At 67.4% G+C, this 111,595-nt stretch carries 109 protein-coding genes, 3 tRNA genes and 1 pseudogene (2 of these 113 running past the window's edge); 49 read left to right on the top strand and 64 right to left on the bottom strand.

Going from position 1 to position 111,595, the window contains the following annotated elements; genetic code table 11:
- Together N8I71_RS02330 and N8I71_RS02325 are read right to left on the bottom strand one after the other, a co-directional pair.
- On the bottom strand, positions 1–289 hold the 5' end (the start) of the coding sequence (locus tag N8I71_RS02330; RefSeq protein WP_262876300.1) for an MmgE/PrpD family protein. 1,040 nt of this gene lie to the left of the window's left edge; 289 of the gene's 1,329 nt are visible here — the first part of the coding sequence; the start codon lies at positions 287–289; its stop codon lies off the left edge, out of view.
- A 70-nt stretch (positions 290–359) separates the two neighbouring features.
- Entirely contained in the window at positions 360–1,346 is a 987-nt protein-coding gene (locus N8I71_RS02325) for a LacI family DNA-binding transcriptional regulator (protein ID WP_262876299.1), read from the bottom strand.
- A gap of 152 nt (positions 1,347–1,498) precedes the next feature.
- On the opposite strand from N8I71_RS02325, the gene N8I71_RS02320 reads away from it, so the two are divergent.
- Positions 1,499–1,575: transfer RNA gene (locus N8I71_RS02320), tRNA-Arg, on the top strand.
- A 38-nt stretch (positions 1,576–1,613) separates the two neighbouring features.
- Here the strand turns inward: N8I71_RS02320 and N8I71_RS02315 are convergent.
- Positions 1,614–2,564 carry a LysR substrate-binding domain-containing protein gene (locus N8I71_RS02315; RefSeq protein WP_262876298.1) on the bottom strand — a complete coding sequence of 317 codons (951 nt, stop codon included), beginning with the start codon at positions 2,562–2,564 and terminating at the stop codon, positions 1,614–1,616.
- Positions 2,565–2,671: 107 nt separating this feature from the next.
- Here N8I71_RS02315 and N8I71_RS02310 point away from each other — a divergent pair, with 107 nt between their 5' ends.
- From N8I71_RS02310 to N8I71_RS02295, 4 genes are all read left to right on the top strand, one after another.
- On the top strand, positions 2,672–3,802 hold the full coding sequence (locus N8I71_RS02310) for a TauD/TfdA family dioxygenase (RefSeq protein WP_262876297.1): 1,131 nt from the start codon (positions 2,672–2,674) through the stop codon (positions 3,800–3,802).
- Positions 3,799–4,545 (top strand): class II aldolase/adducin family protein, encoded by a 747-nt coding sequence (locus tag N8I71_RS02305; protein ID WP_262876296.1) that lies wholly within the window; start codon positions 3,799–3,801, stop codon positions 4,543–4,545. The genes N8I71_RS02310 and N8I71_RS02305 overlap by 4 nt, the downstream gene beginning before the upstream one ends.
- 63 nt (positions 4,546–4,608) lie before the next feature.
- The gene (locus N8I71_RS02300) at positions 4,609–5,574 is read left to right on the top strand and encodes an NAD(P)-dependent oxidoreductase (RefSeq protein WP_262876295.1); all 966 of its coding nucleotides are present in this window, start codon (positions 4,609–4,611) and stop codon (positions 5,572–5,574) included.
- Positions 5,575–5,576: 2 nt separating this feature from the next.
- Positions 5,577–7,004, top strand: coding sequence for an aldehyde dehydrogenase family protein (locus tag N8I71_RS02295; RefSeq protein ID WP_262876358.1), 1,428 nt, complete (start codon positions 5,577–5,579; stop codon positions 7,002–7,004).
- 56 nt (positions 7,005–7,060) lie between these two features.
- On the opposite strand, the gene N8I71_RS02290 is transcribed toward N8I71_RS02295, so the two are convergent.
- The 4 genes from N8I71_RS02290 to N8I71_RS02275 form a co-directional block, all read right to left on the bottom strand.
- A tRNA-Pro gene (locus N8I71_RS02290) sits at positions 7,061–7,137 on the bottom strand.
- Between the two features lie 46 nt (positions 7,138–7,183).
- The gene (locus N8I71_RS02285; protein ID WP_262876294.1) at positions 7,184–8,188 is read right to left on the bottom strand and encodes a DMT family transporter; all 1,005 of its coding nucleotides are present in this window, start codon (positions 8,186–8,188) and stop codon (positions 7,184–7,186) included.
- 88 nt (positions 8,189–8,276) lie between these two features.
- Complete coding sequence (leuB, locus tag N8I71_RS02280; RefSeq protein WP_262876293.1) at positions 8,277–9,377, bottom strand: 3-isopropylmalate dehydrogenase; 1,101 nt, start codon at positions 9,375–9,377, stop codon at positions 8,277–8,279.
- 57 nt (positions 9,378–9,434) lie between these two features.
- The gene (locus N8I71_RS02275; protein WP_262876292.1) at positions 9,435–10,328 is read right to left on the bottom strand and encodes a LysR family transcriptional regulator; all 894 of its coding nucleotides are present in this window, start codon (positions 10,326–10,328) and stop codon (positions 9,435–9,437) included.
- 93 nt (positions 10,329–10,421) lie between these two features.
- Here N8I71_RS02275 and N8I71_RS02270 point away from each other — a divergent pair, with 93 nt between their 5' ends.
- Positions 10,422–11,315, top strand: coding sequence for a Rossmann-fold NAD(P)-binding domain-containing protein (locus N8I71_RS02270; RefSeq protein WP_262876291.1), 894 nt, complete (start codon positions 10,422–10,424; stop codon positions 11,313–11,315).
- Here the strand turns inward: N8I71_RS02270 and N8I71_RS02265 are convergent.
- The 4 genes from N8I71_RS02265 to N8I71_RS02250 form a co-directional block, all read right to left on the bottom strand.
- Positions 11,282–12,172, bottom strand: a complete 891-nt coding sequence (locus N8I71_RS02265) for an endonuclease/exonuclease/phosphatase family protein (RefSeq protein ID WP_262876290.1) — start codon at positions 12,170–12,172, stop codon at positions 11,282–11,284. The genes N8I71_RS02270 and N8I71_RS02265 overlap by 34 nt on opposite strands.
- A 125-nt stretch (positions 12,173–12,297) precedes the next feature.
- On the bottom strand, positions 12,298–13,152 hold the full coding sequence (locus N8I71_RS02260; protein WP_262876289.1) for a hypothetical protein: 855 nt from the start codon (positions 13,150–13,152) through the stop codon (positions 12,298–12,300).
- A gap of 252 nt (positions 13,153–13,404) precedes the next feature.
- Positions 13,405–14,010, bottom strand: a complete 606-nt coding sequence (leuD, locus tag N8I71_RS02255; protein ID WP_262876288.1) for a 3-isopropylmalate dehydratase small subunit — start codon at positions 14,008–14,010, stop codon at positions 13,405–13,407.
- 59 nt (positions 14,011–14,069) lie between these two features.
- On the bottom strand, positions 14,070–14,924 hold the full coding sequence (locus tag N8I71_RS02250; RefSeq protein WP_262876287.1) for a DUF4198 domain-containing protein: 855 nt from the start codon (positions 14,922–14,924) through the stop codon (positions 14,070–14,072).
- 146 nt (positions 14,925–15,070) lie between these two features.
- Here N8I71_RS02250 and N8I71_RS02245 point away from each other — a divergent pair, with 146 nt between their 5' ends.
- Both N8I71_RS02245 and N8I71_RS02240 read left to right on the top strand, forming a co-directional pair.
- Positions 15,071–16,069 carry a HupE/UreJ family protein gene (locus tag N8I71_RS02245; protein WP_262876286.1) on the top strand — a complete coding sequence of 333 codons (999 nt, stop codon included), beginning with the start codon at positions 15,071–15,073 and terminating at the stop codon, positions 16,067–16,069.
- A gap of 12 nt (positions 16,070–16,081) precedes the next feature.
- The gene (locus tag N8I71_RS02240; RefSeq protein WP_262876285.1) at positions 16,082–17,284 is read left to right on the top strand and encodes an MFS transporter; all 1,203 of its coding nucleotides are present in this window, start codon (positions 16,082–16,084) and stop codon (positions 17,282–17,284) included.
- Positions 17,285–17,386: 102 nt separating this feature from the next.
- On the opposite strand, the gene leuC is transcribed toward N8I71_RS02240, so the two are convergent.
- Positions 17,387–18,793: a 3-isopropylmalate dehydratase large subunit gene (leuC, locus tag N8I71_RS02235; protein ID WP_262876284.1), complete on the bottom strand. Its 1,407-nt coding sequence runs from the start codon at positions 18,791–18,793 to the stop codon at positions 17,387–17,389.
- 291 nt (positions 18,794–19,084) lie between these two features.
- Between leuC and N8I71_RS02230 the strand changes: the two genes are divergently transcribed.
- On the top strand, positions 19,085–20,215 hold the full coding sequence (locus tag N8I71_RS02230; RefSeq protein ID WP_262876283.1) for a hypothetical protein: 1,131 nt from the start codon (positions 19,085–19,087) through the stop codon (positions 20,213–20,215).
- 10 nt (positions 20,216–20,225) lie between these two features.
- On the opposite strand, the gene N8I71_RS02225 is transcribed toward N8I71_RS02230, so the two are convergent.
- The gene (locus tag N8I71_RS02225; protein ID WP_262876357.1) at positions 20,226–21,842 is read right to left on the bottom strand and encodes a thiamine pyrophosphate-binding protein; all 1,617 of its coding nucleotides are present in this window, start codon (positions 21,840–21,842) and stop codon (positions 20,226–20,228) included.
- Positions 21,843–21,901: 59 nt separating this feature from the next.
- On the opposite strand from N8I71_RS02225, the gene N8I71_RS02220 reads away from it, so the two are divergent.
- Positions 21,902–22,444, top strand: a complete 543-nt coding sequence (locus N8I71_RS02220; protein WP_262876282.1) for an NADPH-dependent FMN reductase — start codon at positions 21,902–21,904, stop codon at positions 22,442–22,444.
- Here N8I71_RS02220 and N8I71_RS02215 read toward each other — a convergent pair.
- Complete coding sequence (locus N8I71_RS02215) at positions 22,441–23,475, bottom strand: NAD(P)/FAD-dependent oxidoreductase (protein WP_262876281.1); 1,035 nt, start codon at positions 23,473–23,475, stop codon at positions 22,441–22,443. The genes N8I71_RS02220 and N8I71_RS02215 overlap by 4 nt on opposite strands.
- A gap of 66 nt (positions 23,476–23,541) precedes the next feature.
- Between N8I71_RS02215 and mnmD the strand changes: the two genes are divergently transcribed.
- Both mnmD and N8I71_RS02205 read left to right on the top strand, forming a co-directional pair.
- Positions 23,542–24,219 carry a tRNA (5-methylaminomethyl-2-thiouridine)(34)-methyltransferase MnmD gene (gene mnmD, locus N8I71_RS02210; RefSeq protein ID WP_262876280.1) on the top strand — a complete coding sequence of 226 codons (678 nt, stop codon included), beginning with the start codon at positions 23,542–23,544 and terminating at the stop codon, positions 24,217–24,219.
- Positions 24,216–25,091 (top strand): DMT family transporter, encoded by an 876-nt coding sequence (locus N8I71_RS02205; protein ID WP_262876279.1) that lies wholly within the window; start codon positions 24,216–24,218, stop codon positions 25,089–25,091. Before mnmD ends, N8I71_RS02205 begins: the two co-directional genes overlap by 4 nt.
- Here the strand turns inward: N8I71_RS02205 and N8I71_RS02200 are convergent.
- The gene (locus N8I71_RS02200; RefSeq protein ID WP_262876278.1) at positions 25,088–27,028 is read right to left on the bottom strand and encodes a lytic transglycosylase domain-containing protein; all 1,941 of its coding nucleotides are present in this window, start codon (positions 27,026–27,028) and stop codon (positions 25,088–25,090) included. The genes N8I71_RS02205 and N8I71_RS02200 overlap by 4 nt on opposite strands.
- 136 nt (positions 27,029–27,164) lie before the next feature.
- On the opposite strand from N8I71_RS02200, the gene dapA reads away from it, so the two are divergent.
- From dapA to arfB, 8 genes are all read left to right on the top strand, one after another.
- Positions 27,165–28,037, top strand: a complete 873-nt coding sequence (dapA, locus tag N8I71_RS02195; protein ID WP_262876277.1) for a 4-hydroxy-tetrahydrodipicolinate synthase — start codon at positions 27,165–27,167, stop codon at positions 28,035–28,037.
- On the top strand, positions 28,018–28,524 hold the full coding sequence (gene tsaA, locus N8I71_RS02190; protein WP_262876276.1) for a tRNA (N6-threonylcarbamoyladenosine(37)-N6)-methyltransferase TrmO: 507 nt from the start codon (positions 28,018–28,020) through the stop codon (positions 28,522–28,524). The genes dapA and tsaA overlap by 20 nt, the downstream gene beginning before the upstream one ends.
- A 19-nt stretch (positions 28,525–28,543) precedes the next feature.
- Positions 28,544–29,020 carry an SsrA-binding protein SmpB gene (smpB, locus tag N8I71_RS02185; protein ID WP_262876275.1) on the top strand — a complete coding sequence of 159 codons (477 nt, stop codon included), beginning with the start codon at positions 28,544–28,546 and terminating at the stop codon, positions 29,018–29,020.
- Between the two features lie 83 nt (positions 29,021–29,103).
- Positions 29,104–29,979 carry a 3-mercaptopyruvate sulfurtransferase gene (gene sseA / locus N8I71_RS02180; RefSeq protein WP_262876274.1) on the top strand — a complete coding sequence of 292 codons (876 nt, stop codon included), beginning with the start codon at positions 29,104–29,106 and terminating at the stop codon, positions 29,977–29,979.
- Positions 29,976–30,545 (top strand): GNAT family N-acetyltransferase, encoded by a 570-nt coding sequence (locus N8I71_RS02175; protein ID WP_262876273.1) that lies wholly within the window; start codon positions 29,976–29,978, stop codon positions 30,543–30,545. Before sseA ends, N8I71_RS02175 begins: the two co-directional genes overlap by 4 nt.
- Before the next feature lie 4 nt (positions 30,546–30,549).
- Positions 30,550–31,734 (top strand): amino acid aminotransferase, encoded by a 1,185-nt coding sequence (locus N8I71_RS02170; protein WP_262876272.1) that lies wholly within the window; start codon positions 30,550–30,552, stop codon positions 31,732–31,734.
- A gap of 81 nt (positions 31,735–31,815) precedes the next feature.
- Positions 31,816–32,436, top strand: coding sequence for a queuosine precursor transporter (locus N8I71_RS02165; protein WP_262876271.1), 621 nt, complete (start codon positions 31,816–31,818; stop codon positions 32,434–32,436).
- Positions 32,437–32,677: 241 nt separating this feature from the next.
- Positions 32,678–33,094: an alternative ribosome rescue aminoacyl-tRNA hydrolase ArfB gene (arfB, locus tag N8I71_RS02160; protein ID WP_262876270.1), complete on the top strand. Its 417-nt coding sequence runs from the start codon at positions 32,678–32,680 to the stop codon at positions 33,092–33,094.
- A gap of 234 nt (positions 33,095–33,328) precedes the next feature.
- On the opposite strand, the gene N8I71_RS02155 is transcribed toward arfB, so the two are convergent.
- From N8I71_RS02155 to epmA, 3 genes are all read right to left on the bottom strand, one after another.
- Positions 33,329–34,306, bottom strand: coding sequence for a GAF domain-containing protein (locus N8I71_RS02155; RefSeq protein WP_262876269.1), 978 nt, complete (start codon positions 34,304–34,306; stop codon positions 33,329–33,331).
- Entirely contained in the window at positions 34,303–35,595 is a 1,293-nt protein-coding gene (pncB, locus tag N8I71_RS02150) for a nicotinate phosphoribosyltransferase (RefSeq protein WP_262876268.1), read from the bottom strand. The genes N8I71_RS02155 and pncB overlap by 4 nt, the downstream gene beginning before the upstream one ends.
- Positions 35,596–35,670: 75 nt before the next feature.
- Positions 35,671–36,690, bottom strand: coding sequence for an EF-P lysine aminoacylase EpmA (gene epmA / locus N8I71_RS02145; protein ID WP_262876267.1), 1,020 nt, complete (start codon positions 36,688–36,690; stop codon positions 35,671–35,673).
- 89 nt (positions 36,691–36,779) lie between these two features.
- On the opposite strand from epmA, the gene efp reads away from it, so the two are divergent.
- From efp to N8I71_RS02130, 3 genes are all read left to right on the top strand, one after another.
- Entirely contained in the window at positions 36,780–37,346 is a 567-nt protein-coding gene (gene efp / locus N8I71_RS02140) for an elongation factor P (RefSeq protein ID WP_262876266.1), read from the top strand.
- A gap of 11 nt (positions 37,347–37,357) precedes the next feature.
- Complete coding sequence (locus tag N8I71_RS02135) at positions 37,358–38,473, top strand: THUMP domain-containing class I SAM-dependent RNA methyltransferase (RefSeq protein WP_262876265.1); 1,116 nt, start codon at positions 37,358–37,360, stop codon at positions 38,471–38,473.
- A 63-nt stretch (positions 38,474–38,536) separates the two neighbouring features.
- Entirely contained in the window at positions 38,537–39,514 is a 978-nt protein-coding gene (locus N8I71_RS02130) for an NAD(P)H-binding protein (RefSeq protein ID WP_262876264.1), read from the top strand.
- Between the two features lie 6 nt (positions 39,515–39,520).
- On the opposite strand, the gene N8I71_RS02125 is transcribed toward N8I71_RS02130, so the two are convergent.
- Positions 39,521–40,306, bottom strand: a complete 786-nt coding sequence (locus N8I71_RS02125; RefSeq protein ID WP_262876263.1) for a DUF6782 family putative metallopeptidase — start codon at positions 40,304–40,306, stop codon at positions 39,521–39,523.
- Complete coding sequence (gene pncA, locus N8I71_RS02120; protein WP_262876262.1) at positions 40,290–40,895, bottom strand: bifunctional nicotinamidase/pyrazinamidase; 606 nt, start codon at positions 40,893–40,895, stop codon at positions 40,290–40,292. The genes N8I71_RS02125 and pncA overlap by 17 nt, the downstream gene beginning before the upstream one ends.
- A 76-nt stretch (positions 40,896–40,971) precedes the next feature.
- Here pncA and trhO point away from each other — a divergent pair, with 76 nt between their 5' ends.
- Positions 40,972–41,874, top strand: coding sequence for an oxygen-dependent tRNA uridine(34) hydroxylase TrhO (gene trhO, locus N8I71_RS02115; RefSeq protein ID WP_262876261.1), 903 nt, complete (start codon positions 40,972–40,974; stop codon positions 41,872–41,874).
- A gap of 39 nt (positions 41,875–41,913) precedes the next feature.
- Positions 41,914–42,480: a hemerythrin domain-containing protein gene (locus N8I71_RS02110; RefSeq protein WP_262876260.1), complete on the top strand. Its 567-nt coding sequence runs from the start codon at positions 41,914–41,916 to the stop codon at positions 42,478–42,480.
- A 6-nt stretch (positions 42,481–42,486) separates the two neighbouring features.
- On the opposite strand, the gene N8I71_RS02105 is transcribed toward N8I71_RS02110, so the two are convergent.
- On the bottom strand, positions 42,487–43,143 hold the full coding sequence (locus tag N8I71_RS02105; RefSeq protein ID WP_262876259.1) for a DUF2461 domain-containing protein: 657 nt from the start codon (positions 43,141–43,143) through the stop codon (positions 42,487–42,489).
- A gap of 111 nt (positions 43,144–43,254) precedes the next feature.
- Entirely contained in the window at positions 43,255–44,130 is an 876-nt protein-coding gene (locus tag N8I71_RS02100; RefSeq protein WP_262876258.1) for an alpha/beta hydrolase family protein, read from the bottom strand.
- A 98-nt stretch (positions 44,131–44,228) separates the two neighbouring features.
- On the opposite strand from N8I71_RS02100, the gene N8I71_RS02095 reads away from it, so the two are divergent.
- On the top strand, positions 44,229–44,954 hold the full coding sequence (locus N8I71_RS02095; RefSeq protein WP_262876257.1) for a hypothetical protein: 726 nt from the start codon (positions 44,229–44,231) through the stop codon (positions 44,952–44,954).
- Here N8I71_RS02095 and gyrB read toward each other — a convergent pair.
- The 9 genes from gyrB to mutM form a co-directional block, all read right to left on the bottom strand.
- The gene (gyrB, locus tag N8I71_RS02090; protein WP_262876256.1) at positions 44,951–47,368 is read right to left on the bottom strand and encodes a DNA topoisomerase (ATP-hydrolyzing) subunit B; all 2,418 of its coding nucleotides are present in this window, start codon (positions 47,366–47,368) and stop codon (positions 44,951–44,953) included. The two genes, N8I71_RS02095 and gyrB, sit on opposite strands and share 4 nt — an antisense overlap.
- A 75-nt stretch (positions 47,369–47,443) precedes the next feature.
- The gene (locus tag N8I71_RS02085) at positions 47,444–48,070 is read right to left on the bottom strand and encodes a LysE family translocator (protein ID WP_262876255.1); all 627 of its coding nucleotides are present in this window, start codon (positions 48,068–48,070) and stop codon (positions 47,444–47,446) included.
- A complete protein-coding gene (locus N8I71_RS02080) occupies positions 48,067–48,504 on the bottom strand; it encodes a VOC family protein (protein ID WP_262876356.1) in 438 nt (145 codons plus the stop codon). The genes N8I71_RS02085 and N8I71_RS02080 overlap by 4 nt, the downstream gene beginning before the upstream one ends.
- A 5-nt stretch (positions 48,505–48,509) precedes the next feature.
- The gene (gene recF / locus N8I71_RS02075) at positions 48,510–49,616 is read right to left on the bottom strand and encodes a DNA replication/repair protein RecF (protein ID WP_262876254.1); all 1,107 of its coding nucleotides are present in this window, start codon (positions 49,614–49,616) and stop codon (positions 48,510–48,512) included.
- Positions 49,617–49,708: 92 nt separating this feature from the next.
- Positions 49,709–50,827: a DNA polymerase III subunit beta gene (gene dnaN, locus N8I71_RS02070; RefSeq protein WP_262876253.1), complete on the bottom strand. Its 1,119-nt coding sequence runs from the start codon at positions 50,825–50,827 to the stop codon at positions 49,709–49,711.
- Between the two features lie 129 nt (positions 50,828–50,956).
- On the bottom strand, positions 50,957–52,420 hold the full coding sequence (dnaA, locus tag N8I71_RS02065; RefSeq protein WP_262876252.1) for a chromosomal replication initiator protein DnaA: 1,464 nt from the start codon (positions 52,418–52,420) through the stop codon (positions 50,957–50,959).
- 629 nt (positions 52,421–53,049) lie between these two features.
- Positions 53,050–53,316, bottom strand: a complete 267-nt coding sequence (rpsT, locus tag N8I71_RS02060) for a 30S ribosomal protein S20 (protein WP_262876251.1) — start codon at positions 53,314–53,316, stop codon at positions 53,050–53,052.
- Positions 53,317–53,484: 168 nt separating this feature from the next.
- Positions 53,485–54,261: an enoyl-CoA hydratase gene (locus N8I71_RS02055; RefSeq protein ID WP_262876250.1), complete on the bottom strand. Its 777-nt coding sequence runs from the start codon at positions 54,259–54,261 to the stop codon at positions 53,485–53,487.
- A gap of 64 nt (positions 54,262–54,325) precedes the next feature.
- The gene (gene mutM, locus N8I71_RS02050; protein ID WP_262876249.1) at positions 54,326–55,192 is read right to left on the bottom strand and encodes a bifunctional DNA-formamidopyrimidine glycosylase/DNA-(apurinic or apyrimidinic site) lyase; all 867 of its coding nucleotides are present in this window, start codon (positions 55,190–55,192) and stop codon (positions 54,326–54,328) included.
- A gap of 100 nt (positions 55,193–55,292) precedes the next feature.
- Here mutM and ubiE point away from each other — a divergent pair, with 100 nt between their 5' ends.
- Both ubiE and ubiB read left to right on the top strand, forming a co-directional pair.
- Positions 55,293–56,057: a bifunctional demethylmenaquinone methyltransferase/2-methoxy-6-polyprenyl-1,4-benzoquinol methylase UbiE gene (ubiE, locus tag N8I71_RS02045; RefSeq protein ID WP_262876248.1), complete on the top strand. Its 765-nt coding sequence runs from the start codon at positions 55,293–55,295 to the stop codon at positions 56,055–56,057.
- A gap of 1 nt (position 56,058) precedes the next feature.
- Positions 56,059–57,585, top strand: coding sequence for a 2-polyprenylphenol 6-hydroxylase (ubiB, locus tag N8I71_RS02040; RefSeq protein ID WP_262876247.1), 1,527 nt, complete (start codon positions 56,059–56,061; stop codon positions 57,583–57,585).
- Positions 57,586–57,684: 99 nt separating this feature from the next.
- Here ubiB and N8I71_RS02035 read toward each other — a convergent pair whose 3' ends face one another.
- Both N8I71_RS02035 and N8I71_RS02030 read right to left on the bottom strand, forming a co-directional pair.
- Positions 57,685–58,353 carry a flagellar hook capping FlgD N-terminal domain-containing protein gene (locus N8I71_RS02035; RefSeq protein ID WP_262876246.1) on the bottom strand — a complete coding sequence of 223 codons (669 nt, stop codon included), beginning with the start codon at positions 58,351–58,353 and terminating at the stop codon, positions 57,685–57,687.
- 15 nt (positions 58,354–58,368) lie between these two features.
- Positions 58,369–58,941: a flagellar hook-length control protein FliK gene (locus N8I71_RS02030; RefSeq protein WP_262876245.1), complete on the bottom strand. Its 573-nt coding sequence runs from the start codon at positions 58,939–58,941 to the stop codon at positions 58,369–58,371.
- Positions 58,942–60,294: 1,353 nt separating this feature from the next.
- Between N8I71_RS02030 and N8I71_RS02025 the strand changes: the two genes are divergently transcribed.
- Both N8I71_RS02025 and N8I71_RS02020 read left to right on the top strand, forming a co-directional pair.
- The gene (locus N8I71_RS02025) at positions 60,295–60,621 is read left to right on the top strand and encodes a rod-binding protein (protein WP_262876244.1); all 327 of its coding nucleotides are present in this window, start codon (positions 60,295–60,297) and stop codon (positions 60,619–60,621) included.
- Positions 60,618–60,965, top strand: coding sequence for a hypothetical protein (locus tag N8I71_RS02020; protein ID WP_262876362.1), 348 nt, complete (start codon positions 60,618–60,620; stop codon positions 60,963–60,965). The genes N8I71_RS02025 and N8I71_RS02020 overlap by 4 nt, the downstream gene beginning before the upstream one ends.
- A gap of 201 nt (positions 60,966–61,166) precedes the next feature.
- On the opposite strand, the pseudogene N8I71_RS02015 reads toward N8I71_RS02020, so the two are convergent.
- The 8 genes and pseudogenes from N8I71_RS02015 to N8I71_RS01980 all read right to left on the bottom strand — a co-directional run.
- A pseudogene (locus tag N8I71_RS02015) lies at positions 61,167–61,289 on the bottom strand (chemotaxis protein MotB); the annotation flags it as partial.
- A gap of 223 nt (positions 61,290–61,512) precedes the next feature.
- Entirely contained in the window at positions 61,513–61,857 is a 345-nt protein-coding gene (locus tag N8I71_RS02010; protein ID WP_262876243.1) for a hypothetical protein, read from the bottom strand.
- Positions 61,854–62,243, bottom strand: a complete 390-nt coding sequence (locus N8I71_RS02005) for a response regulator (RefSeq protein WP_262876242.1) — start codon at positions 62,241–62,243, stop codon at positions 61,854–61,856. The genes N8I71_RS02010 and N8I71_RS02005 overlap by 4 nt, the downstream gene beginning before the upstream one ends.
- A 49-nt stretch (positions 62,244–62,292) precedes the next feature.
- On the bottom strand, positions 62,293–63,177 hold the full coding sequence (locus N8I71_RS02000) for a CheR family methyltransferase (protein WP_262876241.1): 885 nt from the start codon (positions 63,175–63,177) through the stop codon (positions 62,293–62,295).
- 20 nt (positions 63,178–63,197) lie between these two features.
- On the bottom strand, positions 63,198–63,668 hold the full coding sequence (locus N8I71_RS01995) for a chemotaxis protein CheW (protein ID WP_262876240.1): 471 nt from the start codon (positions 63,666–63,668) through the stop codon (positions 63,198–63,200).
- A 3-nt stretch (positions 63,669–63,671) separates the two neighbouring features.
- On the bottom strand, positions 63,672–65,963 hold the full coding sequence (locus N8I71_RS01990; protein ID WP_262876239.1) for a chemotaxis protein CheA: 2,292 nt from the start codon (positions 65,961–65,963) through the stop codon (positions 63,672–63,674).
- Between the two features lie 2 nt (positions 65,964–65,965).
- Entirely contained in the window at positions 65,966–66,334 is a 369-nt protein-coding gene (locus N8I71_RS01985; RefSeq protein WP_262876238.1) for a response regulator, read from the bottom strand.
- Positions 66,331–66,615 (bottom strand): STAS domain-containing protein, encoded by a 285-nt coding sequence (locus N8I71_RS01980; protein ID WP_262876237.1) that lies wholly within the window; start codon positions 66,613–66,615, stop codon positions 66,331–66,333. Before N8I71_RS01980 ends, N8I71_RS01985 begins: the two co-directional genes overlap by 4 nt.
- A gap of 260 nt (positions 66,616–66,875) precedes the next feature.
- Here N8I71_RS01980 and N8I71_RS01975 point away from each other — a divergent pair, with 260 nt between their 5' ends.
- The 11 genes from N8I71_RS01975 to N8I71_RS01925 all read left to right on the top strand — a co-directional run bounded on the left by N8I71_RS01975 (position 66,876) and on the right by N8I71_RS01925 (position 78,591).
- Entirely contained in the window at positions 66,876–67,910 is a 1,035-nt protein-coding gene (locus tag N8I71_RS01975) for a CheB methylesterase domain-containing protein (RefSeq protein WP_262876236.1), read from the top strand.
- On the top strand, positions 67,907–68,434 hold the full coding sequence (locus N8I71_RS01970; protein WP_262876235.1) for a chemotaxis protein CheD: 528 nt from the start codon (positions 67,907–67,909) through the stop codon (positions 68,432–68,434). The genes N8I71_RS01975 and N8I71_RS01970 overlap by 4 nt, the downstream gene beginning before the upstream one ends.
- Positions 68,435–68,471: 37 nt before the next feature.
- Positions 68,472–70,442, top strand: coding sequence for a methyl-accepting chemotaxis protein (locus N8I71_RS01965; RefSeq protein WP_262876234.1), 1,971 nt, complete (start codon positions 68,472–68,474; stop codon positions 70,440–70,442).
- 562 nt (positions 70,443–71,004) lie between these two features.
- The gene (locus N8I71_RS01960) at positions 71,005–71,898 is read left to right on the top strand and encodes a metal ABC transporter solute-binding protein, Zn/Mn family (protein ID WP_262876233.1); all 894 of its coding nucleotides are present in this window, start codon (positions 71,005–71,007) and stop codon (positions 71,896–71,898) included.
- A 35-nt stretch (positions 71,899–71,933) separates the two neighbouring features.
- The gene (locus N8I71_RS01955; RefSeq protein WP_262876355.1) at positions 71,934–72,740 is read left to right on the top strand and encodes a metal ABC transporter ATP-binding protein; all 807 of its coding nucleotides are present in this window, start codon (positions 71,934–71,936) and stop codon (positions 72,738–72,740) included.
- Positions 72,737–73,948 (top strand): metal ABC transporter permease, encoded by a 1,212-nt coding sequence (locus tag N8I71_RS01950; protein WP_262876232.1) that lies wholly within the window; start codon positions 72,737–72,739, stop codon positions 73,946–73,948. The genes N8I71_RS01955 and N8I71_RS01950 overlap by 4 nt, the downstream gene beginning before the upstream one ends.
- A 4-nt stretch (positions 73,949–73,952) precedes the next feature.
- Positions 73,953–74,876 (top strand): metal ABC transporter permease, encoded by a 924-nt coding sequence (locus tag N8I71_RS01945; RefSeq protein WP_262876231.1) that lies wholly within the window; start codon positions 73,953–73,955, stop codon positions 74,874–74,876.
- Between the two features lie 159 nt (positions 74,877–75,035).
- Positions 75,036–76,706, top strand: a complete 1,671-nt coding sequence (locus N8I71_RS01940; protein WP_262876230.1) for a PAS domain-containing sensor histidine kinase — start codon at positions 75,036–75,038, stop codon at positions 76,704–76,706.
- A gap of 28 nt (positions 76,707–76,734) precedes the next feature.
- Positions 76,735–77,115 carry a response regulator gene (locus N8I71_RS01935; RefSeq protein WP_262876229.1) on the top strand — a complete coding sequence of 127 codons (381 nt, stop codon included), beginning with the start codon at positions 76,735–76,737 and terminating at the stop codon, positions 77,113–77,115.
- A 152-nt stretch (positions 77,116–77,267) separates the two neighbouring features.
- The gene (locus N8I71_RS01930) at positions 77,268–78,209 is read left to right on the top strand and encodes a response regulator (protein ID WP_262876228.1); all 942 of its coding nucleotides are present in this window, start codon (positions 77,268–77,270) and stop codon (positions 78,207–78,209) included.
- Between the two features lie 67 nt (positions 78,210–78,276).
- A complete protein-coding gene (locus N8I71_RS01925; protein WP_262876227.1) occupies positions 78,277–78,591 on the top strand; it encodes an Hpt domain-containing protein in 315 nt (104 codons plus the stop codon).
- Positions 78,592–78,667: 76 nt separating this feature from the next.
- Here the strand turns inward: N8I71_RS01925 and N8I71_RS01920 are convergent, their stop codons facing one another.
- The gene (locus N8I71_RS01920) at positions 78,668–79,438 is read right to left on the bottom strand and encodes a GNAT family N-acetyltransferase (protein ID WP_262876226.1); all 771 of its coding nucleotides are present in this window, start codon (positions 79,436–79,438) and stop codon (positions 78,668–78,670) included.
- 194 nt (positions 79,439–79,632) lie between these two features.
- On the opposite strand from N8I71_RS01920, the gene N8I71_RS01915 reads away from it, so the two are divergent.
- Positions 79,633–82,524: an FAD-binding and (Fe-S)-binding domain-containing protein gene (locus N8I71_RS01915; protein WP_262876225.1), complete on the top strand. Its 2,892-nt coding sequence runs from the start codon at positions 79,633–79,635 to the stop codon at positions 82,522–82,524.
- 2 nt (positions 82,525–82,526) lie between these two features.
- Here N8I71_RS01915 and N8I71_RS01910 read toward each other — a convergent pair whose 3' ends face one another.
- The 5 genes from N8I71_RS01910 to N8I71_RS01890 all read right to left on the bottom strand — a co-directional run bounded on the left by N8I71_RS01910 (position 82,527) and on the right by N8I71_RS01890 (position 87,273).
- Positions 82,527–83,594, bottom strand: coding sequence for an Ldh family oxidoreductase (locus tag N8I71_RS01910; protein ID WP_262876224.1), 1,068 nt, complete (start codon positions 83,592–83,594; stop codon positions 82,527–82,529).
- Complete coding sequence (locus tag N8I71_RS01905) at positions 83,587–84,453, bottom strand: ABC transporter permease (RefSeq protein WP_262876223.1); 867 nt, start codon at positions 84,451–84,453, stop codon at positions 83,587–83,589. The genes N8I71_RS01910 and N8I71_RS01905 overlap by 8 nt, the downstream gene beginning before the upstream one ends.
- Positions 84,450–85,259: an ABC transporter ATP-binding protein gene (locus N8I71_RS01900; protein WP_262876222.1), complete on the bottom strand. Its 810-nt coding sequence runs from the start codon at positions 85,257–85,259 to the stop codon at positions 84,450–84,452. Before N8I71_RS01900 ends, N8I71_RS01905 begins: the two co-directional genes overlap by 4 nt.
- Complete coding sequence (locus N8I71_RS01895) at positions 85,256–86,284, bottom strand: ABC transporter substrate-binding protein (protein WP_262876221.1); 1,029 nt, start codon at positions 86,282–86,284, stop codon at positions 85,256–85,258. The genes N8I71_RS01900 and N8I71_RS01895 overlap by 4 nt, the downstream gene beginning before the upstream one ends.
- A 62-nt stretch (positions 86,285–86,346) precedes the next feature.
- A complete protein-coding gene (locus N8I71_RS01890; RefSeq protein WP_262876220.1) occupies positions 86,347–87,273 on the bottom strand; it encodes a fumarylacetoacetate hydrolase family protein in 927 nt (308 codons plus the stop codon).
- 140 nt (positions 87,274–87,413) lie between these two features.
- Here N8I71_RS01890 and N8I71_RS01885 point away from each other — a divergent pair, with 140 nt between their 5' ends.
- Together N8I71_RS01885 and N8I71_RS01880 are read left to right on the top strand one after the other, a co-directional pair.
- Positions 87,414–88,094, top strand: a complete 681-nt coding sequence (locus tag N8I71_RS01885; protein ID WP_262876219.1) for a FadR/GntR family transcriptional regulator — start codon at positions 87,414–87,416, stop codon at positions 88,092–88,094.
- Positions 88,095–88,284: 190 nt separating this feature from the next.
- Positions 88,285–88,968, top strand: a complete 684-nt coding sequence (locus N8I71_RS01880; RefSeq protein WP_262876218.1) for a fumarylacetoacetate hydrolase family protein — start codon at positions 88,285–88,287, stop codon at positions 88,966–88,968.
- A gap of 249 nt (positions 88,969–89,217) precedes the next feature.
- On the opposite strand, the gene N8I71_RS01875 is transcribed toward N8I71_RS01880, so the two are convergent.
- Positions 89,218–90,423 carry a cupin domain-containing protein gene (locus N8I71_RS01875; protein ID WP_262876217.1) on the bottom strand — a complete coding sequence of 402 codons (1,206 nt, stop codon included), beginning with the start codon at positions 90,421–90,423 and terminating at the stop codon, positions 89,218–89,220.
- A gap of 298 nt (positions 90,424–90,721) precedes the next feature.
- On the opposite strand from N8I71_RS01875, the gene N8I71_RS01870 reads away from it, so the two are divergent.
- Complete coding sequence (locus N8I71_RS01870) at positions 90,722–91,051, top strand: hypothetical protein (RefSeq protein WP_262876216.1); 330 nt, start codon at positions 90,722–90,724, stop codon at positions 91,049–91,051.
- 626 nt (positions 91,052–91,677) lie between these two features.
- Here the strand turns inward: N8I71_RS01870 and N8I71_RS01865 are convergent.
- From N8I71_RS01865 to N8I71_RS01850, 4 genes are all read right to left on the bottom strand, one after another.
- Positions 91,678–91,753, bottom strand: a tRNA-Thr gene (locus N8I71_RS01865).
- 42 nt (positions 91,754–91,795) lie between these two features.
- The gene (locus N8I71_RS01860) at positions 91,796–93,316 is read right to left on the bottom strand and encodes a heme biosynthesis protein HemY (RefSeq protein ID WP_262876215.1); all 1,521 of its coding nucleotides are present in this window, start codon (positions 93,314–93,316) and stop codon (positions 91,796–91,798) included.
- Positions 93,317–93,330: 14 nt separating this feature from the next.
- Positions 93,331–94,842 carry a COG4223 family protein gene (locus N8I71_RS01855; protein WP_262876214.1) on the bottom strand — a complete coding sequence of 504 codons (1,512 nt, stop codon included), beginning with the start codon at positions 94,840–94,842 and terminating at the stop codon, positions 93,331–93,333.
- Positions 94,843–94,943: 101 nt separating this feature from the next.
- Positions 94,944–95,666 (bottom strand): uroporphyrinogen-III synthase, encoded by a 723-nt coding sequence (locus tag N8I71_RS01850; RefSeq protein ID WP_262876213.1) that lies wholly within the window; start codon positions 95,664–95,666, stop codon positions 94,944–94,946.
- A 60-nt stretch (positions 95,667–95,726) separates the two neighbouring features.
- Here N8I71_RS01850 and tsaD point away from each other — a divergent pair, with 60 nt between their 5' ends.
- Genes tsaD through N8I71_RS01835 form a run of 3 tightly spaced genes read left to right on the top strand, consistent with a single transcriptional unit; the run spans position 95,727 to position 98,163 of the window.
- Positions 95,727–96,809: a tRNA (adenosine(37)-N6)-threonylcarbamoyltransferase complex transferase subunit TsaD gene (tsaD, locus tag N8I71_RS01845; protein WP_262876212.1), complete on the top strand. Its 1,083-nt coding sequence runs from the start codon at positions 95,727–95,729 to the stop codon at positions 96,807–96,809.
- Positions 96,806–97,744: an NAD(P)H-dependent glycerol-3-phosphate dehydrogenase gene (locus N8I71_RS01840; RefSeq protein ID WP_262876211.1), complete on the top strand. Its 939-nt coding sequence runs from the start codon at positions 96,806–96,808 to the stop codon at positions 97,742–97,744. The genes tsaD and N8I71_RS01840 overlap by 4 nt, the downstream gene beginning before the upstream one ends.
- Before the next feature lie 5 nt (positions 97,745–97,749).
- On the top strand, positions 97,750–98,163 hold the full coding sequence (locus N8I71_RS01835) for an EVE domain-containing protein (protein WP_262876210.1): 414 nt from the start codon (positions 97,750–97,752) through the stop codon (positions 98,161–98,163).
- 261 nt (positions 98,164–98,424) lie between these two features.
- Here N8I71_RS01835 and N8I71_RS01830 read toward each other — a convergent pair whose 3' ends face one another.
- The 10 genes from N8I71_RS01830 to N8I71_RS01785 all read right to left on the bottom strand — a co-directional run bounded on the left by N8I71_RS01830 (position 98,425) and on the right by N8I71_RS01785 (position 110,644).
- Entirely contained in the window at positions 98,425–98,766 is a 342-nt protein-coding gene (locus N8I71_RS01830; protein ID WP_262876209.1) for a DUF2853 family protein, read from the bottom strand.
- A gap of 217 nt (positions 98,767–98,983) precedes the next feature.
- Positions 98,984–100,156, bottom strand: a complete 1,173-nt coding sequence (locus N8I71_RS01825) for a DNA recombination protein RmuC (protein WP_262876208.1) — start codon at positions 100,154–100,156, stop codon at positions 98,984–98,986.
- Positions 100,153–102,006, bottom strand: a complete 1,854-nt coding sequence (mutL, locus tag N8I71_RS01820) for a DNA mismatch repair endonuclease MutL (RefSeq protein ID WP_262876207.1) — start codon at positions 102,004–102,006, stop codon at positions 100,153–100,155. Before mutL ends, N8I71_RS01825 begins: the two co-directional genes overlap by 4 nt.
- Positions 102,007–102,060: 54 nt before the next feature.
- Positions 102,061–103,377 carry a M16 family metallopeptidase gene (locus N8I71_RS01815; protein WP_262876206.1) on the bottom strand — a complete coding sequence of 439 codons (1,317 nt, stop codon included), beginning with the start codon at positions 103,375–103,377 and terminating at the stop codon, positions 102,061–102,063.
- Entirely contained in the window at positions 103,374–104,756 is a 1,383-nt protein-coding gene (locus tag N8I71_RS01810) for a M16 family metallopeptidase (RefSeq protein ID WP_262876205.1), read from the bottom strand. The genes N8I71_RS01815 and N8I71_RS01810 overlap by 4 nt, the downstream gene beginning before the upstream one ends.
- Positions 104,757–104,850: 94 nt before the next feature.
- Positions 104,851–105,360, bottom strand: coding sequence for a DUF3035 domain-containing protein (locus tag N8I71_RS01805; RefSeq protein ID WP_262876204.1), 510 nt, complete (start codon positions 105,358–105,360; stop codon positions 104,851–104,853).
- Between the two features lie 47 nt (positions 105,361–105,407).
- The gene (lspA, locus tag N8I71_RS01800) at positions 105,408–105,881 is read right to left on the bottom strand and encodes a signal peptidase II (protein ID WP_262876203.1); all 474 of its coding nucleotides are present in this window, start codon (positions 105,879–105,881) and stop codon (positions 105,408–105,410) included.
- Positions 105,882–105,898: 17 nt separating this feature from the next.
- Positions 105,899–107,485, bottom strand: a complete 1,587-nt coding sequence (purH, locus tag N8I71_RS01795; RefSeq protein ID WP_262876202.1) for a bifunctional phosphoribosylaminoimidazolecarboxamide formyltransferase/IMP cyclohydrolase — start codon at positions 107,483–107,485, stop codon at positions 105,899–105,901.
- A gap of 56 nt (positions 107,486–107,541) precedes the next feature.
- Positions 107,542–109,272 (bottom strand): heparinase II/III family protein, encoded by a 1,731-nt coding sequence (locus tag N8I71_RS01790; RefSeq protein ID WP_262876201.1) that lies wholly within the window; start codon positions 109,270–109,272, stop codon positions 107,542–107,544.
- A 115-nt stretch (positions 109,273–109,387) separates the two neighbouring features.
- Positions 109,388–110,644, bottom strand: coding sequence for an RsmB/NOP family class I SAM-dependent RNA methyltransferase (locus N8I71_RS01785; RefSeq protein WP_406676064.1), 1,257 nt, complete (start codon positions 110,642–110,644; stop codon positions 109,388–109,390).
- Between the two features lie 161 nt (positions 110,645–110,805).
- On the opposite strand from N8I71_RS01785, the gene N8I71_RS01780 reads away from it, so the two are divergent.
- Positions 110,806–110,991 (top strand): DUF1674 domain-containing protein, encoded by a 186-nt coding sequence (locus N8I71_RS01780; protein ID WP_262876199.1) that lies wholly within the window; start codon positions 110,806–110,808, stop codon positions 110,989–110,991.
- 8 nt (positions 110,992–110,999) lie between these two features.
- Here N8I71_RS01780 and N8I71_RS01775 read toward each other — a convergent pair whose 3' ends face one another.
- Both N8I71_RS01775 and dapB read right to left on the bottom strand, forming a co-directional pair.
- Positions 111,000–111,377 carry a dihydrodipicolinate reductase gene (locus tag N8I71_RS01775; RefSeq protein WP_262876198.1) on the bottom strand — a complete coding sequence of 126 codons (378 nt, stop codon included), beginning with the start codon at positions 111,375–111,377 and terminating at the stop codon, positions 111,000–111,002.
- Positions 111,378–111,461: 84 nt separating this feature from the next.
- Positions 111,462–111,595, bottom strand: partial view of a 4-hydroxy-tetrahydrodipicolinate reductase gene (gene dapB, locus N8I71_RS01770; protein ID WP_262876197.1) — the final stretch only. The gene runs 679 nt beyond the window's last position; 134 of the gene's 813 nt are visible here — the last part of the coding sequence; its start codon lies beyond the right edge, outside the window — the gene reads right to left on this strand; it ends in the stop codon at positions 111,462–111,464.

Here is a 111,595-nt window from a genome sequence, read left to right as displayed (position 1 = left end):
TCAGGCGGTGGCCGTCGTGGGCGTCCATCGCGTCGATGGTCATTCCACCGGCAAGGGCCGCGCCTGCGGGACTGACACGGCGCCCATCGACGATCATCCGCGCGGCCCTGTTTCCCGCTCCGAACTGGGCGGCGGCATGGTCGCGGATGATCCCCGATAGCGCCGTCTCCGACCCCGCCGCCGCGACACCGCAGAGGTCCAGAAGCCAGAGCCGCGCCCGGTCCAGAACCTCGTCCGGAAGATCGTCTGCTGTCGTGTCGAGCACGAATTCGGTGAACTGGATGTTCATGCCGCGCCTCCCCGTTGCAGGCAGGCTGGCAGGCCGGGACGGCGGTGACTTGTCCGTTTGCGACGCGCCCTCAGCCCGGGCGCATCGTGTCGCCGGGCAGGAACTTCGGGATCAGCCGGACGACCTCGTCCGTCAGGGCGTTCGCGGCGACCAGTTCTGCGGCGCGGCGGCCGATCTCGTGACGGCGGCTGTCCATTGTGGCGATGCGCATCGGCAGGCCGTCCAGCACCTCGAACGAGTTGAAGCCCGCGAGGCCGATCTGCCCGGGGATATCCAGACCCTTTTCGAGGCACCACAGAAGCCCGCCGGCCGCATTCAGGTCGCTGTTATAGTAGAGAAAATCGATATCCGGGCTGCGGGTCATGACCTCGTCGGTCATCGACCGGCCGATGCCGAACCCCGATCCGCCGGCATAGAAGCGTTCGTCGGCAAAGGTGAGCCCCGCCTCGGTAAGGCCCTGCCGGAACCCGCGCAGTCGCTTTTGCGCCCGGTGGTCGGCGATGGAGGAGGAGCCGAGATAGGCGATCCGCCGATAGCCGCGGCGCACGACCTCGCGCGCCATGTCGTAGCCCGCGCCCACGTGGCTTATGCCGACGGCGGCGGCGACCGGGTCGCCATCCACGTCCATGACCTCGACCACGGGAATGCCGGCATTGGCCATCATCGCGCGGGCGGGCGCGTTGTGCTCCAGGCCCGCGACGATCAGGCCCGAGGGACGCCAGGACAGCATCTCGTAGATCACGTGTTCCTCGCGCTCGGCGTCATATCTCGACGTGCCGACCACGGGCTGAAGCGGCGTTCCGTCGAGGACCGAGCCGATCCCGCCGAGGACGTCCGGAAACACCATGTTCGACAGCGACGGGATCACCACGCCCACGAGGTTCACCCGGTTCGAAGCCAGCGCGCCGGCGATCTTGTTGGGAACATAGCCGAGTTTCCGCGCCGCCTCGAAGACGCGCGCGCGGGTCTTTTCCGACACGTCGCCGCGCTGCCGAAGGACACGGCTTACGGTCATTTCCGACACGCCCGCGGCCTCGGCCACGTCGCGGAGCGTCATCTGGGGCTTGCCGTCGAAGGGGTTGCGTCCGCGCAAATTCTCGGTCCGGGGCTTGGGCTTGCAAACCTTGATACGCCGCAGGGGTCACGACGCGCAACCCGCGGCCCCGCACATGTTGCGTCGCGGGCCCAAATGCCCCAGAAGAAGGCGAAGGCCCCGTGGCTCAACTGGATAGAGCAATCCCCTCCTAAGGGATAGGTTGCAGGTTCGAGTCCTGCCGGGGTCACCAAAACCCATCTCCCGATTTCGTATGATCGCGTCGCGCCGTCAGTGGGCTGCGCGTGTCTCGTATGCCCCGCCGCCTGTCGAGGATTTCGCGGCTGGCCCGTACTCCGTGCCTGCATGCGACAGCAGCCACCGGGCGAAGGTCTCCGAGGCCTCGCCGCCGCGCTTGCTCCGAACCACGAGGTGGAACGCGTCCCGCGGAGCGAGAACCGGCAGACCCGCGGAGACGAGCGTGCCGGAGGCGACCAGCGCCCCGGTGATCGACCGCCAGCCCAGCATCATGCCGTGGCCTTCGAGCGCGGCCTGCGTTGTCTGGACGTAGTTCGTGAAGGTCTGGCCCCCTGTCCGCACCGCCGGCTGACCGGTCGCGCGCAGGTATTCCGGCCAGGTCACCCAGGACGGCTCCGCCGACCTGACGTGGAGCAGAGAAACCGACGCGGGCGGCACGGGACCCTCGAACCGGGCGCGGAGCGACGGGGTGCAGACAGGCTCCACTTCCTCGTCGAAGAGATGATGAACGACCCCGTCGCTCCAGCGGCCATGCCCGTACCTGATCGACAGGTCGACACCGTCGATGAGGGCCGGCACACCCGACTGCGTCGTCATCACGTTGACGAGAAGCTCAGGATAGACCCGGTAGAAGGCCGAAAGGCGCGGCATCAGCCAGTAGGTCGCCACGCCCACGGAACACGCGACGGTGACGGTGCGGCCGCGCTGCGAGTCCGCCAGCCTGAGCGCGTCGAGCGTGTCGGTGATCCGTCCGAGCCCGTCCGCGATGGCCATGGCCAGCGTCTGGCCCGCCTCGGTCGGCCGCGCGGGCCGACTGCCGCGATCGAGCAAGGGCACGCCCACGTGATCCTCGAGCTGGCGTACCGCCTGGCTGATCGCGGGCTGGGTCACGTTCAGTTCCGCCGCCGCCGCCTGGACGGAGCCGGTGCGGACCACCGCCGAGAAGGCGGCAAGAAGGCGAAGAGGGGGAAGGGCGCGTATCATAGCATAACTCTGGGCTTATATTTTCTTCAGTGCAATCGCCGTATCGCGCATCCCGGCCCGGGCCTAGCGTCGGTTTCGAACGGGGCCTTGCTGTGAAAGGGCGAGACATGGACGGCGCACAGATCGACGCGGTGGTGCTGGAGGCGAACGGGTTGACGGTGACGCTTCCCGATGGCGGCCCCGCTTATTTCAACACCTGGTGGCTGCGCGACAATTGCCCGACATCCTTCGATGCGGAGACGCGGGAACGTGTCTTCGACATCTTCCATTGTTCCGAGGTGCCGCAGCCGGCCGATGCCCGGATCGAGGACGGCGCACTGGTCGTTCACTGGGCGGGTGAGAACCACGTTTCGCGCTACCCGCTCTCCATGCTGGCCGCCTATGCGAACGGCGATCCGCGGCCGGACCCCGCGGACCTGCCGCGCCGGCCATGGTTCGCCGACCATTACGCCGATCTCACGCGTGTCTCCCACCCGCTCCTGCTGGAAAGCGCCGAGGAACGGCGTCGCTGGATGGAGGCGCTTCTGGTGGAAGGTGTGGCGATCGTCACGGACATGCCCGACACCGACGAGGCGCTGACGCGGACCGCCGAACTGATCGGCACGATCCGGCCCAGTTTCTTCGGCGCGTATTTCGACGTGCGCACGCATGTGAAGCCGACCAATCTCGCCTACACGTCGAAGGCGCTGGAGTTGCACACCGACGTGCCGGCCGAAGAACTCGCCCCCGGCATCCAGTTCCTGCATTGCCGCCGAAACAGCGTGCAGGGCGGTCTCAACCTGTTTCTCGACGGGACGGCCGTGGCCAACGACCTCAGGGTACAGGACCCCGAGGCGTTCCGCCTGCTGACCGAGATCGAGGTGCCGTTCTACAAGGAACATGACGGCATCGACATGCGCGCCCGCCAGCGTGTGATCGAGCTCGACCGGCACGGCGAGGTGTCGGGCGTCACCATCAGCCAGCACATGGCCGACGTCTTCGACCTGCCTCAGCGGCTCATGGACAGCTACTATCCCGCCTTCGTCCGGTTCGGCCGGATGCTGCAGGACGCGAAATACGTGATGCGCTTCAGCCTCAAGGCGGGCGAGTGCATCACCTTCGACAACCACCGGATCGTGCATGGCCGCGAGGCCTATTCCGCGACCAGCGGGGAACGCTACCTGCGCGGAACCTACACCGATCGGGGCGAGTTGCGCGGGATCTACCGCGCGATGGTTTCGGAGGGGCGGTTCAAATGAAGGACATGCCCGCAGATCCGGCCATGACGGCGCTGCGTGCGGATCTCGCCGCCGCGTTCCGGCTGGCGGCACGGTTCAACTGGCACGAATCCGTCGGCAACCATTTCAGCGTCGCCGTCTCGGAAGACGGGCGGCGGTTCCTGATGAACCCCAAATGGCGGCACTTCGCCTCGATCCGCGCCAACGACCTGTTGCTTCTGGATGCCGACGACCCGGACGTGATGAACGGACCCGACGCGCCCGACGCATCGGCCTGGACGATTCACGGGGCCCTCCACCGCGCGCGGCCCGATATTCGCGTGGTCCTGCACTGCCATCCGCCACATGCCACGGCGCTTGCGGCGCTGAAGAACCCTTCGATGCCGCCGATCGACATGAATACTGCGCGCTTCTTCCGCGACCTGGCGATCGACCCCGATTGCGGCGGGATCGCCGACGACGCGGCTGAGGGCGAGCGGATCGCCGCGGCGCTGGGCGACTGCTCGACGCTGCTGATGGCGAACCACGGGCTGACCTGCACCGGCACGACCGTGGCGCAGGCCTTCGAGCAGCTCTATTTCTTCGAGAAGGCGGCTCAGACGCTTCTGCTTGCGCGTGCCTCGGGGCAGGATCTCGCTGTCATGTCCGACGCGGTCGCCGCGCATACTGCCGAAGGGTGGAAGGCCTATGCCGGGATGGCCGACGCGCATTTCGCCTATCTGAAATCCGTGCTCGACCGGGAAGAGCCGGACTATCGCGACTGATCCAATTCCTGCAATCATGGGCTGACGCCACGTGCGGGCGTTCGCCGGTCATGGGGAGACAACATGAAGACGGGTTTCATCGGACTGGGCAATGTCGGTGGCAAGCTGGCGGGCAGCCTTCTGCGGAACGGCATAGATCTGAAGGTCCATGACCTCGATCCCGCGCTGGTGGCGAACTTCGTGGCGCGGGGCGCCGCCGAAGGGGGATCGCCCGCGGCGATGATGCGGGACTGCGACGTGGTGATCACCTGCCTGCCCTCGCCCGCGGCCTCCGCGGCCGTCGTCGCCGAGATGCTGCCCGAGATGGGGCCGGGCAAGATCTGGATGGAAATGTCCACCACGGATGCCGACGAGATCCTGCGTCTCGGGGCCGAGGTCACGGCCACGGGCGGCGTCGCCGTGGAATGCCCGGTCTCGGGCGGATGCCACCGGGCGGATACGGGCAACATCTCGATCTTCGCGGGCGGTCCGCGCAGCGCGGTCGAGACGGTGATGCCGCTGCTGAAACGGCTCGGGCGGCGCATCCTGCACACAGGGGAGCTCGGCTCCGCCTCCAAGCTGAAGGTGATGACCAACTACCTCGCAACGGTGCACCTCGTGGCGCTTTGCGAGGCGCTGACCACGATGAAGGCCGCCGGGCTCGATATGGCGACGACCTACGAGGCCATCCGCATCAGTTCCGGCACGTCCTTCGTCCACGAAACCGAAAGCCAGCTGATCCTGTCTGGGTCGCGCGACGTGAATTTCACCATGGACCTCGTCATGAAGGATATCGGCCTGTTTCAGAAACTCGCCGATCTGGGCAACGTGCCGCTCGAGATCTCGCCGCTTCTCATCGAGATCATGTCGGACGGTCAGCGCCGCTATGGCGAGCGCGCGCAGTCTGACCGCATCATCGAACGGCTGGAGGAAGCGACCGGCCTCAGCATCCTCGCCGACGGTTTTCCGACCGAACTCATCGACGACGAGCCCGAGGAAGAGGGTTACGAGATCGTCCGCCCGGCAACGCCCGTCGCCGCCGCCGAATGACGATGGACGCCGATCGCTTCTATATCGGCGGCGAGTGGGTCGCGCCGATCGGCACCGCGACCATGCCGATCATGGACCCCGCCACCGAGGCGCGGATCGGTACCGTGGCGCTGGGCGGCGCGGCGGATGTCGAGCGTGCGGTGCAGGCGGCCGTCGCGGCCTTCGAAAGCTTCGGGCGCTGGCCGAAGGCCGAACGCCTCGCGCTTCTGCGCCGCATCCGCGACCTGACGGCGGAACGGCGCGAGGACCTCGCGCAGGCGATGCGCCGCGAGATGGGCGCGCCGATCACCATGGCGCGTGACGTGCAGGCCGAAGCCGGCATCGGCCACGCCGACGGCTTCATCGAGGCGCTGGAGGCGCAGGAGGAGCGCTGGACGCTGTCCAATGGCGACACCCTCCTGCGGGAGCCGATCGGGCCTGTCGGCCTCATCACGCCCTGGAACTGGCCGATCAACCAGATCGCGCTCAAGGTCCTGCCGGCGCTGGCCACGGGTTGTCCGGCGATCCTGAAACCGTCCGAGCACACGCCGCTTTCGGCCATGGTCTATGCCGGGATCCTGCACGACGCCGGCGTGCCGCCCGGCGCCTTCGCGTTGATCCACGGCACCGGCCCCGAGGTCGGCGACGCGCTTGCCCGGCATCCCGCGCTTGCGATGGTCTCGTTCACGGGGTCGACCCGGGCGGGCATCTCGGTCAGCAAGTCCGCGGCCGACAGCGTGAAACGCGTGACGCTGGAACTGGGCGGGAAGTCCCCCAACCTCGTCTTCGCCGATTGCGGCGCCGACCTCGAGACGCGCGCGCGTGCGTCCGTCGTCGAGTGCTTCCTCAACACCGGCCAGTCCTGCGACGCGCCGACCCGGATGATCGTCGAGCGCGCCTGCTACGACGATGTCGTGGAGATCGCCCGGATCGCGGCCGAAGAGACGAAGGTCGGCGACCCCGCGCGGGAGGGCGACCATATCGGCCCGCTCTTCGACCGGCTGCAATGGGACAGGGTGCAGGCCCGGATCGCGGAGGGCATCGCCGAGGGCGCGCGCCTCGTCGCGGGCGGTCCCGGTCGGCCCGACGGCCTGGGGACGGGATGGTACGCGCGCCCGACGGTCTTTGCCGACGTGTCCAACGACATGACCATCGCGCGCGAGGAGATCTTCGGCCCGGTCCTGTCGATTCTTCCCGCCGCCGACGAGTCCGAGGCCATCGCGATCGCCAACGATACGCCCTACGGCCTTGCCGCCTACATGCAGACGGGCGACCTCGAGCGCGCCGAACGTGTCGCCGGCCGGCTGCGCGCCGGCGCGGTCCACATCAATGGTGGCGGGCTTGGCTGGGGAACGCCCTTCGGCGGCTACAAGGCGTCCGGTAACGGCCGCGAGGGCGGGGCGATGGGCCTCGAGGACTACCAGGAGGTCAAGAGCCTGCATTTCGGCTGAAGGCCCGGTGGCACGCGCCGACCCTGGCGCGTCGAAAAGGCAATTTTAGTGATGCATGGTCGGAGTGAGAGGATTCGAACCTCCGACCCCTGCCTCCCGAAGACAGTGCTCTACCAGGCTGAGCTACACTCCGACCGTGCCGCGCGGGATAGCGCCGCGCGGGCCGCTTGGCAAGAGCGTCAATCGGCGGTTTCGAGGCCGCCTGCCCCGCCTTGCCCGCGCGCCCCCCGGCGCGCTTCGCGGAGAAGCGATGAGACCCGGGGCGCGGAGGGCGAGATGATGCGCGAACGGGTCCGCAGGACGGGCGTGGTCGTCGACCTCCCGCCGCGATCCTCGCGGAAGACGATGTAGAGGCCCGACGCGACGATGATCGCCGTGCCGAGAAGCGTCGCCATCGACAGCCCCTCGTCGAACAGGAAGAAGCCGAAGGCCGAGGCCCAGATGATCTGCGAATACTGCATCGGGGCGACCGTCGCCGCCGCCGCCGCGCGGTAGGCGTAGATCAGCAGGTGGGTCGCCGCCAGCGCCAGCGCCGCGATAACCGCAAGCAGCAGCATGTCCTGCCCCGGCATCGGCTGGTAAACGAAGGGCAGCGCAAGGCCCATCACCACGCAATTGGCCATCATCGGATAGAGGATCAGGACAACCGAGCGTTCCTCGCGCCCGATCTTGCGCATGATGACCGACGCGAAGGCGCCGCAGACGGCCGCCACGAGCGCCGCGATGTGCCCTGCCGTCAGCTCGGTCGTGCCCGGCTGCAGCACCACGATGACGCCGCCCAGCCCCGCCACGACGGCAAGCGCGCGGTGGATGCCCACGCGTTCGCCGAGGATTGGAACGGACAGGATCGTGATGAGGAGCGGCGCGGCGAAGAGGATTGCGTAGACCTGTGCCAGCGGCAGCGCGCTGAACGCGTAGAAGCCGGTGCCGGCCGCGACGACGACCATCGCCGTCCGCACTCCGGTCCACCATGGATGCACCGGCCTCAGGTTTCCGCGTTCGGGATCGCTCATTAGCAGGAACGTGACCATCGGGAACCCGAAGAGCACGCTGAAGAACACGATCTGGAACGGCGAATAGCTGCCGCCTAGATACTTGATGATCACGTCATGGGTGGCGAAGACCCCGAAGGCCGCAAGCGCCGACAGGATGCCGCGCAGACCGGTGTTTTCGCTGAATGCCATGGTTCTCGGGGCCGTGTCCGTTCGGGTCCGGGATAGCGATCAGCCTAGCGGGGATCACGGCGCGTGCCTACCGGCCCGCGCGGCGCGTTCAGCCCGCCGCCAGTTTCGCCACGATGGCGTCACCCATCTCGGCGGTCGAGACCGGGGTCATCCCTTCCTCGCCCAGAAGATCGGCGGTGCGCAGACCGTCGGCCAGAACGGCCTCGACGGCCTTCTCCAGGCGGTCGGCCTCGGCGCCGAGGTCGAAGGAATAGCGCAGCGCCATCGCGAACGAGAGGATGCAGGCGATCGGGTTCGCCTTGCCCTGGCCCGCGATATCGGGGGCCGAGCCATGGACGGGTTCATAAAGCGCCTTCGGCCGCCCGTTCGCCATCGGCGCGCCGAGGGACGCCGAGGGAAGCATCCCGAGCGATCCGGTCAGCATCGCGGCGAGGTCCGACAGGAGATCGCCGAAAAGGTTGTCGGTCACGATCACGTCGAACTGTTTCGGCCAGCGGGTCAGCTGCATCGCGCCCGCATCGGCGTACATGTGGCTGAGCTCCACGTCCGGATACTCGGCGTCGTGCACCTCCTGCACCACCTCGCGCCACAGGACGCCCGATTCCATCACGTTGGCCTTTTCCATCGAGCAGACCTTGTTGGACCGCTTGCGCGCCAGCTCGAAGGCCGAGCGCGCGACGCGGGCGATCTCGCTTTCGGTGTAGCGCTGCGTGTTGATGCCGACGCGCTCGTTGCCTTCCTTGATGATCCCGCGCGGCTCGCCGAAATAGACGCCGGAGGTCAGCTCGCGGATGATCATGATGTCGAGACCGGCCACCACGTCCTTCTTGAGCGATGAGAAATCGGAAAGCGCATCGAAGCACTGGGCCGGACGCAGGTTGGCATAGAGATCCATTTCCTTGCGCAGGCGCAGCAGGCCGCGCTCGGGCTTCACCGAAAAATCGAGCACATCGTATTTCGGACCGCCCACCGCGCCGAGCAGGACCGCGTCCACCTCCTGCGCCTTGGCCATCGTGGCGTCGGTCAGGGGGGTGCCGTGCGCGTCATAGGCCGCGCCGCCGACGAGGTCCTCGCTGACGTCGAAGGCGATGCCCTGAGTGCCGAACCAGTCGATGACCTTCCGCACCTCGGCCATGACTTCGGCGCCGATCCCGTCGCCGGGAAGGATGAGCAAGGAGCGGTCGGTCATGGTTATGGTCCCTCTGGATCTGTGTTTCGCCCCGCCTATCCCGCAGCCCGGGAAGCGTCAAGAAAGCAGGGGGGCGATGCTGCGATCGAGGGCCTCCCAGACGGCGGCGATGCGGGGCTGGTGGCGCAGACCGGGATGCGCCGTCAGCCAGACCGGCAGCACCGGCATGGCCAGGTCGTGAAGGATCCGCCGCACCCCGGGCGTGCGGTCGGCCACCACGGTCTGCCCCACCCCGATCCCGCAGCCCGCGACGACGAAGTTCCAGTATGCGACCTGGTTGTCGGTGCAGGTGGCGAACCAGTCGCGCGTCACGTCGAACCCCATGTCGCGCAGGCCGCGCAACAGCTGCTCGTTGCGGTCGAAGCCGACCATCCGGTGCGTTCGCAGGTCTTCGGCCGTTGCCGGTTCGCCATGCCGGGCAAGGTAGCTTTCGGCGGCATAGAGCCCCAGCTGCAGGTCACCGAGATGACGTGTGACCATGTCGAGTTGCGTCGGCCGGTACATCCGGAGCGCGATGTCGGCTTCGTGGAACAGCAGGTTCTCCGTCGTGTCGCTGGCGATGACGTCGACGTCGATCTGCGGATGGCTCCGCTGCAAACCGGACAGGATATCGGGCAGGATGTGCACGGTCACGAAGACCGACGCCGTAAGGCGCACGCGTCCCGTCGCGGTCTGCGACGTGCCTGCCACCTGCAACGACAGGCGCTGCACCGCACTTCGCATGTCGCGCGCCATGGGCAGGATCGTCTCGCAGAACGGTGTCGGCCTCAGGCCGCGGGCGTGGCGTTGAAACAGCAGCTGGCCCAGCTTGTCCTCGGCGCTGCGAATGTGCCTGCCGATGGTGGGCTGGCTCTGCCCCAGCACCCGCGCCGCACCCGAGAGCGAGCCCGCCTCGGCCACCGCCAGAAGGGTGCGCAGCAGGGTCCAGTCCAGATCGCGGGCAATTTCCATTCAATAATGAATATCTAACTCCCGGATTATCGCAATATACCGTCGCAAATGAATGGGGCAGAACCCGTGCGTCGCCTTTGAAAGGAAAACGTGATGTCTCGGAAAGCCCTGATCCTCGGTGCGAGCGGACGCTTCGGCCGTGCCGCCGCCCATGCCCTCGAAGCCACCGGCTGGCAGGTGCAGCGATTCGACCGCCAGCGGGACAAACTGCCCACCGCCGCGCATGGCGCAGCCCTGATCGTGAACGCCTGGAACCCGCCCTATTCGCGCTGGGCGGCCGAAGTGCCCGGCCTGACGGCGGCCGTGATCGCCGCGGCACGGGACAGCGGGGCCGCGGTGGCGATTCCCGGCAACGTCTATGTCTACGGTGAGGACCTGCCGCCGGTCCTGTCTCCGGACACGCCGCACGGTGCCACACACCCCCTTGGGCGTATCCGCCGCGAGCTGGAAGATGCCTACCGCGCCGCGGGTGTCAGGACATTCGTGCTGCGGGCGGGCGATTTCCTCGACACCGAGGCGTCGGGAAACTGGTTCGACCGGGTCCTGGCCGCCGGGATCGACCGGGGCCGCTTCACCTATCCGGGTTCGCCGGATATCGCCCATGCCTGGGCCTTCCTGCCCGACCTCGCGCAGGCGCTGGCCGGGATCGCCGCGCGGCTGGACGACCTGCCGACATTCTCCGAGTTCACCTTCGAGGGGCACACGGCCACGGGAAGGCAACTGGCCGAAGGTATCGCGCGGGTCACGGACCGGCCGATACGCCTGAAGCGCATGTCGTGGCTGCCGATACAGCTCGCCCGGCCGTTCTGGCCCGAGGCGAAGCAAATTCTGGAAATGCGCTACCTCTGGGATCGTCCCCACAGCATCGACGGCTCGGCGCTGGCGGCGCTGATCGGCCCGCCGCCGCATCGGCCCCTGGACGACGCGCTGCGTGCGGCCGTCCAACCCCTGCTTCAGAAGTCGAGGTCGACCCAGACCAGCCGGTGATCCGAGGCCGTGGCCGCCTGGTCGCGCGACACGCCCAGCATGGGCGCCTCGTCCGGCCACAGGACGCCGGCGCCTGCCACCGAAAGCTCCGCGGCGGGCAGGATATAATCCACGCGCAGGTCGCCCGGGACAGGATCGGGCCAGTCGGCTGTTTCGCGGCCCCCGCCAGGCCGCATGGGTTCCGGATCCTGCAGGCGCGGATTGTCCAGCACGGCCCGGAGGGCCATGCGCCGACCCTCGCCACGCGCGGGATCGAGGTTGAGCGTGGCCATCAGCGCAAAATGCTCGCCCCTGAAGGGCGCCCCCTCGGGTGCCCAGCCGCCGAGATAGAGGTTCCAGAACCGCACCTCGTCCGCGTTGCGAAGGCCGTTGCGGTCCTCCGGTCCGTCGAAGACGGGCGGCGAGGCGTGGCTGGCGAGGACGTGGAACGGCCCGGACGGCGTCAGGACCTCGACGTCCCACGCACCGACCGAGTGCAGCGCAAGAAGCTCCAGTGCCTCGGGCGGCGTCACGTCGGTTGCGGCGTTGCCCGGAAGCGCGATCCAGGGCAGGGCGGTGAAGTCCCGAACCGTGCCGATCGGATACCGCGACAGGAGCGCCATCCCGCCGTCGCCGGTGAAATAGCCGAAGCCCTGCGCATCGCGGGCGCGCCAGGTCCGACCGTCGCCGTCGAGGTCCACGCCGGTCGGACGGCCGGTGTTCGGCGCGGGGGCGATCCTGTGGGGATAGGGCGAGCCGGCATCATCGAGCAGTTCGGCGAGGGCGGTCAGCGCGGCAAGGCCCGCGTCGTGGTCGATGTCGAGCAGCAGGATGATGTCCGCGTCCGCCGCCGCGATCAGGTCTCGCGTGGCTAGCACCGCCGGATCGTCCCTCGAGACGATGTCGCGCAGCAAAAGGCCGGGTCCGTCCCGGGACAGTGTCGTGTGGAAGACGGCAAGTCGCAGCGCCTCGGCGCCAACCGGCGCCGCGGCAAGGGCCGCAGCTATCGCGACAGGGCCGGCGAACCGGGCCCATCGGAGCCCAGGGAGGCGGTCAGCCGCGCGCGCCGCTGCCCGATCATGTCGGCGATTCGCCCCATCGCCAGTCCCCGCATCAGGAGGCTGAGCGGAATGAACATCCACAGCGTGATCCCCCAGACCATCGCGTGCGGAGAGGACAGCACGGCGATGTTGATATGGTTGGCCGCGATGACGGCCACCACCGGAAGCACGAATGGCGCGAAAACTCCTAAGATCACGTTAACGAGCGAATCGCGCCGCAACCTTTTCACGACGTCGCCGCCCGTGGTCGGATCGAAGGTGGGAAGGTTGATCCACACGTTGAACGAACTGCCGCGGTTCGGCCACTGGTGCAACCGGATCAGCAGTCCGAAGATGAAGATCGACAGCAGCATCACCAGAAGCGCGATGCCGGCCATGCCCTTGATCTTGGTGACCATGAAGGGCTCGAGCCCCGGCGGCAGGTGCGCGCCGATCATCTGCACCGGGCTGAACGGGAAATCGAGCGCGGATGCGACCAGGATCCCGAAGGCGTTGACGATGATGGCGAGGCTCGATCCCTGCCCGGGTTGGGCGTTTGCGACGAGGCTCAGCAGGAAAAGCGTCACGAAGAGCGTCAGGATGCGCACACGGTTGAAGGGCGGCGCGTCACGGAATTCGATCAGTCCGGGATAGGTTGCGGCATATTCCATGCCGACAAAGACGCCGAGGGCCAGCGCAACCAGCGTGACCACCTGCGTGCCCTCGGGACTGGTCCCGGGGATCAGCAGCGACGGTGTCGCGATCACGATGACCGCGATCAACGCACGTGCCAATGCACCTACGAGCTGGGTCAGCACTCACTCTACCTCAATCTCGAAGCCGGTTGTTCCGACTTCCTAGTTATGGAATCGGTCCGCTGCGTGTCCCGCTCGGTGCAAAATTGCGATGATTGAACCGAAACGGCGCCAACAACGCCCGATTTTTGCCACAAAACTGCCCAGATTTGACCGGCCGCGCAAGCGTGGCTCGCGCGCGGTTATCCACAGCGTCGCGGATTGAACACGACACTGTGCTGCAATTGCATCAGTTCCCGGAGTTGGGGCGGGCCTTCAGACCCAGGGACGCGCCTGTGCAGCCGCGGCCTCGAAACCATCGATCGCCGCCGCCTTCTCCAGCGTCAGGCCGATATCGTCCAGCCCGTTGAGAAGGCAGTGCTTGCGGAAGGCATCAACCTCGAACGCGATCGTGCCCCCATCGGGCCCCATGATCGTCTGGCTTTCCAGATCGACCGTGACCACGGCATTGGCGCCGCGCTCGGCGTCGTCCATCAGCTTGTCCACGTCCTCCTGCGGCAGGACGATGGGCAGGATGCCGTTCTTGAAGCAGTTGTTGAAGAAGATGTCGGCGAAGGACGGCGCGATCACGCAGCGGATGCCAAAGTCCAGAAGCGCCCAGGGCGCATGTTCGCGCGACGACCCGCAGCCGAAGTTCTCGCCGGCGACAAGGATCTGCGCCTCGCGATAGGCGGGCTTGTTCAGAACGAAATCCGGGATCTCGTTGCCGTCGTCGTCGTACCGCATCTCGTCGAAGAGGTTCTTGCCGAGGCCCGAGCGCTGGATCGTCTTCAGGAACTGCTTGGGGATGATCATGTCGGTGTCGACGTTGATCTGCGGCAGCGGCGCGGCGACGCCTGTGAGCCTGGTGAACTTGTCCATCGCGGCCTCCTCGGTTGCGGTCTTCCCGATAGCGCGCCGTCGCGCCACGGGCAAGCCGGTCAGGGTGTGGTCTCGGGTGCGGGCACCTCGAAGGTCAGGCTTGCCCACAGCGTGCGCCATTCCGCCGGGCCCTCGGCCTCCGAGCCCGCGGCGTCCGCATCCGGGTCCGTCGGCTCCATCGGCTCCAGCGTTACCGCGTTCACCAGATACTCCATTCCCGAATTGACCGGCAGAACGACGATGCCGTTTCCGTCGGTCTGAAACAGCTCGAGCTCCGCCTCGCCGCCGCCGGCGGGTCGCGAAAACACCTCGACCTGGGCCATGCGACGCGGCTCGCCGTCGAGCAGAAGCTGTACGGGAAGCGCGCCGGCGAGATCATCGACATATGGATTGGCCAAGGCGACAAGCTCCGTGCGCAGGCCGACGACGCTATCCTGTCCGCGGCCATGGCCGATCGCCACAAGCGACTTGGCATAGCGTACGTAGTCCTCGCGCACGTCGATCCGGTCGAGGCCCCGCGCTTCGTGCATCGCCATCACATCGCCCAGCCCCTTGTGGCCCGCGAAGGCTTCGAAACGGTCCCACTCGTCCCATGTCAGGGCGCGTGCCGTCGTCTCGTGCACGATCACCGCAAGGCCCTCGGGCAGGGTCTCGGCGGAAAGGGCGGGAATGTCGCCCAGCCGACCGTCGACGTCGAGCGGGCCTTCTGAAGTGAGGATCTCGAAGCGGACGAAATTCCGGGGTATGAAGCTCTGCGGAACGCCGCGGAACTCCTCGCCGACACGGAGGTCGGCGACGAGCGAAGCGTCCGCGGGCCAGCGATAGGCCTCGGGCGAAATCCAGAATTCGTGCGCAGCGACCTTGCCCACCCCGAGCGACAGGGCGAGGGTTGCGGCCATAGCCAGACGGAGCATCGAGCGTGTCCTTTCCCTTCCGAATCCCCTCCTGTTGCCGATCGGTGCTGCTGTCAATGGCCTTGGCGGTCACGATTGGGTCGGCGGGCGCCCATGAAATCCGCCCCACCGTCGCGGATGTGGAGGTTGCACAGACGCAGGCGACCGTGTCGCTTCGTATCGCGCTCGAGCCGCTTCTGGCCGGAATCGACCTCTCTTCGGTCGGTGATACGGACGATGCGCCCGAGGCCGTTCTCTACGACCGGTTTCGCGCCATGGACGGGGACGCGCTCGAGGCCGCGTTCAGGGAAGCGTGGCCCCGCATCTCCCAGGGCCTGACGATCCAGGTGGGGGACAGGCGGCTGGAACCCGAGATCGTCGCGCTGGAAATTCCCGCGCCCGGAGATCTGGAACTGCCGCGCTATTCCATCCTCACGGTCATGGCGGAACTTCCGCCGGGCGACGAAGGCGTGCAGATGGGCATCGCTCCCGGCTGGGGCACGTTCATCCCGCGCCAGACCGGCGGCGGCGACGATGCCTATGAGGGATTTCTCGCGGGTGGCGAACTGACCCCGCCCCTGCCGCGCACCGAAGTGCTGACCGAAGGCGCGGGGACGGTATTCCTGCGCTACATCGGTGCCGGGTTCGAGCATATCGTGCCGCTCGGGCTCGACCACATCCTCTTCGTCCTGGGGCTCTACTTCTTCGCCACGACGGCCGGCCCGCTTCTGTGGCAGGTCACGGCCTTCACGCTGGCGCACACGCTGACGCTGGCGCTGGCCGCCACGGGTGTCGTCGCCGTTCCGGCAAGCGTGGTCGAGCCCCTGATCGCCGCAACCATCGTCTATGTCGGGGTGGAGAACACGCTGGGGTTCGGCAGTATCCGGGGGCGCACGCTCCTCGTGTTCTGTTTCGGGCTTCTGCACGGGCTGGGCTTCGCCAGCGTGCTGGGCGACTACGGGATCGCAAGCGGCCGCTTCGCCGCCGCGCTCGTGGGATTCAACATCGGGGTGGAGATCGGCCAGCTGGCCGTGATCGGCATGGCGCTGGCGTTGACCGGGTGGTTCCTCTCGCGGTCCTGGTATCGCCGGGTCATCGCCATTCCGGCTTCGCTGGCCATTGCCGCGATCGGGGCCTATTGGGTGGTGGAACGCACCCTGCTCTGACGGCATTCCGACATGTTCCGCTTTCTGGCCGAGAACCGGCGATGGCTCGCCACGGGCCTGCTTCTCGCGTTCGGCTCGTCCTTCGGGCAGACGTATTTCATTTCCCTCTTTGCCGGCGAGATCCGGGCCGAATACGGGCTGAGCGACGGGGACTGGGGCCTCCTCTACACGCTCGCCACACTCGGATCGGCGGCGCTTCTGCTCGGACGGGGATCATGGGCGGACACGGTCCCGCTGTCCCGGCTGGCCCCCTTGGTCGCCGCGGCCTTCGCGGGCGCCGCGGCGCTGATGGCGCTCGGGACGTCGATCTGGACCCTCGGGATCTCGGTGTTCCTCCTGCGGTTCTGCGGGCAGGGCATGTTCAGCCATATCAAGATGACGGCCATGGCGCGCTGGTTCGTGGCGACCCGGGGCAGGGCGATCGCGCTGACCAACCTCGGCTACCCGCTGGGCGAGGTGCTCCTGCCGCTGCCGGCGGTCCTGCTGATGGCGGCGATCGGCTGGCGCGCCTCCTGGGGGGTGGTGGCCGCGGTGATCGCGCTGGCGATCCTGCCGGCGCTGCTCGTTTTGCTGGCGCGGAACCGCGCGCCGCAGGGATCCGCCGGCGGCGAAGGCGCCCCGGGCATGGATGGTCGCCACTGGGGCCGGGCGGAGGTGCTGCGCCACTGGTTGTTCTGGGCGCTGATCCCGCTCCTGCTGACGCCGGGGTTCATCGGCACGGTGATCTTCTTTCACCAGGTCCATGTCTCGGAGGTGAAGGGCTGGACCCTGCAGGCCATGGCGCCGGGGTATCCGGCCTACGCCGCCGCCACGGTCTCGACCGCCTTTCTCGCGGGATGGGCGGCCGACCGCTTCGGGCCGGCGCGGATCCTGCCCGTGATGGTTCTGCCGATGGCGGCGGGGATCATCCTGATCGGCGCGGCGGAGACTCCTCTGGGCTGGATCGCCGCGCTGGGCGTCACCGGCATCACGCAGGGGATGGCGGGTACCACCTGGGGCACGCTCTTGCCGGCGGTCTACGGAACACGGCACCTCGGGGCGGTGCGGTCCATGGCCACCGCGCTCATGGTGCTGTCGACGGCGATCGGGCCGGGGATCACCGGCGTCCTGATCGACCGCGGCCTCGATTTCCCCCAGCAGGGTCTTGCGATGGGCCTCTGGTGCCTGGCGCTCAGCGTCGCAATGGTCCCGGTGGCGCGCAAGCTGCTGCGCTGAGCGGCCGGAGTTTTGCAAAACTCCGGGCCAGTCCCTTGCAAGGGACTGGCAACGCCCTTGGAAGGGCGTGGCCAGGCTTTTGAAAAAGCCTGGCCACGCGGGTCACATCATCTCGCGCACGTCGGTGAGCCGGCCCGTCACCGCGGCGGCGGCGGCCATGGCCGGGCTCATCAGGTGGGTGCGTCCGCCGCGTCCCTGCCGGCCCTCGAAGTTCCGGTTCGACGTCGCCGCGCAGCGTTCCCCGGGGCTCAGCTGGTCGGGGTTCATCGCAAGGCACATGGAACAGCCTGCGAGCCGCCATTCGAAGCCGGCTTCCTTGAAGATGTCGGCGAGCCCCTCCTCCTCGGCCTGGGCGCGCACGAGGCCCGAGCCGGGGACGACCATGGCGCGGATGCCGTCCTTGATCTTCTTGCCCTTTAGGATCGCGGCGGCGGCCCGAAGGTCCTCGATCCGCCCGTTGGTGCAGGAGCCGATGAAGACCGTGTCGATCTCGATGTCCTTCAGCGGCGTGCCGGGCAGGAGGCCCATGTACTCCAGCGACCGTTTCGCCGCCGAGACCTTGCCGCCAGCGAAATCCTCGGGTGCGGGGACGGTCGCGGTGATCGGCAGAACATCCTCGGGCGAGGTGCCCCAGGTCACCACCGGCGCGATGTCCTCGCCCCGGATCGTGACGACCTTGTCCCAATGGGCGTCATCGTCGGAATAGAGCGTCTTCCACCAGGCCAACGCGGCCTCCCACTGCGCACCTTTCGGCGCGTGGGGGCGGCCCTTGACGTAGTCGAACGTAGTCTCGTCCGGCGCGATCAGGCCCGCGCGCGCGCCACCCTCGATCGCCATGTTGCAGACGGTCATCCGCCCCTCCATGGAGAGCGAGCGGATCGCCTCGCCGCAATACTCGATGACGTAACCGGTGCCGCCCGCCGTGCCGGTATGGCCGATGACGGAAAGGGTGATGTCCTTGGCGGTAACGCCGGGGCCGAGCTTCCCGGTGATCTCCACCTTCATGTTCTTCGACTTCTTCTGGATCAGCGTCTGGGTGGCCAGCACGTGCTCCACCTCGGACGTGCCGATGCCATGCGCCAGCGCGCCGAAGGCGCCATGGGTCGCGGTATGGCTGTCGCCGCAGACCACGGTCATGCCGGGCAGCGTCCAGCCCTGTTCGGGCCCGACGATGTGGACGATGCCCTGCCGGACGTCGGAGACCGGGTAGTAGTGGATGCCGAAATCCCGCGCGTTCTTGTCGAGGGCCGCCACCTGGATGCGGCTGTCCTCGGTCATGTTCTCAGGATTCTCGCGGCCTGCCGTGGTCGGCACGTTGTGGTCCGGAACCGCGATCGTCTTGTCGGGCGCGCGAACCGACCGCCCGGCCATGCGAAGCCCTTCGAAGGCCTGCGGACTCGTGACCTCGTGGACGAGGTGGCGGTCTATGTAGAGAAGGCTGGTGCCGTCCTCGGCCGCGTGGACGAGGTGTGCGTCCCAGATCTTGTCGTAGAGTGTCTTGCCGGTCATGTCAGGTTATCCTTCGGGGTCTCGTGGGCGATCCGCGTGGTGCCGTCGGCACCGGCCTACCGCCCGCCGAGGCGGGACAGTCGCGCCCCGAAGAACCGCCAGGGCAGGCGATCCCGATCGCAGATGTCGAAAATCCCGTTCATCACGCCGCGCAGATACAATGCCGTCGCGCGGAATCCAAGTCTCCGCGACGTGTCGACGGGCCGCCGCGCGTGCCCCGCGCCTGCCGTCTTCCCGCCAAGTTGCGCAGATACACCCTCCCGCTGTCGTACGCGTTCAAAGGAGGCCGCCATGCGCCGTTCCATCCTGGCCATTGTCCTGTCGTTTCTCGCCCCGGCCGTTGCCTCGGCGGAGCCCGAAACGCACTACGTCGGCATCTACGAGGGCAACGAACGGACCGGCGCGCGCATCCACGGCCCCGAGGCGCGGCTGCGGGTCGACCGCCCCGGTGCGGAGGTCACCCTGATCCTCGCCGATTACGGGCCGGTCCGCTGGTTCGTCGACGTGTCGCCCGCGACCGTGCTGCGCGAGATCGTCCTCGCGGGGTATCGGCCGGAACGTTCCGAGGTTCTCGTGAATGGCGCGCCAACCGAAGTCTTGCGCCGTGACCCGGACATGCCCGACCCCCGCAACGTCGATGGCCGGCCCTTCCGCGAACTCGTGACGCATCTCGCCACCCGGACGGACCTGCCGCCGCTGACAAGCGTCACGGCGTCCTATCGCGCGCCCGAACAGGGCTTCGCCATCGATCCGGCTTCGGGGCCGATCCCGGCGATGCGGCTCGACTACCTCGCCGACGCTGTCCGTCCCGAACGGCTGACCCCGGCGCTGCGTGCGGCGATGGACGCGCGGAAAGGGGAGGAGCTGATTTTCGACGACGAGGGATTCGCGCTGACCGAGGGCGGCGCGGTCCGTCGATTCGACGTGACGCTCGACGTGCCGGAGATCGGGTCGCCGACCGGCGCCGCGATCGACACGCGGCGCGGCCTGTTCTACGGCATTACGGTCGGGGGCGAGGGTTTTCTCTATGCGCTCGACCCCGAGACGGGACGCTGGAGCGTCCTGCGCAGCATGGACGGTTGGGACGCCGACGGCATGCTTTACGACCCGGTGCGCGACAGGCTGATCGTGTTCGGGCGCAACTGGGGCACGGACCGGCTTGCCATCGCGATCCTCGATCCTTCGCAGGAGGCGCGGACGGTGCTGGAGGTCGAACGGCAGGTCGACGACTTTCCGGGCCTTTCAGATCTCTACGACGTGGGCAACACGCGGCCGCCTCCGCTTGGCCCGGTCGCGGTGGATGGCGACGTCGTCCTGCTCCAGACCCGCGGGTCCTGGCCCGAAAACGATCCGGACGCACGGCGCAGTTACGTGATCGACCTTGCGTCGGGCGAGGTCGCGCTGGTCGGCTACCGCGACTGAACGGAAGGGCTCAGAGCGACTTGGTGGTGCTGAGCATCCGCGGATCGAGCACCAACTCGATCAGGTGGAGGCCGCCCTTCCGGGCCGTCCCGAAGGCCTCGGCGAACTGCGCGGTCTCCGTCACCCGGTGCCCGGTGCCGCCATAGGCCGAGGCAAGCTGCACGTAGTCCGGGTTGAACAACTCGGTCCCCGAGACGCGGCCGGGATAGTGGTTCTCCTGGTGCATCCGGATCGTGCCGTAGCGCCCGTTGTTGGCGATGACGACGATGATGTCCGCGCCGTGCTGCCGGGCCGTCGAAAGCTCCTGCATCGTCATTTGCAGGCAGCCGTCCCCGGCGAGGCAGACGACGGTCCGCTCCGGGTGACGCAGCTTCGCGGCGACGGCTGCGGGCAGACCATAGCCCATGGAGCCGGAGGTCGGAGCAAGCTGCGTCCCCTTGCGGCGGAACCGGTAGTAGCGGTGGAGAAAGGCAGCGTAGTTCCCCGCGCCATTGGTGACAATGGTCTCGGGGTCCGCGTTGTCGCGCAGCCACAGGATCACCTGTTCCAGCTTCACCCCGCCGGGGGTTTCCTGCGGTGTCTGCCATGCCTCGTAGTCGGCCCGTGCGGCCAATGCGCCCCGGTCGGGGGCCGCGGTGTCCGGCAGGGCGGCGACAAGGCGCGCCAGCACCTTGCGCGGGTCGGCGGCCAGCGCGAAGTGCGCGGGATAGACTCGCGAAGCGCCGTCGGGATCGGACGAGACCTGCACGATCGTCGGCGGCGCATCGCGGTCGAGCAGTTCGAATTCGCGCGTCGTGATGTCGTTCAGTTCCGCGCCCAAAAGGAGGATCGCGTCGGCCTGCGACAGGCGTTTTCCCAGCGCCGGGTTCATCCCCACGCCAAGGTCCCCGGCGTAGTTGGGGTGGTCGTTGTCCACGTAATCCTGCCGCCGGAAGGTCACCGCGAGCGGCGCGCCGAGGCGCTTGGCTAAGTCACCGGCCCGCATGGCGTCTTCGCTTCCCCACCGGGAGCCGCCGAGCAGGATCATGGGCCGCTCCGCCACCTGCATGATCGCCGTAATCCGCGCGATGGCGTCGTCGTCCACGCCGGTCCCGGCGGGCTGCGCGACGATCTCGCCGGGCGCCTCGGTCTCGTCCGACAGCACGTCCTCGGGCAGCGCCACAACCACCGGCCCCGGCCGCCCGCTCTGCGCCATCAGGAATGCCCGGTCGATGTACTCGGCGAGGCGATCGGTGCGCTCGACCTCGGCCACCCACTTCACCAGCGGCCCGAAGAACGCGCGGTAGTCCACCTCCTGGAACGCGTCCCGGTCGCGGTGGCGCAGCGGCACCTGCCCGACGAAGACGACCAAGGGTGTCGCGTCGTGCATGGCGACGTGGAGGCCGGAACTTGCATTCGTCGCCCCCGGACCGCGCGTGACGAACAGCACGCCGGGTCGCCCGGTCAGCTTGGCATCGGCCTCGGCCATCATCGCGGCGCCGCCTTCCTGCCGGCAGACGACGTTCTGGATGTCGTGGTCGAAAAGCCCGTCCAGCGCGGCGAGGAAGCTTTCGCCCGGCACCGAGAAGACCCGGTCCACCCCGTGCAGCGCCAGCCTGTCGGCCAGGATTTTTCCGCCGTGTTTGATGGTCACCGCCGCCTCCCGCCTTAAATCCGCGAAAAGGTTTTTGTCAGGAGGCAGGGGTGATGTCGAGCGGAAGGCTACTTGGGATCCGCGGCTCGCTGCGGAAGGGGTCCTACAACCGCAAGCTGATGCTGGAGGCCGCGCGGCTCTTCGATCCGGCGGAGTTCGTGGATGCCGATCTGCGCCTGCCGCTCTATGATGGCGACCTCGAGGACGCGGAGGGTATTCCCGCCGCGGTGCAGATGCTGGCCGATCAGATCGCGTCGGCCGATGCCGTCGTGATCGCCGGGCCGGAATACAACAAGGCGCTGTCCGGTGTTCTGAAGAACGCGCTCGACTGGGTCAGCCGGACGAAGGGCGGGCCGTGGCGCGGCAAGCCGGTGGCGATCATGTCGGCGGCAGGCGGGCGCGCCGGGGGCGAGCGGACGCAGTTCTCGCTCCGGCTGTGCATGATGCCGTTCCGGGCCAATGTCCTTCCGGGGCCCGAGGTTCTGGTCGGCCTCGCGTCGGAGCAATTCGACGCGGAAGGGCGTCTGATCAACGACCGCAACCTCGCCGCGCTGCAAGAGCTCATGGCGGATCTGCGCGCGGCCGCGAAGCTTTAGGCGAGGCTTGCCTCCGGCCGGAACTCGGGCGGGATCGCATCGATGCCGGCGATCACGAGATCGGCCATGAGCTTCGCCACGAGTGGCGCCATCCCGAAGCCGATCTTGAAGCCGCCATTGGCGATGAATTCGCCGTCATGGAGAGGGTGGCGGCCCAGCATCGGCGCGCGGGAGCGGGCGCGCGGCCGCAGGCCCGCCCATCGTTCGATCACGGGGGCGTCGCGCAAGGCGGGGCAAGCTGCGCGCGCGGCGGCGATCACCTCGTCGAGTTTCTCGTCGGTGCTGGCGGGATCGTCCCATTCCCGCTCGGAGGTGGAGCCGATGGCCACGGTCCCATCGCCATGTGGCACGATGTGGAGCCCGTCGGCGTAGACCTGCGGCACGGGGCCGAGGTCGCGGGCGAGCGTCGCCGCCTGCCCCTTCACGCCCGCGCCGACGATGCGGTTGCCCGCGATGCCGTTGAGCTCCCACAGACCGGCGACGCCCGTCGCGTGGATCACGGTATCGCCCTTCGGGGCATCCGCCGTCACCGACACCCCTTTCGCCGCCAGCGCCCGCACCAGTGCGGCCAGCGCCTGGCGCGGATGCAGCCGGGCGGACAGCGTGTCGTGCACGACGAGGCCCGTGGGGCTGTCGACAAGGCCGGGGAAGGTGTCGGCCGGCAGAATCTCCCAGCGATAGCGCCCCTGCCAGAGGTCGTGCGCCGAAGCCGCGCGTTCCCGCGCGCGGTCCACCGCATCGGCGTCGGCGAGTGGCTGGATGCGGCCTGCGCGGGCATAGAGCGGATCGAGGCCCGTTGCCGCCCCGACACCTGCCCAGAACCCCTCGGCCATGGCGAGGCTCTCGAACTGCAGCGCCTTCTTGGTGTTCCAGGCTTCCGGCACATGCGGGGCCAACGCGCCAACGAGCCCGCCGGAGGCCCCGGCGCCGGGACCATGGGGGTCGACGACGCTCACCCGTTCGCCGCGCTCGACGCAGGCCCAGGCGATGCTCAGCCCGAAGATCCCGGCGCCACGGACGACGATGTGCATTGCAAGTCCCCGCGGTCTGGAAGAGGGTCGCGCCATTGAACCGGCCCCCGAGACCTAGACCAGCCCATGAGCGATAACCAGTCGTCCGAGGCGCATCCGCTTGAGTGGCGGGGCGGCGTGCCGGTGTCGGCCCGTTTCGACGACCCGTTCTATTCGCTGGAGGACGGGCTGTCGGAGTCGCGCCATGTCTTTCTTGGTGGAAACGACCTGCCCGCGCGGTTCGCCGACGGGTTCCACATCGGGGAACTCGGCTTCGGAACCGGCCTGAATTTCGTCGCGGCCGCGCTGGCCTGGCGGGCGGCGGGCGTGGATGGCACGCTCCGCTTCACGAGCTTCGAGGCCTATCCGATGGCGCCGCGCGACGCGGCCGATGCGCTGGCGCAGTTTCCCGAGGCCGAACCCTTCGCGCCGATGATCCTCTCCGCACTGGGTGGATCCGGTCCTGTGGATAACTTAGGGATAACCCTAAGTATCGTTTTCGGCGATGCGCGGGACACACTCTCTTGTTGGGAGGGCAAGGCCGATGCCTGGTTTCTCGACGGCTTCGCGCCGGCGCGGAACCCCGAACTCTGGGAGCCGGACCTGTTGCGATCCGTGGCCCGCCACACCGTGCCCGAAGGGACCTGCGCGACCTATTCTGCCGCCGGGTCCGTACGCCGCGCGCTGGCCGAGGCGGGTTTCATCGTCGAGCGCGTTCCGGGCTATGGACGCAAGCGGCACATGACGGCGGGGCGCCTGAAATGACCGAGCAGAACGCCCGCCTCGGCATCCTCCTGATGATCGCGACGACCTTCGTCTTCGCCATGCAGGACGGGATCAGCCGTTACCTTGCCGGGGAATATAACGTCCTGATGGTGGTGATGATCCGCTACTGGTTCTTCGCCGCCTTCGTCATCGCCATCGCGTCGCGCAGCCGGGGCGGTCTCGCCCGGGTCGCGCGCACCGATCAGCCGCTTCTGCAGATCGGGCGTGGCGCGCTTCTCGCCATCGAGATCTGCGTCATGGTTCTGGGCTTCACGCTTCTCGGTCTTGTCGAGAGCCACGCGGTCTTCGCGGTCTACCCGCTGCTGATCGCGGCGCTCTCGGGGCCGATCCTCGGAGAAAGCGTCGGGTGGCGGCGCTGGGCGGCGATCGGAGTGGGCTTCGTCGGTGTTCTCGTCATTCTCCAGCCCGGCCTTCGCGTCTTCGAGATCGAGGCGCTCGTGCCACTGACCTCGGCGTTCATGTTCGCGCTCTACGGTCTTCTGACCCGCTACGCGGCACGCAAGGACAGCGCCGAGACCAGCTTTTTCTGGACCGGAACCGTGGGCGCGGTGGTGATGACGGCGGTCGGCGTCTGGTACTGGGAGCCGATGACCGGGGGCGACTGGCTGTGGATGGCGGCGCTCTGTGTCACGGGCGCGACGGGCCACTGGCTCCTGATAAAGACCTACTCGGTCGCGGAGGCGAGCCTCGTGCAGCCCTTCGCCTATTTCCAGCTGCCGTTCGCGGCGGGGCTGGGGATGGTCGTGTTCGGCGAGACGCTGGAATGGAACGTCGCCACGGGCGCGGCGATCGTCGTGTCGGCGGGCCTGTTCACCCTGTGGCGGGCGCGGGTGAAGGCGCAGGGCGGTTAACGCAGAAGCCGCTCGGCCAGCCCGACCTCCGGCAAGTTCCCGGTCAGCTGCGCCTCGTAGATGGCGAGGCTTTCGGTCACGCGCATGATGTAATTCCGCGTCTCGGTGAAGGGGATCGCCTCGATCCAGTAGACGATCGTATCCTCGTCCTCGCGCCGGGGATCGCCGAAGCGTTCGATCCATTCCGAGGCGCGGCGCGGCCCGGCGTTGTAGCCGGCGGACACGAGAACCACGTTGCCGCCGAACCGTTCGTTCAGACCCGCGATATAGGCGGTGGCGAGGCGCGCGTTGTAGTCGGGATCGGACAGGACGCGCCCCTCGTCATAGGCAATGCCGAGTTCCGCGGCCGTGTCCCGCCCGGTTCCGGGCATCACCTGCATCAGGCCCATGGCGCCCGCGTGGCTGACGACGGAGGGATTGAACTCGGACTCCCGCCGCGCGATCGACAGCGCGAACGCGGCGTCGATGGGCCAGTCGCCTTCGGCGAGGTCGGTGACGGGGTAATAGGCGCGCATGATCTCGTAACCGTTCTGCGCCGCCCGCTTGGCGATGCCGAGGGCGATATGCGGGTTCCCGAGCTCCAGCGCGAAGTCACCGAGCATCCCGGCCTCGGCGCGCGACAGCGTTTCGGTGAGGTGCGTGAGGAAGCGTTCGGCAAGATCTTCCTCCCCGGCTTCGTAGAGCAGAAGCGCGGCATGGAAGACCTCGGACGAGGTGAAGGACGCGCTGCGCCAGGGGCCGTAGTCCTCCTCGGCGAGGAAGGCGGGGTCCATCGGCAGTCCGCCCCGCTCGGCGGCGAGCTGGCCATAGAAGCTCGACTGGTATTCCGCGCCGAGCGCGTAGGCCTCGGCAGCTGCGGTCGCGTTGCCCATGGCCTCGTGCGTCCGGCCGAGCCAGTAGCCCGCGCGGCCCATGGAAATGGGGCTGGCGACCGTGTCGGTGAAGGACCGGAAATGCCCCAGCGCGGTTTCGTGGCGGCCGAGCCGGAAGGCGCAGTAGCCCGCGATCCACTCCAGCTCGGCATAGGCGCTGTCGTCCGCGCCGCGCGGCAGGAAGTGGTTCGCGGCATAGTCGTAGCAGGTGCCGAACTGCCCTTCGCGCATCACGTCGCGGGCGAGATCGGCGCGCCGGTCGGCCCATGCGGCGGGTCGGCCAAGCGCCTCGGCCGAGGTGGAACGTTCTGCCAGAAGCTCTCCGGCGCTGTCCCAGTAGCCCGACCGGATGCGCCAGATGAAGCGCTCGAAGGCGAGGCCCGGATCGTCGCGGAGCGCGGCCGGCACCGCCTCGATGGCCGCATCGACGCCCGGACGCCGCTCGCGGAGCGCAAGCCGCGCTTCGGCCAGCGCGTGCCAGCCCTCGGGCACGAGCGGGAACATGGCGCGGGCCCGGTCTTCGGCACCTTCCCACAGCAGGTGGTCGAGCCGTTGTTCGTGATAGTCGCCCTCGTTCAGCAGCGACTGGAACCCGGTCCTGAGCGCCGAGGCCTCGTCGCCCGACATGGTGAGGCCGGTCCATGCCGCCACCGCCACGGCGTTCGCCGCCTCCGTGTTCCCGCGGGCGAGGAGCGCCTCGGCCAGCGCGAGGGCCCCCAGTCCCGTGCGCGGTTCCTCGTCGCCGAAATAGGCGATGATGCGGGCGGGGTCAGCGCCGCGGGGGATCGACGGCTCGCCGCGGGCCCGCAGGTAGGGCATCCCGGGCCAGTCGGGATTGCGCTCGAGAAAACTGGTGTAGTCGGCAAAGTCCGCGCCACCCCGGCGCAGGCGCGTCCATTCGACGATGTCGCGCGCGACCGGGTCGTCGAGCCGACCCGCCGCCTCCGCGGCGAGATCGGTGTCGCCTTGTGCCAGCGCGCGCAGCGCGAGGCCGAGCGCGTCGGCGTCGGCAAACGCGGGCACGGGTGGCAGAACGAGGCAGATCGCAAGCAACAGTCGACGCATCGAGCCCTCCGGCATCCATTGCGGATCCACAGGATATCGCGGCAGTCGCGGCTGGCAACTCACGAACTTGGCAATCCTGCGGGGCGGGAGTAGGGTCCGCGCCACGTTTCGCCCAAGTTGGAAAGACCCGACCACGATGTTCAAAGGTTCGATGCCCGCGCTCGTCACTCCGTTTGCCAATGGCGAAGTGGATTACGATGCCTTGAAATCGCTGGTCGAGTGGCAGATCGCCGAAGGCTCCCACGGGATCGTGCCGGTGGGAACGACGGGCGAAAGCCCGACGCTGACCCATGACGAACACGAGAAGGTCATCGAGGCTGTCGTCTCCGCCGCCGCGGGCCGCGTGCCGGTGATCGCCGGCGCCGGATCGAACAACACGGTCGAGGCGGTCCGCTTCGTCGAGCACGCGAAGGCCGTCGGTGCCGAAGCGGCCCTCGTCGTGACGCCCTACTACAACAAGCCGACGCAGAAGGGCCTGATCGCCCATTTCAGCGCGCTGAACGAGATCGGCATCCCGATCATCATCTACAACATCCCGCCCCGCTCGGTGATCGACATGATCCCGGCCACCATGGGCGAGCTTGCGAAGCTGCCGAACATCGTCGGCGTCAAGGACGCGACCGGCGACCTCAGCCGCGTTCCGAAGCAGCGGATCGCCTGCGGCAAGGACTTCGTCCAGCTCTCGGGCGAGGACGCCACGGCGGTCGGGTTCAATGCGCAGGGCGGTGTCGGCTGCATCAGCGTCACCGCCAACGTCGCGCCGCGCCTCTGCGCCGAGATGCAGGAGGCGACGCTCGCTGGCGACTATGCCAAGGCGCTCGACTACCAGGACCGGCTCATGCCGCTCCACGAGGCGATCTTCGCCGAGCCGGGCGTCGCGGGCGCGAAATACGGGCTGTCGGTGCTGGGCCGTGTCTCGGACGAGGTGCGCCTGCCGCTGACCGGGCTCGAGGACACCACCAAGCAGAAGATCCAGGCGGCGATGCGCCATGCCGGCATCCTCGACTGACAAGGACGCCCGGCCGGGCGAGGTCTCGCTCGGCTTCGACCCGGGCGCGCGGGCCGAGGCGGCGCTTTGCGTGATCGGACATGTCCGCTCGCCGTGGGGCAAGGGGACGGCGCCGAAGAACCTGCGTGCGGCTCGCGAGACCGGAAGAGCCGCGCGGATCGAGCTTCTGCCCGAGTTCGTGCCGGGCCTTCTCGGGCTGAGCGAGGGGCAGGCGATCCAGATGCTTTACTGGGTCGATCGCGGGCAGCGCGACCTGATCGTGCAGAGCCCCCGCCACACTGACGGCCCGCGGGGCGTGTTTGCCCTGCGCTCGCCGGTCAGGCCCAACCCCATCGCGCTCGGGACCGTCGTCATCACCTCGCTCGACCGCGAGGCCGGCATCATCGGCATCGACGCGACGGATGCCTTCGATGGCACGCCGGTTCTGGACATCAAGCCGTGGATCCCGACCGTCGATGTTCCGCCCCACTGGCGGCCCGAAGGCTGAGCGCCTATATCACGCCCCCATGGCCAAGCCGAAAGACAATCCCAACTACAAGGTCGTCGCCGAGAACCGGCGCGCGCGGTTCGACTATACCATCGAGGACGATCTCGAGGTCGGAATCATCCTGATGGGGTCCGAGGTGAAGTCGCTCCGCCAAGGGCAGGCGAACATCGCCGAAAGCTATGCCGCGGTCGAGGGCGGAGAGTTGTGGCTCGTGAACAGCTACATCGCCCCGTACGTCCAGGCCAAGACCTGGGGCCACGAGGAAAAGCGGCGGCGCAAGCTGCTGGCCTCGAAAAAGGAATTGTCCAGGCTCTGGAACGCGACCCAGCGGCAGGGCATGACGCTTGTGCCGCTCGTCCTTTACTTCAACGACAAGGGCGTGGCGAAGATGAAGATCGGCGTCGCGAAGGGCAAGAATGTCTCGGACAAGCGCGAGACCTCGGCCCAGCGCGACTGGAACCGGCAGAAGCAGCGCCTTCTGAAGCAGAACGGCTGAGCCGGAGCGACCTCAGACCCTTGCGCCGCGCGCGGACGCGCCTTACCCCTATTCTCCGGTATCTGAACGCCGGGGAGAGTGTCATGGCCAAGCCCAACACGGGGCCCATCACCGGGGACGACCCCAGGACGCTCGTCTCGACCGAGTGGCTTGCGGCGCATCTCGACGATCCTGACCTGCGCGTGCTCGACGCGTCCTACTACCTGCCCGGCGTAGGTCGTGACGCCAAGGCGGAATACGCCGCCGCGCATATTCCGGGCGCGCGACACTTCGACATCGACGAGATCGCGGATGCCCGCAGCGAACTTCCGCACATGGCCGCGCCCGCCGAGAAATTCATGAGCCGCATGCGCGCCATGGGCGTGGGCGACGGTCACCAGGTGGTGGTCTACGACTGCACCGGTATCTTCTCGGCGCCGCGGGTCTGGTGGAATTTCCGCCTGATGGGCAAGACGGATGTCGCGGTTCTGGACGGCGGCTTTCCCAAGTGGCAGGCCGAGGGCCGCCCCGTCGAGGACATGCCGCCGATCCTGCGCGACCGGCACATGACCGTGCAACGCCAGGCGCATCTGGTGAAGGACGTGACGCAGGTCGCCTCGGCCTCCAAGCTCGGCGACTGGCAGATCCTCGACGCGCGGGGTCCGGGCCGCTTCAAGGGCGAAGAGCCCGAGATCAGGCCCGGCCTGCGCTCGGGCCATATCCCCGGCTCGATCAACGTGCATTACGCGACGCTGCTGAACCCCGATGGCACCATGAAGGAGGGTGACGCCCTTCGCGCCGCCTTCGAGACGGCGGGCGCCGACGTGAACCAGCGGACGATCACCACCTGCGGCTCCGGCGTGACGGCGGCGATCCTGATGCTGGCGCTGGCGCGGCTCGGCAACGACAACGTCTCGCTCTACGATGGGTCGTGGTCCGAGTGGGGTCAGTTCGACCAGCTGAAAGTGGAGACTGGATGAAGGTCATCCCCGCCGGGACCGAGGTCGCGTTCCAGATCACCTATCTCGAGATGCCGGACGACCCCGGCATCGACCCGCCCCCCCTTCCGTCCGACGTTCGCCTAGAAAAGGCGGAGGCGCCGCCGGTCTGGTTCTTCCTGTCGCTATATGAGGCGGTCGGGCGCGACTACGAATGGCGCGACCGTTTCGAACAGGCGGAGCGCGACCCGGACGCGCTGGCGGCCTTTGTCGGCGATCCGGCGGTGGAGTTGTGGGTGGCCTATTCCGGGGGCTGGCCGCGGGGGTTCTTCATGCTCGACCTGCGCAAGCCCGGCACGTGCGACATCGCCTATTTCGGGCTTGTACCCGAAGCGGTCGGAAGCGGCCTCGGCGGTGCGCTGTTGAAAACCGCCGTCGCCATGGGATGGACGCGGCCGGGCGTGACCCGGATGACCCTCAACACCTGCGACCTCGACCATCCCCGCGCATTGCCGCTCTACCAGAGCATCGGCTTCCGGCCCGTCCGGAGCGAGTTCCGAAAGCGCATTCTTTTCCGCGACCGCGATCCCTCCAGACACCCGGCCTGAGCCCATGTTCGAGAACCGTCTTCCCCCCGAACCCGACAAGATCCTGCGCATCATGGCGATGTTCGCGGGCGATCCCCGAACCGACAAGGTGGACCTCGGCGTGGGCGTCTACCGCTCGCCCGATGGAAGGACGCCGGTGATGGCCGCCGTGAAGGAGGCCGAGCGCCGCATCTGGGATGCCCAGGAAACCAAGAGCTATGTGGGCCTGTCGGGCGATCCGGCCTTCCTCGATGCGATGCGTGTGCTGATCCTGGGCGATGCCGTCCCCGCCGCCCGCGTCGCCGCCTGCGGCACGCCCGGCGGCACCGGGGCCGTGAGACAGGTTCTGGAGATGACCCGGAGGCTCTCGCCCGAGGCCACGGTCTGGATCTCGGACCCGACCTGGCCAAACCACCCGGCGATCATCGACCACCTGTCGCAGAAGCGGCAGACCTTCCGCTACTATGACGCGGCGACGGGGGGCATCGACCGCGACGGCATGTTCGCCGATCTCGCGCGGGCGCAGGCGGGCGACCTGATCCTGCTGCACGCCTGTTGCCACAACCCGACGGGCGCCGACCTCACCCCGCAGGACTGGGAGGACATCGCCGCGATCTGCGAGAAGACCGGCGCGATCCCCTTCGTCGACATGGCCTATCTCGGTTTCGCCGAAAGCCTCGAGGACGATGCCGCGGGCACCCGCCTTCTGGCGGCGCGTCTGCCCGAGGTCTTCATCGCCGCAAGCTGTTCCAAGAACTTCGGCCTCTACCGCGAGCGCGTGGGCGTCGTTCTCGTCGTCACCGGCGAGGGCGGGCCGCAGGCGGCGGCCTTCGGGACGCTCGCCAACCTCAACCGGCAGAACTACGCCTTCCCGCCCGATCACGGCGCGCGGATCGTGCAGACGATCCTCGGCGATGCCGCGCTGGCAGAAAGCTGGCGGACCGAACTGCGGACCATGCGCGAGACGATGCTCGGCAACCGCCGCATGCTCGCCGACGCGCTCAGGGCCGAGACGGGGTCCGACCGGTTCGGCTTCTTCGCGGGGCACCGGGGGATGTTCTCGCTGTGCGGTGGCGACCCCGAGCAGGTGCGGATCCTGCGCGAGACCCATGGCATCTACCTCATCGGCGACGGGCGGATGAACGTGGCGGGACTGACGGCGGCGACGATCCCGCAGGTGGCGCGCGCACTGGCCGAGGTGCTTGCCTGAGGCCCGACAAGGGCGTATGGGGCGGGCCTGCCGGGGTTCCGGCCAAGTCTCCGACCACCTTGTCAAAACGGAAACACATCCATGACCAGATATCTGCCGGGCATCCTGGCGATGGCGGCCGTCGTCGTCGCCTCGAACATCCTCGTCCAGTTCCTCTTCGGCCAGTGGCTGACCTGGGGCGCCTTCACCTACCCGCTCGCCTTCCTCGTCACCGACATCATGAACCGGGTCTACGGCCCCGGGCCCGCGCGCCGCGTCGTCTTCGCGGGCTTCGTCGTGGGCGTCGCCTGCTCGCTGATCGGCACGCAGATCGTGGGGGAGTTCGGGCCTCTCGTGACGCTCCGCATCGCCATCGGCTCGGGGCTGGCCTTCCTCACGGCGCAACTGCTCGACGTGGCGATCTTCGACCGCATCCGCGACCGTGGGTGGTGGCAGGCGCCGGTCCTGTCCTCGCTCATCGGCTCCAGCGTCGACACCGCGCTGTTCTTCACCATCGCCTTCTCGGGCGCGCTGTCCTTCCTCGAACCCGGCAACGACGTGTCCTGGGCGGGCGAGATGCTGCCGCTGATCGGCATGGGCCCGGTGGCGCCGCTCTGGGTCTCGCTCGCCTTCGCGGACTGGCTGGTGAAACTGTCTCTCGCGGTCCTGGCCCTCATCCCCTTCCGGCTCATCACGCGAAAAATGATGGCACAGGTTGCGTAAAAAGTTTTGACAACCGCAAAATCTGTGGCACGCTCACCTCAACCGTAACCAAATCGAAAGGAGGTGATCCAGTGTCTAGAGAAGCATTGGAGAATGGCGTCGGGACAGCTTGGGAGGTGCGCACCTGAGGCAGCCCTCGGGTGGCAAGGCCAACCCAAGCGGGAGAATTCCTAACCGAATGCCCGCCTCCTGATTTCTCGAAAGGGTCGCCAACAGGCGACCCTTTTTCGTATGGAAAGACATGCTGAGGATCACCGACCAGATCGCGCTGGAGGAATGGGAGCTGACGGAGCAGTTCGTCCGCTCCTCCGGCCCCGGCGGGCAGAACGTCAACAAGGTCTCCACCGCCGTCGAGCTGCGCTTCGAGGCGGAACGCTCGCCATCCCTGCCCGACGCGGTGAAGCGGCGGCTCCGCCGGCTTGCCGGGCGGCGCTGGACCAAGGAGGGGGCGGTGGTGATCTTCGTCGAGGAGACCCGTAGCCAGGCCCGCAACCGCGAGATCGCGCGGGAGCGGCTGGCGGATCTGGTGCAGGCGGCGACGGTGGTCCCGAAGACGCGGCGACCGACGCGGCCGACCAAGGGGTCGGTGGAGCGGCGGATCAAGGCGAAGAAGGTGCGGGGGGAGGTGAAGGCGGGAAGGGGACGGGTGGAGGAGTGAAAAGAAACTGCCGTGTGGTGCAGTGTGATGCGTTCAACTATCCAGACTGTGGCTGGTTTGGTTTAGCTAGCGAAGCGCATCCTGCCAGGCTTCGATAGCTGCTCCTTCTCTCTGGCTAGCTTTGTAGCTTGCGTAAGAAAAGCGGTGTCGCCGGTCCGGTGAAACTCCAACGTCAGCCTGTCGATCTCACGCTGTAGTTCACCAACCTTGCTCTTGGAATCCCTGAGAGGCGCATCATGCGCCACCTGCGCCATCGCTGTCATGGGTTTGCCCTCCGTGGATATTCGCAGCGTGAGTCATGCGAAGAATAATTGCAAGGCTTTCCGCAACCTCACGTAGTGATCCTGTGTTCTCCCAGTCATCGTCCGTTCGCTCTCGATCACTCTTGTAGCGACCAGCTTTGTCGCTTGTCGCGATGAGAACGCCCAATGGATTTTCCCCATCTGAAGATATCGGTATGGATGCTAACGACTTGTAGCGAGTGTAGTCATATTCACGAAAATTTTCGCCAGTAGCTTCCAACACCGGTCTCAGCTCCGCGACGGTAGCATCCGCAAAGATTATTTCCGTTCCGCGGCTGAAGGCTAGGCCTACGTGTCCGTTGCCGGGTTCCCACTCCCGATGAGATGCCTCTTGATCCTCTTTTCGATCTCGCCTGCACGCAATACAGATCAGCTTTTTCCTATGGGAATCATATACATAAACACCGAAGTTCCAATACTCATCCCCAATCCCAAAGAGCGACTGACGCCTTTCTGCGAAAATGCCCAAGATACTCTGAGCAAACTTTGACGCTTGTTCCCGAGTTGAACACCCTTCCGACACCGCTTCTTCCACCAGTTTGTTCACTTGTGAACTCACGGTGATGCGAGCCAAGAGGTGGTCTTGGTAACTGTTCGCATACAGGATTTCAGCCCTAAGCCTTTCATTTTCCTTAAGGATATCAATGTTTTCAGCCACGAGGTCTGGCGTTGTCTGGTCGAGAAACACGAGGGCAAGGGAGCTCAAGACGGCTAAGAAAAGGCCACCAAAGAGCATCAAAGACTCGATATTGGAGGCCGATTGAAAGCCTTGAGCTCCCACCCAAGGACTGGCTGCCACTAAAGAAGCACCGATAACAGTGCCCGCTATCTTGAGAGTCCTTACGACACCACCGTATTTGCGAAACCGATCAAGAACTGTGGCGATAGCTTGCGATTCCAAAGCACTCAAACCACAACCTCCAGCCGTTCCTGCTCGCCCACCCCGAACACCCGCTTGTAGCGCGCAATCTCCGCCTCCGGCCCCATCGCCTTCTCCGGGTTGTCGCTGAGCTTCACCGTCGGCCGTCCGTTCGCCGCCACAGCCTTGCACACCAGCGAAAACGGCGCCAGCGCGTCGCCCTCCACCAGCCCGCGGAAATCGTTCGTCAGCAGCGTCCCCCAGCCGAACGACACCCTGACCCGCCCCGAGAACTGCGCGTGCAGCCGCTCGATCACGTCCACGTCCAGCCCGTCGGAGAAGATCACCAGCTTCTCCTTCGGGTCCTGCCCGCGCGATTTCCACCAGGCGATGGCCATCTCCGCCCCCGCCGCCGGGTCGCCGCTGTCCACCCGGATGCCGGTCCATTCGTTCAGCCAGGCGGGCGCATGGGCGAGGAAGCCGCGCGTGCCGAAAGTGTCGGGCAGGATGATGCGCAGGTTGCCCGAATGCTCCTCGTGCCAGTCCGACAGGACGTCATAGGGCGCGCGGGCGAGGTCGGCGTCCGTCTCGGAAAGGGCCGCGTAGACCATGGGAAGCTCGTGCGCGTTGGTGCCGATGGCCTCGAGGTCGCGGTTCTTGGCGATCAGGCAGTTGGAGGTGCCGATGAAGGCGTTGTCCAGCCCCTCCTGCATCGCCTGCACGGCCCAGTCCTGCCAGAGGAAGGAATGCCGCCGCCGCGTGCCGAAGTCGGCGATGCGCAGACCCTCGATCTTCTTCAGCCGCTCGACCTTCTCCCACAGCTTGGTCATGGCGCGGGCATAGAGGACCTGCAGCTCGAAGCGCCCCATGTCGCGCAGGACGGCGCGGCCGCGCAGCTCCATCAGGACGGCGAGCGCCGGGATCTCCCAGAGCATGACCTCGGGCCACTTGCCCTCGAAGGTCAGCTCGTACTGGTCGCCCACGCGCTCCAGGTGGTAGGGCGGCAGCTGCAGCGCTTCGAACCAGTCCATGAATTCGGGCGTGAACATCTGCCGCTTGCCGTAGAAGGTGTTGCCGCGCATCCAGGTGCTCTCGCCCCGGCGCAGGCGGAGCGTGCGGATATGGTCGAGCTGTTCGCGCAGTTCCCCCTCGTCGATGAGACGGGCCAGCGGAATGCGCGTGGTGCGGTTGATGAGGCTGAAGGTGACCGTCGTGTCCGGCCGGTTGCGGAACACCGACTGGCACATCAGGAGCTTGTAGAAATCCGTGTCGATCAGCGAGCGGACGATCGGGTCGATCTTCCACTTGTGATTGTAGACGCGGGTGGCGATGTCGACCATGGCGGCCTCCGGGGTGACGTCGCCCGAGGGCGCTCTCTTGCGGTGCGAGGTTAGACCAAGGGGGCGGGGCCTTGTCTAGGCGGGCGGCGTCCACATCACGTCCGCCACACGCGGCGCATGGGTCGCGAGCATCACCAGCCGGTCGAAGCCGAGCGCGCAGCCGGACGCGGGCGGCATGTGGGCGAGCGCGGCGAGGAAGTCCTCGTCGAGCGGATAGCGGGTGCCGTAGAGGCGTTCCTTCAGGTCCATGTCGGCCTCGAAGCGCGCGCGCTGTTCGGCCGGGTCGGTCAGTTCCCCGAAGGCGTTGGCCAGTTCCACCCCGCAGGCGAAAAGCTCGAAACGTTCGGCAAGGCGCGGGTCTGCGGGCTGCCGGCGGGCGAGGGCCGCCTCGGGGGCGGGATAAGCGTCTAGGATCACGGGGCCGGGGCCGAGTGCCGGTTCCACGAGACCCGTCAGCGCGCGGGAAAAGAGGTCGGACCAGCTATCGTCCGAAGCGGTCGGGATCCCCGCCGCCGGAAGCTGCGCCGCAAGCGCCGCCGTGTCGGGCGCACCGCCGGGCAGGGTCGCCAGAAGGTCGATGCCGTGGCGCGCGAACTCCGTGCCGACGCTGGTTCGACGGAGCGGGGCGAAGGGGTCGCAGGAGAGGTCGCGGTGGCGAAATTCCGTCACGCCGGCGGCCTCGGCGGCGATGCGCAGGATGGTGGCGCAATCCTCCATCAGCGTCTCGTAGCCCTCGTCCGCACGGTACCATTCCAGCATGGTGAACTCGGCGGCATGGCGCGGCCCGCCCTCCCGGTCACGCCAGACGCGGGCGAAGCTGAAGATCCGTTCCTCCCCGGCGGCGAGCAGCTTCTTCATGGCGAACTCGGGCGAGGTGTGCAGGTAGCGGCGCCGTGTCGTCAGCGTGTCGTCGGTCACCGCCGTTTCCAGCGCGTGCAGATGGGCCTCGTTTCCCGGCGAGGCGACGACATAGGCCGGATCGACCTCGACGAAGCCTTCGGCCGCGAACCAGGCCCGCAGCGCCGCGATGATGCGGTTCCGCGCAAGCAGCAGCGGCCTCCGGTCGGCATGGGTGGCCTTGTCCCACCATGTCATGGCTGGCCCTTTCCCGGCGGATGGGGTAACGGCTGCGTCTAACGCGGGGGCCGCTTGCCCCACAAGAGACGCTTACTGCGGAGGTCCCCATGAAGGTCATCGCGTCCCAGCTGCGCAAGGGCAATGTCGTCGACATCGACGGCGTCCTCTACGTCATCCTCAAGGCCGAGAACTTCCACCCCGGCAAGGGCACGCCCGTGACCCAGGTGGACATGCGCCGGATCGACAACGGCACCAAGGTCAGCGAGCGCTGGAAGACCACCGATGGCGTCGAGCGCGCCCATGTCGAGGAAAAGACCTACCAGTTCCTCTACGAGGACGGCGAGGGTTACCACTTCATGGAACCCGAGAGCTACGAGCAGGTGACCGCCTCCGCCGATGTCGTGGGCGACGCCAAGGTATGGCTGCAGGACGGGATGCAGTGCTACCTCTCGATCCACAACGAGGTGGTGATCGCACTGGAACTGCCCCAGAAGGTCACGGTCGAGGTCATGGAGACCGAGCCGGTGGTGAAGGGGCAGACGGCATCGTCCTCCTACAAGCCGGCGATGGCCGACAACGGCGTGCGCATCATGGTGCCGCCCCATATCGGTGTCGGCACGCGGGTCGTGGTGAACACCGAGGACGCCTCCTACGTCGAGCGGGCGAAGGACTGAGGGTTCCGGCCATGGACAGCGATGCGCCCGGCCCGGTGACGGCGCCGGGCGTCGTCTTTCTGGTGGGAACGCCGGGGCTTGAGGACGCGCTCGAGGCCGAGGCACGGGCGAAGGGCTTCGCGGGTGTGGCCCGCGTGCCCGGTGGCGTGGAGATCGCCGGGGGCCTGCCCGAAGCGGCGCGTGCGAACATTGTCCTGCGCTGCGCCGTCCGGGTCCTGTGGCGCGTCGCTTCCTTCCGCGCCATGCACCTCGCACAACTCGACAAGCGCAGCCGCAAGGTTTCATGGACCGACTGGTTGGTCCCCGGCACTCCGGTCAAGGTCGAGGCCGTCTGCCGCGCCTCGAAGATCTACCATCACAAGGCCGCCGCGCAGCGGGTTTCGCAGGCGCTTGCCGATGCCGGCATCCCCGTGGCGGCGGAGGCGGAGATCGCCGTGAAGGTCCGGATCGAGGATGACCTCTGCACGATCTCGCTGGACACCACGGGCGAGGCGCTGCACCGGCGGGGGCAGAAGCTCTATGTCGGCAAGGCGCCCCTGCGGGAGACGATGGCGGCGGGGTTCCTCTGGTCGATGGGGTTCGACGGCACCCAGGCCGTCATCGACCCGATGTGCGGTTCGGGGACCATTCCGCTCGAGGCGGCGGGAATCGCCGCGGGCCTCGTGCCAGGACGTGACCGGCGCTTCGCCTTCGAGGCGCTGAAGGGTGGCGCGCGGCCTGACGTCCCCGACGGCCCCGTCATCACGCCCGCCGCCCGTTTCATGGGTTTCGACCGCGATGCGGGCGCCATCCGGGGTGCCCGGGAAAACGCGGCGCGCGCGGGTCTCGAGGACTGGTGCCGCTTCGACTGCCAGCCGCTCAGCGAACTGACCCCGCCCGACGGGCCGCCGGGCCTCGTCCTGACGAACCCGCCATACGGAACGCGGATCGGGAACCGCAAGCCACTCTTTGCGCTCCATTCGGCGCTTGGGCAGGTCCTGTCCGAGCGGTTCAAGGGCTGGCGCGTGGGCATCGTCACCAGCGACGAGGGGCTGGCGAAAGTCACGGGCCTGCCGCTTGAGCCCTCCGCGCATGTCGCCCATGGCGGGCTGAAGGTCCGGCTGTGGCAGGGCGTGATCGCGCCCTGATGACACGGTGACACGTCCCGCCGATTGGCTAGGCTGAGATTGATCGAAAGCCGGAGCCGCCCGATGTCCAATACTCCCCCCGACCCCCTCCGCGTCCTGCTGCTCGGCGCCACCGGGACGGCGGGGCGGGGCACGGCCCGGGCCATGGTTGCGGCGGGTCACGACCTGACATGCCTCGTCCGGGATGCGGCGTCCGCGCGCGTCCTGCCGTCGCGGGCCAAGGCGATCGAGGGAGCCGCCACGGATCCCACCACGCTTCGTGAGGTGATGGAGGAGGGCGCCTTCGACGCCGTTGTCTCCTGCCTCGCCTCCCGGACCGGCGGGCCGAAGGATGCCTGGGCCATCGACCACGATGCGCAGAAGGCCGCGCTCGACGCGGCGAAGGCCGCCGGCGTGCCGCGTTTCGTCCTGCTCTCGGCGATCTGCGTGCAGAAGCCCCTGCTGGAGTTCCAGCGCGCCAAGCTCGCCTTCGAGGCCGAGCTGATGGCCTCGGGCCTCACCTGGTCCATCGTCCGGCCCACGGCGTTCTTCAAGTCGCTGTCGGGTCAGGTCGAGCGGCTGCGGAAGGGCAAGGCGTTTCTTCTGTTCGGCGACGGGACCCTGACCGCCTGCAAGCCGATCAGCGACGATGACCTCGGGCGGTTCATCGCCACCTGCCTCACCGATCCTGCGCGGCAGAACGTGATCCTGCCGATAGGTGGGCCTGGACCGGCGCTTACCGCGCGGGAACAGGGCGAGACGCTGTTCGCCGCAATGGGGATGGAGCCGAAGTTCCGGCAGGTTCCCGTCGCGATGATGGACGCGATCATCGGGTTGAGTTCGCTGCTCGGCCGGGTCAGCGCGAAGTGGGCCGAGCGGGCGGAGTTCGCCCGGACGGGCCGCTACTACGCCACGGAGTCCATGCTGGTCTGGGACGAGGCCGCTGGCCGCTACGACGCCGACGCGACGCCCGAATTCGGGACCGAGACCCTGGCGCAGCACTACGCGCGGCTCGCCTCGGGCGAGGTTGAGGCCGACCTGCGCGAACACGCCGTGTTCTGACCGATCTCAGTCGTCGCTGCTTGCAGGCTCCTCGCAATCGAAGGGGCGGCCATCGGGAAGGATGCAAAGGCGGTCGAAATAGGCAGGTGGGAGGCTGCCGTACGCGGGCAGGGCGTGGCTTTGCTCCTGGTCGTCGAGATAGGAAAGACAACTGGCGATGTAGTAGCCCGTCCGTCTGTCCTCGTTCTGGTACCAGGCGGTGAAGGCCGCCTCGCTTGCCGTGAAGATGTCCCCGCCCTCCGACACCACCGCGCCGAATGTTCGCGCGATGTCGCCGAAGCGCGGCTGGTCGACCAGCGCGTCCCATGGGCCCGGGTCGCCGCCTTCGGCGTAGTCCCATGCGACGATCAGGCTGATGGTGGCGGCATCGGCCTCCATCGCCCAGACGGCGCGCGCGTAGTCCCGCATCGACAGCGACAGGTCGGGGCAGAGGCCGCGGGCATGGTGTTCCACGTGCCGAAGTTCGTGGAACAGGATCGCCAGCTGCAGGTCGGGATCGAGGCCTTCCGAGACGACGATCTTCCGGGTCTCCGGTTCGTAGAAGCCGAGCGCGTTGAACGGTTCCCCGGAGATGCAGAAGGCGGGTGCGATCCCGGACACGGCGTCGCGAAGCGAGGGATATTCCTCCAGCGCGGGCGTCACGCGTTGGAGCAGGGCGTCGAGGGCCGCGTCGCCGCTCCGGTAGTCCGGCGGGTTTGCGCAGACCTCGTCACCGGCCTGTGCCGGAACAGCGAACCATACCGCCAGCGCGAAGGACGCAACCGCGGTCTTGAAGTCAGACCAGCGCGACACCGGCCTCGGCCATTCCCGTCCTTGCTGCATCGAGCGAGCCCCCGATATCGATCGCGCGGCAGAGATCGCCCCGGACCTCGGTTTCGAACCCGAGCCGCGCCGCATCCACCGCCGAGTAGTTCACGCAGAAATCCGTCGCGAGCCCCACGAGCGTCAGGCGGGCGATCCCGCGCGTGCGCAGATAGCCCTCGAGCCCCGTGGGCGTCGCGTGGTCGTTCTCGAAGAAGGCCGAATAGCTGTCGATCTCGCGGCGGAAGCCCTTGCGGATGATCATGTCGGCGCGCGCCGTGTTCAGATCGGGGTGGAATGCGGCACCGCCCGTTCCCTGCACGCAATGGTCCGGCCATAGAACCTGCGGACCGTAGGGCATCTCGGTCATCTCCATCGGCGCCTTGCCGGGGTGCTGGCTGGCGAAGCTCAGGTGATCGGCCGGATGCCAGTCCTGTGTCAGGATGACGGCGGCGTACTCGTCCATCAAGGCGTTGATGCCCGGCACGATCTCGTCGCCGCCGGGCACGGCCAGCGCGCCGCCGGGGCAGAAATCGTTCTGGACGTCGATGACGAGAAGGGCATGGGCGGCGTCGCGCATCCGGGGTCTCCGCTGGTTGGCATGATGGACTACCCTACGCCTTGAGCGGAGACGCGCAACCTTGTAGGGCGACGCCATGCTGACCGTCGCCGCGCTCTACCGTTTCACGAGATTTCCCGACCCCGCCGCACTTCGCGAACCTCTCCTGCAGGTGTGCGAGGCGGGGGGCGTGAAAGGCTCGCTCCTGCTGGCGACCGAAGGGATCAACGGCACGATCGCCGGCCCGCGGGCCGGCGTGGACGCGGTTCTGGCGCATATTCGCGGGCTGCCGGGCTGCGCCGATCTCGACTGGAAGGAGTCGACCGCCTCCGAGATGCCGTTCGGGCGCATGAAGGTGCGGCTGAAGCGCGAAATCGTGACGATGGGCGTTCCGGGCACGGACCCCAACGCCCTTGTCGGTACCTATGTCGCGCCGTCCGACTGGAACGCGCTGATCTCGTCTCCGGATGTCGCGGTGATCGACACCCGCAACGACTACGAGACGGCGATCGGCAGCTTCGCGGGTGCCATCGACCCCGGAACCGCCAGCTTCCGCGACTTTCCCGCCTGGTGGGAGGAGAACCGCGACCGTTTCCACAACAAGCGGATCGCGATGTTCTGCACCGGCGGCATCCGATGCGAGAAGTCGACGGCCTACCTCAAGGCTCAGGGGGTCGAGGAGGTCTACCATCTGCAGGGCGGCATCCTGAAATATCTCGAGGAAGTGCCGGAGGAGCAAAGCCTCTGGCAGGGCGGCTGCTTCGTCTTCGACGAGCGCGTCGCGGTGACCCACGGACTGGCCGAGACCGACCACAGCCTTTGCCGTGCCTGCCGCCGCCCGCTCGGCCCTGCGGACAGGGCCCATGCCGACTACGAGGAAGGCGTGACATGTCCCCGCTGCATCGGCGAATTCACCGAGGCCGACCGCGCCCGGTTCCGCGAACGCCAGCGCCAGGTCAGGCTGGCCGAGGCGCGCGGGATGGCGCATCTGGGCGGCTGAGGCCTTGCATCCGCCCACGACAGGGTTATCTCGCGCTCCATGACCCCCGACAGCCTCGACCAACGGCCCGGCTTGCCAGAGCCGCTTCGCATCCTTCTCGCCGCCCATCCACGCGAAAGCTGGCAGGCGCATCCGCAATTCCATGGCCTCGTCAGCTTCTGGCTGGAACGGCACATGATGTTCCGCCAGATCATGGACCACATGTCCCGCGAGACGGAGGCGTTTCTCGATGGCGATCGCGACCCGCGCGGTTTCGCGCAGGGGATTGCGCGCTACGGCGGGCTTTTCGTCAACCAGCTGCACGGCCATCACCAGATCGAGGATCATCACTATTTTCCGCTCCTGCGCGAGAAGGACGCGAGGATCGAGCGCGGTTTCGACCTGCTCGATGCCGACCACCACGCGCTTGACGGGATACTCAACCGTTTCGTCGGGCAGGCGAACGGCGCGATCGAGGGGGCCGGTGGCAAGGACTCCAGGGCCCCCGCAGGCGCGCTCCGTGACGGTCTGGCCGACCTGTCCCGCCTCATCGGCCGGCATCTCGAGGACGAGGAGGACCTGATTGTCCCCGTCATCCTCAAGCATGGCGCCGACGGTCTCGGTTGAACCGGTTCAGCCGGGGAAGGCCGCGTCGAGGATGCGCCACACCGGCAGCATAGGCTGAACAAGCGCGTTGAGCGCAGGCAACAGCCCGGCATTCTCCCATCCATCCGGCAGCGATGTGGACACGGCGAAGGCCTTGCGCTTCAGAAGCTCCGCCTGGGGATGATCCTCCGCGTATGGCTTCGGCACCCGTTTCAGCGGGTCCGGGCCCCAGTCCGACAGCGACAATCCCCCTTGCGCCATCGCGGCGGTCAGCGCGTCGCCGTCGTCGTCCACCATGCGCCGGTAGCGGGCCAGCGCGTCCTTCTCCAGCCCCATCACGCCCATGCCGAAGGTCAGGTACTCCGGAGCGGCGCCGAAGAACCACGCGGGCGTCACGGCCGTCCCGGGGCGGGACCACAGGATGTGGAGATGCGCGTTGTAGGGCGTCTTGTCCTTCGAGAACCGCACATCGCGGTGGATGCGGAAGACCTTCGGCCCATGCGCCTTGCCCGTGGCGCGCGCGAGGTCCTCCGCGAAAAGGTCGGCCATCAGTTCGGCGGGCTTGCGGATCTCGCCGGTGTAGAAGGCCTTGTGCGCCTCGAAGAAATCGCGCGTGTTGTCCGCCTTCAACTTCGCGAAGAAGCCGATGGCGGCATGTATCATGTCGGCGAACCCGTCGGACATCCGCGTGCCCTACAGACGCCCGAGGGCGGGCAACGCCGGCCCGTTGAAGTGAGGGGCCCTCATGCGCCTTGCCGCATGTTTCGGCTGCGTCGCCCCGCGAAACGCCCGCGCTCAGTCCGCATGAGCATCGAAATAGGCGATGTTCGCAGCGATCAATTCCTCCAGCACGTCACCCGTGGCGAAGATGTTGAAGACATGGTCCATTTCGGCGGTCCACAGGTCTTCCTCCCCGTCATGGGCGGCGATGTAGAGATCGGCCGAAGCGGGAGGAACGGTGGTGTCGAGGCTGCCCTGTGCGACGAAAAGCGGCCCGTCATAGGGCGCGATCTCGGCCACCGGGTCGAGCGTTTCCAGACCCTGGAAGAAGGCGCCGTTCAGCGTGATCTCGGCCCAGGGCAGTGTCACGGGGACCGGCTCGTCCGGTCCGGCGGCGAGACCGGCGGCGACCGTCTCCTCCGTGAGGATGGCGCTATAGGTCTCCCGCGGGGTGGCGACCGCGTTCCACAGCGCCACGGCGTCGAAGGCGTCGCTGCGCCCGGCCGTGGCGGCGGCGACAAGGCCACCCTGGCTCCAGCCGATGAGGAAAAGGTCTTCGGTGTCGATGCTGTCGAGACCGCGCAGATACTCGACGGCGGCGAGAGCGTCCCCGATCTGTCCCTCGAAGGTCGTCTCGGCGAAACTCATCTCGTCGGTCGCCTCGCCCGATCCGGCGAAATCGATGCGCAGGCTGGCATACCCGGCATCGGCCAGCCGCGCTGCGGTGCGGGCGAAGACGCCTTCGGGCACGGCTTCGGTCATCAATTCGTGCCGCGACCCGGTAAAGCCGTGCAGGAGCAGGACGGCGGGTGCGGGGTCTCCCGCGGGGAGGGCAAGGGTGCCGATGACGTCCTGTCCGGGACGCTCGATGATCACGGTGGTCTCCGTCATCTCGGCGGCGGCGAGGGTGGGCGCGAGGGCGATGACGGCGGTGAGGATGGCGTGTTTCATGGAAGCCTCCGGTGCTGGATGCATCGAAGGCTAGGGGCCGGGGTATGAGTCGGGCAAGGGGCGTGCTAGCTTCCGCCATCCGGTCGTCGGAGGGATGAATGGCATCTGGAAATGCGGCTACGATCATTGCGGCGCGTTTCTCCCGCCAGTTGGGCAAGGGCGACGATGTCACCGCCCATCCGGACGGCGCGCTCTTGGCCACTGCGGGGACGGAGACGCGGTGGGATGCCGAGGACGGGTATCCGCGCCGGGACCGGACGGTCCGCGCATGGTTCGCGCTCTGGCCCGATCTCGAAACGGCAAGATCGTATTTCGAGGCGCGGAAGAAAGGCATTCCGATCCTTGCCGAGGCAATCGAGACCGTCGCCATCCTCGGCCAGCCCTTTGCCTGCCACGGTGAGGTCAACTGGTCCCCCGATGGAAAGGCCACTTCCGTCTACCCCGCCCTGGCACCACGGCCGAAGGACGAAGGCCCAGTGATGGTCGTCACGACCCTCGGCCTCGGAGACCCGGAGAGCGGGCTGGTGGAATTCGGGCGTGGCGTGACCGCCGTCCGGACGGCGTTCGCCGGGAACCCGGCCGTGTTCCTCGACGTGAACCTCTTGCCCGATATGCCCCTGATCGACGGTCCGACCCTGACATTGTGGCGGTCCGAACGGGAGATGATGACGGGGGCCTACCGCACCGATCCGCACAGGACGGTCATGGGATTGCGCAACGGCGCGACCGCGCGGGCATCCTTTACCCGTTTGGCCGTCGTGGCGGCGGAGGGCCATTGGTCCGGCAAGGACCTCGGGATCCTGACGAGGCCGGGTGCGGCCTAGAAGTCGAGGTTCTCGACGCTCAGCGCATTGGCCTGGATGAACTCCCGGCGCGGCTCCACCACGTCGCCCATGAGCTTGGTAAAGATGTCGTCGGCCTCGGCGAGGTCGTCGATCTTCACCTGCAGGAGCGTGCGCGCCTCGGGGTCCAGCGTGGTTTCCCACAGCTGGCTTGGGTTCATCTCGCCCAGCCCCTTGTAGCGTTGCATCTGCTGGCCCTTGGCGCCCTCGTCGAGCACCGCCTTCAGAAGTTCGGTCGGTCCATGGATCAGCTGTTCCCGTTCCTTCCGGGCGAGCCGCGCGGGCTCGCGATAGACCTCCCGCGACGTGCGGCTTACCTCCGAGAGCTTCCGCGCCTCGCCCGAGCGCAGGACGGCGCCGTCCAGCGTCCGGATTTCCTCAACCCCGCGAAGGACGCGGGACAGGCGGATGCCGTGGTCCTGCGTGATCCGACCGGTCCAGCCGCGCTCGTATTCCGCGGCGACGAGGTCGAGACGCTTGGCCACGTCCTCGGACACGCCCTGCAGGTTCGCATCCGCCGCGCCGGGGTCGAAGGCCCCGGCGATGGCGGCCTGCTCTATGATGTGGCGGGGATAGTGGGTCGGAAAGGCCTCGAGGATGCGCTTGAAGGTGCGCGCGCCCTCCACGACGCGATGCAGGTCCGCGCCGGCGATCTCCTCGCCATTGTTCAGCCGGAGAACGGCGCCCTCGATCCCCTGGTCGATCAGGTAATCCTCCAGCGCGGCCTGGTCCTTGAGATAGACCTCCGACTTGCCCCGGCTCACCTTGTAGAGCGGGGGCTGTGCGATGAAGAGATGCCCGTGCTCGATGATCTCGGGCATCTGGCGGAAGAAGAACGTCAGAAGCAGCGTCCGGATATGCGCGCCGTCCACGTCGGCGTCCGTCATGATGACGATCTTGTGGTAGCGCAGCTTGTCGAGGTTGAACTCGTCTCGTCCGATCCCGGTGCCGAGCGCGGTGATCAGCGTTCCGATCTCCTGGCTCGACAGCATCCGGTCGAAGCGCGCGCGCTCCACGTTCAGGATCTTGCCCCGGAGCGGCAGAACCGCCTGGTTGTGCCGCGAGCGGCCCTGCTTGGCCGAGCCGCCGGCGCTGTCGCCCTCCACCAGGAAAAGCTCGGACTTGGCCGGGTCCTTCTCCTGGCAATCGGCGAGCTTGCCGGGAAGGCTTGCCACGTCCATCGCCGTCTTGCGCCGCGTGAGTTCGCGCGCCTTGCGCGCCGCCTCGCGGGCCAGCGCCGCCTCGATGATCTTGCCGACGATCAGCCGCGCTTCCTGCGGATGCTCTTCGAACCATTCCGAGAGCTTCTCGTTCATCAGGCCCTCGACCGCGGGGCGCACCTCGGATGACACGAGCTTGTCCTTGGTCTGGCTCGAGAATTTGGGATCGGGCACCTTCACCGAAAGAACGCAGGTCAGCCCCTCGCGCGCGTCGTCGCCGGTGAAGTTCACCTTCTCGCGCTTGGCGATGCCCGAAGATTGCGCATAGAGGTTGATCGACCGCGTCAGTGCGCCGCGGAAGCCCGCAAGGTGCGTGCCGCCGTCGCGCTGAGGAATGTTGTTGGTGAAGGGCAGCACCATCTCGTTGTAGCTGTCGTTCCACCACATCGCGACCTCGACGCCGATGCCGTCGCGCTCGCCCTCGACATAGATCGGATCGGGGATCATCGGCGACTTGGAACGGTCGAGATATTTCACGAATTCCCGCACGCCGCCTTCGTATTCCATCTCGACGCGCATCGGCTCGGAGTGGCGCAGGTCCTCCAGCACGATCTTCACGCCCGAGTTGAGGAAGGCGAGTTCCCGCAGCCGGTTTTCCAGCGTCTTGAACGAGTAGTCGAGGTTCGAGAAGGTCGTCGTGGAGGCGAGAAAGCGGACCTCGGTGCCGGTCCGCCCGCCGCTGTCGCCAACCACTTCCAGATGCTTGACCGTATCGCCGCGTTCGAAGCGGGCGTAATGCTCCTTGCCGTCGCGCCAGACGCGCAGGTCGAGCCAGTCGGACAGCGCGTTCACGACGGATACGCCGACGCCGTGCAGGCCGCCCGAGACCTTGTAGGAATTCTGGTCGAATTTACCCCCGGCGTGCAGCTGGGTCATGATGACCTCGGCCGCCGACACGCCCTCTTCCTCGTGGATACCCACCGGAATGCCGCGGCCATTGTCGCTCACCGAGACGCTGTCGTCGGGGTACAGCGTGACCGTCACGGCGTCGGCATGGCCAGCCAATGCCTCGTCGATGCCGTTGTCCACGACCTCGTAGACCATGTGGTGCAGGCCCGAGCCGTCGTCGGTGTCGCCGATGTACATGCCGGGGCGTTTGCGAACCGCCTCCAGGCCCTTGAGAACCTTGATGGAATCGGCGCCGTATTCCTGCGGCGCGGGGGCGTTGTCTGCCATGGGGTGCTCTGCCTGTTCTTTGTCGCCGGTTTATACCTGCCGGGGGCAGGAATGTCACGCGATCTGCCCCAATATTTAGCGGTTGGACAGGCCGATCACCACAGCCACGAGGATCAGGAGCGCACCGGCGACCCGGTTGATCCGCGCCAGACGCTCCGGGCTGGAAAACCGCCGGCGCGCACGGTCCACCAGCCAGGCGAAACCGATGTTGCCGACCAGGGGAACGCCCATCGAGATCGCGGCGATGACGGCGACATCCGCCGCCGTGACCGTGGTCAGATCGAAGAAACCCGGCAACATGCCCATGTAGAACAGGATCGCCTTCGGATTGGCGAGGATCGCGGCGACCCCGGCGAGGAACCCCGCCCAGGCGCCCGGGCGGTTCAGGCGGCTGTCGGCCGAGATCGCCCGGTCCGCGTGGCGGATGAGCAGCAGGCCCATGGCCGCGAAGACGGCCACGGCCACCCAGCGCAGCGCCTCCATGACCCATTCGTAGGAGCCGACGATCCAGGCAAGGCCGAGGGTTGCCGTCACCGACCACGCCGCGTCACCCAGCGCGACGCCGAAGACCAGCGGGATCGCCGCCACCCAGCCGTGCGCCAGCGCCCGCGCCGCCGTGGCGAGCCAGACCGGGCCGGGGGTGAGGAAGAGGACGAAAAGCGCGCCGGCATAAAGCGCGACCTGCGCGGCGGTGAGCGTCATGTCTCGGGGATCTCCGGTATCCATGTGCGGCCCGCGTCGTCCAGCGGCCAGAGCGGGTTCACGGCCAGTTCCCAGACATGCCCGTCGGGGTCCGCGAAGTAGCCGGAATACCCGCCCCAAAGCGTCGCCCCGGGCGCCTTCAGGGGGGCCGCGCCTGCGTCGAGCGCCCGGGCATATGCGGCGTCGACCTCTTGCGTCGTGCGGTGGTTCTGCGCGTAGGTCGCCGCGCCCGCACCCAGCGACGTTTCGGGCCGACCCTGGTCTGCGGCGAGCGCATCGACCCCGAAGAGACCCAGCACCATGCCGTCCATCTGGTAGAACACGACGCCATCGACCGCGCGCGTCTCCGTCCAGCCGAGCGCGGCGTAGAAGGCGCGCGACCGTTCGAGGTCCGCGACCCCGAGGGTCAGGAGGCTCACGCGGTTCACGGGCAGGTCGGTCATGGTGCGTCCTCCACTGGCGTCGCGACGCTTTCGCCGTTTTCCTCGGCGACAGCAATGTGCTGCGCGCGGAGGCCGAGTTCGGCGAACAATTCCGGCCCCGTGCCGGTCATCCAGGCCTGGGCTTCCAGCGCGCAGATCTCGTCGAAAAGGGCCGCCCGCCGCCCCGCGTCGAGATGCGCCGCCACCTCGTCGAGAAGGACGAGCGGCGCGGCCCCGGTCTCGGACTTGAGGGCGCGTGCATTGGCCAGCACCAGCGAGATCAGGAGCGCCTTCTGCTCGCCGGTGGAGCACTGCCGCGCGGGCACGCCCTTGTCCACGTAGACGGCGCCGAGGTCCGCCCGGTGCGGCCCAAGCAGCGTGCGTCCCGCCGCCATGTCGCGCGCGCGACCCTCGGCTAGGGCTTCGGCGAGGCCCACGGCGTCCTGCGGCCCGGTCTCGCCGTCGAGGGAAAGTTCGGCCACGGGAAAGGCCGTGGCGGCCCCCTCCTGGGCGGTGGCGAGACGCGCCAGCGCCGTCGCGCGGTTGTGGGAGATGGCGGCGCCCGCATCGGCCATCTGCGCCTCGAGCGCGCGGAACCAGGCCGGGTCGCGCACCTCGTCGCGGAGAAGGCGGTTGCGCTCGCGCATCGCCTTCTCGTAGGCCAGCACGTCCTCGGCATGGTCGGGCAGGAAGCTCATTGTCATGCGGTCGAGAAACCGCCGCCGCCCGTCCGACCCCTCGATCCACAGCCGGTCCTGAGCCGGCACCAGCCAGACGATCCGGATGAGACGCGCGAGCGCCACTTGCGGCGCGGCCTTTCCGTCGAGACGGACATTTCTCGGCGCGCCGGGTTCGGCGGTCAGTTCCACCTCGTGCCCTAGGTCCGGACCGGCCAGATCCGCGCGGATCTTCCAGCCGATCGCCTCGGGGCGGCGGACGATCTCGTCCGCGGTGGCGCGGCGCAGGCCCCGTCCGGGAGACAGGAGCGAGACTGCCTCCATGAGGTTGGTCTTGCCCGCGCCATTCGGGCCGAACAGCGCCACAGGCCGCCCGTCGAGGTCCAGCCGCGTGCGCCGGTGGCTGCGGAAATGCGACAGCGCGAGGTGGGCGACGTGTGGGGTCATGGCGGCGCGTTTTCCTTCAGGAAAACCGGGCGGAAAAGCCGGCTTTTCCGGCGCGGAACTGCCGGCAATTCCGCGCGCTCACATCTGCCCCGTCAGACCCGCATCGGCATCACGACATAAATCGCGCTCAAGTCGTCGCCTTCCCGCATCAGCGTAGGCTCGGCGGAAGAGGCGAACATGAACACCGCGTTCTCGCGGTCGACCTGGCTGGCGATCTCCAGCAGGTATTTCGCGTTGAAGCCGATCTCCAGCTTCTCGTCGCCGTAGGCCACGGCCAGTTCCTCTTCGGCGGCGCCCGCGTCGGGGGCGTTCACCGACAGGATCAGGCGATCCTCGTCGAGCTGCATCTTCACCGCCCGCGAGCGTTCCGAGGACACCGTCGCCACACGGTCCACCGCCTTGGCGAAGTCGCTGGCGTCGACTTCCATGCGGCGGTTGTTGCCCGATGGAATGACGCGCGAATAATCGGGGAAGGTGCCGTCGATGACCTTGGAGGTCAGCGTGATCTCGGGCGTGGCGAAGCGGATCTTCGTCTCCGAGACGGATACCGCGATCTCGGCCTCGTCGTCTTCGAGGAGCTTCCGCATCTCGCCGACCGTCTTGCGCGGAACGATCACACCGGGCATCCCGGCGGCGCCATCGGGCAGCGGCGCATCGATCCGTGCAAGGCGATGCCCGTCCGTCGCGACGGCGCGCAGGACCGGACCCGTCTCGCCTTCGGCGACGTGCAGGTAGACGCCGTTGAGGTAGTAGCGCGTCTCCTCGGTGGAGATGGCGAATTTCGATTTGTCGAAAAGGCGCCGGAGAAGCGGCGCGGGCGCCGAGAAATTGGCGCTGTATTCCGTGGCCGTCATCACCGGGAAATCCTCCCGCGGCAGCGTGGCGAGCTGGAACTTCGAGCGCCCGGCCTCGACCGTCAGCCGTCCCGCCGCACTGTCTTCGGTGATGTTGACCAGCGCGCCGTCGGGCAACTTGCGCGCGATCTCGTGCAGCGTGACCGCCGAGACCGTCGTCGCGCCTGCGCGTTCGACCTTGGCCGGGATGCGGTCGACCACCTCGATATCGAGGTCGGTCGCGCGGAAGCTGGCCGTATCGCCCTCGGCCTCGATCAGGACGTTGGCGAGGATAGGAATGGTATTGCGACGCTCGACAACCGACTGCGCCTGAGAGACGGCGCGCAGGAGTGCGGCGCGCTCGATCGAGAGTTTCATGCCCTGGCTCCGACAGATCGCGGGGAGGCGAGACTACCCGCTCCCCGCGCATGCACAAGTGTTTTCCCGGAGTTTCCCAGTCTGTCCGCCCGCGTCAATCCCCGAAGCGCGGACGAGCGTGCCGGAGTTTCAGGCTTCCAGCATCCGGCGCAGGATTTCCGCGTCCTCGGCGATCTGGCTGTCGACCTGCATCAGTTCCTCGATCTTGCGAACGCCGTAGAGGATCGTGGTGTGGTCGCGGCCACCGAACTTCCGCCCGATCTCGGGCAGGGACCGCGTGGTCAACTTCTTGCACAAGAACATGGCCACCTGTCTCGGACGGGCGATGGCCCTCGAGCGGTTCGAGCTCATCAAGTCGGTCTGGCGAATGTTGTAGTACTCGCAGGTCTTCTTGATGATCTCGTCCATCGTGACCTTGCGGTCGGTGTGACGCAGGATGTCCGAAAGGCAATCCTGGACCATGTCCATGTCGATGTCCTTGTGGACCAGGTCGGCGAAGGCGAAGAGCCGTGTCAGCGCGCCCTCGAGCACGCGGATGTTGGACGACACCTTGCGCGCGATGAACTCGAGCACCCCGTCCGCGATCTTCACCTTGGGATTGCGGGCGCGCATCCTCTCGGCCTTGTGCTGAAGCACGCCAAGGCGCAGCTCGTAGTCGGTGGGGTGGATGTCGACGACAAGGCCGCACTGAAGCCGCGAGGCGATGCGGCTGTCGAGCTCTTCCATGTCGACCGGCGCACGATCGCCCGAAATCACGATCTGCTTGCCCATTTCCACCAGCGCGTTGAACGTGTGGAAGAATTCTTCCTGGGTCGAGGTCTTGCCGGCGATGAACTGGACGTCGTCGACCATCAGGACGTCGACGGCCCGGAACATCTGCTTGAACCCGATCGTGTCCTGCTCGCGCAGCGCCCGCACGAAGCGGTACATGAACTGCTCGGCCGAGAGATAGAGGATGTCGGCCTCAGGGAAATTCGCACGCAGCTCCCATGCGATGGCATGCATCAGGTGCGTCTTGCCGAGGCCCACGCCGCCATAGAGGAACAGCGGGTTGAACGTGACATCGCGGCCTTCGGCCACGCGGCGGGCGGCGGCATGGGCCAGCTCGTTCGGCTTGCCCACGACGAAGTTCTCGAAGGTGAAGTTCGGGTTCAGGTTGGCGCCGGGAACGTCGTCGCCGTTGCGGGCCTTCGAGCCGGACGAGGCGGGGGCCGGTGCCGGCGCCAGGCGGGCGGGAGCGGCCGCGACTGCGGGCTGTTCTGCGGCTTCGGCCATGGCTGGCTGGGGCGCGGCCTCGGCGGTTTCCTCGACGGCGGCGGGGCGGCTGTTGCTGTTCACGGCCACGAAGCCCTCGGGCGGAACGCTGAATTCAACGCGGTCCACACCCACGCCGGCGGACGCGAGATGGCGGAGAATGACATCGCCGAAGTTCTGCGAGACCCATGAGCCGAAGAAGTTCGTCGGAACATGAAAGAGCGCGGTACGGCCATCCATGCGGTCGAACTGGATCGGTTCGATCCAAGCCGAAAAGTTGTTCCGGCCCACCGCCTTCAGAAGCTCGCTGCGCACCTGGCCCCAGGTCTCGTTCGTCATTCCCGTTCCTCTTTTCTTTTTGTGACCGCTGCCATGCCGGCCATCTTACCCCGATTCCCCGCGCGGAGTCCGCACCGGACGATTCAGCGCACCCAAAAAACCGGATACGCCGCGCTCGGACCCGGAACGGTCCGCCGCACCCGGCCTGGAGACATTCTTGGACAAAAGCGTCCGCTGCGCGCCAAACCCCCGGCGCGCCGCCGTCCAAATCCGAATCCTCAAGGTCAGGAGGGACGAAAGTGCAAGCATCGAAGAAACAGGAATACGTCAGCGCCGAAGCCCGACACGCCCTTAACGGGATCACCCCTGTTCCGCCGCTCCAGGGTCTGGACGCAGTGACTTTCCCGTCACCCGATGCTGCGCCGGACCTGTCAATCCGACCCCAACATTCTGTCGTCCCGGGCCTGGCCCGCCGCTCGCTCCATCCGCCCCCCAGGCGTCTGAATCGCCCGGTCAAGCTAGCGGGACTCGCGCGGGCCTCGCAACACATCTTCACGCTTGACTCCGGGCCAATCCGAAATCGAATCTGAACGCCCCTTTTAGGCCTTTGAGCCCACAGGAATTTTTCCGACAAAAAAAGGCGCCCGGCTCGCGGACGCCTTTTTTTCAAGGGCGATGTGGGGGTGCGCTCAGGCGCCCATACCCTTTACCCGCGAACTCAGACGCGAAATTTTCCGGGATGCGGTGTTCTTGTGCATCACCCCCTTGGTGACCCCCCGCATCAGTTCGGGCTGGGCAGCGCGAAGGGCGGTCGCGGCGGCGGTCTGGTCGCCCGAGGCGATGGCCTCCTCGACGCGGCGCAGGAAGGTGCGGATGCGCGACCGGCGGGCCTTGTTGATCTCGTAGCGCCGCTCGTTCTGGCGGGCGCGCTTCTTGGACTGGGGCGAATTGGCCATATCGTGTGTCTCTTTCGTCGGGTCTTCGAATACGGTTATCGCGCGGGAAGTCCCGACCCCGGGTTCAATACCGGGCGAATCCGGCCAGAGCGGGCCTCACACGCATGTCTGGCGCGGCGCATAAGCGAATTTCGCGCGGAAGGGAAGCCCCGGGACGCGGGTCGCCCTTTACTTGTCGCGGAACTGCGGCTCGCGCTTCTCCAGGAAGGCGGCCATGCCCTCTTTCTGGTCCTCGGTCGCGAAGAGTGCGTGGAACAGCCGCCGTTCGAACAGAAGGCCCTCGCGAAGCGGCGTCTCGTAGGCCCGGTTCACGGCCTCCTTCACCGCCATCACCGTGATCGCGGATTTCTCCGCGATCTTCGCGGCGGCGCCCATGGCCTCTTCCATCAGCTTCTTGGCAGGCACGACGCGGCTTACGAGGCCCGAGCGCTCGGCCTCCTCGGCGGTCATGAAGCGGCCGGTCAGATGCATGTCCATCGACTTGGACTTGCCGGCGAAGCGCGTCAGGCGCTGCGTGCCGCCGATTCCGGCCACCACGCCGAGATTGATCTCGGGCTGACCGAATTTCGCGGTGTCGGCGGCGATGATGAAGTCGCACATCATGGCAAGCTCGCAGCCGCCGCCAAGCGCGTAGCCCGCCACCGCCGCGATGATCGGCTTGCGACAGCGCAGCATCTGCTCCACCTCGGCGCCGAACATGTCGGAGGCGAAGGCCTCGACGAAACTCTTGTCCGACATCTCCTTGATGTCGGCCCCTGCCGCGAAGGCCTTGTCCGAGCCCGTCAGGACGATGCAGCGGACCTTGTCGTTCTCTTCGGCGGCCTTCAGCGCCCTGGACAGCTCTCCCAGGAGCTGCGTGTTGAGCGCGTTCATCGCGTCGGGGCGATTGAGCCTTATGAGCGCGATGTGGTCTTCGATCTCTACGATCAGGGTCTCGTAGGCCATGCGTCGGACACTCCGGGCTGTTGCGCTGAGGCGCAGGGTTAGCACCGCGAGCGGCGGGTTCAACCTATCTTTGACAGGCGGGGCAGTAGAAAGTCGATCTTCCGCCCTGGACCTTGCGGCGGATCGTTCCCGCGCAACCGCTGGTTTGGCAGGGTTCTCCCTCGCGTCCGTAGGCGCGGAAACTGTGCTGAAAATACCCCAGGTCCCCATCTGCCTGCCGGTAGTCCCGGAGCGAGGAGCCACCGGCATCGATCGCCTCGGCCAGAACGGCGCGGATCTCGGTCACCAGACGCGACAGCCGCTCGGGCCCGATGCGCCCGGCATGGCGCAGGGGCGAGATGCCCGCCCGATTGAGCGCCTCGCAGACATAGATGTTTCCCAGCCCCGCGACGATCCGCTGATCGAGAAGCGCGGTCTTCACCGGCGTCCGCTTGCCCGAAAACCGCTTGGCGAGATGCACCTCGTCGAAGGCGTTTCCCAGCGGTTCGGGCCCGAGATCGGCCAGCAGCCAGTGCGCCTCGACCGTTTCCGTCGGCGCAAGGTCCATCGCCCCGAAGCGCCGGGCGTCGTTGAAGGTGACGCGCATGCCCGCATCGGTGTCGAGGACGACATGGTCGTGCTTTTCCGGCGCGGGGTGGTCGTGGGCGAAATGCCCCGGCATCTCCCGCCCGCCGCCGGCGCCCGACACGATCATCCGCCCGGACATGCCGAGGTGCACGATCAGCGTCTCGTTCGTGTCTAGATCGGCGAGGATGTATTTCGACCGCCGCCGCAACCGCTCGACCCGCGCGCCGGTCAGACGCTCGGCCATCCGCTCGGGGAAGGGCCAGCGCAGGTCGGGCCTGTTGACCTCGGCCCGCGCGATCACCGCACCCTCCAGCACGGGGGCGAGGCCGCGACGGACTGTCTCGACTTCTGGAAGTTCGGGCAAGGCGCGCTTTCCTTCGGACGGGGCCGGGCTGTAACGCCGCGTTGCAGCCCCGGTGACGAGGCCTATAACAAGGCCCGACAAAGGCGGAGCACAACCCCTGATGACCGACGACCGCGAGACGCCAGAGGCCGGGACTACGCATTTCGGCTTCCGCACGGTGGAGGAGCGCGAGAAAGCGGGCCTCGTCCACGGTGTCTTCACCAACGTGGCCAGCCGTTACGACGTGATGAACGACGTGATGAGCGGCGGTGTGCATCGCATCTGGAAGGACGCGATGATGGATTGGCTCGCCCCGCGAGACGGCCAGCGACTGCTGGACGTGGCGGGGGGCACGGGCGACATCGCGTTCCGGTTCCTCAGAAGGGCGCCGGGGGCGACGGCCACCGTGCTCGACATGACCGAGTCGATGCTGATCGAGGGTCAGAAGCGCGCCGAGGCGACGCAGGTCGCCGACAAGCTCGAGTGGATTGTCGGCGACGCCATGGCGCTTCCGTTCGAGGACAACAGCTTCGACCGCTACACGATCAGCTTCGGCATCCGGAACGTGACGCGCATTCCAGACGCACTGTCGGAAGCGTTCCGCGTGCTGCGTCCCGGCGGCCGGCTCATGGTGCTGGAGTTCAGCCAGCTTCCGAACGAGGGGCTGCAGAAGCTTTACGATCTCTACTCCTTCAACGTCATCCCGCGCATGGGCCAGGTGATCGCGAATGACCGCGACAGCTACCAGTATCTCGTGGAATCGATCCGCAAGTTCCCCGACCAGGAGAGTTTCGCGTCGATGATCCGCGCCGCCGGGTTCGAGCGCGTGGCGTACCGCAACCTCAGCTTCGGGATCGCCGCACTGCACTCGGGCTGGAAGATCTGAGGTGAAGGGCCCCCACAACATCTGGCGGCTGGTCCGGACCGGCGCGACCTTCGAGCGGACGGGCGCGATGAGCGCGGTTCTCGAGGCGATGGATGCGCCGCGTCCCGTGCGCATCGCCGCCCGCGTGCTTGGCTGGCCGTTCAAGTGGCTGGGGCTGCGCGGCGACCCGAAGGTTCCGCCGGTGCCTCGCGCGCTGACGGCGCTCGGCCCCGCGTACATCAAGTTCGGGCAGATCCTGTCGACGCGGCCCGACGTGGTCGGCGAGGAGATGGCGCGCCACCTGCAGGTCCTGCAGGACAAGCTGCCGCCCTTTCCGACCGCCGCCGCCCGGCGCGTCGTCGAGCACGAGATGGAGGCCCCGCTCGAAACCCTCTTCTCGGAATTCTCGGAGCCCGTGGCGGCCGCCTCCATCGCGCAGGTGCATCGCGCACGGCTTGTCGACAGCGGGCGACCCGTCGCGGTGAAGGTCCTGCGCCCCGGAGTGGAGCGTGCCTTCCGCACCGATATCGACGCTTTCTACCTCATCGCCTGGGCGGTCGAGACGCTGTCCCCATCCTCGCGCCGGCTGCGCCCAAGCGACGTGATCGCCCATTTCGAGGGCGTGGTGATGCAGGAGCTAGACCTGCGGATCGAGGCCTCGGCGGCCGGCGAGTTCGCCGCCAATACCCAGGGCGACGAGGGCTTCGACGTGCCTGCCGTCGAGTGGTTCCTGTCCTCGCGCCGGATGATGACGCTGGCCTGGGCCGAGGGGATCCCGCTGTCCGACCTCGCGGCGATCGACGCCGCCGGGCACGACCGGAAGGCCCTGGCCGCGCGCGTGCTCCAGATGTTCCTGAGGCATGCGCTCAGGGACGGCTTTTTCCATGCCGACATGCACCAGGGGAACCTGAAGGTCGCGCCGAACGGGGATGTCGTCGCGCTCGATTTCGGGATCATGGGGCGGATCGACGCCTATACGCGCCGGGTCTACGCCGAGATCCTCATGGGTTTCATCCGCAAGGACTATCGCCGCGTCGCGGAGGTCCATTTCGAGGCGGGCTACGTGCCGGCCGACCGCGATGTGGGCGAGTTCGCGCAGGCTCTGAGGTCCGTGGGCGAGCCCATCTTCGGCATGGACGCGACCCGCATCTCGATGGGTCGCCTGCTGGCCTATCTCTTCGAGGTGACCGAGCGCTTCGGGATGGAGACGCGGACGGAACTGATCTTGCTGCAGCGGACGATGGTGGTCGTCGAGGGCGTCGCCCGTTCGCTCGATCCGTCCATCAACATCTGGACGGTCGCCCGGCCTGTGGTCGAGGAATACATCCGCGAGAACATCGGGCCAAAGGCGCTGGCGCGTGACCTGTTCCTCACGGCCCGCGTGCTGGCCCGGTTCGGCCCCCGCCTTCCGCAACTGGCGGAGGCGGCGCTGCTTGCCCAGAGCAACCCGCCGCGGCGCAAGCAACCCTCTGTCTGGCCCGAGCGGCTGGGTTGGGCCGTCCTCGGAGGTTCCGCGGCGCTGGTGGCGGTGTTTCTGACGCAGCTCTGAGGCGGGCGTCATCCGCCTTGCGACGTCCACGCCGGTGGTGCCCCGCATCCGCCAAGCGGTCTTGCTGGGACTTCGCATCGAGCGGGGCGTGAGCAACACTCAGTCCGCCGCGCGCTGGCGCAGGCCCTGAACGGCATCCGCGGGTATGGTCACGCCCCCCTCCATCGTCAGGAACACGCGACCCTCGATCAGCCGCGCTTCCTCGATCGATGCGCGGACCGAGGCGGGTCGCGTATCGACGAGGTCCTCCCCCGACCAGTTTTCCACCGACACCGCATAGGTGCCCGGCGGAAGCATGCGCCCCTGAAGGTCCACGCCGGTCCATCCGAAGGGTGCGTCGGACAGGGGAACGGGCATCCGCTGCACGACCGTCCCGGCGGCGTCCCTCGCCACCAGTTCCATCCGGTCCGCCCGGTCGGCGGGCGTCGCCTGAAGGGTGACCGGCGTGCCGGAAAACGAGACCGGCATCTCGGCCATCGCCTCCATCCCGATCCAGCTCCCCAGTTGTCCCATCCCCAATGTGCCGAACCCGTTGGAAAGGGTTTCCAGAAGCTCGTTGGTGCGCACCTGCTGTTCCACCCCGGAGAAAGTGGCGAGTTGGGTCGCGTATTCGGTCGATTCCATCGGGTTCAGAGGATCCTGGTTCTTCAGCTGTGTCGTAAGAAGTTGCAGGAAAGTCTGGAAATCCGCGGTCAGGACCGAGTGATCGGTGACCGCCGCGGACGCGCCGTTCTGACGCTGGGTCGTCTGAGAAGGGAAGATCTCCATCGGGGGTCCTTTCGGTCAGAGCCTGAGGTCGAGTGCACGGTGCGCCGCCATTGGGGGTCCCGGTGCCTTCGCGACGTGTCCGGATGCGATGCCGGAGGGATCGCCCGCCGCGGTGCCGGGCGACGGGGCGCCTTGTGGCCGCGACTGGAACGCAGCACCCCCCTCGCCTCCGAGACCGATCCTCACCTGCGGCGCATCGAGGCCCGAGCGCGCGAACTCCTGCGCAAGCAGGTCGAGGTGGCGCCGCATGAGGTCCGCGGTTTCGGGACGGTCGGACAGGATCGAGAGGGTGATCGTTCCTCCCGTCTCCACGAGGCTGAGGCGCACACGGCCGAGTTCCGGCGGGTCGAGCGCGATCTCGATGACGCCCGTCGAAGGCTCCCGCGAGAAGGATGGGACATGCGCGGCGATCTGTTGCGCTACGGACTGCGCCAACGAGGCGGTCGGGACGGACGGCGCGGCGGCGGTCTGTGCGCCTGTCGGTCCCGTTGCGGAGGCCTGCCCGATGGCGAAGGCGTCGAGCGAAAACTCGACCGGGCCCGCGGACATGGACGTGAGTGCCGTGGCCTGCCCGCGTGCAGGGGACATTGCCGAAACCGCCGCGGCCTGCACGGGCGCGCGCGGAATCCAGGGAGCGCCGTTCGGCACCGATCGGGGCGTCCCCTCCGCCAGGTTGCGGTTCCGGGGTTCGGTGACGGCGGCCCGATCGCCTGGATTTCCTCCCGGAGGCGTCGGAACGGGCGCCTTCGGGACGTTGGTCGCCCCTCCATCGGCGGGCGTCATGGCGGGGCGTGGCGTTCTACCCTCCTCCACCTCGCCCGCGACCCGAAGGCCCCGGCCACCGGGATCGGATTTTGTCATGTCCTGCGCCAGGTCGGATGCGGCGCGCGGCCCCAAGTCCGTGGCTCCAGTTTCGGGCTTGCTGGCGGAAGCGCGCGCCGCGTTTCCGGGCAATCCAGGGTCCGGTTCGCCGTCAGCCTGACCGGGGCGACCGGCGGAGTTCAGCTGGCCGCGCTCGGATAGATCGGCCTCCGTCCGGCCAGGCCCGGCAGGGGCCGTCGGACCGCTTGGCCCGGGCCTTTGGGTGTCCTGAGACCCCGAAGCCTCCGGCATCTCCCGGCCTGCGATGCCACCTAAGCCCGGCGAATGTCGCCCGGTTTTGGAATCATCCTGTCCCTGTCCCTTCGCGGTCCTGGCGCCTTGCCCCTCCAGGGCGGCGGCGGGAACGGACTCCTGTCCGGTCGGAGCGGCCCCCCGGTCGGTCGGGAAGGTCGGCCGCTCGGGAATGTCCGGAACCGGTGTACGCGCGATCTCGCGTTGGTCTCTTGCCTGCGACGGCGCCCCCTCGGCCGGTGGCCGAAGCGACGCGGCCGGCGGGGCATCCGGTTCCGTAATGGCAAGGCCGGCCGGAATTTCGCTGGGAGATGTCTCCGCCGCGAATGCCGCCTCCGGGTCGTCGGCATGTGGATCTTCCGTGCCGGGCGATAGGTCGGCGATGCCGGACATGACCGCTTCCTCCTCCCCCGGATCGGAACCTTCCGGCGCTGTCCCGATGAAGGCGGCATCGTCCATGTCGAACACCGCCACGGTTTCCGCGTCCCGCGCCCCGGCGGACGGGTCGCCCGCTTCGGCGGCGCGGTCCGGCGCGGCGGCCGGGGCGCGGTGCGGATCGAGGATGCGCGGTGCCTTGCCGGCGCCGCCGGCTCCGGCGAATGCCAGGTGAAACGCGCCACCCTCCGGCATGGCGCGTCCGCCAGCCTCCTGGGGCATGACGGCGCGGGGTCCGGCGGAAGGGCCCGGCATGGCGGGCACGGGAAATTGGGCATCCATTCTGGCTGTCCGACGTCAAGGAAGTCGCCTCCCTGATACCCGCGGTCCCTTACCGAATCTTTACGCCCGGCCTTCATGCTTCCGAAAAATCGCTGCAATTCGAGGCAAGCCATGCAGGTCGCTCATGACGCGGTTCGCGTATATTCCCCGGTCATTCCGGAATCCGGGGCGCAGGTTCCCGACCATGAGGCATTGCGCGCGGTCGCGCGGGATCTCGAGGCCGCGTTTCTCGCCGAGATGCTCAAACATGCCGGCCTGGGCGCAAGCCGCGCGGGCACCTTCGGCGGCGGCGCTGGAGAGGAGCAGTTCGCCTCCACCCTCAGGGTCGAACACGCACGCCTGCTGGCAGAGCGCGGCGGCATCGGCCTTGCCGAGAGCTTCTTTCACGCACTGCTGACGCGTGAGGGCCTGACCGCCCAAGCGGACACGGCAGAATGAGCGCCGCCTCCCGCCGTGTCACTGCCGAGATCTCGCGTCTCCTCCAGGTGCAGAACGACGCGCTGCGTGCCGGCCGGCTCGACACGCTCGCCGCGCTCGTGCCTCAGCTCCAGAAGGCGATAGAGCGTCTGGGGCCCGATATCGACCGGCCGACGCCCGAGCTATCGCGGCTCAGGCGGACGGCCGCACGCAATGCGGAACTGCTCGCGGCGGCGCAGGACGGACTGCGCCGTGCGCGGATGATCCGGGACCGTGCCGCGGCACCCGCCCTGACGACCTACGGCGCCGACGGCCGGGTGGCGCCTCCGCCCTCCGGGGCCGGGCGCACCCTTTCCCGGCGCTGAAACGGGGGCCGGAAAACCCCGGATTCGAGCGATTATTTTGGCGCCGACGGCGATGTGTCTTCCGCAGCTTAGGACCTTGTTCAGCTTTTTCCGCCAAGGTCTCCCGGCACCATGCGGGTGGCGTGGTCCGGATCGAGGGACCGCAGACGTCAGAACGACATTTCGCAAGGGCCGCTGGCCCATCTTCGGGCGCTGAAGACGCGCCGAGAAAGCAAAGGAAAGGGACGACATGGCCACTTTCCACGCGCCGCCGTGATGGCCGCCACCCGCGACGACCTTCTTTCGCTTCACGATCAGGGGGCGGGCATTCATTCCGTCCGCCATTGCGCCTCACCTCCAGGCTTCTGGTCGCTCGACGCGGCGGTATTGCGGGAATGGGGCGGCCGCTTGCCCGGCAAGCGGCGTCGCGACCGGCGGGACCGCGGCGCGAACGTGCAGCGGACTCGGCCGGCCTGCATGAAGAGTGCCGTCCCCACAGGCAGGGCATGCCTCGGCCGGACAAGGAACGTCCGGTCGGCCCCCGCCATCCTTTCCACTGTCGCTCCCATCACGGAGCGAGCATGCGCGCGCGCTGGCGCGCCACGGGGATGCAACCGGAAAGCTGCGCGACGTCGAGACGCCGGTCGGGCGAAGGATCCTCGGCCACGATGCGCAGTACACGGGCGAGTGCCTGGGACTCCTGCCGCAGCAGGTCGATGGATTGCAGCAGGGGCAGTCCGGGCCGGAGGTCTCCCGAGGCGAGGGCGCATCCGAGCGCCTTGTCGATCCGCGACAGCATCTCGGCCTGGCGATCGGCCTCTCGCACGCACGCGTCCAGAACGTCGAGTGCGCCCGGGGGATGCCATGGCACCGGGGCACCGTCCGGCTCGCCGCCCTGGTCGTCGACGATCAATGCAACGTCCCCACGACCTGTTCGATGCAGGTCTTCAGCCCTTGTGTCGAGAAGGGCTTCGTCAGGAAATTGTTCATCCCCAGCTGCTGGCCCCGCGTCAGGATCTCCCGGTCGGCCCGCCCGGTGATCAGGATGAAGCCGATCCGGTGGGTCGAACGGTTGCGCCGCAGGGCTTCAAGGAGCGACAGGCCATCCATGCCGGGCATGTTGTAGTCCGAGATGACGAGGTGAACGGGGCTGGCCACGAGGCTGCGCAATGCCGCCGTCCCGTCTGTCTTGTAGTCGACGTGGCGCAAGCCGATCTCCTCGAGGGCGTTCTCTATCAGTCCGCGGCTGACCGACATGTCGTCGACCACCATGATCTGCAGGCTGTTCTTGAGGGACATGACGGTGTCTCCAGTTTCGTTCGGATCATGGCCGGGATGGGCCGGCGGGTTAATCGGAGGGCGCGTGAGCCGCCGTCACGGGACGCGCGGTTCGGCGATACTGGGTTACGCCTGCCGGCTGGAGGAAGTCCTCGAGATCGGCGTCGACACGCTCGGAATGGCCGATGAAGAGGGTACCGCCCGGGCGCAGCCGCTCTGCAAATCGCCGCCAGAGGCGCAACCGTGTCTCGGCATCGAAGTAGATCACCACGTTGCGGCAGAAGATGATGTCGAACATGCCCTGAAAGGGCCATGGACCCAGCAGGTTCAGTTCCTCGAACCGCATCGTAGCCCTGAGCGCGGGGTCGATCGCGAAGGTCGGCTCGCCGGTGCGGTGATGGGCGTGACGGCGCAGTGCCGGCGGGGCATTGGGGCCCAGTTGCTGCGCATCGTAGGTTCCCCGCCGGGCGCGCGCGACCATCTCTGGATCAATGTCGGTCGCAAGAAGCCTGAAATCGGCCTTCGACGCGTCCGGCCACGCCTCCGCGAGCGTCATGGCGATGCTGTATGGCTCTTCTCCTGAGGAACATCCGGCCGACCAGATGCGGATCCGTTCCCCGTGCCGGGCGCGCGCGGCCATTTCGGGGGCCATGCTGGCCAACACCTCGAAATGCACGGGTTCTCGGAAGAAGCTGGTGACGTTGGTCGTAATCGCCGAGATCAGTTCGCGCCGTTCCGCTTCACCGGCCCCCGTCTCGAGCAACCGGCGATAGGCGCCGAAATCGTCGAGGCCCATGGCACGAAGGCGCCGTGACAGCCGGGACACGAGCATGCTGCGCTTGCCTTCGTTCATCACGATGCCGGTTTCGGCATGTATCAGCCGGGAGAAAGCCGAGAAGTCGGCGTCGGACATCGTCACCCCGGTGTCCATGCGCGGCGGTGTCGGCAGTGCCATGGCAGGGTCGCGGACGGGGATCATGCCAGCTCGACCCCGAGTTCGGGCAGAACGCGAGCGAGGTCGATCTTCCGGAGCATCCGCCCGTCATCGAAGGTCACGACTTTGCTGATGAAGTCACGAGCAACCTCCGACGCGATGTCGGGAACCTGTCGCATCGCGGTGTCATCGATGGTGAGGATGTCCGACACCACGTCGGCCAGCAGTCCGATGGTCTGGTCGCCGATCATGACGATGATGATGATATGCCGAGCCGAGGGTTCCGTGGGCCCGAAGCCAAGCCTGGCCGAAAGATCGACGACCGCCACGACCGAGCCGCGCAGGTTCACGACGCCCTTCACGTAGTCCTGGGAATGCGGAAGGACCGTGGTCGGCGTCCAGCCGCGTATCTCGCGAACAACGCCGATGTCGATGCAGAAATCCTGCTCGGCCACTCGGAAGGAGACGACGTCGCGCCGTCCCGGCGTGTCATGGGCGCTGTTCTGAAGCATGCTCTACTCGTTCGCTGCAAGGGGAGGGGTCGGGAGTTCTGGCGCGGCAGATACGATGATCTCCTCGGGGTCGACGATGAGGGCGATGCGCCCGTCGCCGAGAATGGTCGCCGCGGAAATGCCGGGTATGGCGCCGTAGTTTTCCTCCAGGCTCTTGATGACGACCTGTCTCTGGTCGTGGATGATGTCGACGGCCAGCGCGGCACGGCGCCCGGCTTCGCATTCCACCAGCAGTAGGACATCGCGTTCGGTGTCGTCCCCGGGACGGGCGATGCCGAATGCCTCGGCGAGATCGATAATCGGGATGAGTTCGCCCCTGTTGGCCACGACGCGGCCCGTTCGCCCGATGGAATGGATCGTGGCGCTTGACGGGCGCAGGGTCTCCAGGATCGCGGACAGGGGAAGGACCATCATCTCGCCGCCGAATTCGACAAGCATCCCCTCGAGGACGGCGAGTGTAAGAGGCAGGGCGATTGTGAAGGTCGTCCCTTCGCCGGCAGCCGATTGAATGGTGACCCGTCCGCCGAGGGCCTGGATCTCGCGTCGGACCACGTCGAGTCCGATGCCGCGTCCAGACAGGGCCGATACCTGTTCCTTCGATGAGAAACCGGGCGTGAACAGGAGGTTGTCGATCTCCGAAAGACTGAGGCTTGCCCCGGGCGGGATCAGTCCCCTTGCCTCGGCGATCTCGCGCACCTTTTCCCGGTTGATCCCGCCGCCGTCATCCGAAACCTCGATGATGACACGCCCCGAGCGATGCGCCGCCGATAGCGTGATCGTTCCGGTTTCCGGTTTGCCCGCCGCGATCCGCGTTGCCGTGTCCTCTAGTCCGTGGTCGACCGAGTTCCGGATCATGTGGGTCAGGGGATCGACCAGCCGTTCGATGACCGTCTTGTCGACCTCCGTCGCGTCCCCGGTCGTGACGAGGCGCACCTGCTTTCCCGTGGCGTCGGCCGCTTCGCGGATGATGCGGTGCATCCGCTGGAACACGGGCTTGAGCGGTTGGGCGCGGATGGCCATCACGCTTTCCTGGATGCCGGAGGCCAGTTGCTTGATCCCGTCGAGGCCGTTCGACACGTCGCTGTTCGAAGCCAGACCCGCGGTTTCCACCGCTTGTGACAGCATCGCCTCCATGATGACGAGTTCACCGATCAGGTTTATGAGCCGGTCAACGCGGTCGAGGTTGACCCGTATCGTGGCGGGTGCCGCGGCCAACGTGGTCTCCGTGGCCGGTTTTGCCTTTCTGGAGTTTTGCGGCGCCTGACCTCCGGGATCGTTGCCCAAGGTTGACTCCTCCGCCAGCGCAAGGACCGCGGGGCCGGCGCGCGACGTTTCGGCGCCGCCCTGCGCATCGACAAGGATCGCTGCCATTTCGGCCGGGGCAGTCGGCGCAGCAGGACCCGGCGGAAGCGGCCCTTCGGGTGTCTTGATATGGGACACGCCTTGGGCCGGCGCCTTCAAAGCCGAGATACCGTCGTCCAAGTCCGGACCCAGGTGGGCAGTGTCGGAGCGAGGCATCCGATCGACGTCTATTTCCGCGAGATCCGCCACGAATTCGAAGACCGACAGGATCTCTTCCATCGTCGCATCGGTCGCGAGGCGGAGCCCCCAGGCAAGGTGTGGCTCGGCTTCGTCAAAGCCGGTCAGTGGGACGATCCCGGCGATGTCCGCCTGGATTTCGAGGTCACCCAACTGTGCCAGGGCCTTCAGCAGCGCCAGAGGCTCGTTTCCTGTGCCGTAAAGCGCGCCGCGTGGCTTGAAGTCGATCCGGTAGACCACGATGCCCGCGTCGGGGCCGGGTCCGTCGGATGCTTCGGGTCCCGCGTTCGAAACGGGGTCGTCCATGGGAGCGACCGAAAGGATCGTGGGCACGAATTCGAACGGAGTGTCGTCGTCCTCATCGGCGCCGTCGGCAAGGGCGTCGAGTTCGGCGAGCATCTGCGTGACGCGGTCACCGTCGGCCTCGCGCCCGTCGCGCGCGCAGCCGACAAGATCCGAAAGCATGTCGCCGGCCCGCAGAAGAGTGCGCATCACCCCGTCGGTCGGTTCCATCGAACCGCAGCGCATCTGGTCCAGAACGGTTTCGAAAAGATGTGCGAAGGTCACGAGGCCATCGAGGCCGAAGGCGCCCGCGCCGCCCTTGATGGAATGCACCGCACGGAAGACGGAATGCACGGTTTCCATGTCGTGACCGAGGTCACCGTCGGAGATCTCGCGCAGCCCGTCGCCAAGGCTGTCCAGCAGGTCCTCGCATTCCTGGAAGAAGGAGATGCGCAGTTCGTCCAGCCCCGACATCGCTACACTCCCAGAACCCGGTTGATCACGGCGACGAGCCGCTGATCGTCGAACGGTTTCACGATCCAGCCGGTCGCCCCTGCGGCCCTCGCCCGCGCCTTGAGGTCCTCGCCGCTTTCGGTGGTTAAGACGAGAACTGGAAGGCTGCCGAAGGCAGGATCCTTGCGCACCCCTTCGATCACGCCGAACCCGTCGAGCCTCGGCATGTTGATGTCGGTGATCACGAGATCGGGGTCGGCCTCGGCCAGCCGTTCCAGCCCGTCGATCCCGTCCTCGGCGAAATGGACCTCGAAGCCGTTGGGCGTGAGGGCGGCGCCGATCAGGCCGCGCATGGTGGGCGAGTCGTCGACTGCGAGGATTCGAACGCTCATCTCGCGCCTCCCGGGCCGGCGCACAGGGCCAGCGGCGCGATGCCCAGCCCGTGGCATGTGTCCAGGAACGCGTCCGACATGTCTTCGACGCGGAAAGGCTGCCCGTCCTCGCGCCATTGCCGGGCGCCGGAAAGAAGGACCTCGACGGCCAGTGCGCTCGCCCGCCCGACTGAGGCTGCATCTATGACGACGGGCGTTCCGCGCCGGGACAAAAGGGTGTCACGGACCGATCGCGCGGCCGCGACGTCCAGTTTTTCGGGGAGCTTCAGAACGTCGTCCAAATCGGCCTCTCCAATACGTGCACCTGCCAGTTCCGGCCTGCGCGGTCGCGCCGTCGCCGCGCCATTTCGCGGGGCCTGGCGAATCCGCCGCACGGCGTTTCGACGGCCACATAGCCACACGGCGCTTAACGAACCGTTGCCCCCGGGCGGGGTCCGCGAAGGGCGTCTCAGGGCGCTTCCGGCGAAAGGTTTTCTTTACGGGGATGTGTCAGGCAGATGGCCGGCGGCCCGCGCCGCTCAGCCTGACATGGGACGGAATCATGCCGAAACCGAGTGCACGTGATCTTCGCCTTCTGCTTGCCGACCCGGATGGCGCGCGCCGGCGCCGTATCCTCTCGGGGGTTCGCGGCGTCACGGTCATCGAGGCCGCGTCGATCTCCGAGGCGTTCGACCTCGCCGAATCGCAGGAGCCGAATGCGATCGCGATGGCGGCGGAGCTTTCGGGCGACATCGGCCTGCACATGTTCCTGCGCCTGGCGGACGCGCTGTCCGCGGCGTTCGTCCTGTTCGGCGATCCGGCGCGGAACCGCACGCCACGGGCGCTCGGGAAGGCGGTCGGTTTCGTGGAGTTCGGACCGGAAAGCGATGTGGAGTTGATCCTCGACGCTTTCCTGTCGACCAGTGGCTCTGCCCCGGGGGCCGCGAGGTCGCCCATGGCCATTTCAGACGATGGTCATCCGGGCGGACCGCCCCCCGCGCTGATCGTCATCGGCGCCTCGACCGGTGGCGTCAGTGCGATCGAGACCGTGCTGACGGATTTTCCTCGCGATTGCCCGCCAACGCTTGTCGTGCAGCATATTCGCGCCGGCTTCATCGAGGGCATGATCGCGCGCCTCGATGCTCGTTGCGCCCCTCGAATCGCCGCCGCGCAGGATGGCCAGGCGCTTCGGCGCGGCGAGGTGCTCGTTGCGGCGGATAGCGACCGGCACCTCGTTCTTCAGGGCAAGGACGCGCCGCGAATACGCCTGCTCGAAGGGGCGCCACGCCACGGTCACCGGCCATCGGTCGATGCGCTTTTTGAATCGGTCGCGCCGCTCGGCCGCGTCGTGTCGGCCGCGCTCCTCACGGGCATGGGGGCCGACGGTGCGGACGGTATGGGAAAGATCCGTGCCGCCGGCGGCGCGACGATCGCTCAGGACGAGGCGAGCTGCGTCGTCTACGGGATGCCGCGCGTCGCGGTCGAGGCCGGGGCCGCGTCCCGGGTGCTCCCGCTCGGGCGGATCGCGGGGGCGTTGCTGGGGGCCGGGTCCGCAAGACACGCGCCCGTGAACGATTCCAAGGAGTTCGCCCGATGAACGCCCTCGCCTTTCACGACATGCATGTGATCCAGGGCGAGCAGGCGGTCTCGGACGAAGCCGATGCCACAATGCAGACCGTCCTCGGTTCCTGTGTGTCGGCCTGCCTGCATGATCCGGTCCGCCGCGTCGGCGGAATGAACCATTTCCTGCTGCCCGATGCCGGAGACGGGACGGACATGCGCTATGCCTCCGCGGCGATGGAGCAGTTGGTCAACGCACTTCTCAAGCGCGGTGCCGCCCGGGAGCGGCTGCAGGCCAAGCTTTTCGGCGGCGCGCGCATCATGCCCAACCTGCCCGATATCGGAGGGCGAAACGCGGAGGCCGCGCTGAGTTTCCTGCGCAATGAGCGGATCGTGTGCCTTTCCCAAAGCCTTGGTGGCAGCCAGGCACGGCGGGTGCGCTTCTGGCCGGCCAGTGGGCGGGCGCAGCAGCTCCTGATCGATCGGCACGACGCCGTGAACAACGCCGAGATCGTCGGGGAGCAACCGACCGGCCGCCCAGGTTCGATCGAGCTTTTCTGACATGTCCCGGGCGCCTGCCCGTTCCCAAGGAGTGAACATGATGAGAGTCTTCCGGCGCATGAGCCTGGTGCCGAAACTGGCCATTCTGACCGGGCTTTCGATGTCGTTGATGGCCGGCATGATGGTGGTCGTCATTCTGGACGTGTCCTATGAAAACGTCCGGCGGACCGCCGAATTGCAGGGCCACACGGCGCTTGGGGTCTTCGAGGATTACGCGGTCGAGGGAGTGGACGGCATTTCGATCGGTCCGACCCGTTCGGACCATTTCACGTCGATGATTTGGGACGGCGACGCAATCGAGGTGCCGCAGGAGATGCTGGATCGGGTGACGGAGCTTGCCTATGCTAGGATCACCCTGTTCCGGTTCGACCCGGCAGTCGGCGGCTTCCAACGGCTTTTCACCAATGTCACCGAGCGAGACGGGTCGCTGGCCACCGAGACCGTTCTCGACATGCAGGGTCCTGCGCATGCGGCGCTCCTGGCAGATGATATCTACGAGGGTTACACGGAGATACTCGGCATTCCCTACCTGACCCACTACGAGCCGATCGTGTCCTCCACGGGGCGTGTCACGGGTGCCGTCGCGGCCGCCGTTCCCCAGGCCTCCATGTCTGAAACTCTCTCCGGAATCGTGCGGGGCCTCGCCTTCTGGCTTGTCCTGTCGCTTCTGGTCGGCATCGCCACGACGGTCGTGGCGCTCTTTTTCCTGTTGCGCCCCCTGGCACAGACGACACGCGTGGTTTCCGCGATGGCGAGAAAGGATTTCAACGTCGAGATGCCGAAGGTCCGGAGCGAGGACGAGGTGGGGCGGGTCGCCCGTGCCGTTTCCGATCTGCGTGCGGACCTCGCCGAAGGCGCCCGCATCGCTGCCGAGGCGAAATCCCGCGAGGCCGAGCGCGAGCGTCAGCGGCTTGAGCAGGTGCGGGTCGTGGATGAGCTGAAGGACGCGCTGTCACGTCTGGCAAACGGCGATCTCAGCCGGCGGATCGAAAGCCCGGCCGACAACCCCTTCCCCGAAACCTACGAAGCGCTGCGCGAAAGCTACAATGCAGTCATCGAGCGGATCGGCGGTGTGCTCGGGCGCGTGACGACGATCGCGCAGGGTGTGCGCAAGGGCTCTCAAGCCATCACCCAGGCTAGCCGGGATCTATCGACCCGGACCGAGACGCAGGCTGCGACCCTCGAGGAATCGGCGGCGGCCCTGAACGAACTCACGGTCAGCGTGCGCTCGACCGCGGAACGTGCCGCCGGTGCGGAGGAGGCCAGCGATCAGAATCGAAGCGGGGCGGAAACGGGCGCTTCGGTCGTCGGACAGGCCGTCGAAGCGATGCAGGGTATCGAGAAAAGCTCCGAACAGATCACTCGCATCATCGGCGTGATCGACGACATCGCGTTCCAGACGAACCTCCTCGCGCTGAACGCGGGCGTGGAGGCGGCGCGGGCCGGAGAGGCGGGCCGTGGCTTTGCCGTGGTCGCCTCGGAGGTTCGGTTGCTTGCCCAGCGTGCCTCCGATTCCGCGCGGGAAATAAAGGGCCTGATCTCCGAGAGCGCGCACCAGGTCGAGACCGGTTCGAGCCTGGTGAACCGGGCGGGGGCGAGTCTTTCGGATATCCTGGAAAGGGCGCAGCGCGCCGCGAGCCTGGTGGCGGAAATCGCGTCGGCCGCGTCCGAACAGGCCAACGGGCTGAAGGAGATCAACACCGGCATCAACCAGCTCGACCACGCGACACAGCAGAACCGTGCCGTTGCAGAAGAAACGACCGCCTCGGCCTCGGATCTCCTGTCGCAGTCGGACGAACTGCTTGCCGCGCTGGCGGAGTTTCGCCTGGACGCCGCAGGTCTCCAGCTTGCCGACAAGGCGAAGGCACAGGCGGATGCGCCCACGGCGGCGGTTGTCGACGTCAGCCCGCGTGTCGCCGATTGGAAGGCCGCCGCGGACGCGGCCGCAAAAGCGCCACGTGCACAGAAGCAGGCCGCACCGGCGAGCGGTTCCTGGCACGAATTCTGACGAGGTGCGCGAGCCGGGCGTCGGCAATGTCGGCGTCCGGCAAAAAAATTGATGGCCCCGGCGTGGGTCGAACGTCCCGTGCCGGGCTATCCGTTCAGGTCCTGGAGGATGCCCGCGCCCTGACGGACCGGCCACCGGTCGCCGATCATGGTCCCGTACCCTGTATTGGCCGAATCCCGCCAGGCGGGCCCGGATCCGCTTGTCACCCCTGAAGAATGCCCCGGCAGTCTCACGCATGTTTGTGACGATCGGGGTGTCGATCTCCGCTTCGGTCAACTGGCGCGGCTCGCGGCATGGCAGGTCCTGCAGCGCCCATTTTGCGAATGCTTCTCAATTACATTGACTTTGCGAATGCCTCGCATTATCTCCTGTGCATCGCACCGTCCTTGTTTCGGGTTCGCCCGTCGCGGCCATCGCGCGGGCGAAGGTCGCGGCAAAGGCAGGCGGTGTTCGTGCGTGCTGGGTTTTCGACGGCTGGCAGGACGACAGGGAGTTACATCGAGTGATGCCAGAATTTCGGAAAATTGCCGCCATCGCGGCATTCGTGCTTTCGGCGGCGACCATGGCCGCACCCGCTCAGGAGCGGCTGGATGTCGTCGCGACAACGGGGATGATCGCGGACGCAGCCCGCGAGGTGGGCGGCGATCTCGTCGAGGTGCGGGCGCTCATGGGGCCGGGCGTCGATCCGCATGCCTACCGTCAGACGCGGAGCGACATCGTCGCGCTGGCCAATGCCGACCTCGTACTCTGGCACGGCCTCTACCTTGAGGCACAGATGGAAGAACTCCTGCTAGAGCTCGGCGAAAGCCGTCCCGTCGTCGCCGTTGCCGAGGCGCTCCCGCAGAACCTCTTGATTTCCCATGACGACTACGAAGGGCGGTTCGATCCCCACGTCTGGATGAACCCCAATCTGTGGTCGCGCGTCGTGCTCGAGGTTCGCGACGCGATGATCGGCATTCACCCCGAGGCCGAAGACATGTTCCGCACCAATGCCGAAGCGCATCTCCAGGAACTTGCCGACCTCGCGCGGTACACCGCCGACGTCCTTTCCACGGTGCCCGCCGAAGGCCGCGTCCTGCTCTCGGCCCATGATGCGTTCAACTACTTCGGGACGACCTACGGGTTCGAGGTGGCCGGCATCCAGGGTATCTCGACCGAAAGCGAGGCCGGCCTCCAGCGGATCGCGGAACTGGTGGACCTGATCGTGGCCCGCGATATCCGCGCCGTCTTCGTCGAAAGCTCGGTGTCCGACCGGAACATCCGCGCCCTGATCGAGGGGGCCGCGGCGCGCGGCCATGAGGTCGTCATCGGAGGCGAGCTCTTTTCAGACGCGATGGGCGAGGAGGGGACCTACGAGGGCACCTATGTCGGCATGATCGACCACAACGCCACGATCATCGCGGCGGCACTGGGTGGCGAAGTGCCGGACCGAGGCATGCAGGGACTTCTGAATTGACCAACGGAGACACATCGAACGTACTCGCCGCCCGGATCGCACCGGGCGGTGGAACCGTTCAGGAAGACAATGCCGCCGAGCTTGCCCGTGCGCCGCTGGCGGTCCGCGGACTGACGGTGTCCTACGGCGAGAAACCCGCGGTATTCTCGGTCGACGCGACCTTCGCCGACAAGGCCATGACCGCGATCGTCGGCCCCAACGGCGCGGGGAAGTCGACGCTTCTGAAGGCCTGCCTCGGAATCGTGCCGAGGGTTGCGGGCGAGGTCCGGGTCTTCGGCCAGCCGCTGGAGGCCGCGCGCCACCGGATCGCCTATGTCCCGCAAAGGGCCAGCGTCGACTGGGATTTTCCGACCACCGTCCTCGACGTTGTCCGCATGGGGCTATATCGCGAGGCGGGCCTGTTCGGGCGCTTCACGGGTCGCCTGGACACGAGGGCGCGGAAGTGCCTCGAGCGTGTGGGGATGGCGGATTTCGCCACGCGGCAGATCGGCCAGCTGTCAGGCGGGCAGCAACAGCGCGTTTTTCTCGCCCGCGCGCTTGCGCAGGAGGCCGACCTGTACCTGCTCGACGAGCCCTTCGCCGGCGTCGATGCGGCGACGGAACGGGCGATCGTCGATGTGCTGAAGCTTCTGAAAGCCGAGGGCAAGGCGGTGGTCGCGGTTCACCACGACCTTGCCACCGTCGCCGACTACTTCGATCGCGTGTTTCTCATCAACGTGCGCCGCATCGCCGAAGGAACCGTCGCCGAGGCCTTCAACGCCGAGACTCTCGCCGCGGCCTATGGCGGGCGGCTGGCGGCCACTCATGTCGACGAACTGGTGTTGGCCGGACCCCTGACGTGAGCGCCTTTCTCGACGCCGTTCTCCTGCAGGCCGGCTACAACGCCGCGCTGGTGGCGCTTGGGGCGACGCTGCTGGGTTTTGCGGCGGGGGCGGTCGGAACCTTCCTCTACCTGCGCAAGCGCGCCCTCGTGTCGGATGCGCTGGCCCATGCGACGCTTCCGGGGGTGGGCCTCGCCTTCATCGCCATGGTGGCGTTGGGCGGCGACGGGCGCAGCCTTCCGGGCCTTTTGCTCGGCTCGGCGCTGACGGCGGCGGTGGGGCTGGTCCTGATCCAGTGGATCGTGTCTCGCACGCGCCTGGCGGAGGATGCGGCCATCGGCGCGGTCCTGGGGGTGTTCTTCGGCCTCGGCATCGTTCTTCTCACGGTGATCCAGACCTTCGGTGCCGGACGGCAGGCCGGGCTCGAGAGCTTCCTGCTCGGCTCCACTGCGGGGATGCTGCGGGCCGAGGCGCTGGTCATCGCGGCGGGCGGAACGCTCGCGGTGCTGGCGATCTGGCTTCTGCGGCGCCCGATGACCCTGGTGGCCTTCGATCCCGGCTATGCCGCGGCCCTCGGCTATCGCGTCTCGTGGATCGACTTCGCCATGATGGGGGCGGTTCTTGCCGTGACGGTCATCGGGCTGAAGGTCGTGGGGTTGGTCCTGATCGTCGCGCTTCTTGTCATCCCGCCGGTCGCCGCGCGGTTCTGGACCGAGCGGGTGCACCTCATGGTCTGGATCGCCGCTTTGATCGGCGGAGCGTCGGGTTATCTCGGAGCGGCTATCTCGGCCTCGGCGCCGGCGCTTCCGACGGGGCCGATCATCGTACTGGTCGCCGCGGCCTCCTTCACGGTGTCTTTGATCCTTGCCCCTGCACGTGGTCTGGCCGCGGCAGTGCGCCGACAGAACCAGTTCCAGCGTCGCGTGCATCGCCGGCAGGGCCTTCTGGCCATCGCCAGGTCCGAGCCGATTCGCGAGCGCTATACCCTGAAGCTCCTGCAGCGCGAGAGCCTGATCCGACCCGACGGGATGCCGACGGACAATGGAAAGGCCGCGGCCGCAAAGGTCTCGCGCGATGAACGCCGCTGGGAGGTCGCCCGGCGGATGCACCAGGATGCCGGCCTGACCGGGCGCTACGACGGCCTCACGCCGATCGAGGACGTGTTCGCGCCCGACGAGATCCGCGAATTCGACCGGCGCCTCGGACCGCCGGCTCCGGTGAGGGGGTAGGGGCATGGGCGCGGACTTCGTGCAATTCTCGCTGACGCCCATCCTGATCGGGGTGTTCGCCGCCATCGCCTGCGCCCTGCCCGGCAATTTCCTGATATTGCGTCGCCAGGCGCTGATCGGCGATGCCATCAGCCATGTGGTCCTGCCGGGTATCGTCGTCGCCTTCCTCGTCACCGGCGCCGTTTCGGCGATGCCCATGCTCCTTGGGGCCGCGGGGGCCGCGGTCCTCGCCGTGGTGCTGATCGAACTGGTGAAACGCATCGGCGGGGTGGAGCCGGGCGCGGCCATGGGCGTCGTGTTCACCACGCTGTTCGCAGCCGGTGTCCTGATCCTCGAGCAGTCCGATACGTCTTCGGTGCACCTCGACGTGGAACACGCGCTGATGGGGAATCTCGAATCCCTGATCTGGCTCCGGGCGGAAGGCTGGCATTCCCTGCTGGACGTCGAGGCGCTCGCCTCGCTGCCGCCCGAGTTGCCGCGCATGGCGCTGACGTGTCTGCTCATAACCGCCCTGATGCTGGTGTTCTGGAGGTGGCTGAAGATCGCCACCTTCGACGAGGGCTTTGCCGCATCGCTTGGCATTCCGGCCGCGGCCGTAGGCTTCGCGCTGGTGATCGCGGCGGCTCTGTCGGCGGTCGCCGCCTTCGATGCCGTGGGCTCCATCATCGTGATAGCGATGTTCGTCTGCCCGCCCGCCGCGGCGCGGCTCATGACGCAAAGCCTTGAAAGGCAGGTCATTTGGTCTGTCGCCTTCGCAACCTTGTCGGCGGTCCTCGGCTATGTGCTGGCCGGCTACGGACCGCTCTGGCTCGGGGGAGCGGACGCGGTCAGCGCAGCGGGAATGATCGCCGTCGTCTCGGGCGTGATCCTTGGCCTTGCGTGCCTGTTCGGGCCGCACCGGGCACGTGTCGGCGCGGGCGCCGCCTGAACGCGGCACCGTGCGAGGGCCGCCCGAAATGGCACGAAACAATGCCAGCACAACTTGCCGTTTGTGTCTTAATTCGGCCTGAATTTTCCTCGACCTTTCCCCGCACAGTGTTGGTTAACGGACGGCATGTAGCCGTGCCTACTGGTCGAGAGTCTCGCGATGCCGAAATTGAAAGCGCTGTCCAGCCTGACGCTCGTCCTGAGCGATGTGACGATCGCTTTCGTGCTGACGCTGTTCCTGTCCGCGCTCGCGCCTGACATCGAAGCGCTCGGTTCGCTCGGCTTCATCGTTCTTTTCGTCGTCATGTCGTCCTTCGTCGCGCTCGTGACGGTGGTCAGCCTGTCTTTCGCCAAGCCCAATGCCGCGGCCAAGCGTGTCATCGCCGCCCGGGACCTCGCCATCTACCTGCGCGAACAGGCCCTCAACGAGCATACGATCGTCAGTGTCTCGCATCCCGACGGTACCATCGCGGCGGTGAACCAGAATTTCGTGGAGAAGCTCGGCTACGCGCCCGAGGAGGTCATCGGAAAGATGCCCTCGATGATCTACTGGAACGACGACGGCGAATTCGAGCGGGTCCGCGATGTCGTGTCCCGTGGGCAGATCTGGAAGGGGCATCAGCGTCTGCGCGCCAAGGACGGCCATTGCGTCACCGTGGAGACGACAATCCTGCCCCGGTTCGACGACAACGGGCATTTCGAGAACAGCATCTCGATCCGGACCGACCTCTCGGGCGCGATGGCCGACGGTGCCGAGGAAGGCCGGAACGCCGTGGTCGAGGGCCTGCCCGACGAGGTCTACATCTACGACCCCGAGACTTTCCGACTGCGCTATGCCAATGCCAACGGGCGCCGCAGGCTGCGCCGGACGCTGGACGAATTGCGGGGCATGAACCTGACGGATTTCTTCACGGTTCAGGAAACGACACGCTTCAAGCGGCACATCGGCCCGGTCCTTTCGGGCGAGACCGACATCGCGCGGCTGGAGATCGAGAATGCCGCGGGTCCGGTCGAGGTGCTGACCCATCTTGACCGCGGGCCGAACGGCCGCCGCAGTCTTGTGTCGGTCGTGCGCAGCATCGAGGAACGTCGCGCCGCCGAAGCGATCAAGCTGACTTCCGTCGCCACGGTCAGCCACGAGCTCCGTACACCGCTGACGTCGATCAAGGGCGCGCTCAGGCTGATGGAATCGGGTGTCGTCGGCGCCCTCTCTCCCGAGGCGGCCCGCATGGTCACGGTGGCGCGGCGCAACAGCGACCGTCTGTTGGCGATCGTGAACGACATTCTCGTCCTCGAAAAGCTTTCGTCCGGCGAGATGGAGATGTCGCGCCGTCCCGTGGACCTGCGCGAGCTTCTGTCCGAAGCCGCCGAGGCCAATGCCGCCTTCGCGGCGCAATGCGAGGTCCGCTTCGTCGTGGAAGGCATGCGGGAACCGGCGTGGGTTCACGGCGATCCCGACCGACTGATGCAGGTGCTTGCGAACCTCATGTCGAACGCGGCAAAGTTCTCACCGGCCGGCTCGGGCATCTTGCTCCGGATCGTCGACCGGGGCGAAACCTGGCGGGTCTGCGTCGAGGACAGGGGGCCGGGCATCCCCGAGGAAGCGCGGCAGACCTTGTTCGACAGTTTCACCCAGGTCTCGGGCGTCGATGCCAAGAGCCAGCAGGGAACGGGCCTCGGCCTCGCGATCTGCAAGGAGATCGTGGCACGGCACGATGGTCACATCGCGTTCGAAACCGAGGTCGGAAAGGGCTCGACCTTCTATTTCGAACTGGAAAAACTTGATAGGATCGGATCAGCATCGGAACGGCCCGCGGCAAGCGTGGCCTGAACGGGACGTGCACCCGATCCGAGGGAAGATGGCGGAACTGAAGACCATTCTTCATGTCGACGACGACGAGGACATACTCGAGATAACGCGTATGGCGCTGCAGCTCGTCGACAACTTCGACCTGCACCAGTTCGGATCAGGCCCCGAAGCGCTTGCCGCGGTGTGCGAGGTGAAACCCGATCTCCTGCTGCTCGACGTGATGATGCCGGGAATGACGGGTCCCGAACTCTGGGACAAGGTGCGCGAGATCCCGGACGTTTCGGACATCCCCGCGATCTTCGTCACCGCGAAGGCCGAGAACGAGATCACGGATGACCTGCGCGCAAGGGGCGCGCTCGAGGTGGTGACCAAGCCCTTCGATCCGATGACACTGGGCGCGCAAATTCGCGCAGCGTGGAATCGTCTCTGACAACCGGTTTATGTTCGCCAATTGGAATGGCCTGGGAACTGCATTCACCCCAGTTCTGCCCAATTATTGTCAGCATTCCTCGATATTGAATTAAATCGCATGGGTTTGAAGGATTCGTTCTGCTCTCCTGCCCGGCGTTTCGAGGTTCCGCCATGAAGATTCTTGCGGTTGACGACGATCCAGACTTCCAGGCTGTCCTCAAGACCGTCCTGGAGGGCCTTGGCTATGGCGACCTCGTGCTTGCGCAGTCGGGCACCCATGCCCTGGAACTCATCGAGCGTGCCCCCACAGGTTTCGATTGCTTCATCCTGGACATCCAGATGCCAGGAATGGACGGGATCGAACTGTGCCGGAAGATCCGCTCGATGGAGGCCTACAAGGATACGCCCATCGTCATGAACACCGCCGTGGCGGACCGGGACCATATCGACGCGGCCTTCGCGGCGGGGGCGACGGACTACCTGAACAAGCCGGTGGACGAGGTCGAGATCAAGGCGCGCCTCGGCGTGATCGAGCGACTGGTGAGCGAACGGCTTCGGGCACAGGTGGCCTTGTCCAGCCCGGGCACCGACACGTTCGCGGCCCCTTCCTACGGCTTCATGGACGGCATCCCGCTCAAGCGGGTGGATGGCGCCGTCGATCTCTTCGCGATGGGCAACTATCTCAAGACGCTCGGCATGTTCCGTGCCCTGTCCGTCTGCGCCGTCGGCGTGCGCGTGGTCAACGCCCGCAGGATCCACGACCTCGAAGGCGGCTATGTCTTCGGCGAGGTGATGATCGACGTGGGCACCTGCCTTGCCGATTGTCTCGAGCCGGCCACGGGGCGGATGATCGCCTACGCCGGTGGCGGGGTTTTCGTATGCCTGTTGTCACGCGCCGACATGCCGGAGCCCGAGATCCTGGCCGACAGGCTGCGCGAGTACATCAACGAGTTCCAGGAGGTCTACGCGGACCTCGACATCCAGCTTCCGACGATCTCGGTCGGCCCCGCCGTCCACATCCGCGCCGTGCAGCTGGGTTCACCCACCCGGATCATCGACGAGGCCATTGCCGCCGTGAAGGCGAAGGAAATGGATTTCGCCACGACCGCCTGAGGTCGCAGCGCCCGTTTCGGGCACGAAAAGGAGTTCAGCTTTGAACGCACCCTCTCCCAGCAGCCGATTGCAGGCCGGTCTTGCGGACCTTCGGACGGGCTTTCTCGACCGGGTGGCCGACCGCTGCCTCGAGATCGAAGGGATCATGGCTGCGGCAGAGGGCGACGAGCTGACGACGTCCGAGCGGGAAACCGTGGCGCTGCATGCGCACAAGACGGCGGGCGTCGCGGCGACCTTCGGTTTTTCGCGTCTCGGCGAGCGTGCGCTGGATGTCGAGAGGCTCATGACCCAGACGGGCGATGCGCCCTCGTGGGAGGTCGTGCGCCCCGTGATCGAGGCACTGCTCGACGAAATGGAACGCGTGCTGGACGAAACGGCCTGAAGCAGAAGGGGCGCCGCAACACGACGCCCCCCGATACTTTGCGCAAGGGCCTTCAACAGGCCGCCGACAAGCCGCTTCAGCTCAATTTCGACGGCCCCGCGGCTTCCCCATCCCGGATGCGCCGGTAAAGGTTCACCGAGCGGCTGGCCGCGTTTGCACCTTCCAGGACATATCCTGACTTTTGCAGCACACGGGCGGACGCCGCGTTGCGCTCGTGCACCCGCGCGACGATAGAGCGGAGCTCGGGGCGGCGGCGGAAACAGAGGTCGGTGTAGAAGGCGACAAGGTCCCCCGCGATGCCGTTGCCCCAGTGACGCTCACCGAGCCAGTAGCTGATCTCGCCCTCGCTGCCGTCTCCCATTGCCTGCTCGAAGGCGAGCCGGACCTGGCCGACGGGTTCTCCGTGCACCTCCACGGCATAGACCTCGTGGTGATCGGTCTTGTTCGAGATCTCGATCAGGAACGCGGCAAGGTCGCGGTCGAGCGGCGCGGGATAATCTTCGGGCATGAATTCCCAGACCCGCGGATTGTCGAGCAGGTCGACGAAGACCTCGACATCGGCGGCCGACCACGGCCGGAGCCGGTAACGCCCCCCGAACTCGATCGATCCGGGCGACCGCGTGGCGAGCGGCGCCACGGGCAGGCTTGCCCGGCGGAACCCGGAAATGTCATCCTCGGCGGTCGCCGGAACCCAACCGATCTGAACGGGATCGTAGGACAGGCTGACACCCTGTTCCTTGCAGAACGCGAATTCTTCCTCATCGAGCACACCGGCCGATCGCGGGCGGCGCGTATCGAGAATGCGACCCGATGGCAATTCGTAGACAGTGCGAAAATGCGTGGACATGAAACCCCCCGGTTTTTCGTCGCTGCGCTCCAGCTGACCGAGGGAATATATCATCGGTGTCGATAGGAATTTACCAAGGCGCTTCATAGGAGTTACGCCTCGGCCGGCCGTCTTTCGCTCTGGCGGCCGCCAGTCCGCATTGTGAATTGAAATGGGAGGTTCTACGCTCAATCAAACGGTTTCCCGGAGCCCGGATGCCCGAAGATATGGCCGATCTGGCGAGAACCCTCGCTCGGCGCGTCGAGGGCGACGTGCTTTCCGATCCGTTTTCGCGTGGACGCTACGCGACCGACGCTTCCTTCTACCAGATGATGCCGAGGGCCATCCTCGTCCCGCGCAGCGAAAACGACATCGACGCCGCCATTGACGTTGCCCGGGACGCGGGGGTGCCGGTCCTTCCGCGTGGGGCGGGCACTTCGCAATGCGGGCAGACGGTGAACGAAGCCCTCGTGATCGACAACACCGTGCACTTCAACGCCCTGCTTGAGCTCGACGTCGAAGGCAACCGGTGCGTGGTGCGGCCGGGCATCGTGCTGGACGAACTCAACCGGGCGCTTCGGCCGCATGGGCTGTGGTTCCCGGTCGATGTCTCGACCGCCTCGCGGGCAACGATTGGCGGTATGGCGGGGAACAACTCCTGCGGGGGCCGGTCGCTGCGCTACGGCATCATGCGAGACAACGTCTTGTCGATCGATGCGATCCTTGCCGACGGCACGCGAAGGCGGTTCGGGCCGGTGGAAGGCGCGGATGACCGGCTGGCGGGCGATCTGCTGGCGCTGGGCGCACGTGAAGCGGCGGAGATAGATGCGCGGTTCCCCAAGCTGATGCGGCGGGTGGGCGGCTACAACATCGACGCGCTCGTGCCGGGCAAGGACCCGGTGAACCTGGCGCATCTGCTGGTGGGTTCCGAGGGTACGCTGGCTTATTCCACGGCCATTGAACTGAAACTGTCGCCTCTGCCGGGCGCCATCGGACTCGGCGTCTGCCATTTCCCGACGTTCCAGCAGGCGATGGAGGCTGCGCAGCACCTCGTCACTCTGGGTCCGCAGGCGGTGGAACTGGTGGACGCGACGATGATCGCCCTGGCCCGCGATATCCCGTTGTTCCGCGCCACGGTGGCCGAATTCGTGACGAGCGATCCCGAAGCGCTGCTGCTGGTCGAATTCGCGGAAGGCAGCGCCGAGGGAAATGCGCGCAAGCTGCGGCAGCTTGAACAGATGATGGGCGATCTGGGGTATGCCTGGTCGGGCGAGGGTCGGCACTGGGGCGGGGTGACCGCCGTCACCGACAAGGGATTGCAGGGACGCATCGCCCAACTGCGCAGCGCGGGTCTCAACATCATGATGTCGATGAAGGAGGCCGGAAAGCCCGTTTCCTTCGTCGAGGATTGCGCCGTCGCACTGCCGGACCTGGCCGAGTATACCGCCGGGCTGACCGAGATATTCGCCCGCCACGGCACCCGCGGCACCTGGTATGCCCATGCCTCGGTCGGCTGCCTTCACGTCCGCCCGGTCCTCAACCTCAAACTGGACAAGGACGTGGCCGCGATGCGCGCCATCGCCGAGGAATGCTTCGACCTCGTCGCGCGCTACAAGGGTTCCCATTCCGGGGAGCATGGCGACGGAATCGTACGTTCCGAGTTCCACGAACGCATGTTCGGACGCCGCATGGTGGAGACCTTTCGGGAGGTGAAGCAGCGGTTCGATCCCGCGGGCCTCTTCAACCCGGGAAAGATCGTCGATGCGCCCCGCATGGATGATCGCAGCCTGTTCCGCTACCCGCCCGGTTACGCCGCCTCGCCACTCCGGCCAGCGCTCGACTGGTCGGAATGGCCCGGCGCCGCCGGCGGGCTCCAGGGTGCGGTCGAGATGTGCAACAACAACGGCGCCTGCCGCGCGCTGAAGGGGGGCGTGATGTGTCCCTCTTTCCGGGTGACACGGGCCGAGCGCGACCTGACGCGCGGGCGGGCCAACGCATTGAGGCTGGCGCTGTCAGGGCAGCTGGGACCCGACGCACTGACCTCGGACGCGATGGCCGAGACGATGAAACTCTGCGTCTCGTGCAAGGGCTGCAAGCGCGACTGTCCAACCGGCGTCGACATGGCGCGCATGAAGATCGAGGTGCAGGCCGCGCGCGTCGCGGCACAGGGTTTGGGACTTCACGAGCGGCTGGTGGCTTTCCTGCCGCGTTACGCGCAGGCCTTTTCGCGGGCTCCCTGGCTGGTGACCTTGCGCAACAGGATGCCGGGGCTGGCGCGGCTGGCCGAGGGGCCCACCGGGTTCACCGCCACCCGTCCCCTGCCGGAATGGAGCCGCGCCCCTTTTCGCGATTCGGAGGCCAAGGCGTCGGAGCCTCGGGCGATCCTCTTCGCCGATTGCTTCAACCGCTGGTTCGAGCCCGAGAACCTGCGGGCCGCCTTGCGGGTGCTGGAGGCAGCCGGCCTGCCCGCACAGGCCGGCCGTCCGCTTGCCGCGGAACGGCCGCTGTGCTGTGGGCGAACCTTCCTGTCGGTCGGACTGGTGGAGCAGGCGCGGGCCGAGGCGTCGCGGCTGCTTGCGGCCCTTCTGCCGTCGGCCGAGCGGGGTCTGCCGATCGTCGGGCTGGAGCCGAGCTGCCTGCTGACCCTGCGTGACGAGATCCCGGCACTCCTGCCCGGCCCCGAGGCCGAGACGCTCGCCCGTCAGGCGATGCTGCTGGAGGAATACATCGCGGCCGGCGCCGATGCGGGCCTGCTCGGCCTGAACCTGAAATCGCCTTCGCCTCGTGTCCTCGTGCACGGGCATTGTCACCAGAAGGCGATGGGCGTGATGCCCGCGATCCAGCGCACGCTCGCGCTTTTGCCGGACACCGAAGTCGAGGTGGTCGAAAGCAGTTGCTGCGGCATGGCGGGGGCCTTCGGCTACGGTGTCGAGACCCATGACATTTCGCGCAGGATGGCGGAACTGGACCTGCTCCCGGCGGTGAATGCGGCGGGGGGCGACACCCTGATCGTGGCCGATGGAACATCCTGCCGGCATCAGATCGCGGACCTGGCCGACCGGCGCGCGCTCCATGTCGCGCGGGTGCTGGATATGGCGCTCGCCTAGTCTCAACCTTCTCCGGGAAACGGCGGAGCGATCCCGCAATCCGCTGCGAGCGCGTTCAGGTCCCGGCGGAGCGCGGGGTTCAGTGAAAGCCCGTCGCGTCGGCGTGCGTCGGCCTTCGCGGTCTTGCCGTCACCGGGCAGACGGACGGGGTCGTGGCCCGGCAGGGGACTGGAGGCGCGGAATTCGGCGAACACATGCGCCGCCGCCTCCGCGAACCCGTCCCCCAACCCGAATGCTGCCGGGTCGAGCGCCATGACGAACTGCCCGGTATTCGTTCTGGAGGTCGTGTCGGTGGTGAAATCGACAACGTCCGATCCGAAGGCCGCGCCGTTGAGCACGCCCGCCAAGAGCCCTACGGCGACCGAAAGGCCGTATCCCTTGGGGCCGCCGATGGGAAGCAAGAACCCGTCGCCCCGCCGCTCGGGATCGGTCAGCGGCTGGCCGTCGCGCCCGATCATCCAGCCCTCCGGCATGGGCAGACCCTGCTGGGCGAGCGTCTTGATCTTGCCCATCGCGGCCACGGTCGTGGCCATGTCGAATACGAACGGATCGGGCCCTGCAGTCGGCGCTGCGAACGCGATCGGGTTGGTGCCGAGCAGCAGGTCCGTGCCGCCCCACGGCGGAAGGTGGTTCGCGCTGCCCACGGCGGCGGCCATGCCGAGCAACCCCGCCTCGGCCTGGGGCCGGACATAGAGAGCGAGCGGCCCCGCGTGGTTTCCGGACCTGACGCCGACCCAGCCGATGCCAGCTGCACGCGCCTTGTCGATCGCGAGGTCGCGGGCGGCCGCCATGGCCAGGTGCCCGAGCCCGTTGTCGCCGTCGATCAACGCGGTGGCCGCGGTCTCCTGAACAACGGCGATCCTGGGTGCCGGGTTGCAGCCGCCGCCGGCCAGCCGCGCGAGGTATTGGCGGAGCCGAAAGACGCCATGGGTGCCGTAGCCATAAATGTCGGCCTCGACCATCAGTCCCGCGACCGCCTCGGCGTCCGCCGCGGGTACACCGCGCGTTCCGAGCGCCTGCGCAACGAAACTGCGCAGGCGCTCGGCCTTGATCGGAGCCGTTTCAGGCATCGTATGCGCCTACGCGTTCCTTGTGCCAGAACACGACCTTGCGCTGTGTCCACGTCACCAGCGCATAAAGCGCGAGGCCCACGAGGCTGAGATACAGGATGAGCGAGAAAACCCGCGGCGTGTTGAGTTGCGAGGCCGCGACGCGGATCAACTCGCCGAAGCCGCGCCCGCCGCCGAGGAATTCGCCGGTGATCGCGCCGGCCATGACGCCCACGGCACCGATCTTCAGCCCGGTAAAGATCTGCGGAAGGCCGGTCGGCAGTTTCATCTTTATGAGGGTCTGCATGCGGCTTGCCCCCATGGTCTTGAACAGCATCCGTGCGTTCTCGTCCGCCGAATGCAGGCCCGCGGCCGTGCCCACAACGATGGGAAAGGTGGCGATGAAGGCCGCGAGAGCGACCTTGGATTCGATCCCGAAGCCCAGCCACGCCACGAAGAGTGGCGCGAAGGCGACCTTGGGCATGGTGTCGATTGCCACGAGGTAGGGCATCACGGCCTTTTCGCCGAAGGTCGTTTCGCCCACCAGCACACCGAGCGAGAAGCCGATCGCGATCGCGAGCGCGAAGCCGTAGATCACCTCCTTGATGGTGATCCAGAGCGCCCCGAGCATGTAGCCCCCGGTCAGGAGGTTCTTGCCCACGAAGATCATGTCTTCGAGCGTCTCCAACGGTGTGGGCAGGATGATCGGCGACACCAGGCCCAAACTCGTAACCAGCTGCCATGTGCCGACGAAGACGACAAAGACAAAGCTCATCGCCATCCAGCGCGGTACGGAGTCGATGAAGGCGACTTCCTGAACCCAGACGGTATCCTGGTCCTCGTCCTGGTCCGCGGGCCGGTTCGACTGAACGTCGGTCACATGTTCTCTCCCTTGTCCAGCAGGCCGCGAATGTAGTCGACGATTTCGCCGAATTCCGGCGTCGTCATCATGTGCAGGGTCCTTGGGCGCGGCAGGTCGACCTTTACGATCTCCGCGATCCGGCCGGGCCGGGGCTTCATGACGACGATGTCGTCGGACAGGATCACCGCCTCCTGGATCGAATGCGTCACGAGAAAGGCCGTGGCTTCCTGCTCGCGGCAGATCCGCTGCAGTTCCATGTTCATCATGTCGCGCGACAGCTCGTCGAGCGCGCTGAACGGCTCGTCGAGAAGCAGAACGGCGGGTTCGGTGATCAGCATCCGGCAAATCGACGTGCGCTGCGCCATGCCGCCCGAAAGTTCGTTCGGATAGACGTTCTCGAAACCCTTGAGGCCCACGACGTCCATCAGGTCATGCGCCTTTTCGAGCGCCTTCTTGGCGGCCGCCTTGCCGTCGCGGATCTCGATGGGCAGGACGATGTTTTCCACCGCCGTCTTCCAGGGGAACAGCGTCGCCTGCTGGAACATCATGCCGATGTCCCGGCGCGGCCCGGTCACGGGCCTGCCCTGCAGGACCACACGTCCCCGGGTCGGCGGGATGAGCCCCGCCATGATCTTCAGCAGCGTGGATTTCCCGCAGCCGCTCGAGCCGATGACGGAGGTGAAGCTGCCCTTGCGCAGCGTCAGGCTGACATCCTGCAACGCCACCACGAGATTGCGCGCATAGGTCTTGCTGACGTTGTTCAACTCGTACACCGGCGCGCCAAGAGGCGCGCCGGCATAGTCCATTGTTTGGGCCGCGTTCATCCGCCGATTGCCTCGTTCCAGCCGGCGATGAAATCGTTGGTGAAGGCCGCGTTCAGGTCTTCGAGCGGCGCGGGGATCTCCCCGCCGGCCAAGAGGCTGTCCTGCCATTCCGCCCAGACTTCCGGCGGCATGTAGCCGAGGCCGTTGCTCATGTCCGTCGGGATCGTCTTGGAACGCACCGCGTCGAACAGAGCCGACTGGAATTCGCGGTCCTCGCCCTCCTGGGGGTTGCCTGCCGCGAGGTGGGCCAGCACCGTCTCGCGGTTGGCGTCGTCGAGCGCGAAGGCATGGCCCCGCATGAAGGCGCGGCCGAAACGCTCGACGAGGTCGGGGTCGTTCCGGATGATGTCACCCATGGTGGCGATGCCGTTGCCGAAGAAGCGGGCATATTCCGGCGGCGTGATATCACGCACCGGCATGCCGCGCTGGGTCAGAATGGCGGCGTCCGCGGTCGAGGCGGAATAGGCGTCGATCTCGCCGTTGAGGAAGGCCGCCGTCGCCGGGCCGCCATCGCCCACCGTCAGGAAGGTGTAGTCGGTTCCTTCGGTCATGCCTGCACCGGACATGACGTTGCGGGCGAAGCCCACTTCGGCGCCGTCGGCCGTACCCGTGCCGATCACCTTGCCGCGCAGTCCTTCCGGACCCTGGATGTCCGAGTCTTGCTGCACGACGATCCCGAAGTTGGAGCGTGCGGCGACATTGTAGATGAAGACGGCATCGACCCCGCGCGACCGCGCGGCGATTACCGGGCCGGGACCCGGGCGGCCGAACTGCGCCTGACCGGCCGACAGTGCCTGCAGCACCGCGCCCGAGCCGTTGATCGCCTCGACACGGACGTTCAGGCCCTCTTCCGCGAAGTAGCCCTCGCCGATCGCGACGAACACGGGGAACGAGTTGATCGCCGAGGGGCTCGGCTGCACGAAGGTGATGTCGCGGAGACCCTGTGCGAGGCCCTTGGTCCCCATGAGCCCAACGGCCGGCACCGTCGCCAGCAACGACGCGGTGAATGTTCTTCTGGTAATCATCTTGGTCTCTCCTCCCTGGTTGTGTTGCCCATCAGTCGCCCGGTGGCACGGCGCGGGGGCTCTCAGACGGCGCGCACGGTGTTCCTGAGCGTGCCGATGCCGGAAATTTCGCAAGTCACCTCGTCGCCATCCTTGAGGAAGCGGGGCGGGTCCATCGCATAGCCGACGCCCGAGGGCGTGCCGGTCGCGAGGATGTCGCCCGGCTCCAGCGTGAGGCCTTCGGACAGCGAGGCGATGAGGGTCGGGATGTCGAAGATCATGTCCCGCGTGGTGCCGTTCTGCCGCTGCTCGCCATTCACGGTCAGCCCGATCGACAGGGCATGCGCATCCTCGATTTCGTCGGCGGTGACGATCCAGGGACCGATCGGGCAGGATCCGTCCAGACCCTTGCCCTTGAAATACTGGCCCCCATGCCTTCGCTGGAGGTCACGCGCGGTTATGTCGTTGAGGATCGTATAGCCGAACACATGGTCGAAAGCCTTGGACTTCGGGATGTTGCGGCCTTCCTTGCCGATCACCAGCGCGAGTTCGACCTCGTAGTCGGTCGCGGTGGAGACCTCCGGAAAGATCAGGACGGCGCCGTCGGGCGGAACCACGGATGTGGGCGGCTTCGTGAAGAAGACCGGATATTCGGTGACCCCGACATTCTGCTTCTGCGCACGGTCGCCCTCGGCGATGTGCTCGGCGTAGTTCCGGCCCACGCAGAACACGTTCTTGCGGGGGGCAGGGAGCGGCGCCATGAGGTGCGCGTCCCCTGGCGCCATCGCGTCGGCGTGTCCGCCGGCCTCGGCCTCGGCAACGAGGCCTTTCAGCGTCTCCAGTGCCGCCGGTCCGGCTTCGATCAGATGCTGCAGGGATCCCGCGCGCAGGCTCTCGCCCACCGGTCCCTCGACATCCCGCGCCGCCTTGGCGACGTCCAGCATGGCGCCTGTCTTCAGAACGACGACGCAACGCGCGTCTCCGTCCACGGAAATGGTTGCCAGTCGCACCCGGCGCTCCTCCCTCGCGTGCATACCCGGTGGCGCTTGCGGACCCACCGCCTGCGACTCACCGCGAATTCCCTCTTCCCATCTATCCTTGGTCGCGATACCGCTTCGGGCAATCAACCAATCGACAAATTGGGCGCAACATGAACAGATCTCAGGAGCTCGCACACCGGGTCCGCGACCTGATCGACAACGCGGGCTACCGTCACAACGCCCGCTTGCCGCCGGAACGGGAGCTCTGCGAGATACTGGGGACGACGCGCAACCAGCTGCGCAAGGCATTGGCCGAACTGGAAGCGCAGGGCCGTATCTGGCGGCACGTGGGCCGGGGCACCTTTGTCGGCTCGCGTCCTGTCCTCAACCTGGAGGACGTCGACTATCTGGGTGACATGATAAAGCCGGCACAGGTTGTTGCGGTGCGTTTCACCATCGAGCCTGAACTCTGCAGGCTCGCCGCGAAGCATTGCTCCAAGTCCGACCTCGACCAGATGCAGCTCTGCGCGGCGCGGTGTCGACAGGCCGAGGATTGGCGCGCCTACGAGGCCTGGGACAACAACCTCCACCACGCCATCGCCAGGGCCACCCACAACCGGCTGTTCCTGTATTTCTTCGAGACGCTGAACTCGGTTCGGCGTTCCATCGTCTGGGGACAACCGCGCGCGACGCGCAAACCAAGCGAGAATTACTCCAGCTTCGTTGAGCACGATGCGATCGTTTCATCCATCGCCGCGGGAAATGGGGACGAGGCAGCACGGATGATGTTGAAGCACCTCGAATCCGTCTATTCACGAACCCTGCCCGAGAGTGTCACGCCACCCGCCTGATCGCCTGTGGCCCCTCGACCAATTCCGGAAATGGTTGGTCCGGGTTTCGAAGGATGCTCTTGCAATCCGGGTTTGTCTGTCGTGATCAATCGACGCGGTCGTGAGGGACGGAAGAGGGCCTGGGGCCAGGCCGACCGTGCCCGGTCGTCGCCGACCGGATCCGCGGCCAGCAATGCTTTGGAGGAGAAGAATGCCCGATCACGTCATCCCCGCGCCGCAGGTGCCGACGATTCCGACCGCAGATGGCGGGGCGTTTCCCGTCCGCAGGGTCTACTGCATCGGCCGCAACTTCGCGGCTCATGCCGTCGAGATGGGGCATGATCCCGACAGGGAGCCGCCGTTCTTCTTCCAGAAGAACCCCGACAACCTCGATGCGTCGGGCGAGTTTCCCTACCCGCCGCATTCCTCGGACGTGCATCACGAGGTGGAACTGCTTGTTGCGCTGAAGTCGGGCGGCAAGAACATTGCGCTCGGGGATGCGCTGGACCACGTCTGGGGCTACGGCGTTTGCCTCGACATGACGCGGCGCGATCTGCAGGGCGAGGCCAAGAAGATGGGCCGCCCCTGGGAGATCGGAAAGGCATTCGAGCGCTCGGGTCCTGTCGGTCCCCTGCGGCCCGTTTCCGAGATCGGGCATCCCGATCACGGCCGCATCGCGCTCGTGGTCAATGGCGAGACGCGCCAGGAGGGCGATCTCAACCAGATGATCTGGAAGGTGCCGGAAATGATCTCCTACCTTTCGGAATACTTCGAACTGCAGCCCGGGGACGTCATCATGGCCGGAACGCCTTCGGGTGTGAACGCAGTGGAACGAGGCGACGTGATGGAGGCCACGATCGAGGGCGTTGGCACGCTCAGCATCAAGGTCGTCTGATCCGCAGCCCCGAACTGTTCGGAGGCTGATCGCGGCCGGGGTCCGGACCCACGGGAACGGACGAGCCACGGTCGTCTGTCGATCGATCGCAGCAGTTCATGAAACCAACCGAGCTGCGTAAGGCCAGCCGCCGGTGCAAGTCGGCTGGCGTTTCCGTCTCGCGACCGTTGGACAGGAACCGCAACGGCCGCTGGTTCCCGCGCTCCTGGGGCTTCCCCAACAGGCGCCTCGCCGTCCCGGGGCCGGTTTCTAACGGCCGGTGTTTCCGTCCCTTGCGGCAATCCGCGCCAACACCCCCTCGCGCACGAGGCGGCGCGCCAAAACGGCCTGGCCCGGCTCATCGATCTCGCCGCCAAGTTCTCCGACCACGAACGCGGGCCGCTCCAGCGCATCGCGAAGCGTCGCCTCGGCGATGGCGGGAAAGATGATCTCGGTGTCGTAGACCGACAGAACGACCTCTTCGCCATCCTCGCCGTCACGGGTTGAAAGCGCATAGATCAGGTCTGGTCTGCGCGCGACCTCGGTGCCCGGTTCGATCGCATCCAGGTCGAGCCTCTGGAGGAATTGCCCGGGCACGAGCGGCACGCGACGGCGCCGGAACTCCGCGGCAAACGCGTCCAAAGTCGCGTCGGGGTCGATCGAGGCCGCGGCGTGCATCAACAGGTCGCGGAAGGTCCGGCGCAGGTCGTCGCGCCGGGCATCGTCATTGGCGATGCCCGGCGTAACCGCGTGACGCAACGCGAGATCCTTGTGCGCAAGATCGGCGATCGCATCCATCATCAGGTCGACCCAGCGGGTTGCCAGCAGACCGGTGGTTACGTGCAGAGAGACCTCGTCGGTGGCTATGGCGTCATGCACCACGCCGCGCGGCACATAGGCCATGTCGCCCGCGCGCAGGACGAATTCATCGATCAGTTTGCCGGCCACGAAACCATCGGGCGAAAACGCCTGGGTGCGCAGCGGCAGGTCGAGCGTCGACTCGTAGATTCGCCATGTCTTCGTCCCGTGAGCCTGCAACACGATCACGTCGTGCGAATCGTAGTGAGGCTTGAACCCCTGGGCATTGTCCGGCGTGAGGTAGATATTGGTCTGAAGATCGCAGCTGAACACGGTTTCCAGCGATCTGCAGAACGCGGCCAGTTGCGGGATCCGCCGTTGCAGGCCCGGCAGGATCACGGTCGCCCCCTCGGAGAAGTGCTGAGCCACGCGAACCGGGTCCACATGTCCCGCTTGCACGGTATACTCCTCTGTCGGGATCGCCTTGCCGTTATTGACCATGTTCAGGTCATCCATCGGCAGGATCTGCCGCGTCAGCACGTCGTCGATATCGTTCAGCGAAAGCAGGCCGGAGTAGTACCCGCGATCTTCCCGGCGGATAACCAGGTGCTTCTTCTCGAAGAACTCGGCGAAGAAGGTCTCCGGGGACATCGGCTCGATCGCTCGTGCGAAATCCATCGGTGACCCCGTGCTGCTGATGCCCTTCATCTCCCCGGTCCCCCGTTGCCGTCCGTGCCGCCCGTTCCGGGCCGATGGATACTGCCCGTCCGCTTGCCGATTTGAAGGGAACACGGGCGCCGCTGCAATCTCTTAACGACAGCAGTCCGCCCTGCCGTGCGGGCGTCCACGTCACGATGCAGGTGCGTATGGGGGCCGGATCCCTTCCGCCCGTGAGCTTGGTATACATTGGAATGCTTGACCTGTGGGAGATTGTCACACACAGTCTTCTTCTGGAAAGCGTCATGGAGGCAGGGTCATGACCGACAAGCCGAAAAAGCCGACACTGGCCGAATCCGACATCAAGTCCGCTCGCGGTATCGGGAGGCGTGCGTTCCTTCTCGGAACCCTTGGCGGCACGACGGCCCTTGCGGCCTGTGTGCCGACTGGTGTCACCGATGCCGACACCGGCGCATATGCGGATCCCGTCGGTGCAGGGCGCGGCGGTGGCCGCCCCTATACGGGCGTCACCGACTCCGATGGCGGGGCCTATGCGGACCCGGCAGGCGCCGGTCGCGGAAGGCGCTCGTGCACCGACAGCGACGGGGGCTATTACGCCGACCCGGTCGGACGCGGTCGCCGCTGCTGAGGCGCAGCCGGTATCGGAAGCGGTTTAGCTGCTAGCAATGCCGGACCCGTTGAGCGTGGTGTAAGTATAGCCGTATCGCCGCGTCACCGGCGGAGATGCCGGCCGCCCAGCCGTTTTGCCCTGCACTCCCGGTATGACCGCGCCCGACGTGACCCATCTGAGGCGGTGGGAGCGTGGTGGTTTGATTGCCGAACAGCGGGTCGTCCCGCAAGCGGCGCGTTCAGGCCTCGGATCCCGCCCGGTTGGATGTGATCGACAGGCAGGAACCAGGAGCGCCGTTCACGGCGCCCGTGAACCGAAGCTTTTTCGCGTGTTGGAGGACAAGGCCCTCGACAGGGGCGACGCGCGAGCGCGCCGAAACGAAGGGATCCCGCCGTCCCTTGGCTTTGGTTGAAATGCTCTGCATCCGAGTAATTGATCCGCGATGCGTAGCCCGGATTCACGATTGTTAAAGTGTCTGACCTTGCGCGCCTTCTCCTGCGGCTTGTGGTGCCGAACCTGCACGTCCGCGGGGGCATTCCCGAGGTTTTTCCCCTTGGCCGCCCAACGCCGTCTGACAAGCGAATCCCGTGAACCCTTCCGAAGAAGAGCTTCCGGATGTCATCGGACGTTTTCGGAGAGAAGAATGGTGCCGGTGAAGGGACTCGAACCCCCGACCCACGCATTACGAATGCGTTGCTCTACCAGCTGAGCTACACCGGCGCCGCGCGCGACATACCAAGGGCCGCGGGAAATGGGTAGCCCTTAATTTCGTGCCTCTGCAACGGTCTCCGTGGCGTTGTCCGAAGGCGTGGCTTCTGTCGCTTCCGGCGCCGCGTCGTCGTTGGTTTCTTCCACCGTTTCGGCAACCGTGTCGGCCTCCTCGACCTCGGGGCCGCGATGGTCCTCCAACGCGCCGACGATGAGCGGCAGCATCGAGGCGGGACCGGCAAGCGCGGCCTCCGACTGCGGCGCTTCCTCCCAGGCGAGGGTGTCGAAGCTTTCGCAATTGGCGCAGACGGGGCGCCACTCGGCATGGACATGCCCGCAATTGCCGCAGATCCACTGCGGCCCGCGCGATGCTGTGACGGCGCGGGCGAGCCAGGCGCGCACGATGCGGTCCTCGGCGCCCTGTCCCCGCTCGATCGCGGCCATGATGGTCAGCGAGCGCGCGTTGGGATGGGTCTCGGCAAGATCGCCGAGGGCGCGGCGCGCGGCGGGGAAATCCTCCTTCGCGATCTGCAATTCGGCCTCGAGGAGCTTCGTCTCCGGGTTGCCGGGATGCTTGGCGAGAAGGGGCTGGAACCGCTTCAGCCGGGCCGCCGGCGTCTCGTTCGGTTCGATCTCGGCGAAGGCGGCGGCGAGGTCGGGATGCGGTTCGGTCGTCCAGGCGGCCTTGATGATCTTCGCGGCATTGCGCGGGTTCTTGTCGGCGATCGCCAGCCGCGCGGCCATGACGGCGGCGGGCACCAGTGTCGGCGCAAGGCGGTTTGCCTCGGTCGCATCGCGGGTCGCATCGGCGATCTTGCCCTCTGCCATCGCCGCTCGCGCATGGGCCAGCGCCAGCACGGCATCGCGCCGCTTGTGCAGGTCACGCGGCACGTTCCCGGCCTTGAGCGCCTTGGAGAGCGTCGCCCGCGCCCCCGCCCAGTCCTCGTGTCGTGCCTGAAGCTGCAGAAGCGTCGTCTGGACTTCCTCGTTCTTCGGGCGCAGCGCCAGGGCGCGTTCGGCGAGCTTCATCGCGGTCTCGGTATCCCCCGACTCGAGCTTCTGCTTCATGAGGCCCCGCACGCCAACGAAACGGGTGCGGTTGTCGGTCACCAGCGCCTTGTAGGTCTCGGTCGCCAGCGCACGGTCGCCCGCCATCTCGGCGCCCTGGGCCAGGACGAGCTTGGTCAGTTCGGGCCGCGAGAGGTATTTCTCGGCGCGTTCGGCCTTGCGGATGGCAAGGCGCCCCTCGCCGGCGGCCAGCGCCATCATGCCTTCGGCCAGCGCCTCGAAGCCCTTTCGCTCGGCGCGGCGGTTGAAGTACCGGCTGATCGCCGTCTCGTCGCCGTTGAGGAACCGCAGCGTCGCGACGATCAGGCCCACCGCCTTGAACAGGAGCCACACGCCCAGGAGCAGCACGGTCGCGAGCACGATCGCCATGATGGGCGTAAGCGCGAATTCACGGCCGGCGACGGTCAGAAAGGCCACCTCGTCGAACTCGGACAGGCGGCCGACCCCGAAGGTGAGGCCCGCCACAATGGCGATGAAGATGACGACTTTCAGCAACGACCAGAGCATGCTGCCGATCCCCCTTAATTCGTGCCCGTGAGGGCCTGTGCCACGGCGTCGAGCGCCGCGACCACGGCGCTGCGCGCCTCGGCATCGGCGGTCCAGCCCGCCATTTCGGCCTGCGCGCCCTCGGGAAGGGCCGCAATCTCCGTCAGCGCCGTCTCGAGGTCACCCGAAGAGACCGCCGCCTGGGCGCGGGACAGGACCGCGTCGGGGTCGTCCCCTTCGCGCGGCTCGATGGCGCGTCCGCCGACCTGACCCTGAAGAAAGGCCGCCACGCGATCCATGGCGCCGTCGCCCGCGGCCTCCCTCAGCGCGACGGGCAGGGCTGCGCGCGCCGCGGCAGGGAATGCATCCTGCAGGGCGGCGAGGCTCGGCACACCTGTCTCCGCCGCGGCGGACAGGGCTTCGGGCACATCCGTCAACGCGGTGATCGGTGCGAGGGCCTCGGCGAAGGGCTCACCACGGGCCACGGCAAGCCGCAGTTCCGCCATGGCGGCCTCGGCTTCCGCGGTTGCGGCCGCGGATGCGGCCTCTGCTTCCGCGGCCGCGATGGCTTCTGCGGCCTCGGCTTCGGCGGCGGCCCTCGCGGCCTCCGCTTCGGCCTCTGCGGCGGCCATGGCGGCCTGAGCCTCTGCCTGGGCGGCCTCTGCCTCGGCGGCGATGCGCGCGGCTTCCTCGGCCTGCGCCTGCATCTGTTGCTCCATCGCGGCGATGGCCTCGGCCGCCGCGGCGGCATCGGCGCTCACGTCACCCGAAAAGATCGGCCGTTCCTCAAGCGTCGCAACGCGCCCCACGAGCCCTTCCATCGCGCTGGCCGTCTCGTCGAGACGGGCCCCCAGCGCGGCGATCTGGTCCGTGACGGGCGAAAGGTCGAGTTCCGGAGCCGCAGGCGCCTCGGCCTCGCCGAGTGCGGCGACCTGCGCCTGCAGCGCGGCCAGGACCTCCGATTGCTGGGCGAGCGCCGTTTCGATCTCGGTCATGGCGCCGTCGTCCTGTCCGCCAAGGCCCGGAATGACCTCGTAGACGCTGGCGAAATATCCCAGGCCAGCGGCGACGACACCGCCCAGAACCAGCGGAACGAAACCCGGGCCGCGTTTTTCCACGACGGTGGTGACGGGCGCAGGCTCGGGCCGCCGCTCCGCCTCGGGCTCGGCTGGGCTTGATGCGGTCTCGACTTCGGGGGCGGGGGGCTCGTCGACCGTCTCCGCGTCGATGACATCGGTATCCGCGGCGGCCGCCTCGTCGGTCGCCTCTACGGTTTCGGCATCGGTCGCGGTGTCCGCGTCGGACTGGGCATCCGCCGCGGACTCTTCGGCGGGCGCCTCCTCGGCCGACATCACCTCTTCGGCGTCCGTCGCTTCGGGGTCCCGGCCTTCGGGGGCGTTCTCCGCGTTCGCGGTGTCGTCCACCCCGGTTTGGATGGCCTCCGCGTCATCGCCGGTGGCGGACGCCGCGGCTTCGCTCAGATCGTCCTGCACCGTCTCGTCGGTCTGATCGGTCCCGCCAGTGCGTTTCGAGGATCTTTTCGCCACCGCACCCGTCCTTCCGTCGTTTACAATTCCAACTGTCCATCTAGCCTGACACGTGGTCCGAGTCAGCCTCTTTTCAACGTGTCACGCTGCGCCGAGTCCCGCTAGGTGTAAATCCGTCGCGCGATTTCGGCCACCATGGCGTCCGCGTCGGGCCGCTCCGAGACTGTGGCCGTTTGCCGCCATCCGGAGGGTAGCGCGTCGCGCACCGCGGGGCTCATGGCGACGATCCAGGGACCGTCGACCGCCCCCGGTTCCAGAAGCGGCCTCGCCGCGTCGGCGAAAAGTGCCGCGCTTCTTGGCGAGAAGAGTGGGACGATGACGCGCGGTCGCCGCAGCGCGACGGCGAATTCCGGCCCGGCGGGAATGCGGCGCTGATCGTAGACGGCGTGTCCCTGCACGTCGAGCCCGGCCCCGGTCAGCCGCTCGGCGACATCGCCGCGCTGGTGGACGCCATGGGGATGCAGGATCCGGCCGCCGGGCCGTGCTTGCGCCAGGAACGTGACGAGGTCGGCAGCGGTCTCTCCCGCCATCACCGATGCGAACCCGGCCCGCTTTGCCGCCGCCGCGGTCCTTTCCCCGACGCACCAGGCCGGGACGCCGTTTCCCGGGCCGGCGAAGGCCACGGAATTGGAGGAGGTGAAGATCATGCCCGCGTAGTCCCCGCCCGGTGCGGTTTCGTCCGTCGGCACGATTTCCATCAGGGGGGCGATCACCACCTCGGCCTTCGGCCAGCGCCGCCTGCAGGCCGCCGCGAAACGCTCGGAGGCCGCGCGCGGCCGCGTCAGGAGAAGCGTGGGCTCCGGGGTCCGGTCATTGTCAGCCATCGGGCAGAGTGTTACCTGCGCTGCACCTGCCTGACAACGCGCCCGGATATCCCCCTGACCTTGACCCGTCCCCTTCATATCCTCGGTCTGGAGTCGAGCTGTGACGACACCGCCGCCGCCATCCTGCGCGGCCCGGGAGACAGCGCCGAGATCCTGTCTTCCGTGGTTCGGGGGCAGGCCGACCTTCACGCCGCCTATGGTGGCGTGGTTCCCGAGATCGCCGCGCGGGCCCATGCCGAGCGCCTCGATTTCGCGGTCGAACGCGCGTTGGAGGAGGCGGGCCTCGGTCTCGACCAGATCGATGCCATCGCCGTCACGGCCGGTCCGGGGCTGATCGGGGGCGTTCTGTCCGGCGTGATGACCGCCAAGGGCCTCGCCATGGGGCTTGCAAAGCCGCTTGTCGGCGTGAACCACCTCGCCGGTCACGCATTGACGCCGCGACTGACCGATGGAGCGGCGTTCCCCTACCTCCTTCTCCTCGTGTCGGGCGGTCATTGCCAGCTTCTGCGCGTCGACGGCGCCGAAACCTTCGTGCGTCTCGGCGGGACCATCGATGACGCGCCGGGCGAAGCCTTCGACAAGGTCGCGCGCCTGCTCGGTCTGCCCCAGCCGGGCGGCCCGGCCGTGGAGGCCGCGGCAAGTCAAGGCGATCCGACGCGGTTCGCGCTGCCCCGCCCCCTGCTCGACCGCCCGGGCTGCGACATGTCCTTTTCCGGCCTGAAGACCGCGGTCCTGCGGGTGCGTGACGGGTTGGCGTCCGAGCAAGGCGGCCTGACCGAGGCCGACCGCGCCGATCTCTGCGCCAGCTTTCAGGCCGCTGTGGCGGATGTGCTGGCCGCGAAGACCGCCACCGCGCTCGTGGGGCAGGAGGGGCTGACCGCGCTTGCCGTGGCGGGCGGAGTGGCGGCGAACCGAACGTTGCGCGCGCGGCTGGAGAGCGTCGCGGCGGAAGCCGGTCTGCCGCTTCTCGCGCCGCCGATGGCGCTTTGTACCGACAATGCGGCGATGATCGCCTATGCCGGGCTGCTGGCCTACGAGGCGGGGCGCCGCGATGACATGAGCCTCGCCGCGCGGCCGCGCTGGCCGCTCGATCGCACCGCCGCACCGCTGGTGGGCTTCGGCAAGAAGGGGGCCAAGGCATGACGCGGCTGGCCATCTACGGCGCCGGAGCCTTCGGAACGGCGCTTGCCGTCACCTATGCCCGGGCCGGACACGACGTGACGCTCTGGACGCGCGAAAGGGCCCCGGAGATCGCGACCAGCCGTGAGGCACCCCGCTTGCCGGGCGTCACGCTCCCCGAGGCCGTCGCCGTCACGGACGATCCGGGCATCGCCGCCGATATCGCGCTGCTTGCGGTGCCGACCCAGTCGCTGGGCGATCTTCTCGACCGGTTGCGACCCGATGCTCCGCGCCTCGTCTCCTGCGCCAAGGGCATCGACATGGGCAGCGGGCTCGGCCCCGCGACGCTGGTCTCGCGCGCCTGTCCCGATGCGACGGTTGCGCAACTGACGGGGCCCAGCTTCGCCGTCGACATTGCCGCGGGCCTGCCGACGGCACTGACGCTCGCCTGCGCGGACGACGCCGAGGGCGAGGCGCTGCAGTCCGCGCTGTCGACGCCGTTCCTGCGGCTATACCGGACGACAGACGTCATCGGGGCGGAACTTGGCGGGGCGTTGAAGAACGTGATCGCCATCGCCGCCGGCGCGGTCATCGGTGCGGGTCTCGGCGATTCTGCCCGCGCCGCCCTGATCGCGCGCGGCTTTGCCGAGATGCGCCGCGTCGCGCGGGCCGCCGGCGCGCGGGAGGAGACGTTGACCGGCCTGTCCGGGCTTGGCGATCTCGTGCTGACCTGTGGCTCGGAGAAGTCCCGCAACTTCCGCTATGGGGCCGCCCTCGCCACCGGCGCCGCGATCGATCCCGAAATGACGGTCGAAGGCCTGCACACGGCGCGCGGCATCGCCGCCGACGCCACGCTCGATACGCCGATCGCCGATGCCGTGGCGGCGCTGGCGGACGGACGGCTCGACTTCGCCGCCGTCCTCGATACTCTTCTCGCACGGCCCCTCAAGGCGGAGTGACCCCGATGTCCTACTGGCTCTTCAAGTCCGAACCCTCGACATGGTCATGGGAAAACCAGGTCGCGAAGGGGGCCGAGGGCGAGGAATGGGACGGGGTCCGCAACTACCAGGCGCGGAATTTCATGCGCGAGATGAAGCTCGGAGATCGCGGCTTCTTCTACCATTCGCAGTCCGAGAAGGCCGTTGTGGGCATCGTCGAGGTCATCGCCGAGGCGCATCCTGACAGCACGACGGATGACTCCCGTTGGGAATGCGTGGACATCCGGGCGGTCGAGCCGATGCCGAGGCCCGTGACCCTGGATGCGATCAAGGCGCGGGAAGACCTGGCGGATATGGTGCTGGTGAAGAACTCGCGCCTTTCGGTTCAGCCGGTGACCGAGACCGAGTGGGCCGCGATCTGCGCGATGGGAGGGCTCTGAGCCCCGGAGACCGCCACGAAAATGGAGGGCCCCGACCCCTCGGGACCCTCCATCACCCACACACGCATCCCTTGCTCCCGCGTGTGCCATAATGTCGGGCCCGCCGTACTGGCCGGGCGTCCGGGTCGTGATACCGCCAGCCGCGCTGATGGGCAAAGGAATTGCCCTTGGAATTCTCCTAAAATCCAGACCTTTGACGCGGAAACGAGAACGGCCCGCCGGTTCGGGCGGGCCGCTTGTCCTGTCCGGAAAGCGACGACCTCAGCCGTAGACGCTTTCCTTCCCGAAATGCTTCACGAGCATGTAGTAGACGACGGCGCGGTACTTGTTGCGCTCGGATTTGCCGTAGGTCTCGATCACGCTGCTGATGGCGGCGTCGAGTTCCGGCCCGTCCTTGAGGCCCAGCTTCTTCACCAGGAAATTGGTCTTCACCGTTTCCAGTTCGCCCGGCTGGGTCGCCGCAACCGTCGAAGCGTCGGCGTCGTAGATCGACGGGCCGCAGCCGATGGTCACTTTCGTCAGCAGAGCCATGTCGGGGGTCATCCCGCACTTGCTGCGCAAATCCTCGGCATATTGCGCGATCAGATCGTCCCTTTTGCCCATCGTTCCTTTTTCTCCCATTGTTTTACCGACAGCCCCTTGTGCGTGGCGGTCACGGAAAGGTTAACCGAGCGGGCCGGAAACGCAAAAGGGGAAGATCGGGCGGGCCGGAACCGTGGCTTTTCGAGCGCCGCCGACCGCGCGGGCGAGAGGATGGATACCTCCATTTCTCCCGGGGGGCACAGTGGACGGGGCCGGTTCCCGGCGGGCTGTCGTGGTCCTAGGGCCGCGTCAGCGGGACAACTGCCGTGCTTTCGGCGCTGTCGGGTGACAGTTCCTCGAAGTCGAAATGGTCGAGCCGTTCCGCGCGTTTTCCCGCCCGCGCAGAGGCCGTCAGGAGCCCCGACACGTCTTCGCCCGCCTGCCGCAGATGCGTTTCAAGCTTGCCGGCGCGTTCCTCGATGATCTCCACGTCCCGGTGCAGCATCTTGAGCGCCTTGCGGATCTCGCCCGCCTGTTCGCGCATCCGGGCGTCCTTCATCACCGCCCGCATCGTGTTCAGCGTGGCCATGCAGGTGGTTGGCGACACGATCCAGACCCTCTGGTCGAAGCCGAAGCGCACCACTTCGGGCAGGCGGGCGTGCAGCTCGGCATAAACCGCCTCGGAGGGCAGGAACATCAGGGCACCGTCCGCGGTTTCGCCGTCGATGACATAGCGTTCGGCGATGGCGCGGATATGAACCTTCACCGCGTTGCCCAGATCGCGGAGCGCGCGGACCTGCGCCTCCTGTCCTTGCGCGTTCACCAGTGCCTCGTAGGCCTCGAGCGGGAATTTCGCGTCGATGACGATGGGGCCGGGCGGATTGGGCAGGCGGATCAGGCAATCGGCCCGTTTGCCGTTCGAAAGCGTCGTCTGGAAGGAATAGGCATCCGACGGCAGGGCCTTCGACACGATATCGTTGAGCTGGATTTCCCCGAAGGCGCCGCGCGTCTGCTTGTTCGAAAGGATGTCCTGAAGGCTCAGGACGTCGCCCGAAAGCTTCTCGATCTTGGCCTGGGCGCGGTCGATCTGCTCGAGCTTCTGCTGCAACTCGCCCAGGGAACGGGCGGTGCGCGTCGAGGTGCCGTGCAAGGTCTCGGACATGCCCTTCTGCACCTCTTCCAGGCGCCGCTCCATCGCCTCAAGCATGGAGGCCTGCGCGCGGGCCTGCATGTCGGAGACATGGGAAAGACCGCCCGCCAGCCGCTCCTGTCCCTGGCCGAGCCCCTGCACGACCTGGCCGAGCTGCCCGAGGTGATGCGACAGAGGCTCCATCGCGCGAGCCGAACGGTTGGCGGCACGCAGTGCCGAGATCGACAGGATGACGAGGATCAGCAACGCGACGCCGGCGATGGCGCCGGCCAGGACCGCCGGGTTCGAGAAGTCGAGGACGATATCTCCGATCTGGATCATGTGCGCCCGAAAAGCCTCTCGATATCGCCGAGCTTCAGTTCGACGTAGGTGGGCCGCCCATGGTTGCATTGTCCGGAATGGGGCGTCGCCTCCATCTCGCGGAGAAGGGCGTTCATCTCTTCCGCGCTCATCCGTCGGCCGGAGCGGACGGAACCATGGCAGGCGACGCGCGACAGGATCGCGTCGAGGCGCGATTGCAGCGTGCCGGTTGTGCCGAGGTCGTCGAGTTCGTCGAGAATGTCGCGCAGGATCGCCTCCGCGCTGACGGGGCCGAGGATCGCGGGCGTCTCTCGGACGGCCAGCGTCCCGGCGCCGAAGGGTTCGATCACGAGGCCGAGGGCGGCGAGGTCGTCGGCCATGTCGAGGAGCCGCTCGGCGTCGGAGCCGAGGTTCACGATCTCCGGGATCAGCAGCGCCTGCCGCGCGACGCCGGTCTCGGCCAACTGCCGTTTCAGCCGCTCGTAGACGAGGCGCTCATGGGCGGCGTGCTGATCGACGATGACGACGCCGTCGGTCGTCTGGGCGACGATGTAGTTTTCGTGAAGCTGCGCGCGCGCCGCGCCCAGGGGACGGTCCGGGGCCGCGTCCGCGACAGCCGGCGCGTCCTCGACGCGGGACGAGGGGGCGTCGATCTCGGGCAGGGTCCAGCCGGGGGCGTCCTCGGCGAGGCCCGGCGCTTGCCAGTCGGCCGCGCGGCGGAGGGCCGTGGGGCCGGGACGGTCCATCTGGTAGACACGTGCGCCCGTCTCGGGGCGGAACGCGCCGAGCGCCGCGCCCGCGACCGTGGTGGAGGCGCGGTGCCCCGCCCCTGCCAGCGCGTGGCGCAGCGCCGAGACGATGAGGCCACGCGCGAGGCCGGGCTCGCGGAACCGGACCTCGGACTTCGCGGGATGGACGTTCACATCGACCCGCTCGGGCGGGCAGTCGAGGAACAGCGCGGCGGCGGGATGCCGGTCGCGGCTTAGGAAATCCATATAGGCGGCGCGGAGCGCTCCGATCAGCAGCTTGTCGCGCACCGGGCGGCCGTTCACGAAGAGATGCTGCGCCACAGCCGAGCCGCGCGAATAGGTCGGCAGCGCGGCGTAGCCCGTCAGGCGCAGCCCCTCGCGTTCGGCCTCGATGGGAAGCGCGTTCTCTGCGAAGTCATGGCCGAGAACCGTGGCGAGCCGCGCGCGGAGCGCGTCGAACAGCTCTCCCTGTTCGGCCTCGGCGCGGAAGATCACGCGGTCGTCCTCGGCATCCTTCAGGGTAAAGCCCACGCCCGGCTCAGCCATGGCAAGGCGCTTCACCACGTCGGTGATCGCCTGCATCTCCGCCCGGTCTGAGCGGAGGAACTTCAGCCGCGCGGGCGTGGCGTGGAAGAGGTCGCGCAACTCCACGATGGTGCCCCGGGTAAGGGCGGCGGGCTTCACCGCGCCCATGGTTCCGCCCGATACCTCGACCCGATGTGCGCCGTCGCCCCCCGCCCGGCTCGTGATCGAAAGCCGCCCGACCGCGCCGAGAGAGGGCAACGCCTCGCCCCGGAAACCGAAACTCGTGATGTTGAGCAGGTCGGTGCCGTCGATCTTCGACGTCGCGTGCCGCGAGAGCGCGAGCGGCAAGTCGCCGGGCCCCATGCCGCATCCGTCGTCGGTGACCCGGATCAGCGTCTTGCCGCCCTGTGCCACCTCCACCGTGATCCGCCGTGCACCCGCGTCGAGCGCGTTCTCGACAAGCTCCTTCACGGCGCTCGCGGGCCGTTCCACCACCTCGCCGGCCGCGATACGGTTGATCGCGGCATCGTCGAGTTGCCGGATGACGGGGCGTGTCCCGCCGTCGAATGCGCTTATGTTGGGGTCTCCAAGGGGCATGCCACGATACCTAGCATGCCCCGTGCAGATTCGGAAAGGTCCGGAGGCCCCGCCTCAGTTCGAAGCGTCGAGGCCTTCGGGGCGCCCCACGACGACGAAATGCAGCGCGTCGGGCTGCAACAGTCGTTCCGCCACCCGGCGCACATCCTCGGCGGTCACGGCCTCCACATAGTCGTTGCGCGACAGGATGTAGTCCACCGGCATCCCGTCGGCCTGCATCCCCGCGAGGATGCCCGCGATCCGACCGTTGCCGTCGAAACGCAGCGGGTAGGCGCCGGTGAGATAGCGTTTCGCGGCCTCCAGTTCCTCGTCGCTGACGCCATTCGCGGCCACGTCCGCCCATTGCTCGCGGATGACCGCGATGGCCTCGGCCACGAGGTCGTTGGAGGAGGAGAAGCGTCCGCCCATCGTCTGCCCGTATTCGGCCGTGGCGAGGTAGGAATAGATCCCGTAGGTCAGGCCGCGCGCGACGCGGACCTCCTGCATCAGGCGCGAGCGGAAGTTGCCGCCCCCCATGATCTGGTTCAGCACGAAGGCGGGGAAGAAATCGGGATCGTCGCGCGCGATGCCCTCATGCCCGAACAGCGCGACCGACTGCGGCGAGGGGAAGTCGATGACCGTCGTTCCGGACGGAAGCTGGTAGTCCGCGATCTCGGGCATCGGCGCGCCTTCGGCGGGCAGGTCCCCGAGGATGCGGTCAAGCAGGAGGCCGAGTTCCTCCGCCGTGATATCGCCCGAGGCGCCGACGACCACGCGGTCGCGGGCCAGCACCGCACGATGCGCGGCCAGAAGGTCGTCGCGGGTCAGGGCAGACACGCTTTCGCGGGTGCCTTCCAGCGCGCTGCCATAGGGATGGTCGCCCCAGGCGAGGCGGTTGAATGCGCGGGAGGCAAGCTCGTCCGGGTCGCGGTCGTCGCCGTCGAGGATCGACAGGACCTGTCCGCGCACCCGTTCCACCGCATCGGCGTCGAAGCGCGGCTCGACCAGCGCCGCGCGCAGAAGATCGGCGGCGGCGTCGCGGTTCTCGGTCAGCATCCGAGCCGAGACCGTCAGCGCATCGCGGTAGACGTCGAACTCGAACCCGGCGGCGAGGCCTTCGACCGCTTCGGCGAAGGCGCGCGCGTCCATGTCCGCAGCACCTTCTTCCAGAAGACCGGTCATCAGGTGTACCGCGCCCCGGCTGTCTTCGGCATCGAGCGAGGCGCCGCCGTTGAACCAGATGTCGATGGCGACGAAGGGGATCGTGTCATCCTCAACCAGCCAGGCCTCGATCCCTCCGGGGGAGGTCACTTCCTGGATCTCGATGGCGCGGGCCAGGCTCGGAAGTACGAGGATGGCCGCGGTCAGCAGGCCGAACAGACGGGGGATCATTGCATGGCCTCCTGCGCCTCGGCGCTTGCCGGTTCGATGGTTGCGGCGGCTTCCTCGTCAGGCCGCATCAGGTAGCCCGTGACCGAGCGGGTCTCGGTGAAGAGCGTCCGGGCCTCGGCCATGACCTCGTCGATCGTGACGGCGGCCAAGACATCGGGCCATGCCTCGACATCGGCCACGGTCAAGCCGCTGGTCAGCGCGACGCCATAGCTTCGGGCGAGGCCCTGCACGCTGTCTTCCTCGTAGATCTGCGAAGCCTCGATCTGGAACTTGATCCGTTCGAACTGCTCGGGGTCGATGCCTTCCTCCAGGAACGCGGCGAGGATGCGGTCCAGATCGGCCTCGGCCTCCTCCAGCGAGATGCCGGGGACCGGCACGTTCACGAGGTTGAAGCTGGAGGGATCGTAGCTGGTGGAGTCGTAGAAGGCAGCGGCATAGAGCGCGCGCTCCTCCTCGACCTGCAGGCGGCGGGCGAGGATCGAGGTCTGCCCGGATCCGCCCAGAACCTGGGCCAGCATCGTCAGCGCGGCGGCGCGCCTTTGATCGCCGGGTTCGCGCGCCGGGACGGGATAGGCGCGGGCGACGTAGGGGTTCGCCACCCGCTCGTCCTCGAAGATGACGCGCCGGTCGGCGATCTGGGGCGGCTCCTGCGGGCGGACACGCTCGGCGATGTCGGGATTGGCGGGGATCGGGCCGTAATGCTCCTCCGCCAGTGCGCGGACCTCGTCGGGGGTCACGTCGCCCGCGACGATCAGGATCGCGTTGTTGGGCCAGTAGTGGTCCTCGTAGAAGGACACCAGCGCCTCGCGGTCGAGGTCTTCCATCTCGTGGCGCCAGCCGATGATCGGGACGCCGTAGGGATGATTGAGGAAGAGTGCCGCGCGCATCTGTTCGTTGAAGAGCCCGCCGGGGGTGGAATCGACTCGCTCGGAACGCTCCTCGAGGATCACGCTGCGCTCGGTCACGACCTCTTCGTCGGCGAAGCGGAGGTCGCGCATCCGGTCGGCCTCCATTTCCATCATCAGGCCGAGGCGGTCGGCGGCGACGCGCTGGAAATAGCCGGTGTAGTCCCACGACGTGAAGGCGTTGTCTGAGCCGCCGTTCTCCTCGACGATGCGGCTGAAGGCGCCGCTTTCAAGCTCGTCGGTGGCCTTGAACATGAGGTGTTCGAGGAAATGCGCCACGCCGGAGACGCCGGGCGGTTCGTCGGCGGCCCCCGCGCGATACCAGACCATGTGCACCACGGCGGGGCTTCGATGATCCTCGATCACGACGACCTGCATGCCGTTGTCGAGGAAGAATTCGGTGGCGTTCTCGGCCGCCTGAACCGCCGTCGTGGCGAGCGTCAGGACAAATCCGAGGGCGATGCGGCGCAGCATGAGGAAGCCTCCCGTCGTTGCGGCGTTGTCGGGGAGAGATATGCGCGCGGACCGCCGCATCAACAGCGCATGACGCAGGCGTGAAAACCGGAGATCACTCGGCAGGCGGCGGTGCGGCGGGCGTTCGCACGCCCATGCGCCGCAGTCGCTCGAGTTCCGCGTAACGGTCCAGCGCTTGCCGGCGATAAGCCTCGAAATAGACGGTCGTGCCGAACATGCGTTCGAGGATCCGGCCGTTGTTCCGGCGGCGGAATTCCTCGTCCTCGGCGGCAAGCACCGGGCGGATGTCACCGCTCACCCCGAAACGCGTGGCGTAACTGACCAGCCCGCCGCTCGCGCCCGAGGCGCGGCCCGGGTTGCCACCGAGCGCAGCGATGGCGTCGGCCTCGGGATTCGGATCGACGCGGTTCGGTGCGCCGGGCGTGGGTTCGGGCAGCGAAGCGAAGCTCTCGGGCATCTGCAGGGGCTCGGTCGGCAGCACGGCGAACTCGTCCGGGCCTTCCTCTGTGTTGCGCAGGTTCATCAGCTGCGGCGTACCCGTGCTGCAGGCGGCGAGCGCCAGCATCGAGGCGCCCAGAATGGCGGATGATCTCAGTCGCGGCATGCGCCCCTCCTTTGCGACCCTCCCTCTAGCGCATCGCGCGGGCGGCGTCACGACTCCTTCTTCGCCCCATCGGCGAAGATCAGCAGACCGAGAGCGCCCACGACGATCCCGACATCGGCCACGTTGAAAGCGAAGGGGTTCTGGATCCCGCAGCAGGACATGTTGAGGAAGTCCACGACGGCGCCCTGCAACAGCCGGTCGAGCGCGTTGCCGAATGCCCCGCCGATCACGGCGCCGGCCGAGATCAGCGCGATCCCCCGCGTGAGACCGGTCTTCGCCCACCACCAGAGCCAGGCGGAAATCGCGAAGGCGATGCCGATCAGGATCCAGCGCGTCAGCTCGGGGCCGCCGGCCATCAGGCCGAAATTGATGCCGGTATTGTAGCCGAGCCGGAAGACCAGGAAAGGCGGGACCACCTCGATCACGCCATGCTCGATCAGGCCCGCCCAGTGCAGGACGAGGTATTTCGAGAGCTGGTCGGCGATGAACCAGAAGAGCGCCGAGAAATAGAATAACCGCATTCGCCTGTCCCTCGGCCTCAGTGCCGGAAATGACGCATTCCCGTGAAGATCATGGCGAGGTCCGCCTCGTTGGCGGCCCCGATCACCTCGGCGTCACGCATCGAGCCGCCGGGCTGGATCACCGCCGTCGCGCCGGCCTCGGCCGCGGTCAGGAGACCGTCGGCGAAGGGAAAGAACGCGTCGGAGGCGAGGACCGCGCCCTTGGCGGGGCTTTCGGTAAGGCCGAGCACCTCGGCCATGTCCTGCGCCTTGCGCGCGGCGATGCGGCTCGAATCGACCCGGCTCATCTGCCCGGCGCCGATACCGACGGTCGCGCCGTCCCTGGCGTAGACGATGGCGTTCGACTTCACGTGCTTGGCCACGGTCCAGGCAAAGATCATGTCGGCCATCTCGCGTGGCGAGGGATGGCGACGGGTGACGGCGCGCAGCATCTCCTCCTCGATCCGGCCCACGTCCTTGTCCTGGACGAGGAAGCCGCCCGCCACGTTCCGGTAGGTCAGCGAAGGTTCGGTCGGGGAGGGCAGGCCGCCGGTGGTCAGCAGCCTCAGGTTCTTTTTCGTGGCGAAGATCGCGCGGGCGTCCTCGGTCGCGTCGGGCGCGATCACGACCTCGGTGAAGATTTCCACGATCCGTTCGGCGGTGTCGGCATCCAGCGTCCGGTTCAGCGAGACGATCCCCCCGAAGGCCGAGGTCCGGTCGCAGTCGAAGGCGCGGGAATAGGCCTCGGCGAGTGTCTTGCCGCGCGCGACGCCGCAGGGGTTCGCGTGTTTGATGATGGCGCAGACCGGCCCGTCATCGGGATGGAACTCGGCCACCAGTTCGAAGGCCGCGTCGGTGTCGTTGATGTTGTTGTAGGACAGCTCCTTGCCCTGGTGCTGGGTCGCGGTGGCGACGCCCGGACGGTTTGAACCGTCGAGGTAGAAGGCGGCCGACTGGTGCGGGTTCTCGCCGTAGCGCAGCGGCGCGGCGAGCGTTCCGGCGAAGGCGCGGCGGCGGGGTGTCCCCTCGCCGATGGCCTGCGACAGCCAGCCCGACACGGCGGCGTCATAGGCGGCGGTGCGGGAATAGGCCGTCAGCGCGAGCCTCTGGCGGAGGGTGTAGGGCGTGGCGCCGTCATGCGCGGCGAGCGCCTCCAGAAGCGCCGCGTAGTCTTCGGGGTCGGTCACGACCGCGACGTGCGCGTGGTTCTTGGCCGCCGCGCGGATCATGGCGGGGCCGCCGATATCGATATTCTCGATCGCCGTGGCATAGTCGGCGCCGCCCGCGACGGTCGCCTCGAAAGGGTAGAGGTTGACCACGAGAAGGTCGATGGGCGCGATCCCGTGCGCCTCCATCGCGGCGACATGCGCCGGGTCGTCGCGCAGGGCCAGAAGACCGCCATGCACCTTGGGGTGCAGCGTCTTCACCCGTCCGTCCATCATCTCGGGAAAGCCAGTGATCTCGGCCACGTCGGTGACGTCCAGCCCGGCCTCGCGCAGCGCCTTGGCGGTTCCGCCGGTGGACAGGATCTCCACGCCACGGCCCGCGAGCGTGGTGGCGAAGTCCACGAGGCCGGTCTTGTCGGACACGGAGATCAGGGCGCGGCGGAGGGGCACGTTCGTCATTGGGCAGGCAGTCCTTGCGGTGGCGCGGGCGAGTGTCGAGCCGCGCGGGTCCTTTGTCAGTCGCGCCGCGCCGCGCCGAGGCGGCCAGCGGGCAGGAAGGCGATGGGGCGGGCGAGGCTCCAGCCCACGACGGTTCCATACCCTTTCATGCGGGCGGACAGAACGATCTGTTTTGTCGCGCGCGGCCGCAGGCGGCGGCTGTCGAAATAGACCGAGGGTTTGAGGGCCAGTTCGCCGTTGCCGGAATGGCGGAAAACCCAGGTCTCCCCGCTTTTCAGTGTCAGCGACACCGCGGTGCCACCCATGTCGATCGCCGCCGTGACATCGGGGTGGAGATGGAAGCGCAGCGCGTAGCGCAGCCCCGTGTCCGAGGGAAGCCGCCGGTAGACGGTGTCGAGGACGGCGCGGTCCGCGGGCGTAAAGGCGGCGAGCGCGTCCTCGCCCCGCAGAAGCGTGCCCTGGTCCTCCAGCGCGAGGTTGCGCAGATGCGTAAGCCCATGGCTTCGGCGCCAGCCGTCATGGGACATGGTCACTCCCTGGCCCGCCTCGGTCGCCTGCTCCTGCACGAGGACCTCGGTGGGGCCTTCCGACAGAGGGGGGCGCTGATCGTCGAGGCCGGTCGACCCGGGACCGAACCGGGACGAGGCGTGCCCCTGAAGGCCAAGGGTGGAATGGCTGTCGGTTGCGCGCCCGACAAGCCGCCATTCGGGCTCGAACCTCGCGCCGGAGCCGCAGTTGACGATCACCGGATCCTCGGCCGAGGTCAGCTCGAAGCTCAGCGTTCCGGCATGGGCGGTGGTGCTGCGCGGCCCCAGCATGGGCGGCGCGGCATCGGCGATCACGGTGACACGGCCCTGCGCCAGCCGGGCGAAGCCCATGGCCAGTCCCTTGACCTGCGTCGGCCGCACGCCCGACTGCACCAGCGCGGCCACCAGCCGCCCCGGCGCGCCGCGTCCGCCGCCATGGGCGCGCACGAGGCTGCCGTCGGCGTGGCGCAGGCTGCGCAGGGTCGGCGCGATGCGCAGGATCGCGCTGTCCACGGCCGGGTCGGGTGCACGGCCCGTTTCGGCCAGAAGCTGCGCGATCCAGGTCAGGAGGATGAAGACCTCGAGCAGGTCCTCGGGATTTCGCGTGGCGATGCCGCCCTCGGCGTCGATCTCGCGGGCGCACTCGCGGGCGAGCGCGTCGAGCGCGGGGTCGAGTTGCCGTTCCATGCCCATGAGTGCCGCGGAGGAATAGATCAGACCGGCCAGCGCCTCGAACCGGGCGAGGCCGGGCGTCGCATGGGTCCAGCGCGTCAGGAGGAAGGACGCCTGACGGCCGAGCGTTCGGTGAAAGGCGCGGCTTTCGGCGCGCTCCATGCCGTTCAGGAGGAACAGGGCATGGGTGATCCACCGGATCTGCCGCCGGCCCGTCAGGTCGGGTGTCCATCCCGGTCCGCGCCCGCGCCCGTAGCGCCGTGCCCAGTCCAGCACCCAGGCCTGCGCGGTCGCGCGCCCCTCGGCCTTGGGCAGCGCGGCGAGATCGCCCAGCCATTCGAAGCCATGCAGCGCGTCGGAAAAGGCCTCGTTCGGGGCGGAAAGGGCCCAGGGGCTCTGGCCCGGCGCATCGAGGAGGGCGCCCCCGAAACGGAAGTTGCCCGCCATGAGTTGCCGCCCGGCGACGACCGAGCCGGGGAACCGAGGCTCCGGACGCCAGAGAAAACCGCGCGCACGCGGCCCGAAGCCCGCGCCGAGCGCGGCGAACCGGTCGGGCCAGGAAAGACGGGGAACACGCGCTCCGGTCATGGGGTGCAAGGTATCGGACATCCGCCCGTTTTTTCGCTGCTCTGGTCTTGTTTTGCGGACACGATACAGGCGTCGGGCCCACCTGTCACGCGCACAGCGTGTTGCCGCCGCCGGATCAATCGCGCGTCAGGCAGGCCATGTAGAACCCGTCGATGCCGCCGCGCTCGCTCCAGAAGTCCGGGCGAAGGCGCAGACCGCCCTCGGGGCTGACCCATTCGGGGTCGATGCCGAGCGCCTCGGGATCGGCGGGAAGGACGCGCAGGCCGTCGTGACGCTTCAGCGCCGCCTTGACCTGAAACTCGCCCTCCACCGGCAGAAGCGAGCAGGTGCAGTAGACAAGACGCCCGCCGGGCGCCAGCAGCGTCAGGGCATGGTCCAGAAGCTGCATCTGCAGGCGCGTCAGCGGCTCGACGTCGCGGGCGTCCTTCACGAAAGGCAGGTCGGGGTGCCGCCGGATCGTGCCCGTTGCGGTGCAGGGCGCGTCGAGAAGAATCGCGTCGTAGCTTCCCTCATGCTCCAACGCGTCGCCCACGACGATCTCGGCCGATAGCCCGGTGCGCGCGAGATTTTCCCTGAGACGGTCGAGGCGGGTGTCGGAAACATCGAGGGCCGTGACCCGCGCACCGGCGGCCGCGAGTTGCAGCGTCTTGCCGCCGGGCGCGGCACAGAGGTCGAGGACGGAGAGGTCCCGAACCTCGCCCAGGAGCTTCGCGGGAAGCGCCGCGGCGGCGTCCTGAACCCACCATGCCCCCTCGGCATAGCCGGGAAGGGCAGACACCTGCCCGGCGTCGGTCAGGCGCAGGCCGCCGGTCGGCAGGCGTTCGGCGCCGGGAACCTCCACCGTGTCATCCCGCGGCGTCAGGTCGAGCGGCGCGCCCGCCTCATGCGCCGCCTCGATGGCGCGCAGCGCCTCCTCGCCCCAGGCCTTGCGGACAGGCCCGGCGATCCAGCCTGGAAGGCGCTGTGGCTCGTGTCCCGCCCAGAGCGCGGCGCCTCCCTCGGCGATCCGGCGCAGGACGGCGTTGATCATGCCCGAGGCCCGCGCCGACGACGATCCGCCCGTCTTGGCCAGCGTCACGGCCGCATTGACGACGCCGTGCGGCTCCTCGCCCGCGATCAGAAGTTCGGCCGCGCCGAGACGCAGGATCAGCTGCACGGGCGGCGCGGGCGTTCGCGCGACGAATTGGGCGATCACCTTGTCGAGCGGCGCGAGATGGCGCAGCACGGTCTCGGCGAGCCGGCCCGCGCGCGCGGCCTCGGCGGGCGCGAGGCCGGTGTCGCGCGGCAGGTGGCTCTGCATCCTCCTGTGACGTAGAACCTGCGTCAGCATGGCCAGCGCGGCGTGGCGCGCCGCGAGGCTCCGGTCGTTCATCGGCTGCCCGGTGCGCGACAGCTGCCGCCCGCCCTTCGCGGCGGGACGCGGTCCTTGTCGGCGCGGTTTCTCGGACATGGCCGTTCGGCCCCCTGCTTGTGTCACGGACGCCCGGGCGTATATCAGGAAAGACGCCACAACAACCGCCGAGGCCGAGGCCGATGTCCGAAGACACCCGCGACGTTTCCCATCTTCCGCCCGCCGCACAGCGCGCGCTGGCCGAGGCGGCCGCACGGCGCGAGAAACAGAAGGCGTTGGAGCTTCCGACCGAACTGGGCGGGCGCGACGGACCCGAGCCCGTGCGCTACGGCGATTGGGAAAAGAAGGGGATCGCGGTCGATTTCTGAGCCACGGCTCAGCGCAGCGTGAGGTCCGCGTAGATGCCTTGCCCCTGGTCCGTCGTGAAGCGCAGCGTTTCGCCGTTCACCTGCACCAGCTGACAGTTGAAGCCGAGATCTTCCTGGCCGAAGAAAAGGTCCCGGCAGAAATATCCGCCGTCCCAGTCCCATTGCCCCGTCACCGGGGTGCCGAAGGCGCGGCCGACGATTTCGCCGTCGGGCGTCACCGTCAGGCGGATGCCGAAACGCCGCAATTCCCGGCCCTGCACGAGCGATACGAAGGTATCGCGCGAGGACACGACCGAAAACGCTTCGGACCGTGCCGGCTCCGCGGTGGTCATCGCTGTGACGAACCCGGCAGCAAGTGCCGGCGCTTTCAGGGCATGGAAAAACATCCTGCCGGTCCCGATCCAGTTCAAGCGTTCCGACCGCTGAGATAGCGGACGCGCGGCTAAGATCAATAAAGGCTTCGTGATCGATCAGCCGAGGCCGAGGACGCTCGCCATCGAGTAGTGTCCCGGCGCCTTGCCCTGTCCCCAGAGCGCCGCCTTGAGCGCGCCGCGCGCGAAGATGCCCCGATCCGTCGCGATGTGGCTGAGGACGATGCGCTCGC

The sequence above is a fragment of the Roseicyclus sediminis genome, from assembly GCF_025515305.1.
Taxonomy (GTDB): Bacteria; Pseudomonadota; Alphaproteobacteria; order Rhodobacterales; family Rhodobacteraceae; genus Roseibacterium; species Roseibacterium sediminis.
This window is presented reverse-complemented; position numbering and strand designations above follow the sequence as displayed.

Bases quoted from the DNA above. Each gene is read 5' to 3' on its own strand.
- N8I71_RS02325 (WP_262876299.1), bottom strand. From the start codon at position 1,346: ATGACGCTCCGCGACGTGGCCGAGGCCGCGGGCGTGTCGGAAATGACC.
- N8I71_RS02315 (WP_262876298.1), bottom strand. From the start codon at position 2,564: ATGATACGCGCCCTTCCCCCTCTTCGCCTTCTTGCCGCCTTCTCGGCG.
- N8I71_RS02310 (WP_262876297.1), top strand. From the start codon at position 2,672: ATGGACGGCGCACAGATCGACGCGGTGGTGCTGGAGGCGAACGGGTTG.
- N8I71_RS02305 (WP_262876296.1), top strand. From the start codon at position 3,799: ATGAAGGACATGCCCGCAGATCCGGCCATGACGGCGCTGCGTGCGGAT.
- N8I71_RS02300 (WP_262876295.1), top strand. From the start codon at position 4,609: ATGAAGACGGGTTTCATCGGACTGGGCAATGTCGGTGGCAAGCTGGCG.
- N8I71_RS02295 (WP_262876358.1), top strand. From the start codon at position 5,577: ATGGACGCCGATCGCTTCTATATCGGCGGCGAGTGGGTCGCGCCGATC.
- N8I71_RS02285 (WP_262876294.1), bottom strand. From the start codon at position 8,188: ATGGCATTCAGCGAAAACACCGGTCTGCGCGGCATCCTGTCGGCGCTT.
- leuB (WP_262876293.1), bottom strand. From the start codon at position 9,377: ATGACCGACCGCTCCTTGCTCATCCTTCCCGGCGACGGGATCGGCGCC.
- N8I71_RS02275 (WP_262876292.1), bottom strand. From the start codon at position 10,328: ATGGAAATTGCCCGCGATCTGGACTGGACCCTGCTGCGCACCCTTCTG.
- N8I71_RS02270 (WP_262876291.1), top strand. From the start codon at position 10,422: ATGTCTCGGAAAGCCCTGATCCTCGGTGCGAGCGGACGCTTCGGCCGT.
- leuD (WP_262876288.1), bottom strand. From the start codon at position 14,010: ATGGACAAGTTCACCAGGCTCACAGGCGTCGCCGCGCCGCTGCCGCAG.
- N8I71_RS02250 (WP_262876287.1), bottom strand. From the start codon at position 14,924: ATGCTCCGTCTGGCTATGGCCGCAACCCTCGCCCTGTCGCTCGGGGTG.
- N8I71_RS02240 (WP_262876285.1), top strand. From the start codon at position 16,082: ATGTTCCGCTTTCTGGCCGAGAACCGGCGATGGCTCGCCACGGGCCTG.
- leuC (WP_262876284.1), bottom strand. From the start codon at position 18,793: ATGACCGGCAAGACACTCTACGACAAGATCTGGGACGCACACCTCGTC.
- N8I71_RS02230 (WP_262876283.1), top strand. From the start codon at position 19,085: ATGCGCCGTTCCATCCTGGCCATTGTCCTGTCGTTTCTCGCCCCGGCC.
- N8I71_RS02220 (WP_262876282.1), top strand. From the start codon at position 21,902: ATGTCGAGCGGAAGGCTACTTGGGATCCGCGGCTCGCTGCGGAAGGGG.
- N8I71_RS02215 (WP_262876281.1), bottom strand. From the start codon at position 23,475: ATGCACATCGTCGTCCGTGGCGCCGGGATCTTCGGGCTGAGCATCGCC.
- mnmD (WP_262876280.1), top strand. From the start codon at position 23,542: ATGAGCGATAACCAGTCGTCCGAGGCGCATCCGCTTGAGTGGCGGGGC.
- N8I71_RS02205 (WP_262876279.1), top strand. From the start codon at position 24,216: ATGACCGAGCAGAACGCCCGCCTCGGCATCCTCCTGATGATCGCGACG.
- N8I71_RS02200 (WP_262876278.1), bottom strand. From the start codon at position 27,028: ATGCGTCGACTGTTGCTTGCGATCTGCCTCGTTCTGCCACCCGTGCCC.
- dapA (WP_262876277.1), top strand. From the start codon at position 27,165: ATGTTCAAAGGTTCGATGCCCGCGCTCGTCACTCCGTTTGCCAATGGC.
- tsaA (WP_262876276.1), top strand. From the start codon at position 28,018: ATGCCGGCATCCTCGACTGACAAGGACGCCCGGCCGGGCGAGGTCTCG.
- smpB (WP_262876275.1), top strand. From the start codon at position 28,544: ATGGCCAAGCCGAAAGACAATCCCAACTACAAGGTCGTCGCCGAGAAC.
- sseA (WP_262876274.1), top strand. From the start codon at position 29,104: ATGGCCAAGCCCAACACGGGGCCCATCACCGGGGACGACCCCAGGACG.
- N8I71_RS02175 (WP_262876273.1), top strand. From the start codon at position 29,976: ATGAAGGTCATCCCCGCCGGGACCGAGGTCGCGTTCCAGATCACCTAT.
- N8I71_RS02170 (WP_262876272.1), top strand. From the start codon at position 30,550: ATGTTCGAGAACCGTCTTCCCCCCGAACCCGACAAGATCCTGCGCATC.
- N8I71_RS02165 (WP_262876271.1), top strand. From the start codon at position 31,816: ATGACCAGATATCTGCCGGGCATCCTGGCGATGGCGGCCGTCGTCGTC.
- arfB (WP_262876270.1), top strand. From the start codon at position 32,678: ATGCTGAGGATCACCGACCAGATCGCGCTGGAGGAATGGGAGCTGACG.
- pncB (WP_262876268.1), bottom strand. From the start codon at position 35,595: ATGGTCGACATCGCCACCCGCGTCTACAATCACAAGTGGAAGATCGAC.
- epmA (WP_262876267.1), bottom strand. From the start codon at position 36,690: ATGACATGGTGGGACAAGGCCACCCATGCCGACCGGAGGCCGCTGCTG.
- efp (WP_262876266.1), top strand. From the start codon at position 36,780: ATGAAGGTCATCGCGTCCCAGCTGCGCAAGGGCAATGTCGTCGACATC.
- N8I71_RS02135 (WP_262876265.1), top strand. From the start codon at position 37,358: ATGGACAGCGATGCGCCCGGCCCGGTGACGGCGCCGGGCGTCGTCTTT.
- N8I71_RS02130 (WP_262876264.1), top strand. From the start codon at position 38,537: ATGTCCAATACTCCCCCCGACCCCCTCCGCGTCCTGCTGCTCGGCGCC.
- pncA (WP_262876262.1), bottom strand. From the start codon at position 40,895: ATGCGCGACGCCGCCCATGCCCTTCTCGTCATCGACGTCCAGAACGAT.
- trhO (WP_262876261.1), top strand. From the start codon at position 40,972: ATGCTGACCGTCGCCGCGCTCTACCGTTTCACGAGATTTCCCGACCCC.
- N8I71_RS02110 (WP_262876260.1), top strand. From the start codon at position 41,914: ATGACCCCCGACAGCCTCGACCAACGGCCCGGCTTGCCAGAGCCGCTT.
- N8I71_RS02105 (WP_262876259.1), bottom strand. From the start codon at position 43,143: ATGTCCGACGGGTTCGCCGACATGATACATGCCGCCATCGGCTTCTTC.
- N8I71_RS02100 (WP_262876258.1), bottom strand. From the start codon at position 44,130: ATGAAACACGCCATCCTCACCGCCGTCATCGCCCTCGCGCCCACCCTC.
- N8I71_RS02095 (WP_262876257.1), top strand. From the start codon at position 44,229: ATGGCATCTGGAAATGCGGCTACGATCATTGCGGCGCGTTTCTCCCGC.
- gyrB (WP_262876256.1), bottom strand. From the start codon at position 47,368: ATGGCAGACAACGCCCCCGCGCCGCAGGAATACGGCGCCGATTCCATC.
- N8I71_RS02085 (WP_262876255.1), bottom strand. From the start codon at position 48,070: ATGACGCTCACCGCCGCGCAGGTCGCGCTTTATGCCGGCGCGCTTTTC.
- recF (WP_262876254.1), bottom strand. From the start codon at position 49,616: ATGACCCCACACGTCGCCCACCTCGCGCTGTCGCATTTCCGCAGCCAC.
- dnaN (WP_262876253.1), bottom strand. From the start codon at position 50,827: ATGAAACTCTCGATCGAGCGCGCCGCACTCCTGCGCGCCGTCTCTCAG.
- dnaA (WP_262876252.1), bottom strand. From the start codon at position 52,420: ATGACGAACGAGACCTGGGGCCAGGTGCGCAGCGAGCTTCTGAAGGCG.
- rpsT (WP_262876251.1), bottom strand. From the start codon at position 53,316: ATGGCCAATTCGCCCCAGTCCAAGAAGCGCGCCCGCCAGAACGAGCGG.
- N8I71_RS02055 (WP_262876250.1), bottom strand. From the start codon at position 54,261: ATGGCCTACGAGACCCTGATCGTAGAGATCGAAGACCACATCGCGCTC.
- ubiE (WP_262876248.1), top strand. From the start codon at position 55,293: ATGACCGACGACCGCGAGACGCCAGAGGCCGGGACTACGCATTTCGGC.
- N8I71_RS02035 (WP_262876246.1), bottom strand. From the start codon at position 58,353: ATGGAGATCTTCCCTTCTCAGACGACCCAGCGTCAGAACGGCGCGTCC.
- N8I71_RS02030 (WP_262876245.1), bottom strand. From the start codon at position 58,941: ATGTCCCCTGCACGCGGGCAGGCCACGGCACTCACGTCCATGTCCGCG.
- N8I71_RS02025 (WP_262876244.1), top strand. From the start codon at position 60,295: ATGCAGGTCGCTCATGACGCGGTTCGCGTATATTCCCCGGTCATTCCG.
- N8I71_RS02020 (WP_262876362.1), top strand. From the start codon at position 60,618: ATGAGCGCCGCCTCCCGCCGTGTCACTGCCGAGATCTCGCGTCTCCTC.
- N8I71_RS02005 (WP_262876242.1), bottom strand. From the start codon at position 62,243: ATGTCCCTCAAGAACAGCCTGCAGATCATGGTGGTCGACGACATGTCG.
- N8I71_RS02000 (WP_262876241.1), bottom strand. From the start codon at position 63,177: ATGGCACTGCCGACACCGCCGCGCATGGACACCGGGGTGACGATGTCC.
- N8I71_RS01995 (WP_262876240.1), bottom strand. From the start codon at position 63,668: ATGCTTCAGAACAGCGCCCATGACACGCCGGGACGGCGCGACGTCGTC.
- N8I71_RS01990 (WP_262876239.1), bottom strand. From the start codon at position 65,963: ATGTCGGGGCTGGACGAACTGCGCATCTCCTTCTTCCAGGAATGCGAG.
- N8I71_RS01985 (WP_262876238.1), bottom strand. From the start codon at position 66,334: ATGAGCGTTCGAATCCTCGCAGTCGACGACTCGCCCACCATGCGCGGC.
- N8I71_RS01975 (WP_262876236.1), top strand. From the start codon at position 66,876: ATGCCGAAACCGAGTGCACGTGATCTTCGCCTTCTGCTTGCCGACCCG.
- N8I71_RS01970 (WP_262876235.1), top strand. From the start codon at position 67,907: ATGAACGCCCTCGCCTTTCACGACATGCATGTGATCCAGGGCGAGCAG.
- N8I71_RS01965 (WP_262876234.1), top strand. From the start codon at position 68,472: ATGATGAGAGTCTTCCGGCGCATGAGCCTGGTGCCGAAACTGGCCATT.
- N8I71_RS01960 (WP_262876233.1), top strand. From the start codon at position 71,005: ATGGCCGCACCCGCTCAGGAGCGGCTGGATGTCGTCGCGACAACGGGG.
- N8I71_RS01945 (WP_262876231.1), top strand. From the start codon at position 73,953: ATGGGCGCGGACTTCGTGCAATTCTCGCTGACGCCCATCCTGATCGGG.
- N8I71_RS01940 (WP_262876230.1), top strand. From the start codon at position 75,036: ATGCCGAAATTGAAAGCGCTGTCCAGCCTGACGCTCGTCCTGAGCGAT.
- N8I71_RS01935 (WP_262876229.1), top strand. From the start codon at position 76,735: ATGGCGGAACTGAAGACCATTCTTCATGTCGACGACGACGAGGACATA.
- N8I71_RS01930 (WP_262876228.1), top strand. From the start codon at position 77,268: ATGAAGATTCTTGCGGTTGACGACGATCCAGACTTCCAGGCTGTCCTC.
- N8I71_RS01920 (WP_262876226.1), bottom strand. From the start codon at position 79,438: ATGTCCACGCATTTTCGCACTGTCTACGAATTGCCATCGGGTCGCATT.
- N8I71_RS01915 (WP_262876225.1), top strand. From the start codon at position 79,633: ATGCCCGAAGATATGGCCGATCTGGCGAGAACCCTCGCTCGGCGCGTC.
- N8I71_RS01910 (WP_262876224.1), bottom strand. From the start codon at position 83,594: ATGCCTGAAACGGCTCCGATCAAGGCCGAGCGCCTGCGCAGTTTCGTT.
- N8I71_RS01900 (WP_262876222.1), bottom strand. From the start codon at position 85,259: ATGAACGCGGCCCAAACAATGGACTATGCCGGCGCGCCTCTTGGCGCG.
- N8I71_RS01895 (WP_262876221.1), bottom strand. From the start codon at position 86,284: ATGATTACCAGAAGAACATTCACCGCGTCGTTGCTGGCGACGGTGCCG.
- N8I71_RS01885 (WP_262876219.1), top strand. From the start codon at position 87,414: ATGAACAGATCTCAGGAGCTCGCACACCGGGTCCGCGACCTGATCGAC.
- N8I71_RS01880 (WP_262876218.1), top strand. From the start codon at position 88,285: ATGCCCGATCACGTCATCCCCGCGCCGCAGGTGCCGACGATTCCGACC.
- N8I71_RS01875 (WP_262876217.1), bottom strand. From the start codon at position 90,423: ATGGATTTCGCACGAGCGATCGAGCCGATGTCCCCGGAGACCTTCTTC.
- N8I71_RS01870 (WP_262876216.1), top strand. From the start codon at position 90,722: ATGACCGACAAGCCGAAAAAGCCGACACTGGCCGAATCCGACATCAAG.
- N8I71_RS01860 (WP_262876215.1), bottom strand. From the start codon at position 93,316: ATGCTCTGGTCGTTGCTGAAAGTCGTCATCTTCATCGCCATTGTGGCG.
- N8I71_RS01850 (WP_262876213.1), bottom strand. From the start codon at position 95,666: ATGGCTGACAATGACCGGACCCCGGAGCCCACGCTTCTCCTGACGCGG.
- N8I71_RS01840 (WP_262876211.1), top strand. From the start codon at position 96,806: ATGACGCGGCTGGCCATCTACGGCGCCGGAGCCTTCGGAACGGCGCTT.
- N8I71_RS01835 (WP_262876210.1), top strand. From the start codon at position 97,750: ATGTCCTACTGGCTCTTCAAGTCCGAACCCTCGACATGGTCATGGGAA.
- N8I71_RS01830 (WP_262876209.1), bottom strand. From the start codon at position 98,766: ATGGGCAAAAGGGACGATCTGATCGCGCAATATGCCGAGGATTTGCGC.
- N8I71_RS01825 (WP_262876208.1), bottom strand. From the start codon at position 100,156: ATGATCCAGATCGGAGATATCGTCCTCGACTTCTCGAACCCGGCGGTC.
- mutL (WP_262876207.1), bottom strand. From the start codon at position 102,006: ATGCCCCTTGGAGACCCCAACATAAGCGCATTCGACGGCGGGACACGC.
- N8I71_RS01815 (WP_262876206.1), bottom strand. From the start codon at position 103,377: ATGATCCCCCGTCTGTTCGGCCTGCTGACCGCGGCCATCCTCGTACTT.
- N8I71_RS01810 (WP_262876205.1), bottom strand. From the start codon at position 104,756: ATGCTGCGCCGCATCGCCCTCGGATTTGTCCTGACGCTCGCCACGACG.
- N8I71_RS01805 (WP_262876204.1), bottom strand. From the start codon at position 105,360: ATGCCGCGACTGAGATCATCCGCCATTCTGGGCGCCTCGATGCTGGCG.
- lspA (WP_262876203.1), bottom strand. From the start codon at position 105,881: ATGCGGTTATTCTATTTCTCGGCGCTCTTCTGGTTCATCGCCGACCAG.
- purH (WP_262876202.1), bottom strand. From the start codon at position 107,485: ATGACGAACGTGCCCCTCCGCCGCGCCCTGATCTCCGTGTCCGACAAG.
- N8I71_RS01790 (WP_262876201.1), bottom strand. From the start codon at position 109,272: ATGACCGGAGCGCGTGTTCCCCGTCTTTCCTGGCCCGACCGGTTCGCC.
- N8I71_RS01785 (WP_406676064.1), bottom strand. From the start codon at position 110,644: ATGAACGACCGGAGCCTCGCGGCGCGCCACGCCGCGCTGGCCATGCTG.
- N8I71_RS01780 (WP_262876199.1), top strand. From the start codon at position 110,806: ATGTCCGAAGACACCCGCGACGTTTCCCATCTTCCGCCCGCCGCACAG.
- N8I71_RS01775 (WP_262876198.1), bottom strand. From the start codon at position 111,377: ATGTTTTTCCATGCCCTGAAAGCGCCGGCACTTGCTGCCGGGTTCGTC.